Annotated in this window: 103 protein-coding genes, 1 tRNA gene and 1 pseudogene (2 of these 105 running past the window's edge); 42 read left to right on the plus strand and 63 right to left on the minus strand. The window is 68.4% G+C overall.

The genetic code is table 11. The annotated features are described in order from the left end of the window. Positions 1-480, minus strand: partial view of a DUF885 domain-containing protein gene (locus tag BM360_RS05870; protein ID WP_093312189.1) — the 5' end (the start) only. The gene continues 1,329 nt to the left of window position 1, outside the view; the window shows 480 of its 1,809 coding nt (coding positions 1-480); it begins with the start codon at positions 478-480; the stop codon falls past the left edge of the window. A 269-nt stretch (positions 481-749) separates the two neighbouring features. Then, positions 750-1,565: an ATP-binding protein gene (locus BM360_RS05875; protein ID WP_093312191.1), complete on the minus strand. Its 816-nt coding sequence runs from the start codon at positions 1,563-1,565 to the stop codon at positions 750-752. Between the two features lie 83 nt (positions 1,566-1,648). Between BM360_RS05875 and parE the strand changes: the two genes are divergently transcribed. Further along, the gene (parE, locus tag BM360_RS05880; protein WP_093312194.1) at positions 1,649-3,622 is read left to right on the plus strand and encodes a DNA topoisomerase IV subunit B; all 1,974 of its coding nucleotides are present in this window, start codon (positions 1,649-1,651) and stop codon (positions 3,620-3,622) included. Positions 3,623-3,640: 18 nt separating this feature from the next. Here the strand turns inward: parE and BM360_RS05885 are convergent, their stop codons facing one another. From BM360_RS05885 to BM360_RS05905, 5 genes are read right to left on the minus strand one after another with little or no spacing between them, the layout of a single operon-like run. Next, on the minus strand, positions 3,641-4,432 hold the full coding sequence (locus tag BM360_RS05885; RefSeq protein ID WP_093312196.1) for a LysR family transcriptional regulator: 792 nt from the start codon (positions 4,430-4,432) through the stop codon (positions 3,641-3,643). A gap of 58 nt (positions 4,433-4,490) precedes the next feature. Then, positions 4,491-4,889 (minus strand): Co2+/Mg2+ efflux protein ApaG, encoded by a 399-nt coding sequence (apaG, locus tag BM360_RS05890; RefSeq protein WP_093312199.1) that lies wholly within the window; start codon positions 4,887-4,889, stop codon positions 4,491-4,493. A gap of 3 nt (positions 4,890-4,892) precedes the next feature. Next, a complete protein-coding gene (locus BM360_RS05895; protein WP_093312201.1) occupies positions 4,893-6,104 on the minus strand; it encodes a trans-sulfuration enzyme family protein in 1,212 nt (403 codons plus the stop codon). Between the two features lie 52 nt (positions 6,105-6,156). Continuing rightward, positions 6,157-6,699 carry a biliverdin-producing heme oxygenase gene (locus tag BM360_RS05900; protein ID WP_165611214.1) on the minus strand — a complete coding sequence of 181 codons (543 nt, stop codon included), beginning with the start codon at positions 6,697-6,699 and terminating at the stop codon, positions 6,157-6,159. Further along, positions 6,696-9,278, minus strand: coding sequence for a histidine kinase dimerization/phosphoacceptor domain -containing protein (locus BM360_RS05905; RefSeq protein WP_093312206.1), 2,583 nt, complete (start codon positions 9,276-9,278; stop codon positions 6,696-6,698). The genes BM360_RS05900 and BM360_RS05905 overlap by 4 nt, the downstream gene beginning before the upstream one ends. Positions 9,279-9,466: 188 nt before the next feature. Here BM360_RS05905 and BM360_RS05910 point away from each other — a divergent pair, with 188 nt between their 5' ends. From BM360_RS05910 to BM360_RS20100, 5 genes and pseudogenes are all read left to right on the plus strand, one after another. Further along, complete coding sequence (locus tag BM360_RS05910) at positions 9,467-10,396, plus strand: NAD(P)H-dependent flavin oxidoreductase (RefSeq protein WP_093312209.1); 930 nt, start codon at positions 9,467-9,469, stop codon at positions 10,394-10,396. A gap of 80 nt (positions 10,397-10,476) precedes the next feature. Further along, complete coding sequence (locus BM360_RS05915; RefSeq protein ID WP_093312213.1) at positions 10,477-12,753, plus strand: FdhF/YdeP family oxidoreductase; 2,277 nt, start codon at positions 10,477-10,479, stop codon at positions 12,751-12,753. A gap of 251 nt (positions 12,754-13,004) precedes the next feature. After that, positions 13,005-13,796: an SPFH domain-containing protein gene (locus tag BM360_RS05920; protein ID WP_131819191.1), complete on the plus strand. Its 792-nt coding sequence runs from the start codon at positions 13,005-13,007 to the stop codon at positions 13,794-13,796. A gap of 78 nt (positions 13,797-13,874) precedes the next feature. Continuing rightward, on the plus strand, positions 13,875-14,972 hold the full coding sequence (gene ychF, locus BM360_RS05925) for a redox-regulated ATPase YchF (protein ID WP_093312219.1): 1,098 nt from the start codon (positions 13,875-13,877) through the stop codon (positions 14,970-14,972). Beyond that, positions 14,965-15,567 (plus strand): annotated as a pseudogene (locus tag BM360_RS20100) (gamma-glutamylcyclotransferase); the annotation flags it as partial. The gene ychF and the pseudogene BM360_RS20100, both read left to right, overlap by 8 nt. Before the next feature lie 211 nt (positions 15,568-15,778). Here BM360_RS20100 and BM360_RS05935 read toward each other — a convergent pair. From BM360_RS05935 to petA, 6 genes are all read right to left on the minus strand, one after another. Further along, positions 15,779-16,222 (minus strand): hypothetical protein, encoded by a 444-nt coding sequence (locus BM360_RS05935; protein ID WP_093312222.1) that lies wholly within the window; start codon positions 16,220-16,222, stop codon positions 15,779-15,781. Next, complete coding sequence (locus BM360_RS05940) at positions 16,219-16,755, minus strand: adenine phosphoribosyltransferase (RefSeq protein WP_093312224.1); 537 nt, start codon at positions 16,753-16,755, stop codon at positions 16,219-16,221. The genes BM360_RS05935 and BM360_RS05940 overlap by 4 nt, the downstream gene beginning before the upstream one ends. After that, positions 16,752-17,615 (minus strand): S-methyl-5'-thioadenosine phosphorylase, encoded by an 864-nt coding sequence (mtnP, locus tag BM360_RS05945; RefSeq protein ID WP_242653334.1) that lies wholly within the window; start codon positions 17,613-17,615, stop codon positions 16,752-16,754. The genes BM360_RS05940 and mtnP overlap by 4 nt, the downstream gene beginning before the upstream one ends. Before the next feature lie 109 nt (positions 17,616-17,724). Next, a complete protein-coding gene (locus BM360_RS05950; RefSeq protein ID WP_093313806.1) occupies positions 17,725-18,609 on the minus strand; it encodes a cytochrome c1 in 885 nt (294 codons plus the stop codon). Between the two features lie 22 nt (positions 18,610-18,631). Continuing rightward, positions 18,632-19,960, minus strand: coding sequence for a cytochrome b (locus BM360_RS05955; protein ID WP_093312227.1), 1,329 nt, complete (start codon positions 19,958-19,960; stop codon positions 18,632-18,634). A 10-nt stretch (positions 19,961-19,970) separates the two neighbouring features. Then, on the minus strand, positions 19,971-20,546 hold the full coding sequence (petA, locus tag BM360_RS05960; protein WP_093312230.1) for a ubiquinol-cytochrome c reductase iron-sulfur subunit: 576 nt from the start codon (positions 20,544-20,546) through the stop codon (positions 19,971-19,973). A 244-nt stretch (positions 20,547-20,790) separates the two neighbouring features. Here petA and BM360_RS05965 point away from each other — a divergent pair, with 244 nt between their 5' ends. Genes BM360_RS05965 through BM360_RS05975 form a run of 3 tightly spaced genes read left to right on the plus strand, consistent with a single transcriptional unit; the run spans position 20,791 to position 22,732 of the window. Continuing rightward, complete coding sequence (locus BM360_RS05965) at positions 20,791-21,240, plus strand: tRNA (cytidine(34)-2'-O)-methyltransferase (RefSeq protein WP_093312232.1); 450 nt, start codon at positions 20,791-20,793, stop codon at positions 21,238-21,240. A 48-nt stretch (positions 21,241-21,288) separates the two neighbouring features. Beyond that, positions 21,289-22,131: an oxygen-dependent coproporphyrinogen oxidase gene (gene hemF / locus BM360_RS05970; protein WP_093312235.1), complete on the plus strand. Its 843-nt coding sequence runs from the start codon at positions 21,289-21,291 to the stop codon at positions 22,129-22,131. A gap of 1 nt (position 22,132) precedes the next feature. Next, a complete protein-coding gene (locus BM360_RS05975; RefSeq protein ID WP_093312238.1) occupies positions 22,133-22,732 on the plus strand; it encodes a GNAT family N-acetyltransferase in 600 nt (199 codons plus the stop codon). Here the strand turns inward: BM360_RS05975 and BM360_RS05980 are convergent. Further along, positions 22,729-23,514 carry a hypothetical protein gene (locus BM360_RS05980; protein ID WP_093312242.1) on the minus strand — a complete coding sequence of 262 codons (786 nt, stop codon included), beginning with the start codon at positions 23,512-23,514 and terminating at the stop codon, positions 22,729-22,731. The genes BM360_RS05975 and BM360_RS05980 overlap by 4 nt on opposite strands. A 105-nt stretch (positions 23,515-23,619) precedes the next feature. Between BM360_RS05980 and lipB the strand changes: the two genes are divergently transcribed. The 3 genes from lipB to BM360_RS05995 all read left to right on the plus strand — a co-directional run bounded on the left by lipB (position 23,620) and on the right by BM360_RS05995 (position 25,561). Beyond that, positions 23,620-24,315: a lipoyl(octanoyl) transferase LipB gene (gene lipB, locus BM360_RS05985; RefSeq protein ID WP_093312244.1), complete on the plus strand. Its 696-nt coding sequence runs from the start codon at positions 23,620-23,622 to the stop codon at positions 24,313-24,315. A gap of 86 nt (positions 24,316-24,401) precedes the next feature. Next, the gene (locus BM360_RS05990; protein WP_093312247.1) at positions 24,402-24,698 is read left to right on the plus strand and encodes a hypothetical protein; all 297 of its coding nucleotides are present in this window, start codon (positions 24,402-24,404) and stop codon (positions 24,696-24,698) included. A 347-nt stretch (positions 24,699-25,045) separates the two neighbouring features. Next, positions 25,046-25,561 carry a hypothetical protein gene (locus tag BM360_RS05995; protein WP_242653335.1) on the plus strand — a complete coding sequence of 172 codons (516 nt, stop codon included), beginning with the start codon at positions 25,046-25,048 and terminating at the stop codon, positions 25,559-25,561. A gap of 54 nt (positions 25,562-25,615) precedes the next feature. Here BM360_RS05995 and BM360_RS06000 read toward each other — a convergent pair whose 3' ends face one another. The 4 genes from BM360_RS06000 to BM360_RS06015 form a co-directional block, all read right to left on the minus strand. Continuing rightward, positions 25,616-26,611, minus strand: coding sequence for an SDR family oxidoreductase (locus BM360_RS06000; protein ID WP_207544533.1), 996 nt, complete (start codon positions 26,609-26,611; stop codon positions 25,616-25,618). Positions 26,612-26,782: 171 nt separating this feature from the next. Next, the gene (locus BM360_RS06005) at positions 26,783-27,835 is read right to left on the minus strand and encodes a zinc-dependent alcohol dehydrogenase (protein ID WP_093312257.1); all 1,053 of its coding nucleotides are present in this window, start codon (positions 27,833-27,835) and stop codon (positions 26,783-26,785) included. 25 nt (positions 27,836-27,860) lie between these two features. Beyond that, positions 27,861-28,592: an SDR family oxidoreductase gene (locus BM360_RS06010; RefSeq protein WP_093312263.1), complete on the minus strand. Its 732-nt coding sequence runs from the start codon at positions 28,590-28,592 to the stop codon at positions 27,861-27,863. Between the two features lie 2 nt (positions 28,593-28,594). Beyond that, a complete protein-coding gene (locus BM360_RS06015) occupies positions 28,595-30,811 on the minus strand; it encodes a hypothetical protein (RefSeq protein WP_093312269.1) in 2,217 nt (738 codons plus the stop codon). 193 nt (positions 30,812-31,004) lie between these two features. Between BM360_RS06015 and BM360_RS06020 the strand changes: the two genes are divergently transcribed. Next, complete coding sequence (locus BM360_RS06020; protein ID WP_093313810.1) at positions 31,005-31,289, plus strand: hypothetical protein; 285 nt, start codon at positions 31,005-31,007, stop codon at positions 31,287-31,289. Between the two features lie 27 nt (positions 31,290-31,316). Here BM360_RS06020 and BM360_RS06025 read toward each other — a convergent pair whose 3' ends face one another. Both BM360_RS06025 and BM360_RS06030 read right to left on the minus strand, forming a co-directional pair. Beyond that, positions 31,317-32,327 (minus strand): sugar kinase, encoded by a 1,011-nt coding sequence (locus tag BM360_RS06025; protein WP_093312276.1) that lies wholly within the window; start codon positions 32,325-32,327, stop codon positions 31,317-31,319. Between the two features lie 11 nt (positions 32,328-32,338). Then, a complete protein-coding gene (locus tag BM360_RS06030) occupies positions 32,339-33,700 on the minus strand; it encodes a glycoside hydrolase family 130 protein (RefSeq protein WP_242653336.1) in 1,362 nt (453 codons plus the stop codon). Between the two features lie 90 nt (positions 33,701-33,790). Here BM360_RS06030 and zwf point away from each other — a divergent pair, with 90 nt between their 5' ends. Beyond that, a complete protein-coding gene (gene zwf / locus BM360_RS06035; protein WP_242653337.1) occupies positions 33,791-35,326 on the plus strand; it encodes a glucose-6-phosphate dehydrogenase in 1,536 nt (511 codons plus the stop codon). 3 nt (positions 35,327-35,329) lie between these two features. Here zwf and BM360_RS06040 read toward each other — a convergent pair whose 3' ends face one another. The 10 genes from BM360_RS06040 to BM360_RS06085 all read right to left on the minus strand — a co-directional run bounded on the left by BM360_RS06040 (position 35,330) and on the right by BM360_RS06085 (position 48,685). Beyond that, positions 35,330-36,079 carry an HAD-IIB family hydrolase gene (locus BM360_RS06040; RefSeq protein WP_093312282.1) on the minus strand — a complete coding sequence of 250 codons (750 nt, stop codon included), beginning with the start codon at positions 36,077-36,079 and terminating at the stop codon, positions 35,330-35,332. Beyond that, positions 36,076-36,891 (minus strand): Cof-type HAD-IIB family hydrolase, encoded by an 816-nt coding sequence (locus BM360_RS06045; protein ID WP_093312288.1) that lies wholly within the window; start codon positions 36,889-36,891, stop codon positions 36,076-36,078. Before BM360_RS06045 ends, BM360_RS06040 begins: the two co-directional genes overlap by 4 nt. Beyond that, positions 36,888-37,874, minus strand: coding sequence for a phosphogluconate dehydrogenase (NAD(+)-dependent, decarboxylating) (gnd, locus tag BM360_RS06050; protein ID WP_093312295.1), 987 nt, complete (start codon positions 37,872-37,874; stop codon positions 36,888-36,890). The genes BM360_RS06045 and gnd overlap by 4 nt, the downstream gene beginning before the upstream one ends. A gap of 24 nt (positions 37,875-37,898) precedes the next feature. After that, complete coding sequence (locus BM360_RS06055; RefSeq protein ID WP_093312303.1) at positions 37,899-40,682, minus strand: bifunctional transaldolase/phosoglucose isomerase; 2,784 nt, start codon at positions 40,680-40,682, stop codon at positions 37,899-37,901. After that, complete coding sequence (gene tkt / locus BM360_RS06060) at positions 40,679-42,745, minus strand: transketolase (protein WP_242653338.1); 2,067 nt, start codon at positions 42,743-42,745, stop codon at positions 40,679-40,681. The genes BM360_RS06055 and tkt overlap by 4 nt, the downstream gene beginning before the upstream one ends. A gap of 80 nt (positions 42,746-42,825) precedes the next feature. Next, positions 42,826-43,551, minus strand: a complete 726-nt coding sequence (rpiA, locus tag BM360_RS06065; RefSeq protein WP_423228890.1) for a ribose-5-phosphate isomerase RpiA — start codon at positions 43,549-43,551, stop codon at positions 42,826-42,828. Beyond that, complete coding sequence (locus BM360_RS06070; protein ID WP_093312306.1) at positions 43,512-43,964, minus strand: MaoC family dehydratase; 453 nt, start codon at positions 43,962-43,964, stop codon at positions 43,512-43,514. The genes rpiA and BM360_RS06070 overlap by 40 nt, the downstream gene beginning before the upstream one ends. Continuing rightward, positions 43,964-45,805: an acetyl/propionyl/methylcrotonyl-CoA carboxylase subunit alpha gene (locus BM360_RS06075; protein WP_093312310.1), complete on the minus strand. Its 1,842-nt coding sequence runs from the start codon at positions 45,803-45,805 to the stop codon at positions 43,964-43,966. The genes BM360_RS06070 and BM360_RS06075 overlap by 1 nt, the downstream gene beginning before the upstream one ends. Before the next feature lie 118 nt (positions 45,806-45,923). Beyond that, a complete protein-coding gene (locus BM360_RS06080) occupies positions 45,924-47,525 on the minus strand; it encodes a carboxyl transferase domain-containing protein (protein WP_093312312.1) in 1,602 nt (533 codons plus the stop codon). Next, positions 47,522-48,685 carry an isovaleryl-CoA dehydrogenase gene (locus tag BM360_RS06085; RefSeq protein WP_093312315.1) on the minus strand — a complete coding sequence of 388 codons (1,164 nt, stop codon included), beginning with the start codon at positions 48,683-48,685 and terminating at the stop codon, positions 47,522-47,524. Before BM360_RS06085 ends, BM360_RS06080 begins: the two co-directional genes overlap by 4 nt. Positions 48,686-48,786: 101 nt before the next feature. Between BM360_RS06085 and BM360_RS06090 the strand changes: the two genes are divergently transcribed. Continuing rightward, a complete protein-coding gene (locus BM360_RS06090) occupies positions 48,787-49,686 on the plus strand; it encodes a LysR family transcriptional regulator (protein WP_093312317.1) in 900 nt (299 codons plus the stop codon). Next, complete coding sequence (locus BM360_RS06095; RefSeq protein WP_093312320.1) at positions 49,683-50,591, plus strand: alpha/beta fold hydrolase; 909 nt, start codon at positions 49,683-49,685, stop codon at positions 50,589-50,591. Before BM360_RS06090 ends, BM360_RS06095 begins: the two co-directional genes overlap by 4 nt. On the opposite strand, the gene BM360_RS06100 is transcribed toward BM360_RS06095, so the two are convergent. Next, positions 50,579-52,633 carry a TonB-dependent siderophore receptor gene (locus tag BM360_RS06100; protein ID WP_093312324.1) on the minus strand — a complete coding sequence of 685 codons (2,055 nt, stop codon included), beginning with the start codon at positions 52,631-52,633 and terminating at the stop codon, positions 50,579-50,581. The two genes, BM360_RS06095 and BM360_RS06100, sit on opposite strands and share 13 nt — an antisense overlap. 124 nt (positions 52,634-52,757) lie before the next feature. Here BM360_RS06100 and BM360_RS06105 point away from each other — a divergent pair, with 124 nt between their 5' ends. From BM360_RS06105 to BM360_RS06115, 3 genes are read left to right on the plus strand one after another with little or no spacing between them, the layout of a single operon-like run. Next, on the plus strand, positions 52,758-53,054 hold the full coding sequence (locus BM360_RS06105) for a hypothetical protein (protein WP_093312327.1): 297 nt from the start codon (positions 52,758-52,760) through the stop codon (positions 53,052-53,054). Next, on the plus strand, positions 53,051-54,631 hold the full coding sequence (locus BM360_RS06110; protein WP_093312330.1) for a PepSY-associated TM helix domain-containing protein: 1,581 nt from the start codon (positions 53,051-53,053) through the stop codon (positions 54,629-54,631). Before BM360_RS06105 ends, BM360_RS06110 begins: the two co-directional genes overlap by 4 nt. Continuing rightward, positions 54,628-54,897, plus strand: coding sequence for a hypothetical protein (locus tag BM360_RS06115; protein ID WP_423228891.1), 270 nt, complete (start codon positions 54,628-54,630; stop codon positions 54,895-54,897). Before BM360_RS06110 ends, BM360_RS06115 begins: the two co-directional genes overlap by 4 nt. Here the strand turns inward: BM360_RS06115 and BM360_RS06120 are convergent. From BM360_RS06120 to BM360_RS06140, 5 genes are read right to left on the minus strand one after another with little or no spacing between them, the layout of a single operon-like run. After that, positions 54,894-55,739 (minus strand): HpcH/HpaI aldolase/citrate lyase family protein, encoded by an 846-nt coding sequence (locus BM360_RS06120; protein WP_093313820.1) that lies wholly within the window; start codon positions 55,737-55,739, stop codon positions 54,894-54,896. The two genes, BM360_RS06115 and BM360_RS06120, sit on opposite strands and share 4 nt — an antisense overlap. 60 nt (positions 55,740-55,799) lie before the next feature. Then, positions 55,800-57,104, minus strand: coding sequence for a nicotinate phosphoribosyltransferase (gene pncB / locus BM360_RS06125; RefSeq protein ID WP_093312337.1), 1,305 nt, complete (start codon positions 57,102-57,104; stop codon positions 55,800-55,802). A 17-nt stretch (positions 57,105-57,121) separates the two neighbouring features. Beyond that, entirely contained in the window at positions 57,122-58,015 is an 894-nt protein-coding gene (locus BM360_RS06130) for an NAD(+)/NADH kinase (RefSeq protein WP_093312340.1), read from the minus strand. Between the two features lie 3 nt (positions 58,016-58,018). Further along, positions 58,019-58,999 (minus strand): SPFH domain-containing protein, encoded by a 981-nt coding sequence (locus BM360_RS06135; protein WP_093312343.1) that lies wholly within the window; start codon positions 58,997-58,999, stop codon positions 58,019-58,021. An 11-nt stretch (positions 59,000-59,010) separates the two neighbouring features. Then, positions 59,011-59,736, minus strand: coding sequence for an NUDIX hydrolase (locus BM360_RS06140; RefSeq protein WP_093312345.1), 726 nt, complete (start codon positions 59,734-59,736; stop codon positions 59,011-59,013). Between the two features lie 77 nt (positions 59,737-59,813). Between BM360_RS06140 and BM360_RS06145 the strand changes: the two genes are divergently transcribed. After that, complete coding sequence (locus tag BM360_RS06145) at positions 59,814-60,401, plus strand: cysteine hydrolase family protein (RefSeq protein ID WP_341350581.1); 588 nt, start codon at positions 59,814-59,816, stop codon at positions 60,399-60,401. 3 nt (positions 60,402-60,404) lie between these two features. Here the strand turns inward: BM360_RS06145 and BM360_RS06150 are convergent, their stop codons facing one another. Beyond that, complete coding sequence (locus BM360_RS06150; RefSeq protein ID WP_093312347.1) at positions 60,405-62,570, minus strand: sugar nucleotide-binding protein; 2,166 nt, start codon at positions 62,568-62,570, stop codon at positions 60,405-60,407. 270 nt (positions 62,571-62,840) lie between these two features. Here BM360_RS06150 and glf point away from each other — a divergent pair, with 270 nt between their 5' ends. Beyond that, on the plus strand, positions 62,841-65,078 hold the full coding sequence (gene glf / locus BM360_RS06155) for a UDP-galactopyranose mutase (RefSeq protein ID WP_093312350.1): 2,238 nt from the start codon (positions 62,841-62,843) through the stop codon (positions 65,076-65,078). A 51-nt stretch (positions 65,079-65,129) separates the two neighbouring features. Here glf and BM360_RS06160 read toward each other — a convergent pair whose 3' ends face one another. Further along, on the minus strand, positions 65,130-65,915 hold the full coding sequence (locus tag BM360_RS06160) for an SDR family NAD(P)-dependent oxidoreductase (protein ID WP_093312353.1): 786 nt from the start codon (positions 65,913-65,915) through the stop codon (positions 65,130-65,132). Positions 65,916-66,019: 104 nt separating this feature from the next. Between BM360_RS06160 and BM360_RS06165 the strand changes: the two genes are divergently transcribed. After that, positions 66,020-66,913 carry a LysR family transcriptional regulator gene (locus BM360_RS06165; RefSeq protein ID WP_093312356.1) on the plus strand — a complete coding sequence of 298 codons (894 nt, stop codon included), beginning with the start codon at positions 66,020-66,022 and terminating at the stop codon, positions 66,911-66,913. Between the two features lie 8 nt (positions 66,914-66,921). On the opposite strand, the gene BM360_RS06170 is transcribed toward BM360_RS06165, so the two are convergent. Next, the gene (locus BM360_RS06170) at positions 66,922-67,923 is read right to left on the minus strand and encodes an NAD(P)H-quinone oxidoreductase (RefSeq protein ID WP_093312358.1); all 1,002 of its coding nucleotides are present in this window, start codon (positions 67,921-67,923) and stop codon (positions 66,922-66,924) included. A 77-nt stretch (positions 67,924-68,000) separates the two neighbouring features. On the opposite strand from BM360_RS06170, the gene BM360_RS06175 reads away from it, so the two are divergent. The 4 genes from BM360_RS06175 to BM360_RS06190 all read left to right on the plus strand — a co-directional run bounded on the left by BM360_RS06175 (position 68,001) and on the right by BM360_RS06190 (position 74,380). After that, positions 68,001-68,198, plus strand: coding sequence for a DUF1192 domain-containing protein (locus tag BM360_RS06175; RefSeq protein ID WP_093312361.1), 198 nt, complete (start codon positions 68,001-68,003; stop codon positions 68,196-68,198). Positions 68,199-68,329: 131 nt separating this feature from the next. Next, entirely contained in the window at positions 68,330-70,645 is a 2,316-nt protein-coding gene (clpA, locus tag BM360_RS06180) for an ATP-dependent Clp protease ATP-binding subunit ClpA (protein WP_093312364.1), read from the plus strand. Positions 70,646-70,840: 195 nt separating this feature from the next. Continuing rightward, a complete protein-coding gene (locus BM360_RS06185) occupies positions 70,841-72,295 on the plus strand; it encodes a phospholipase D-like domain-containing protein (RefSeq protein ID WP_093312371.1) in 1,455 nt (484 codons plus the stop codon). A gap of 48 nt (positions 72,296-72,343) precedes the next feature. After that, positions 72,344-74,380 (plus strand): alpha/beta hydrolase family protein, encoded by a 2,037-nt coding sequence (locus BM360_RS06190; protein ID WP_242653339.1) that lies wholly within the window; start codon positions 72,344-72,346, stop codon positions 74,378-74,380. 107 nt (positions 74,381-74,487) lie between these two features. Here the strand turns inward: BM360_RS06190 and BM360_RS06195 are convergent, their stop codons facing one another. Further along, positions 74,488-76,788, minus strand: a complete 2,301-nt coding sequence (locus BM360_RS06195) for a CDC48 family AAA ATPase (RefSeq protein WP_093312383.1) — start codon at positions 76,786-76,788, stop codon at positions 74,488-74,490. Positions 76,789-77,090: 302 nt separating this feature from the next. Here BM360_RS06195 and BM360_RS06200 point away from each other — a divergent pair, with 302 nt between their 5' ends. Continuing rightward, positions 77,091-77,960, plus strand: coding sequence for a LysR substrate-binding domain-containing protein (locus tag BM360_RS06200; RefSeq protein ID WP_093312389.1), 870 nt, complete (start codon positions 77,091-77,093; stop codon positions 77,958-77,960). A gap of 36 nt (positions 77,961-77,996) precedes the next feature. On the opposite strand, the gene BM360_RS06205 is transcribed toward BM360_RS06200, so the two are convergent. From BM360_RS06205 to BM360_RS06225, 5 genes are all read right to left on the minus strand, one after another. Next, positions 77,997-78,452: a peptidylprolyl isomerase gene (locus BM360_RS06205; protein WP_093312396.1), complete on the minus strand. Its 456-nt coding sequence runs from the start codon at positions 78,450-78,452 to the stop codon at positions 77,997-77,999. Positions 78,453-78,529: 77 nt separating this feature from the next. Then, positions 78,530-80,125 carry an MFS transporter gene (locus BM360_RS06210; protein ID WP_093312403.1) on the minus strand — a complete coding sequence of 532 codons (1,596 nt, stop codon included), beginning with the start codon at positions 80,123-80,125 and terminating at the stop codon, positions 78,530-78,532. A gap of 88 nt (positions 80,126-80,213) precedes the next feature. Next, a complete protein-coding gene (locus tag BM360_RS06215; protein WP_093312409.1) occupies positions 80,214-80,576 on the minus strand; it encodes a GFA family protein in 363 nt (120 codons plus the stop codon). A gap of 9 nt (positions 80,577-80,585) precedes the next feature. Further along, positions 80,586-81,230: a murein L,D-transpeptidase catalytic domain family protein gene (locus tag BM360_RS06220; protein ID WP_093312412.1), complete on the minus strand. Its 645-nt coding sequence runs from the start codon at positions 81,228-81,230 to the stop codon at positions 80,586-80,588. Between the two features lie 124 nt (positions 81,231-81,354). After that, positions 81,355-82,608: a L,D-transpeptidase family protein gene (locus tag BM360_RS06225; protein ID WP_093312414.1), complete on the minus strand. Its 1,254-nt coding sequence runs from the start codon at positions 82,606-82,608 to the stop codon at positions 81,355-81,357. 269 nt (positions 82,609-82,877) lie between these two features. Between BM360_RS06225 and BM360_RS06230 the strand changes: the two genes are divergently transcribed. Further along, positions 82,878-82,953: transfer RNA gene (locus BM360_RS06230), tRNA-Ala, on the plus strand. 73 nt (positions 82,954-83,026) lie between these two features. Here the strand turns inward: BM360_RS06230 and BM360_RS06235 are convergent. The 4 genes from BM360_RS06235 to BM360_RS06250 all read right to left on the minus strand — a co-directional run bounded on the left by BM360_RS06235 (position 83,027) and on the right by BM360_RS06250 (position 84,952). Continuing rightward, positions 83,027-83,284 carry a hypothetical protein gene (locus BM360_RS06235; protein ID WP_093312417.1) on the minus strand — a complete coding sequence of 86 codons (258 nt, stop codon included), beginning with the start codon at positions 83,282-83,284 and terminating at the stop codon, positions 83,027-83,029. Between the two features lie 62 nt (positions 83,285-83,346). Further along, positions 83,347-83,787, minus strand: coding sequence for a helix-turn-helix domain-containing protein (locus BM360_RS06240; protein ID WP_093312419.1), 441 nt, complete (start codon positions 83,785-83,787; stop codon positions 83,347-83,349). 4 nt (positions 83,788-83,791) lie between these two features. Then, the gene (locus BM360_RS06245) at positions 83,792-84,229 is read right to left on the minus strand and encodes a hypothetical protein (protein ID WP_093312421.1); all 438 of its coding nucleotides are present in this window, start codon (positions 84,227-84,229) and stop codon (positions 83,792-83,794) included. Positions 84,230-84,427: 198 nt separating this feature from the next. Beyond that, positions 84,428-84,952, minus strand: coding sequence for a helix-turn-helix domain-containing protein (locus tag BM360_RS06250; protein ID WP_093312424.1), 525 nt, complete (start codon positions 84,950-84,952; stop codon positions 84,428-84,430). Positions 84,953-85,187: 235 nt separating this feature from the next. Here BM360_RS06250 and BM360_RS06255 point away from each other — a divergent pair, with 235 nt between their 5' ends. Then, complete coding sequence (locus BM360_RS06255; RefSeq protein ID WP_093312427.1) at positions 85,188-87,491, plus strand: PAS domain-containing hybrid sensor histidine kinase/response regulator; 2,304 nt, start codon at positions 85,188-85,190, stop codon at positions 87,489-87,491. 1 nt (position 87,492) lies between these two features. Here BM360_RS06255 and BM360_RS06260 read toward each other — a convergent pair whose 3' ends face one another. The 6 genes from BM360_RS06260 to BM360_RS06285 all read right to left on the minus strand — a co-directional run bounded on the left by BM360_RS06260 (position 87,493) and on the right by BM360_RS06285 (position 94,349). Continuing rightward, positions 87,493-88,806, minus strand: a complete 1,314-nt coding sequence (locus BM360_RS06260) for an amidohydrolase (RefSeq protein WP_093313824.1) — start codon at positions 88,804-88,806, stop codon at positions 87,493-87,495. A 40-nt stretch (positions 88,807-88,846) separates the two neighbouring features. Next, positions 88,847-89,086, minus strand: coding sequence for a hypothetical protein (locus tag BM360_RS06265; RefSeq protein ID WP_093312429.1), 240 nt, complete (start codon positions 89,084-89,086; stop codon positions 88,847-88,849). Between the two features lie 65 nt (positions 89,087-89,151). Then, positions 89,152-89,745: a DUF4893 domain-containing protein gene (locus tag BM360_RS06270; protein WP_093313826.1), complete on the minus strand. Its 594-nt coding sequence runs from the start codon at positions 89,743-89,745 to the stop codon at positions 89,152-89,154. Positions 89,746-89,785: 40 nt separating this feature from the next. Further along, positions 89,786-90,571 (minus strand): 3-hydroxybutyrate dehydrogenase, encoded by a 786-nt coding sequence (locus tag BM360_RS06275; RefSeq protein ID WP_093312432.1) that lies wholly within the window; start codon positions 90,569-90,571, stop codon positions 89,786-89,788. Positions 90,572-90,588: 17 nt separating this feature from the next. Next, on the minus strand, positions 90,589-91,716 hold the full coding sequence (locus tag BM360_RS06280; protein WP_093312435.1) for a patatin-like phospholipase family protein: 1,128 nt from the start codon (positions 91,714-91,716) through the stop codon (positions 90,589-90,591). 29 nt (positions 91,717-91,745) lie between these two features. Beyond that, a complete protein-coding gene (locus BM360_RS06285) occupies positions 91,746-94,349 on the minus strand; it encodes a M1 family metallopeptidase (protein WP_093312437.1) in 2,604 nt (867 codons plus the stop codon). A gap of 135 nt (positions 94,350-94,484) precedes the next feature. Here BM360_RS06285 and ypfJ point away from each other — a divergent pair, with 135 nt between their 5' ends. After that, complete coding sequence (gene ypfJ, locus BM360_RS06290) at positions 94,485-95,384, plus strand: KPN_02809 family neutral zinc metallopeptidase (RefSeq protein WP_093312441.1); 900 nt, start codon at positions 94,485-94,487, stop codon at positions 95,382-95,384. Positions 95,385-95,536: 152 nt separating this feature from the next. Further along, positions 95,537-96,145 carry a DJ-1/PfpI family protein gene (locus BM360_RS06295; protein ID WP_093312444.1) on the plus strand — a complete coding sequence of 203 codons (609 nt, stop codon included), beginning with the start codon at positions 95,537-95,539 and terminating at the stop codon, positions 96,143-96,145. 65 nt (positions 96,146-96,210) lie between these two features. On the opposite strand, the gene BM360_RS06300 is transcribed toward BM360_RS06295, so the two are convergent. Together BM360_RS06300 and BM360_RS06305 are read right to left on the minus strand one after the other, a co-directional pair. Next, entirely contained in the window at positions 96,211-97,236 is a 1,026-nt protein-coding gene (locus tag BM360_RS06300) for a DUF2171 domain-containing protein (protein ID WP_093312447.1), read from the minus strand. A 157-nt stretch (positions 97,237-97,393) separates the two neighbouring features. Then, complete coding sequence (locus BM360_RS06305) at positions 97,394-97,957, minus strand: TetR family transcriptional regulator (RefSeq protein ID WP_242653340.1); 564 nt, start codon at positions 97,955-97,957, stop codon at positions 97,394-97,396. Positions 97,958-98,019: 62 nt separating this feature from the next. Here BM360_RS06305 and BM360_RS06310 point away from each other — a divergent pair, with 62 nt between their 5' ends. Continuing rightward, positions 98,020-98,856 (plus strand): metal-dependent hydrolase, encoded by an 837-nt coding sequence (locus BM360_RS06310; protein ID WP_093312452.1) that lies wholly within the window; start codon positions 98,020-98,022, stop codon positions 98,854-98,856. Between the two features lie 19 nt (positions 98,857-98,875). On the opposite strand, the gene BM360_RS06315 is transcribed toward BM360_RS06310, so the two are convergent. The 5 genes from BM360_RS06315 to BM360_RS06335 all read right to left on the minus strand — a co-directional run bounded on the left by BM360_RS06315 (position 98,876) and on the right by BM360_RS06335 (position 102,156). Then, the gene (locus BM360_RS06315; protein ID WP_093313828.1) at positions 98,876-99,418 is read right to left on the minus strand and encodes a GNAT family N-acetyltransferase; all 543 of its coding nucleotides are present in this window, start codon (positions 99,416-99,418) and stop codon (positions 98,876-98,878) included. 166 nt (positions 99,419-99,584) lie between these two features. Continuing rightward, positions 99,585-99,854, minus strand: a complete 270-nt coding sequence (gene rpmA, locus BM360_RS06320) for a 50S ribosomal protein L27 (protein WP_093312455.1) — start codon at positions 99,852-99,854, stop codon at positions 99,585-99,587. 14 nt (positions 99,855-99,868) lie between these two features. Continuing rightward, positions 99,869-100,219, minus strand: a complete 351-nt coding sequence (gene rplU / locus BM360_RS06325) for a 50S ribosomal protein L21 (protein ID WP_093312457.1) — start codon at positions 100,217-100,219, stop codon at positions 99,869-99,871. Between the two features lie 128 nt (positions 100,220-100,347). After that, positions 100,348-101,664: a dicarboxylate/amino acid:cation symporter gene (locus tag BM360_RS06330; protein ID WP_093312460.1), complete on the minus strand. Its 1,317-nt coding sequence runs from the start codon at positions 101,662-101,664 to the stop codon at positions 100,348-100,350. Between the two features lie 69 nt (positions 101,665-101,733). Further along, a complete protein-coding gene (locus tag BM360_RS06335; protein WP_093312463.1) occupies positions 101,734-102,156 on the minus strand; it encodes a hypothetical protein in 423 nt (140 codons plus the stop codon). 85 nt (positions 102,157-102,241) lie between these two features. Here BM360_RS06335 and BM360_RS06340 point away from each other — a divergent pair, with 85 nt between their 5' ends. The 9 genes from BM360_RS06340 to BM360_RS06380 all read left to right on the plus strand — a co-directional run bounded on the left by BM360_RS06340 (position 102,242) and on the right by BM360_RS06380 (position 112,146). Beyond that, a complete protein-coding gene (locus BM360_RS06340) occupies positions 102,242-104,413 on the plus strand; it encodes a primosomal protein N' (RefSeq protein WP_093313830.1) in 2,172 nt (723 codons plus the stop codon). 49 nt (positions 104,414-104,462) lie between these two features. Continuing rightward, a complete protein-coding gene (locus BM360_RS06345; RefSeq protein ID WP_093312466.1) occupies positions 104,463-105,368 on the plus strand; it encodes an arginase family protein in 906 nt (301 codons plus the stop codon). Positions 105,369-105,439: 71 nt separating this feature from the next. Further along, positions 105,440-106,960 (plus strand): hypothetical protein, encoded by a 1,521-nt coding sequence (locus tag BM360_RS06350; protein WP_093312468.1) that lies wholly within the window; start codon positions 105,440-105,442, stop codon positions 106,958-106,960. 127 nt (positions 106,961-107,087) lie between these two features. Then, on the plus strand, positions 107,088-107,657 hold the full coding sequence (locus tag BM360_RS06355) for a F0F1 ATP synthase subunit delta (RefSeq protein ID WP_093312471.1): 570 nt from the start codon (positions 107,088-107,090) through the stop codon (positions 107,655-107,657). 9 nt (positions 107,658-107,666) lie between these two features. After that, positions 107,667-109,196, plus strand: a complete 1,530-nt coding sequence (gene atpA, locus BM360_RS06360) for a F0F1 ATP synthase subunit alpha (protein WP_093312473.1) — start codon at positions 107,667-107,669, stop codon at positions 109,194-109,196. Positions 109,197-109,250: 54 nt separating this feature from the next. Next, complete coding sequence (locus BM360_RS06365) at positions 109,251-110,135, plus strand: F0F1 ATP synthase subunit gamma (RefSeq protein WP_093312476.1); 885 nt, start codon at positions 109,251-109,253, stop codon at positions 110,133-110,135. A gap of 99 nt (positions 110,136-110,234) precedes the next feature. Continuing rightward, entirely contained in the window at positions 110,235-111,692 is a 1,458-nt protein-coding gene (gene atpD / locus BM360_RS06370) for a F0F1 ATP synthase subunit beta (protein ID WP_093312478.1), read from the plus strand. Then, positions 111,692-111,880, plus strand: a complete 189-nt coding sequence (locus tag BM360_RS06375) for a glutathione S-transferase (RefSeq protein WP_093312481.1) — start codon at positions 111,692-111,694, stop codon at positions 111,878-111,880. The genes atpD and BM360_RS06375 overlap by 1 nt, the downstream gene beginning before the upstream one ends. 2 nt (positions 111,881-111,882) lie before the next feature. Beyond that, positions 111,883-112,146: an ATP synthase F1 subunit epsilon gene (locus tag BM360_RS06380; protein ID WP_093312483.1), complete on the plus strand. Its 264-nt coding sequence runs from the start codon at positions 111,883-111,885 to the stop codon at positions 112,144-112,146. Between the two features lie 15 nt (positions 112,147-112,161). On the opposite strand, the gene BM360_RS06385 is transcribed toward BM360_RS06380, so the two are convergent. Next, the gene (locus BM360_RS06385; RefSeq protein ID WP_131819192.1) at positions 112,162-112,623 is read right to left on the minus strand and encodes a DUF6265 family protein; all 462 of its coding nucleotides are present in this window, start codon (positions 112,621-112,623) and stop codon (positions 112,162-112,164) included. A 168-nt stretch (positions 112,624-112,791) separates the two neighbouring features. On the opposite strand from BM360_RS06385, the gene BM360_RS06390 reads away from it, so the two are divergent. Next, a protein-coding gene (locus BM360_RS06390) for a TadA family conjugal transfer-associated ATPase (protein WP_093312497.1) crosses the window boundary here: on the plus strand, positions 112,792-113,336 show its 5' portion. The gene runs 958 nt beyond the window's last position; 545 of the gene's 1,503 nt are visible here — the first part of the coding sequence; it begins with the start codon at positions 112,792-112,794; its stop codon lies off the right edge, out of view.

The raw sequence follows: 113,336 nt of genomic DNA on the forward strand, positions 1-113,336 counted from the left end.
CGCGGCGCTATCGATCGTGTGGGCGGAGTTGAGGAAGTCGGGCGTGGCGAAATAGGCGCCGCCCTGCTGGAACAGGCGATAGGGCCGGATCGCGCTCTCGATCCCGAACGCCTCGCGCGGCGCGATCTGCGTCTCCAGCCAGTAATCGATCACCGCGATGTTGCCGCGATCCGCATCGTTCAGCTTGGCCGAGGCGAACTTCGCCAGCGCCGCGCGGGCCGCCTTGTTCTCGGCCAGCCGCTCCGCCGCCGCGGTGCGTCCCTCGGCGTCCAGCTGCCCGCGCAGGCCGCTCAGCGCCCCCTTGTCGAGCCCCAGCGAGGTCGCCAGCTCCGGGCTCCGCCGCAGCCGCGCCTGGAAGATCCGGTCCAGCTCGGCGGCGACCTTCGGATCGCTGGGCGCCTGCGCGAAGGCGGCGGCAGGAGACAATGTTGTCGCAAGGGCAGCGGCCCCAGCGGAGGCGAGGAACTGGCGGCGGTCCATGGGCATGTGTCCGTTTCTCGTTGATCCGCCAGCCTTAATCCGCCCGCTCTCACCCGCGCCAGTGTCGTTCGTCGACGACGAAGCGAGCGGTCGTGGCCCAGTGGCGCGGCTCTGGCCTTGTCGGAAATCGCCCGCTACGCTCGGGATCGGCCGCTTTACACCGGATAGCCGCGTCAGTCTGCAGGACATTCAACAGCAAGGATTTTTTGAAAACAACCCGCTGGTCGGGTCATGTCGGAAAAGGGCCTCTGAGTGTCAACTTTGTCAACTTAAGCCATCGCCCTGCCCGCGCGCCCGGCCAGCTCCACCGCATATTGCCACGCCACCCGCCCTGATCGCCCGCCGCGCTGCGTCGCCCACAGGATCGCATCGGCCGGGTCGAACGGCAGCCCCGCCCGCATGGCATAGCGCTCCACCATCGCCAGATAGGTCGCCTGATCGACCACATGGAAGCCGAGGCTCAGCCCAAAGCGGTCCGCCAGCGCCAGCTTGTCGTCCATCGCATCCCTCGGGCTGAGCGCGTCCGCCTGCTCTGTCGCCTGCCGCGCCACAATATGCCGCCGGTTCGCCGTCACGTAGAGCCGCACATTGTCCGGCCGCGCTTCCGCCCCGCCTTCCAGCAAGGACCGCAGCGCCCGCGGCGCATCCGCGCCCTCCTCGAAACCGAGGTCGTCGATGAACAGGATGAAGGCGCGGCGGACGCCCGCGATGGTCCGGAACAGCGCCGGCAACGCCTCCAGCCGATCCCCCGCCACCTCGACCAGCGCGATGGCGTGCCCCTCCGCCTGGCACGCACCGACCACGCTCTTCACCAGCGCCGACTTGCCCGTTCCCCGCGCTCCCCACAGCAAGGCGTCATGCGCCGCATGCCCCGCCGCCAGCCGCCGCGTGTTCGCCAGCAGCGTCTCTTTCTGCGCATCGATCCCGGTCAGCAGCCCCAGCGGCAGCGGCGCAAAGGCCCGCGCTTCCTCCAGCCCGCCACGCTGCCAGACATAGGCCGGATGCACCGCGGGGTCGGCCACGGGCAGCGGCGGCGGCGCGATCCGCTCGAGAGCGGCAGCGATGCGAGCGAGATACTGGTCCATGCGCCGTGCTCTGACGCGCCCCCCGGCGAGCCGCAACCGCGGCAAGGCTGACATCCGCCTCCGTTCACACTATGTCCTCCGCCATGGCCGACGATCTGTTCCAATCCCCCGCCACCCCGCAAAGCTATGACGCCTCGACGATCGAGGTGCTCGAGGGGCTGGAACCCGTCCGCCGCCGCCCGGGCATGTATATCGGAGGCACGGACGAGCGCGCGCTCCACCATCTCGCCGCCGAGGTGCTGGACAATGCGATGGACGAGGCGGTCGCCGGACACGCCACCCGCATCGAGGTGACGCTGTCCGCCGGCAATCGCCTCACCATCGTCGACAATGGCCGCGGCATCCCCGTCGATCCGCACCCCAAGTTCCCCGGCAAGTCGGCGCTGGAGGTGATCCTCACCACGCTCCACTCGGGCGGCAAGTTCGACGGCAAGGCCTATGCGACGAGCGGCGGCCTTCACGGCGTCGGCATCTCGGTCGTCAATGCGCTGTCGACCGAGACGGTGATCGAGGTGGCCCGCGATCGCGAGCTGTTCCGCCAGCGCTTCGCGCAAGGGCATGCCGCGACCACGCTGGAAAAGGTCGGCGCCGCACCCAATCGTCGCGGCACGTCGGTCAGCTTCGTGCCGGACACCGCCATCTTTGGCGAGCTGGCGTTCAAGCCCGCCCGCCTGCACCGCCTCGCCCGCTCCAAGGCGTACCTCTACGCCGGCGTCGAGATCCGCTGGAAATGCGATCCATCGATCATCACGGACGACACGCCTGCGGAAGCGGTGTTCCAATTTCCCGGCGGTCTCGCCGATCATCTGAAGGAACAGGTCGGCGCGCGCGAATGCGCCACCAGCCAGTTCTTCTCCGGCCGACAGGAGTTCGCGAACGATCAGGGTTCAGTCGAGTGGGCGGTGGCGTGGCCGCTCTGGTCGGACGGCAGCTACAGCTATTACTGCAACACCATCCCGACGCCCGATGGCGGCACGCACGAGGCGGGGCTGCGCGCCGCTTTGGTGAAGGGCATGCGCGGCTTTGCCGAGCTGACCGGTCAGAAAAAGGGCAAGGATCTCGCGCCCGAGGACGTGATGCAGGGGGCGGAGCTGATGCTCTCCGTCTTCATTCGCGATCCGCAATTCCAGTCGCAGACCAAGGATCGTCTGACCTCGCCCGACGCGGCCCGCCTGGTCGAAGGCGCGGTGCGCGACCATTTCGATCACTTCCTCAGCGACAATATGGAGCGCGGCAAGGCGCTGCTCGGCTACGTGCTCGACCGGATGGACGAGCGGCTACGCCGCAAGCAGGAGCGTGAGGTCAAGCGCAAGACCGCGGTCAACAAGCGCTCGCTGCGCCTGCCCGGCAAGCTGACCGACTGTGCCGCCGACGCGCCCGACGGCACCGAATTGTTCATCGTCGAGGGCGACTCCGCAGGCGGATCGGCGAAGCAGGCGCGCGACCGCAAGACACAGGCGATCCTGCCAATCCGCGGCAAGATCCTCAACGTCGCCTCAGCTAACTCCGCCAAGATTTTGGCGAATCAGGAAATTGCCGATCTGATCCAGGCGCTCGGTTGCGGCACGCGCGACAAATGCGATGCTTCGGCGCTACGCTACGAACGGGTCGTCATCATGACCGACGCCGATGTCGACGGCGCACACATCGCAACCTTGCTGATGACCTTCTTCTTCCAGGAGATGCCCGATCTCGTCCGCCGCGGGCACCTCTACCTCGCGCAGCCGCCGCTCTACCGCCTGGTTGCCGGTGCCAAGTCGCTCTACGCGCGCGACGATGCGCACCGTGCCGAGCTTGAACGGACCGAGTTCCGCGGCAAGAAGGTCGAGGTCAGCCGCTTCAAGGGGCTGGGCGAAATGAACCCGATGCAGCTGCGCGAAACGACGATGGATCCGGGCAAACGCAGCATGATCCGCATCACGCTTCCCGCCGAATATGAGGAGCGGGCAGCGGTGAAGGATCTCGTCTCGCGCCTGATGGGCACCAATCCGGCGCACCGCTTCGCCTTCATCCAGGAGAATGCGGCGCATGTGGAGGAGGATGCAATCGACGCCTGAGGCGCCGTCAGCATTCCGTCACTGCGTCAGCGCCGCGACCAGTGCCTTGACCTTCTTCTGCCGCCACTGCGGCACGGGCGCGACCAGCCAGTAAGCGAGCGGGCTCGGCTGCGGCTCGCCGCGGCTGACGACCCAGCCCGAGGCGAGGTCTGCCTCGGCGAGCAAAGCGGGTACGCACGCTTCGCCCATGCCGTTCGCCGCCGCATCAATGGCAAGGCCGGCATCGCCGACGCGCAGCGCAACCGGCTTGCCGTCCTCCGCCGGGCAGCCAGGCCATGCAATCGCCCCCTCAATCCCGTCCTCTGCCGCGACTGTCACAAAACCGGATGCGCCGAGCTGCACCCCCTCAAGCTCACCCTTGCCGGGCGCGAGCCGGATGGCGAGATCGAGATTGGCCTGCGTGAAATCCAGCTCGTCGTCCGCCGCGACCATGACGAAGCTCAGCTCCGCATCGGTCTTGGCATAATCGGCCAGCCGCCGTGCCAGCCACTTGGCGGTGAAATCGCGCGGCGCAGCGATGGTCAGCGTCTTGGACGATTGCTGTGCCTGCATCGCGCGCACCGCCTCCTCGAACATCAGGAAACCGGCGCGCAGTGGCTCCAGCCCCGCCTCGCCTTCGGGCGTCAGCTCCAGCCCCTTGGCAGTGCGTCGGAACAGCACGACCCCGAGCGTATCCTCCAGCGCGCGGACCTGCTGGCCAACCGCCGCCGGCGTCACCGCCAGCTCGTCCGCCGCACGGGTGAAGGACAGGTGGCGCGCCGCGGCATCGAGTACGCGGAGGCCGTTGAGGGGCAGATGGGTGCGCTTCATGGTGCGCCGTCTATAACGAACCCCGCGGCTCCGGCAAAAGGCGTCGCGAGACGGCCGATCAGCGCGTCACCGCAGGCGCGATCAGCGAGAAGCGCGGAATGGCGGCATCGAAGGTCGATCCATCCTCGCTGGCCATGTGATAGCTGCCCTGCATCGTGCCGGTCGGCGTATCGAGCGGACAACCCGAGACATAATCATAGGAGCCACCGGGCGCGATCACCGGCTGCTCACCGACGACGCCGTCGCCTTGCACCTCGTGCCGCCCGCCACGACCATCGGTGATGATCCAGTGCCGGGTGAGCAACTGCACGCTGACCGGTCCCTCATTCTCCAGGCGGATGTGATAGGCCCAGAACCAGCGCCCACGCGCGGGGTCCGACTGTTCGGGCAGGAAGCTGACCGACACGCGCACGGCCAGCCCCCGCGTGGTCGCGACATGCGGGAACAGCGCCTTCATGGTTCAGAGGCCGACCGTCTTCAGCGCGCGGTCGAAATCCTCGATCAGGTCGTCCGGATCCTCAAGGCCGACGTTCAGCCGCAACATGCCCTCGGTCACGCCCATGCCCTCGCGCACGTCTGCGGACAGACCGCTGTGCGTGGTGGACGACGGATGCGTCATCAGCGAGCGCGAATCGCCGATATTGTTGGAGATATCGACCAGCTCCAGTGCGTCGAGCAGGCCGTGCGCCTGGGTTCGCCCCCCGTCGAGCACCAGCGCCAGGATGGTGCCGCCGACGTTGCCCATCTGCTGCATCGCCAACGCGTGCTGCTTGTGGCTGTCCAGCGCGGGATAGAGGATCGTCGGCACGCGACCTTCGAGGAAGCGCGCCACCTTCAGCGCGCTCTCGCTCTGGCGGCGGATGCGCATGTCGAGCGTCTCAAGCCCCTTCAGCACGACCCAGGCGTTGAAGGCGGAGAGCGTCGGCCCGGTGTTGCGGGTAAAGGGCAGCAGCTCGTTCAGGATGAAATCCTCGCTGCCGCACACCGCGCCGGCCAGCACGCGTCCCTGCCCGTCCATCATCTTGGTGGCGGAGTGGGCCACGATGTCCGCGCCATACTCCGCCGGGCGCTGCAGCGCAGGCGTGGCGAAGGCGTTGTCGACGACGGTGCGCACCCCCGCCTCGCGCGCGATGCCGCACACAGCGGCGAGATCGACGATGTCGAGCGTGGGGTTGGCGGGCGTTTCGAAGAAGAACAGCTTGGTTTCAGGCCGGATCGCCGCGCGCCACTGATCGGGATCGCGCCCGTCGACGATGGTCGTGGCGACGCCGAAGCGCGGCAGCAGCGTGTCGGTCAGCCAGCGGCAGGAGCCGAATGCGGCGCGCCCCGCAACAACATGATCGCCGGCCTTGAGCTGGCACAGCAACGCCGCCGTCATCGCCGCCATGCCGCTGGCGGTGCAGCGTGCGGCCTCCATGCCCTCCATCAGCGCGATGCGCTGTTCGAGCATCTCGACGGTCGGGTTCTGCAGGCGCGAATAGGTCATGCCCGCCTGCTCGCCGGCGAAGCGGGCGGCGGCGTCTGCGGCGCAATCGTAAGCGTAGCCCGAGGTCAGGAACAACGCCTCGCTCGTCTCGCCGAACTCACTACGGCGGGTGCCGCCGCGCACCGCACGGGTGGCCGGGCGCCAGCAGGCGGTGATGTCGCGATCCTGTCCGGTATGCCGTTTCATGCCGCCTGCTTTGCAGCGTCGGCGCTGGTCTGTCCACCGACCGCCGCCAAGATCAGGCCTTCAGCCACTCCGCCAGTAGACGGAACGTGTCGCGCGCCGCTGCGACGATCGCATCGCCCTCCGCCTCATGCGCGTCGAGCATGCGGCGCATGTCCTGCCACATCGCCCCGGTGCGAGCGCCATAAGGATGGAAGAAGCCCGTTGGTGCGTCGGCGCCGAACCGCTCGCGCACGGTGCGGGCGATCAGCTGGCCACCCATCGTCGCCCCCTCGCTGACGTAGAGCGCCCCCAGCGCCTGCTCGCGCGTCAGCGGTGCGGCGGCGGGTTGGCAGAGCGGCAAGATGTCTGGCCGCGTCTGCCCGAGCGCGGCAAGATCCGCGGCCAGGGCTGGCAACTTCGTTCGGCCTTCCAGCGCCTCAGCGCCGAGAGCCTCGATCAGCCGCGGCTCGCGTGCAGCATGATACCCCCACCAGCGCTCGATCAGCTGGCGATAGCCGGCCGGCGTGGCGATTCGGCTTTCCCAATCGACCGCGCCTTCGGCGTCATCGTGCAGATCGCGGGTCGCTTCGCGCAGGCGCAGCGCGAGGCCGCTCAAACCCGCACCGTGAAGCACGCCCCGCTCGGCTCCGCCGAGCCGACCTCAAGACGCGCATCGATCTGCTGCAGCATAGCGCGAATGATGCGCATGCCGAGGCCGCCGCCGGTCTTCTGCTCGGCGCGGCTCTCCCACCCGTCCGGCAGGCCGCGGCCATTGTCGCAGACGCGCATCATGAGCCCCGGACCTTCCGGCGAGACGGACACGTCGACCCGGCCCGCTTCGCCCGGCGAATAAGCGTATTTGAGTGCGTTGGTGACGAGTTCGGTCGCGATGAGCGACAGCGCCACCGCCGTCTGGCTGGACACCATCACCGGGTGATCGGCGTGGACGGCGACGGCAAGCCCCTCCCCCGCCATCCCGGCAAGCAGATCGTTGCACAGCTGGCGCAGCGTCTCACCGACATCGACGCTCTCCATGTCTTCGGTCTGCTGGAGGCTGTCATGGACGCGCGCCACGCTCATGACGCGGGCATAGGTTTCCTCGAGCGCCGCACGGGCGGTCGGCTCCTCCACCTTGCGCGCCTGCATCAGCATGACTGCGGCGACGATCTGGAGCGAGTTCTTGACCCGGTGATCGACCTCGCGCGCCAGCACGTCCTTCTGAGTGAGGGCCTGGGTCAGCTCGGCCTGCTGCTCGGTCAGAACCTGGATGCGGCGGTTCTGGCGCAGGATCACGCCCTCGATCCCGCTGGCGAAGGCGGCAGCCGCGCTCAATTGCCACGGCTCCCAGGGATCGGACCGGCCGCGCCGTTCCTCCACCCACCGCTCGAACGAGCGACGCGGCAGCACCACCTGCGCGGCGGCATCGCCCAGCACCGGCTTGTTCGGATCACCGCCCCACGCGATCGTACCCGCCACCTCGCGGCGGAACCAGATCAGCAGGTGACGCCGATCGGCATCGATCGCCGCCGCGAGTAGGCCGCTCGCCACCTCGCGCCACGCTTCGGCCTCGGGGAACAGCTCCGGCAAGGCATCCGTGGCGAAGCTGGCGTCGCTTGCCAGCGGACCGCGCCGCAACCAGTCGGCCAGCGCGAGCACGGCCGCCTCGGACGGCGTGCCGCCGACTGCGCGCACCTCTCCGTCGCGCACCACGGCCGCGCCGTCGGCGACGAACAGGCCGACGAGCGTCCGTTCCTCGGTCAGGATGGCGTCGACATAATCGTCCGAGCTGGCCATCTGCTCGAACAGCTTCTGCTGCGTGGCGAGATGCTGCTGCCGCGCGTCCCACGCGGCGCGGCTTTCCAGCTCATGGACGCGCAGCGCAAAGCCCTGCGTCACCAGCGTCGCCAGCGCGCGCGTTTCCGGCTCGACATAGCGGGGGCGCCGGTGATGACCGATGACGAGGCCCCACAACTTTCCCTCGACCACGATCGAGACGGACATGGAGCCGTTGACGCCGAGATTCCGCTGATATTCGAGGTGCACCGGCGACAGCGCGCGGGACTGCGCAAAACTCAGATCCACAGGCCCGTTGCCTGCCTCCGGATCAGCGAGGAGCGGTGCCGGGCTGGCATCGCGATCGACGACGAAACGCGCGGGCGCGCGGGTGTAGAGCGCCCGTGCCTGCGCCGGAATGTCCGACGCGGGGAAACGCAGCCCCTCCAGCCGGTCGCCCCAATCCTCGGCAACCGATTCGGTGATCGCCTCGCCGTTCCAATCCTCGTCGAAGCGGTAGACCAGAACGCGGTCGAAGCCGGTCATGGCGCGCACTTCCTCGACGCACGCGACGGCGGCTGACACGAGATCAGGCGCGTCGCGCATCCGGGCGATGGCATCCTGCGCCTGAAGCGGCGTGGCCGCACCGAAATCCTCGGGCCGGTCGGGCAGCAGCTCCAGCTCGATCACCAGCCGACCGCCATGGCAATGCGCGGTCAGCTCATAGCGTGCCTCGCCCAACGCCACGCGCCCCCGCAGCGGCCGCGTCGGATCCTGCTTGTCGTCGGCGGCGGCAAACATCCGCAGCCGCTCGACGACATCCGCCGGCATGAGGTCGCGGACGTGGCAGCCGAGCAGCGCCGTCTTGGCCCGTCCGAACGGCTCGCCCGCATTGTCACTGCAGACTTCGACGATCAGGCTCTGGGGATTGAGCGCCAGCATCGCGGCATGCGGCTGCACCGCACCGGGCACATGGATCGGCTCACGCTCGCAGATTGATGGATCGATCGGCTCGGCCCGAAGCCGCCGATCGACCGCCTCGGCCGCCAGCATCATCGAGCGCTGACGCGTCGGCGGCAGCACGCCGAGCGGGCGGATGTCGATCCGGTAGCGGCCGGGCGCATCGCCGTCCCGCATCGCCACCTCTGCGCGCACTGGCTGCGGATCGCAGCCGAAGACGAACTCGAAATCGGCAGCGAGCCGGCCGAGCCGGACACCGGACAGGAACCGCCCGTGGAAGGCCGGCAGGTGGGTGCCCGGCGCCACGTCGCGGAACAGATCGCGCCCGATCAGCTCATCCGACGACATGCCCGCTGGCTCGCAGATCATCGAGTCGTGGCTGAGGATGCGCCCGGTGGCGTCCACCTCGAGGCGGCCGAATGGCAGGCGCGCGCAGGCCGGCTCCGGACCCACGTCAGGCATCGTCTGCTCGCTCCTCTCGTCTCCTAGCAAGCTTTTCAGCGCCTTCCGGTCGACAGAATCATAGCGTGCGCATGCGACATCGCTGCAAGCGCTACCGTTCCGGCGGCAAATAGGCAATTCCCGACTGTGCGTTTGCGCGCTCTGGCACCGGCACCGGGCTGGTTCTAAGGCGATGGTCGGAGGACCCGATGACGCTGCTCGATCCGCTTGCTCGCCTGCCGCTGCCCGTAATCGGCGCACCGATGTTCATCATTTCGCAGCCGGAGCTGGTGCTCGCCCAGTGCCGCAGCGGCATGGTCGGCTCGTTCCCGTCGCTCAATGCACGCCCATCGGGCATGCTCGAGCAGTGGCTGCAACGGCTGAATGACGAGCTGACGCCGAATGATGCCCCGTTCGCGGTCAACCTGATCGTCCACCGCACCAATGCGCGGCTGGAGGAAGACCTCGCCCTCTGCGTCAAATATCGCGTGCCGATCATCATAACCTCGCTCGGCGCGCGGCCGGAGGTGAATGACGCGATCCATTCCTATGGCGGCATCGTGCTGCACGACGTGATCGACAACGTCTTCGCCCACAAGGCGATCGACAAGGGCGCCGACGGCCTGATCGCGGTGGCGGCGGGCGCCGGCGGCCATGCCGGCACGCTCTCGCCCTTCGCACTGGTTCAGGAGATCCGCGCCTGGTTCGACGGCCCGCTGGCTTTGTCCGGCGCAATCGCCAGCGGGGCGTCGATCGCCGCGGCGCAGGCGATGGGCGCGGATCTGGCCTATATCGGCTCCGCCTTCATCGCGACGGAGGAGGCGAATGCAGACCCTGCCTACAAGGCGATGGTGACGCAGCATGCCGCGGCGGACATCGTTTATTCCAACCTGTTCACCGGTATCTACGGCAATTACCTGAAGCCCAGCATCGCCGCCGCCGGGCTCGACCCGGACAAGCTGGCCGGTGCCGATCCGACCGCAATGGATTTCGGCGACGGCCTGGCCAAGGCGTGGCGGGATATCTGGGGCTGCGGCCAGGGGATCGGCGCGGTCAGCGAGGTCGTGCCCGCGGCGACGCTGGTCGACCGGCTGAAGCGCGAATATCGCGCCACGCTGGATCGGCTGCGCACGCTGTAACCTGCTCGGGTGACAGCAGTTTCACGGAACGGCGGCTCCCGCGAAGGGTTCGGTCGGTTCAAGGCGAGAGGATTGCCGCAATGGCCGACGAGAAAGATACCGTCCACTATACCGGGTCGGAGGGCGGTTGGGGTTCGCTGCGCGGCATCACCGAGACCGCGCTTCGCGAACGGCCCTCGCCCGGTGCGCTGAACACGCTGCGGCGGCAGAACAAGGTCAAAGGCTTCATGTGCGTGTCCTGCGCATGGACCAAGCCTGCCGAGCCGCACGCCTTCGAATTTTGCGAAAACGGCGCCAAGGCAACCCTGTGGGAGCTGACCAGCCGCCGCGCCACGCCCGATTTCTTTGCCAATCACACGCTGGCCGAGCTGAAGGGCTGGACCGACCATCAGCTGGAGCAGACCGGCCGCCTGACGCACCCGATGCGCTACGACCGGCCGAGCGACAAATATGTGCCCTGCACTTGGGATGAGGCGTTCGCCGCGATCGGCAGCGAGCTGAAGGCGATCGATCCCAGCACATCCGTCTTCTACGCCTCCGGCCGCGCGAGCCTCGAGACGAGCTATCTTTATGCGCTGTTCGCCAGGCTCTACGGGCACAACAACCTGCCCGACAGCTCCAACATGTGCCATGAGACGACCTCGGTCGCGCTGAAAGGCTCGATCGGGTCACCCGTCGGCACCAGCGTGCTGGCCGATTTCCACCTGTGCGACGCCATCTTCTTCTTCGGCCAGAACCCCGGCACCAACTCGCCCCGTCTGCTCCATCCGCTTCAGGAAGCAGTGCAGCGCGGCTGCAAGATCGTCACGTTCAATCCGGTGCGGGAGAAGGGGCTGGAGACCTTCAAGAACCCGCAGAGCCCGGTTGAGATGCTGACGCCCAAGTCGACGCAGATCTCGACGCTCTACCTCCAGGTGAAGACGGGCGGCGACATCGCGGCGATCACCGGCATGATCAAGCATGTCCTCGCCCGCGAGGAGGCCTTGTGGGCGCGCGACAAGCGCCACGTGCTCGATGTGGACTTCATCGAGCAGCACACCACCGGCTTCGACGAGCTGAAGGCGAAGGTCGATGCGACCAGCTGGGCCGAGATCGAGCGCGAAAGCGGCCTTGCCCGCGCCGATATCGAGGCGGCGGCGGACATCTATTGCGACGCGGATCGCGCCATCGCGATGTACGGCATGGGGCTGACCCAGCATGTCGGCGGCGCGCGCAACATCAAGGCGCTGGTCAATCTCTGGCTGCTGCGCGGCAATATCGGCCGAGACGGCACCGGCGTGTCGCCCGTGCGCGGGCACAGCAACGTGCAGGGGCAGCGCACCGTCGGCATCTCTGAAAAGCCGGAGCTGGTGCCGCTCGACAAGCTGGCCGAGCAGTTCGGGTTCGAGCCGCCGCGCGACGAAGGCATGAACACCGTCAAGGCGTGCGAGAGGATCCTGACCGGTGAGGTCAAGGCGTTCATCGGCCTGGGCGGCAACTTCGTCCGCGCCATTCCCGAGCGCGACAAGATGGAAGCGGCATGGACGCGGCTGCGCCTCACCGTCCAGATCGCCACCAAGCTGAACCGCAGCCACCTGATCAACGGCGAGGTCGCCTATCTCCTCCCCTGCCTCGGCCGGTCGGAGGAGGACATGCAGGTGTCCGGGCGGCAGGCGGTGACGATGGAGGATTCGCTCTCCTGCATCCACGGCTCGATCGGCCGCAACACGCCCGCCTCGAAGCAGCTGCTGTCAGAGGTGGCGATCGTTGCCGGCATGGCGCGTGCCACGCTGCCGGAGAACCCGAAGGTGAAATGGGAGGAATGGACCGCCGACTATTCCAAGATCCGCAGCCTGATCGCGGAAACCTATCCCGAGCAGTTTCACGACTTCAACGACCGCGTCTTCACCCCCGGCGGCTTCTATCGGGGCAATTCGGCACGTGAGCGCGTGTGGAAGACCAAGAGCGGCAAGGCGCAGTTCACCGTACCCACCGCGCTCAACTCGATGGGCGTCGGTGAGGCGGAGGGTCGCTACCGCCTCATGACGATGCGCTCCAACGATCAGTTCAACACCACCATCTACGGCTATTCCGACCGCCTGCGCGGCATCGAGGGCACGCGGGACGTGCTGCTGATGAACCCGGAGGATATCAAAGCGGCCGGACTGCGGGCCGGCCAGGTCGTCGGTCTCGCCAGCGACGCAGAGGATGGCGAGGATCGGCAGGTCGGCGGCCTGACGGTCACGCCCTTCCTGCTGCCGCGCGGCTGCCTCGGCGCCTACTATCCGGAGATGAACCCGCTGATGCCGCTCTGGTATCATGACGAGGAGTCGCACACGCCTGCAGCCAAGAGCGTGCCCGTTCGCATCGTTTCCTGAGGTCGGCGGGCCGCTTGACACGGGCGGCCCTTCGCCTGACCACAAGTTCGGGGTTCGACTCCCCGGTCCGGGTCTCTCCCGAACGCGCATCGCTGGATGCGGCAGCACAGATGGGAGTGGCCCTTCGCTGTGGTAGCACGTGCTTCAAATGCACTGGATGATCTTTCCGGCGCCGGCCTCCGGGCAGCCGTGGCGCGGCTCTGCGGGCTTCGGGCCCCCGCCGCGCTGCCGTGGCGCCGGAAAGTGACCGCATGACCGAGCTGCTCCTGATCGCCTTGGCGCTGGCGATCCTCGTGGCGGCGGCGGGGGCCTGGAGCCAGCGCCAGCACGTCACGATCTATCCCGGCAATACTGGCCTGCTCTACCGTGACGGCCGCTTCGTGCGGGAGCTGCCGCCCGGCCGCTATGGCTGGTGGAACATGGGCACCCGCTCGCGCGTGCTCACCGTCCCGACATTGCCGCTGCCTGTGACCGTGCCCGAGATGAGCGTGCTCTCGCGCGACCAGTTCGCCTTCCGATTGGTGCTAGTCCCGGTCGTGGCGGTGCAGGACGCTCGCCTGTTCGCCGAATCGCAGCCGATTGCGGCGCCGCCAGCACACCTGCCAGAACTCCCGCTGTCTGCCGCCCACCCGGCGCTGCGTCCGCTTCTCGCTGCGGCGGCCCTGGAGGAGACCGGCCGGCACATGCTGGCCGACTTGATCGCCGAGCCCCAGCCGCTGGTCGAGGCGATCGCCGCGCGCCTTGCCGATGCACTGCCCGGTGCGGCGATCCCGCAGGTGCTGCTCACCGCAATCAATCTGCCGCCCGAGACGCGCAAGATGTTCACCGATGTCGCACGCGCAAAGGTGGAAGCGCAGGCGGCACTGGAACGTGCGCGCGGCGAGCAGGCCGCCTTGCGCGTGCTCGCCAATGCGGCGCGGCTCGTCACCGACAATCCGGCGCTGGCCAATCTGCGCCTCCTCCAGGCGATCGAGGCGACCAAGGGCGCGACAACGATCGTGCTGGGTGACGGCGCGCTGAAGGCGGCCGCCCGCCCGGACTGAGGCAAGCGTCCGCCGCTCTGGCCATCGGCGCCGTCAACCGGTAACGGGCGGGCCAATCCTTCCCTCCCGGAGCATCGAATGGGTTTCCGCTGCGGCATCGTCGGCCTGCCGAACGTCGGCAAATCGACTCTCTTCAACGCGCTGACGGAGACTGCCGCGGCGCAGGCGGCCAATTATCCTTTCTGCACGATCGAGCCGAATGTCGGCCAGGTTGCCGTGCCCGATCCGCGGCTGGACCGCCTGTCCGAGATCGCCAAGTCGGCGCGGGTCGTGCCTACGCAGCTCGCCTTCGTCGACATCGCCGGCCTTGTCCGCGGCGCCAGCAAGGGCGAAGGCCTCGGCAACCAGTTCCTCGCCAACATCCGCGAGACGGACGCGATCATCCACGTGCTGCGCTGCTTCGAGGGCGAGGTGACGCACGTCGAGGGCAAGGTCGATCCCATCGCCGATGCGGAGACGGTCGAGACCGAGCTGATGCTCGCCGACCTCGAAAGCCTCGAAAAGCGCGTGCCCGCACTCGCCAAGAAGGCGGCGCAGGGCGACAAGGAAGCAAAGGCTGCCGCCGGCGTGCTGGCGCAGGCGCTCGATCTTCTGCGCGACGGCAAGCCCGCCCGGCTGACCGTGCCGAAGGACGAGGATGAGGCCCGCCACTTCGAACAGGCGCAGCTCATCACCGCCAAGCCCGTCCTCTATGTCTGCAACGTCGATGAGGGTGCGGCGGCCGATGGCAATGCGCTGTCCGCCCGCGTCTTCGAAAAGGCAGCGGCCGAAGGCGCAAAGGCGGTGGTCGTCTCCGCCGCGATCGAGGCGGAGATCGCCACCATGGCGCCCGAGGACCGGCCCGACTTCCTCGCCGATCTGGGGCTGACCGAGACCGGCCTCGCCCGCGTGATCCGCGCGGGCTATGATCTGCTCCACCTGCTGACCTTCTTCACCGTTGGCCCCAAGGAAGCGCGCGCCTGGACGATCCCGGCCGGCTCCAAGGCGCCGCAGGCGGCAGGTGCGATCCACTCCGATTTCGAGCGCGGCTTCATCCGTGCCGAGACGATCGCCTATGACGATTACATCGCGACGGGCGGCGAGGCCGGTGCGCGTGAGGCCGGCAAGCTCCGCTCCGAAGGCAAGGACTATGTCGTGAAGGACGGCGACGTGCTGCTGTTCCGCTTCAATGTCTAAAGCGCGGCTGTTCAGCTACGGCACGCTGCAGCGGCCCGAGGTGCAGCAGGCGCTGTTCGGTCGTCTGCTGGACGGCGCCCCGGCGGTGCTGACAGGCTTCTCCGCCGGCACGATCCAGCTGGACGATTCCCCCGCCACTGAGCTCGGCGGGGGCGGCACTTATCCGATCCTCCGCCGCAGCCACGATCCGGCCGACCGCATCGAAGGCATGGTCTACGCGCTGAGCGAGGCGGACCTGCACGCCGCCGACGCTTACGAGACCGACGCTTACGCCCGTATCCTCGTCTCGCTCGAAGACGGCTCCACCGCCTTCGTCTATGCGCATGCGGAGGAATGGCTGGACGATCTGCGCGTGGGAGAAATCCGGCGCTTCGGCCGCTACGAAGTCGATCGCGACGAGGTGCTCGCCTTCGCCCGGGCCTACGATCCCCAGCCATTTCATCTCTCCGACGAAGCGGCGGCACGCACGCACTTCGGCCGCCTTGCCGCATCGGGCTGGCACACCTGCTCGATGGCGATGGCAATGACGGTTGAGGAGATCGATCGCACCGGCTTCCAGTCGCTCGGTGCCGGCGGCATCGACGAGCTGCGCTGGCACAAGCCCGTCTACCCCGGCGATGTGCTGAGCATGGAAACCGAGGTGCTTGAGGTCACCCCCTTCGCGCTCGCGCCCCGATATGGGCAGCTTTCGCCTGCGCAACGCGGTGCTGAACCAGCATGGGGAGCGCGTCTGCTCCTATATCGCGGGACCGATGGGGCGGCGGCGGCCGGGCTGAGCCGAGCGCGTCCTCGCTACACCCGAAGGCTCAGCCAGGCGCCAGCCGCCCCGCCGAACCTGGGCATGCCGGCAACTTGGCACCCTGCGTCCATTCGATCGTCGCCATTCCCCCGTCCGTCCAGATGTGCGCCCAATAATGCTCGCCGCTCAACAGCGATGCAGCAGGCTCGCTCGTCATCCAGCCGGGCAGCGCCGCGCCGTAGAGGAGGATCGGACGCTGCGGCTCCCCGGCGCCGATCATCCGCGCGATCAGGCCATGATCCGGTGCACGGCTGTTCCAAACCTGCTCGCCGCCGCCAATGTGCATCACCGTCACGCTCTTCGGCCGCGCGGGCGAGCTGCCGAACCAGCCAGCAGTCTCGCCGAGCGCGAAGCCAAGCCGACCGCCTGCGTCGCAGGCCGCGCCCTCCACGTGCGGTGGCTGGCATCCCGCCAGCACAAGCAGCGCGGCCAGAGGCGTGAGACGCTTCAATCCCCGTCGAACGCCATCAGGCTGCGCGCCGGCACCCCGTCGGCGGCCAGCGCCTCTCCGCCGCCGAGATCGGGCAGGTCGATCACGAACGCCGCCGCCGCCACCTCGCCGCCTGCCAGCCGGATCAGCCGCGCGGCCGCAAGCGCGGTGCCGCCGGTCGCCAGCAGATCGTCCACCAGCAACACGCGTTGGCCGGGGATCACCGCATCCTCATGCATGGCGATGCGATCGCTGCCATATTCGAGCGCATAGTCGACCGCGACGGTCGCGCCCGGCAGCTTGCCGTCCTTGCGGATCAGGACGAGGCCGACACCCAGCCGTGCGGCGACAGCCGCCCCGAAGATGAAGCCCCGCGCCTCGATCCCGGCGACGAGATCGATTCCCTCGGGTGCGAGCGCCGTCAGCCGCTCAACCGTCTGTGCGAGGCCCCATGGGTCCAGCAGAAGCGTGGTGATGTCGCGAAACTGGATGCCCGGCTTCGGAAAGTCGGGGATGGTGCGCACCAGTGCGCGCAAGTCTTGATTGTCGCTCATCCAAAACGCTCCTGGTTCAACAGGGCCAGCCGTGCGCGGCTCGCATCCGGCCACGCATCCCGCGCCGTGATCACCGCATCGGTCAGCGCGTGGCGACACCCCTCGCCGCACGTCGCGCCTGAAGGCGTGGCCACCACTGCGGCGACGAGCGCCTGCGCGGTGCCGGCATTCGCCGCAAGCACGCGAACGATGTCGTCCGTGGAGACGGACGCGTCCGACCAGGCATCGTAATCCGTCACCATCGCCACGCTGGCGTAGCAAAGCTCCGCTTCACGGGCGAGCCGCGCCTCGGGCAGGCCGGTCATGCCAACCACATCCATGCCCCACGCCCGATGCAGCCGGCTTTCGGCGGCAGTGGAGAATTGCGGTCCCTCGATCACCAGCATCGTGCCCGATGTGGCATGAGGCACGCCCAACTGGATCAGCGCGGCCGTTGCGAGCGCACCGAGGCGGGCGCAGGTCGGCCGCGCGAAGGAGACATGGCCGACAATGCCGTCGCCGAAGAAGCTGCGCGGTTGGCGCACGGTGCGGTCGACCATCTGATCGACGACGACGAAGCTTCCGGGCGCCAGATCTTCGCGGAAGCTGCCGACAGCGGAGACGGCGAGCAGCTCGGTGCACCCCGCCGCTTTCAAGGCCGCAATGTTGGCTCTGGCGTTGATCTCGTCCGGCGCGATGCGGTGGCCGCGGCCATGGCGGGGCAGGAACACGATCTCCCGACCTGCTAGCGTTCCGAACAACAGCTGGTCGGACGGGTGACCCCACGCAGTCTCGACCGTCCGCCACGCTGCATCGGCCAGCCCGGGCATGCGGTAAAGCCCGCTGCCGCCGATGATGCCCAGCCTGCCGCTCGCCGTCACCTGTGCGCTCCTTGAGGGTGCGACTGCTGATGCGGCCGGCCCCGATCAAACGAAAAGGGCGGAGCCATCGACCGATGCCCCCGCCCCGTTCCTGTCATGTGTCGAACGCTCAGGCGTCGGTCAGGCTGGTGCGCTTGCCGTGCTTCTTCTTGTCCCGCCAGATGTTCTGGTAGGCCATGTAGGCCAGCGTCGTCGCGATCAGCAGGAAGATGATCGTCGCCACGCCCGCCCGGTGACGGCCTTCCAGCTCCGGCTCGGCCGTCCAGACGAGGAAGGCGGAGACGTCCTTGGCGTAATTCTCGACCGTCGCAGGCGTACCGTCCGTATAGGTCACCTGGCCGTTGGCGGTCAGCGGCGGCGGCATCGCGATGTTGAGGTTCGGGAAGTACGGGTTGAAGTGCAGACCTGCGGGCGGCTGGCCGTCGGCCGGCAGCGCTTCGCCATGCTCGTTCTTGTAGGTCTTCGGATCGCGATAGCCCGTCAGCAGCGAATAGACGTAGGGCGCATGGCCCTCGCGCGCCTTGGTAATCAGCGAAAGATCCGGCGGCAGCGCATTGTTGTTCGCAGCACGCGCGGCCGTCTCGTTCGCATAGGGGCTCGGCATGAAGTCCGACGGCAGCGCCTTGCGCGTCGCGGGCTCACCCGTGTCCGGATTGATCGACGGAACCTCGATCTGCCACTGGCTGGCGATCGCCTTCACCTCGGGTGCGGTGAAGCCGAGCGCTTCGAGGTGACGGAAGGCGACCAGCCGCATCGAGTGACAGGCCGCGCAAACCTCCTTGTAGACCTGGAAGCCGCGCTGCAGCTGCGCCCGGTCATACTTGCCGAGCGGGCCATCGGACGCGAGCTTCAGCTCCTTATGCTCGAGGTGGAAGCGCTGCTGCGTGCTTTCCGGCTCCGACTCGTAGGAGGCGGTGACGATCGCGAACAGCAGCGACAAGAGGAAGCCAAGGCCGACGATCGGCGCGATCAGCGGGGCGAACAGGCGGAACATCGTGTGTGTCGCTCCTTGGGCTTCAGGCGGCGGGCTGCGGCGCGGGGCCGTGGCCTGCATGGCTGGCATCGGCGACGCCGTAGGGCGCGCTCTCCTCATCTTCGCCGTGCAGCACGGACTCGGAGATGGAGCGCGGCAGCGGCAGCGGCCGCTCGATCATCGAGACGATCGGCAGGATGATCAGGAAGTGCGCGAAATAATATCCGGCGCAGATCTGGCTCGCCAGCACCGTCTTCCAGTTCGGCTCCGCCTGGCCGAGATAGCCGAGCAGGATCACGTCGACCACCAGCACCCAGAAGAACTTCTTGTAGAGCGGGCGATAGTTGGACGAGCGGACCGGCGAGCGATCGATCCACGGCAGGAAGAACAGCAGCAGGATCGAGCCGAACATCGCCAGCACGCCCCACAGCTTCGCCGGGATCCACAGGAAGTCGCCGGTGAAGGCCTTCAGGATCGCGTAGAAGGGTAGGAAGTACCATTCCGGCACGATGTGCGCGGGCGTCGAGAGCGGGTTGGCCGGGATATAGTTGTCCGGGTGGCCGAGCGCGTTCGGCATGAAAAACAGGAACAGCGAGAAGACGAGCAGCGCAACGCCGACGCCGAAGCCGTCCTTGGCCGTGTAGTAAGGATGGAACGGCACCGTATCCTGCGGGCCCTTCACGTCCACGCCGGTCGGGTTGTTCGAGCCCGGAATGTGCAGCGCCCAGATGTGCAGGATGATGCAGCCGGCGATCACGAACGGCAGAAGATAGTGGAGCGAGAAGAAGCGGTTCAGCGCATCGTTATCCGGCGCATAGCCACCGAGCAGCCAGATGCGGATCGGCTCGCCCACCACCGGAATGGCGGAGAAGAAGCCGGTGATGACCTGCGCGCCCCAGAAGCTCATCTGACCCCAGGGGAGGACGTAGCCCATGAACGCCGTCGCCATCATCAGCAGGAAGATGACCACGCCGATCAGCCACACCATTTCGCGCGGCGCCTTGTAGGAGCCGTAATAGAGGCCGCGGAAGATGTGGATGTAGACCACCGCGAGGAAGAAGCTGGCCCCGTTGGCGTGCGCGTAGCGGATGAACCAGCCCTGGTTCACGTCGCGCATGATCTTCTCGACCGAATCGAACGCGACCCCGCCGTTCGCGGCATAATGCATGCCCAGCACGACGCCCGTGACGATCTGGATCACCAGTGCCAGGCCGGCGAGCACGCCGAAGTTCCAGAAATAGTTGAGGTTACGCGGCACCGGATAGCCAGCGCCGATCGCATTGTAGACGAGGCGCGGCATCGGCAGCCGTTCGTCCAGCCAGCGCATCAGCGGGTGCTTGGGGGCGTAATGGGCGGCCCAGGGAAAGCTCATCTCTCTTACCTCAGCCGATCTGGATCACGGTGTCGGACTTGAACGCATAGTCGGGGACGACCAGGTTCTTCGGCGCGGGGCCCTGCCGGATGCGGCCTGCCTCGTCATAGGCGGAGCCGTGGCACGGGCAGAAATAGCCGTTGAACGGGCCCTTATTCTCACCCTCGCCGATGCCGAGCGGGATGCAGCCGAGGTGGGTGCAGACGCCCAGCTGAACCAGCCAGTTCTGCTTGCCCTCCTTGGTCCGCTCCGCCAGCGTCTGCGGATCGCGGAGCGACGAGGCCGGCACCTTGTTCGCCGAGGCGACTTCGGCGGGCGTCAGGTTGCGGATGAAGACCGGCTGCTTGCGCCAGCTGGTCTTGATCCCCATCCCGGATTCGATCTTGGAGATGTCCACTTCGATCGAGGCGAGCGCGAGCACGTCGGCCGACGGGTTCATCTGGTTGACCAGCGGGATCACGATCGCCGCGGCACCGACGCCGGCGAAGCTGACCGCGGCGACGTTCAGCCAGTCGCGGCGGCGCAGGCCATGTTCGGGCGGCGGCGCCTCACCCGGGGGAAGATCGGTCTGGTCGAGCGTCGCCATCAAGGAAGCCCCATTAGAAACTCATTGCACGGACGGCAGGGCGGAGCATGCCGCTCCCCCTGCCGGAGTCCGGAACGGCGGTTCGGATGTAAGAAGCCCCCGCCAAGGCCGGCTGATAGCGCTGCCGACGCGCGCTTGCCAACCCATGAATTGCCCGGTTCGCCGCGCTGCGTCATCGCGGGTTTATCGCACGAGGGCAGCGGACGGCTTTTCCGCGGCTTCGCAGGGCGCTAGCAGCATCGTCATGCGCCTCGCGCTTCATGAACCCGATATCGCCGGCAATGCCGGTACGATCCTGCGGCTGTCCGCCTGCTTCGGCGTGGGCGTCGACATCATTGAGCCCTGCGGTTTCGCTTTCTCCGACCGGGCGCTGCGGCGGGCGGGCATGGACTATGCCGATCTCGCCGAATGGCGGCGGCATGCCGATTGGGCCGCGTTTCGCGCGGCCACGCCCGGCCGGCTGGTGCTGCTGACCACCCGCGGCACGATGACGCACACCGAGGCCGAGTTCCGCGCCGACGATGTGCTGCTGCTGGGGTCCGAGAGCCGCGGTGCGCCCGACCATGTCCACGAAGCTGCCGATCTGCTCGTCCGCATCCCCCTCATGCCGGGGCGGCGCTCGCTCAACGTGGCGGTGGCGGCTGGGATCGCGCTTGGCGAGGCGCTGCGCCAGACAGGGCGCCTCCCCGCCTGAGACAATTCGTCCCGTCGACAAGCGGCCAGCCGACGATAAGGAGGGGCCATGCTCACTCTGGACACCGAACAGCAGGCCGCGCGCACCTGGTTCGAATCGCTGCGCGATCGCATCTGCGCCGCATTCGAGGCGATCGAGCGCGAAGCCGGCAGCGATGCCGCCTTCGACTTCACGCCCTGGGCGCGCGAGGGCGACGAGGATGGCGGCGGCGGCATGCGCGGCGTGATGAAGGGCCGCGTGTTCGAGAAGGTGGGCGTCAACGTCTCCACCGTCGGCGGCGCCTTTGCGCCCGATTTCGCGGGCACGATCAACGGCGCCAGCGCGGACGCACCGCACTTCTTCGCGACCGGCATCAGCCTGGTCGCGCACATGACGAACCCGCACGTGCCGGCGGTCCACATGAACACGCGCTTCCTGACCACAACCAAGCGCTGGTTCGGCGGCGGCGCGGACCTGAACCCGCCCTTGCCCTATGACGAGGATACGGCCGACTTCCACACCGCGCTCCGTACGGCGTGCGAGGCGCATGCACCGGTCGGCGACTATCCGCGCTTCAAGCAGTGGGCCGACGATTATTTCTGGATCCCCCACCGCAAGGTTCACCGCGGCGTCGGCGGCATCTTTTACGACCATCTCGACGCACCGTTCGACGAAGGTTTCGCCTTCACCCGCGCGGTGGGCGACGCGTTCCTCGCTATCTTCCCGAGGATCGTGCGGCGCCGCATGGGCCTGCCGGCCAGCGCCGCCGATGAAGCGGCAATGCTGGCGTTTCGCGGGCGTTATGCCGAGTTCAACCTCGTCTACGATCGCGGCACGCTGTTCGGCCTCAAGACCGGCGGCAATATCGACGCCATCCTGATGAGCCTGCCGCCACGTGCGACATGGGCCTGACATGGCGGGCCTGACCGCAGTCTCCAACGGTGAGGTGGCGACGATCGTGACCTCGCTGGAGATGCTCGAGCGGCCGCGTCCTCGCCCCAGGCCCGCCGCGCCGCTCCGCCTGCGGCCTTGGCCCTCCCCCACCCCGTCCAGCTACCGGGCGTTGTTCGCGCGGGTCGGCAGCCCGTGGCTGTGGTTCTCGCGGCTGGTGATGGATGATGCCGCGCTAACCGCCATCATCCATGATCCGCTGGTCCAGATCCATGCGGTGGAGGATGTCGCCGGGCTGGAGGTGGGCATGCTGGAGCTCGACTTCCGCCATTCCGGCACGTGCGAGCTATCCTATGTCGGCCTCATTCCCGAACTGGCGGGCAAGGGGCTGGGCAGCTGGCTGATGGGTCATGCGCTGGCGCTGGCCTGGCGCAAGGGGATTGATCGGGTGTGGGTGCACACCTGCACGCTCGATCACCCCGGCGCGCTCCGCTTCTATCGCCGACACGGCTTCGTGCCGTTCGCGCGCGCCATCGAGACCTTCCCCGATCCGCGGCACAGCGGCATCCTGCCGATCGACGCGGCGCCGCAGATCCCGCTTCTGCCGCTAGACAAGCGCTAGGCGGCGCCTGCAAGCCGGCGGAACAGCATGGCCTGGAACACCAGCGACACTGCCTGCAGCAATGCAACCACGATCGCCGTCACCACCGCCGTCAGCACCACGCCTGCCGCCGGCACACCCAACAAGCGCGTGACGAGCAACAGGATCGTGCCGAGACTGAACTGCAATGCCATCGTCACCAGCCCGGACGCCAGCGCATAGACCAACGCCACCCACGCGATCCCGCCCGCATGACCGCGGGTGAGCGCGAAAGCGCGGCGGAGCGGCGCCAGCACGGCCAGGGTCGGCGGCTCCGCGGCGAGCAACGGCATCAACACCGCAAACCGCACCGCCAACCAGAGCGACAGCGGCAGGAACAGCAGCATCGATGCGGTCGCCGCCTGCGCCTCGCCCCCGCGCGCGAGCACGGCCACCAGAGCGCCGACCAGCGTGGCGGCAAGCAGCGCCGCCGTCATCGCGACACCGGCCAGCAGCATCGCCACCACCGCGCCGCCCAGCCGCCGCAGGCCGGCACGGAGGGCCTCGCCGACGCTGCCGCCGGAATTGAGCACGAGCGAACTGATCGACAGCGCGCCCAGCATCAGCAGCAGGAGCACGGGCAGCAGCACGATCGCCCACGGGCCGATCGGGATCTCACGCCCAGTCGGCTCGGGCACGGCAAGACCGTAGAGCAAGGTGGCCAGCCCCACGGTCGCCAGCGCCAGCGGGAAAAGCAGCGCTGCCTCGCGCGCGACAAAGCGTCGCGTGTCCTCCCACACGTCGCCCATCGCTGCCCGCGCCATGCCTGCTCCCTGGCAAATCCTCGAAGGGGCGCCCTATCCGCTCGGCGGGGGCGCGGCAATGTCGCGCCGCTTGCGGGCAACAACGCGGCAGGCCATTTCAACAGGATGCCCCCGCTCTCCCAACCGTCATCGTCTCTGCCGACCGATCTGGAGTGGCGCGTTTCGCCAGGCCTGACGCCTTATCCGGTCGCGCTCGAGGAGATGACCGCACGGGCGGCCGCGGTGCGGGACGGCAGTGCGCGCGAGCTTGTCTGGCTGCTGGAACATCCGCCGCTCTACACCGCCGGCACCAGCGCGGTGGCGGGCGAGCTGCTCGTCCCCGATCGCTTCCCTGTCTACGCGGCGGGCCGCGGCGGGCGTTATACCTATCACGGGCCTGGTCAGCGGATCGGCTATCTCGTCATCGATTTGGCGGAGCGCGGGCGGGACGTGCGGCGCTTTGTCCATGCGATCGAAGCTTGGGTGATCGCCGCTTTGGCCGAGTTCGGCGTGCGGGCATGGGCCGAGCCCGAGCGTGTCGGCATCTGGACGAACGGTCCGCGGGGCGAAGCGAAGATCGGGGCGATCGGCGTGCGCGTGCGGCGCTGGGTCAGCTTTCACGGATTTTCGGTAAACATTGCGCCGGATCTGTCCCATTTTAACGGCATCGTCCCGTGTGGGCTCGATTTTCCCGTCACCAGCCTGGCGGAACTGGGGATACCGATCGGGCTTGAGGCGTTCGACATCGCGCTACGGCGAACCGGGCCCGCTTTTTTCGACCATCTTGGTGGCCGTTTCAGCGGCTTGCCGCAGATGGCTTGAGGGACGGAGTCTTTGAAGCTAATGTCCACCACGATTTGGGTATTAAGGGTCAACCCACTCCAAATCGGCACCTAGGGAGTCACCTCATGCGCAACCTCGTTTCCAAGCTGATGACCGGCGGCATGATCGCTGGCGCGGCCCTCCTCGTTTCCGCTTGCGGCGGCAGCGAGACCGCCAACACCGCCGACACCAACATGGCGATGGACAACATGTCCATGGAGTCCGACATGGGCACCATGAACGACGTAAGCGCCGTCGACGCGGCGGGCGCGGACGCCAACATGTCGATGGACAACTCGTCCATGGGCATGGGCATGGACAACTCGTCGATGGGCATGGACAACAGCGCCATGGCCGGCGACAACATGTCGAACGGCATGTAAGTCACTCGACATTTCGAGTTTCGGGACGGGGCTGTCCGCAGCGATGCGGGCGGCCCCTTTCTCGTTCCAATCGTTGCACCTCTTGCACGACGAAACGCCCCGACGACGAGTCGAGCCGTTAACGCGTTAGCCTGCGTCCGCTTTGCCCCCCTGCCCACGACAAGCTATTGGGACGGTTCGGGGAGACTACCATCATGCCGCTTCGCCATGTCCTGCTCGCTGCGGTTACCGCAGCTGTCACCTTCACTGCGCCGGCTTCCAGCGCCGCTGCTTCCTATCTTTTCTGGGTTCCGCCCAATTTCAGCGGCTCCGCGGTGCGTGGAGATGAGCCCGGGATTGCCCTGCCCATGCCGGGTGCGACCGACGCCGAACTGCGCTCACACCTCCTTTGGAACATGCGGGCCGGCCTCAACGTCGCGGCGCTGCAATGCCAATTTTCCCCCGCGCTCGCGACGGTGAAGAATTACAACGTCCTGCTGTCACAGCATAACGCTGAGCTGGCCGATGCCTACAAGTCGGTCAGCGGCTACTTTAAGCGGACCGGCGGCAAGAAGTGGCAGACCGCGCTCGATCAATATACGACGCGCACCTATAACGGCTTCTCGACGCTGCACGCCCAGCTCGGCTTCTGCGAGGCTGCCGGATCGATCGGCCGCGCCGCCCTGGAGCAGCCGCGTGGCAAGCTGTTCGAGGTCGCTCAAGGGCGCATGCGCGAATTTCGCAACAGCCTCGTGCCCGTGGGCGACGGCCTCTTCGTCCGCCGCCCGGCGCCCGCCCACCTGCCGCTGCCGACGCTGGCGGAGGAATGCTGGGACAAGAAGGGTGTGATGAAGAAGAAGTGCTGGAGCCTGCCGCTCAGCTGATCCGACGGTGAGGCGGGCGCCACCCGGCGCCTGCCTGCCGCCCTCTGGCTCCGGTCAGCGACGCCGAGAGGACAGCGCACCGACGGTCAGCGCGGCAGCCGCGGCCGCCAGTCCGATTAAGCCAGGCCACTTCTGCAGCTGCAAGGCAAGGCTGCTCCGTCGTACGAAGACGTTCTGGCTGCCCCGCTTTTCCCCATCGGCGCGCGGCTCGTAGAGATTGTCGCGGCGGTGTGGATCCCCGGGGTCGCCGGGCTTCTGCTGGGCCGGCGTACCGAATGCTTCCATGGCCTTGTCGGTCAGCCGGGGCGCAAGCTGCCCCATCACCGACGACAGCAGCCCGCCGCCCCCGACATAAAGCTCGCGCTTCGGATGGGCGCAGGCGAACAGCACGGCATCCGCCACGACATCGGGGTGATAGAGCGGCGGCGGCAGCCGCGGCGGCGCGTCCATGTAATTTCGCGCATGTTCGGGGAAGAGGGTGTGGATCGGGCCGGGCTTGATCAGCGTGACCGATATGCCCGCCTGTTCCCGCTCCAACTCCATGCGCAGCGCATCGGTCATGCCCTGCACCGCATGCTTGGCTGCGCAATAAGGCCCTTGCTGAAGGATCGCGCGATCGCCTAGCACTGAACCGATGTTGATGATCGCACCGCCCCGCCCGCGCAGGTGGCGCGCGGCGATCAGGCTGCCATAAAGCACGCCGAAATAGTTCACGTCGATCACGCGGCGATGATCCGCAACAGGCACCTGCTCCAGCGTGCCGTAGGTCGCCGCAGCGGCATTGTTCACCCAGCTGTCGAACCTGCCGAACGTATCGATCGCAGTCTGCGCGATGCGCTCAACGGCGGCTTCATCAGCGACGTCGGCCACACAGATGGCGGCACGCCCGCCCGCCGCCTCGATCCGCGTCTTCACCGTCGTGAGCGCCGTCTCGTTGCGCGCGGCCAGCACGACCGCGGCCCCCTGCGCGGCCGCAGCTTCCGCAATGGCAAGGCCGTTGCCGCTGGTCGCCCCGGTGACGACGATCACCTGTTCCCGGATCGGCTTCAATCGCACTGCTTCGTCTCCCGCCACGCGCCCGGCGCGATGCGCGGTTTGAACCAGCCGCCGGTCCAAATGATCCGGATCCCAGCCACATGCCCGGAGCTAGAGCACGCGGACGCGACCAATCGACGGAAGGTCGGGAGCGGCAGCGTTTAAGTTGCCATCGTAAGCGATGGGTTAGATCGTGATCGCGACAAAGACCGCACCGGTCTCATGCTTGCGCTCGGCCGTGTCGAATGCCTCGTTGATCCGATCGAGCGGGAAGCGGTGCGTGACCAGCTTCTTCACGTCGATCCGCCCCTTGGCGATCAGATCGAGCACCATGCCCTGCTCGCGGTAGATTTCGTGCATCGCGAAGCTTGCGCTCGGTACGATGCTGATCTCGCTCATCTGGATGCGCTGCCATTCGAGCGGGATGGAGGTCTCGCCCGCATCGAAGCCGCCGACGAGCACCACCTTGCCCGCGCGTCGCGCCATCTTCGTCGCCTGCGGCAGCGTCTGCGGCATCTGTTCGCCGCCGACGCATTCGAACACGATGTCCGCGCCGCGCCCGCCGGTGAATGCCTTGACGCGCTCCACCGGATCCTCGGCGGCGCTGTTCACGACCGCATCGGCGCCGACTTCGCGTGCAAGGGCCAGCGCGCTGTCCACCACATCGCAGATGATCACGTCCGCACCGCTGGCCTTGGCCAGCATCATCTGACCGAGACCGATCGGCCCCGCCCCGATCACCGCCACCTTGTCGTTGATGCCCAGCCCCGACAGATGCTGCGCATGCAGGCAGACCGAGAAGGTGTCGATCAGCGAAGCTTCCTCAAAGCTGACATGATCGGGCAGCTTGTAGAACTTCTCGGCGGGGCCGACGACATATTCGGCGTATGCGCGCGATACGTACCGGGTCCGCACGTCATACAGATGCTCGCAGATGTTATAGCGCTGGATGCGGCAATAGTCGCACACGCCGTCGCCCATCACCGTTTCGATCACCACCCGGTCGCCGGGCTTCACATTGGCGACGCCTTCGCCGACCTCGACCACCTCGCCCGCCAGTTCATGCCCCATGATGTGGCATTCCAGCTCCGGCTCATGCTTCTTCCAGTGGCGCAGATCGGTGCCGCAGATGCCCGCCACGCGCACGCGGGCCAGCACGAAATTGGAGGCAGGGATGATCGGCCGCTCGGCCTCCCTGACTTCGAACGTGCCCTCGGCGGTCTTCAGCGCGGCTTTCATGGCAACGCGGCTCCTTCGGGCAGGATCAGCTCGTCTTCTGGATGCGCGGCTCGATGCGCAGGTTGACCACGTCGGTCGCGGCCGAGCGGGTCAGGACGAAGCGGATCGCATCGGCAATCTCATCCGCCTGGAGCATCTGGTGCCTGGCGATCGCCTCGCGTTTCTCCTCCTCGCTGCATTGCTGCATGTCGGTGTCGATCGATCCGGGCTGGATCACGCTGACCTTGATGTTCTTCTCCGCCACTTCCTTGCGAAGTGTCTCGGCGAAGGCCTGGATGCCCGCCTTGGTCGCGGCATAGACGCTCTCGCCCGCGGCCTTGATCTCGGTACTGATCGAGCCGACGAACAGCAGGTGGCCGCCCTGCCCCTCCATCCGCTTGATCGCGCGCCGCGCGCTGGCGAGATAGCCGACAAGGTTCGTCTCGATCACGTTGCGCCAGGCATCCTCCTCCATCTCGTGGATCGGCTGCGCACCCAAGGCGGCGTTGGCGACCAGCATGTCGAGGCCGCCCAACTGCGCATCCACCGCTTCGAACACCTGATCGATGCCCTCGCGGGTGGAGGCATCGGCGACGAGGCCGTGGACCTGACCGGTGGCGTTGGCCAGCGCATCGTCCAGCTCCTCCAGATGCCGGCCGAAGGTCAGCACGCGCGCGCCCTCGGCCGCCAGCAGCTCGACCGTGGCGCGGCCGATGCCGGTCGTGCCGCCGGAGACGAGGATGCGCTTGCCCGCAAGCGAGGTGAGTGAGATCGGCATGGTTACTCCCACGTGAGGATGACCCGGCCGCTGGCCGGGACATGATAGTCGATGCGGTCGGCGGAGGTCGCGACCGGGCGGATCGTGTCGCCGCCTGCGGTCCGCAGGGTGCATTTCGGCAGCTTGCGCCGCTTCAGCCGCACCAGCCGCAGATTGGCGGTGCAGGTCTCGCCGCCATCCAGCGTGATCGACAAAGCGTGGTCGCCACTGCGCTCGTTCGCCCGCAGGAAATGGTCGCAGTTCAGCCGGAAGGGCGCACCCTCGACATGGTGGAAGCCGCGCGTGGCGAAGATGAAGGCCGCGCCCGCACCGTAGACCTCCTGCCCGACCTGCCCCGCCGGCTGACCGTCGGGGTAGAGATCCTCAACGGGGAAGGAGAGCTTGCGGTCGATATGTCCGTTCGGCTCGCGCTGCTTCTCCGCCAGCGCCTCGGACGGCAGTGCGTCCGGATAATAATACCAGGCGCGCGAGAGAGCATATTTGCAATATTCGCCCACCAGCATGCGCGCGGCAGGATCCAGATCCGGGCCGCTATCGTCCATGTAGCGTTCGAACGCGACGAAGCTGTCGAAGCATTCGTAGATCGCCATGTACGGTGCGTCCTGCAGGCAGGTCACGCCCATGAACGTCTCGTAATGCTCGGCATGGCCGAGCTTGCTTTCCCACATGACGCTATTGTGGAAGAAGCTGCCGAGATAGACGTAGCTCTGTTCCAGATAGACGGCTTCGTTGGTGATACGCCACAGCCGCATGCAGGCCGCGGCACCCCAGGCGGTCAGGTTCGCCTGGTAATTGACGTTGAAGCGCAGCCCCATTGCCGCATCGATCGCGGCGCGTGCCTCGTCGAGGTAGCGCTTGTCGTCGGTCAGCTCGAATGCCTGAAGCATCACCCAGGCATAGACACCGCTCACGTCCGTCTGCCCGCGTCCATCCGCAGGTGCCGTTTCCTCGATCACCGAAAAGTCGGTGACGTCATATTGAATGGGCCAGTGATAGTCGAAATGGTGCGCCGCGCGGATGCCGTAATCGATCGAGCGCAGGAACAGGTCGTGCGCCTGCTCATCTCCCCTGAGCGCAAGCAGGCCGAGGTTGAGCAGCGGGTGGTAGAGATACCAGCTGTCGACCGCGTCGGCATTCTTGTCCTTGCCGACGTTCGGCAGGTAGCGTCGCAGTGTCTTGAGCTTGGGGTCGTAGAACTTCTCCAGCCCCGCCTTAAGCTCCGCCTCCAGCGGCTGCGGCTCGTCCAGCCAGCGCGCCCAATCGTTGATGGCAGCGATCGTCGTCATCTGGACCATGATGTCCGGATATTCGGCGGCGGTATAAGGGTGGACGTAGCGGTGGCCGTAATGCCGGATCGTCGCCTCGGGCGCATCGTGCAGGTCGGCCAGCGTGCGCTCGGCGCGGCCGATCCAGTCGCGATAGTGGGTCGGAGGCAACTCGATCATCGCATAGGCGGCCGCCATCATCTGGAGAAACTGGCGCGCGGACTCCCGCTCATGCGGCGGCGCATCGGCGCGGAAGACGAGGATGACGTCCGAGAGCGCCACCTCGCGGCCAGCCTCCAGTACCTTGGCCTCGTCGCCGTCGGGTGCGGGTGGCAGCCGCTGGCCAAGCTCGGGCCATTGCCCGCCGGCCGTGTCCTTCGGCGTCGTGCCGAGTGCTTTGTGATAGTCGTTAAGCGCGGTCAGGTTCTGGACGTAGAGAACGTTGCCGAATCTCGGCTCCTCCAAGCGGAAGTAGACGAGTGCGGTATTCAGGCCCCGCTGCGTCGCCTCGACCCTGCCATGCGCCGCAAGCGGGTCGTCATCGTCGCCGAGGACATAAAGGTCGCGTGGCGAGAAAGCGGGGATGAGGGGCATGGCGGGCGTGAAGCGCACGGTTGCGCGCAGCCGCTCCAGCATGTCACTCGTCGTGGATAGGGTAATCCGGTGGAGGCCGAGCGGGCTTTCGACGCGGAAGCGCGCCGCCTCGCCCGGCTGCGCCCGCTCCTGTGTGCACGTGAACGGGCCTTCGAGCGACACCAACCTGAGCGCGACGCCGCCACGCCTCTCCCGCCGAACGATCGCCAGCACCGCGCCCGATATGCTCCTGACCTCGACCGAGAGGTCGCCGACTTCGAAGGCCGCGAGCGCGGGGTCATTCGTGCGCAGGGCTGCGCGGATACCGAGCACATGGGGGCTGACGCCCTGCACATTGCGGTCGACTGTCCTGGTCGCCATCGGCCTCTCCAACAGGGTGTCGTGCCGCTCGAACCTCCTTTCCGGGTCTGGGTTCCGCTCACGGATCAACAGCTTACATGGGTTAATCGATTCATGATGAAGAGCGTTGGCGCGCACCAGCAGGCGCCTGACGGGAACCTGTCGCTGCCGGCCTGCGCTCTAGCCAGGACAGGCCCGCATGGAGGATGAAGCGATGACCGAAGCCACTTGGAGCGGCACCGCGGCAGGCGGCGAGATCGACTGGCGGATGAGCGCCTCGCTCGAGAACGTGCCGCGGGGCGACGAGGATCTTGCCGAAGTGACCAGTCTGGAGCGGGCGGTGCTGGCCTGGCAGGCGCTCGATCCGGAGCATCGCGCCGCAGCCGTCCTCACCGCCGAGCGGCCGATCCAGATCGACGGTGCGGCCATCACCCGCTTCACTGCCGACGGCATCGCCTCACTGGCCGAGCACCTTCCGGCCGCTCCCGACGCGAGTTGAACTATTCGAGAGGCCGAGCGCGCCCGCTCAGCGACGCACATCCAGGCCGCCGCTCCGGAACGCCGCAATGTCACGCTGCGTCGCCTGGCTGAAGTCGCCTGGCGTCGCGTGTTTCAGCGCAGCGACCGCCAAGCCGAGCGAGGCCGCCGCTTCTGGCCCATCGTCCAGACCGGCGAGCACGCCGGCGGCAAAGGCATCGCCCGTACCGATCCGATCGACGATGTCGGTGATGTCGAGCGCCGCCGTCTCGTGCCACGCCTCCCGCTCGTCAACCCGAGCGGACAGGCGATGATGGCCTGCGCTGAGGGCCTGCCTCGTGGTCGACGCGATGTGGGTCAGGCGTGGAAATCGCCCGAACGCAGCCAGAGCCGCTTCGCGCCGGCCATCCGGCTCGTCCCCGTCGAACGGACGGCCGAGCAGCAGCGCCACGTCGCGGTGGCTGCCGAACAGCAGATCCGCCTGCTCGACATACTCGGACAGGATCGCGCCGGGATCGTCGCACCATTCCGCCCACAGGCTCGGGCGGAAATTGCCGTCGAACGATATTCGCACGCCTGCCGCACGCGCCGCCTCGATCGCGGCCAGCCCGAGCTTGACGGCGTCAGGCCCGAGCGCCGGGATCACGCCCGACAGGTGCAGCCAGCTCGCGCCAACAAGCAGCGCAGGCCAATCGAAATCCTCCGGCCGGGCGCGCGCGAAGAGGCTATCGGCACGGTCGTAGATGATCGACGGTGCGCGCAGTCCCGCGCCCGGCGTCAGATAGTAGAGGCCGAGCCGCCCCTCGCCTCGACTGACGCCGGACACATCCACACCGTGCATCCGCACCGATGCGACCACGGCATCGCCGACCGCATCGTCCGGCACCACCGTGACGAGCGCTGCCGCGCGGCCGAGCTTCGCCAGCGCCACCGCCATGTTCGCCTCCGCCCCGGCAAAACGCGCCTCCAGCCGCGCGGACTGGAACAGCAACTCGCGATCCGGCGCGGCCAGACGCAGCAGCACCTCCCCGAAACAGACCGTGCGGCCCGGCTGGCCCATGCTCGCTTCCCTTATTCCATGGCCGCCAGCACACGATCGACCGGTGCCGTGGCGAAGGCGGTATAGCGATCGGACACGGCATAAGGCAGCAACAGGACGCGGTCATGCACCAGCCCGCCGCAGCTATAGACGACATTCGGCACATAGCCGCCCCGCTCCTCGGGGTGCGGGCGCAAGAGCGGCTGCGGCGTCCGTGCCAGCACGCGCGTGGGATCGTTCTTGTCCAGCAGCACCGCGCCGATCGAATAGCTGCGCATCACGCCGACGCCATGCGTCAGCACCAGCCAGCCCTCGTCCAGTTCGATGGGAGAGCCGCAATTGCCGATCTGGACGAATTCCCAATCCTGCTGCGGCCGCAGCAACAGCTCCGCTTCCTCCCAGCGATAGGGGTCATTCGAGCGCATCAGGTAGATGTTCTCGTTATCGAGCCGGCTCAGCATGGCGAAGCGCCCGCCGATGCGCCGCGGGAACAGCGCCATGCCCTTGTTGCGCACGCATGCGCCGGTGAGGGGCCGCAGGGTGAAACAGTCGCCGTTCAGTGTCTCCAGCATCTCCGAACGCGCCTCGCGCCCGTCGAATGCCGTATAGGTGGCGAAGACGCGCGAGGAGCCATCCTCCTCGGTGAAGCGGACGAAGCGGGCATCCTCGATCCCCTGCCGCTGGCTGTCGGTCACGGGAAACAGGACGGCATCCGCCGGCGCGATCGATTCTGGCCAGGAGAAGATCGTCCGATCCTCGACCTCATGCTCGACGATCGGCATCACCGCCCGCTCACCGACCGGATCGAGGATCGGCTCGCTCCCCGGCCGCCAGCGCAGCACGCGGAAGGTGACGGAGGAGATATGCCCCTCGCCGACACCGCGCAGCGACATGAGCAGCCGGATCTCTCCATCCGCAAGCCCTGCCTGATCGGGGTGCGGGATCACGCTCGGGTTGAACAGCGCCGCGGATTCGAAGGCATATTCCTGGCTGAAGTAAGCCCCTGCCAGCACCGCCCGCTGCGGATCGAGGGCGGGCAGATCATGCGACCGGCGAACTGCCTCGAACCGCTCGCGCAGCCGCGCCTCGGGCTCGACCATCCGTTCGGCAAGGGGCCGGCGCAGGAGACCGCAGAGGGCGTTCACCCGCTCGTCCGGCAGTCCGGCGATCCGGTCGGCGATGCGGCGCACACGCGGCACTTTCGCGCCCACGCCGGCCGGATCGCCCGGCTCGAACGGGCGGATCACCGTGCGGCGCGGATCGGGCTGGAGCGTCAGCTCGAGCTTGGTGACCACGTCCTGCGGACCGATCGACGTGTCTCGCACGTCGCCATGCGCCTCCGGCCGATCCTGTGACGAAGCCCGGTCTCCACCGATCATGCCGTTCTTCACCACCTATGTTACTCCGCCGCCGAACCCTTGCGCGGTGCGGCAAGTTCCGCCTGCGGCACGACGCGGCGAGGCCGGCGGCGCGGACACCTAACCGTGGCCGGACGTTCACCCGGCACCATCCCTCCGGAGTTCCCGCCAGTGCCGCCATCGTCCGACGCCGTCCTGCCGCCTGCGACCCTGGTGATCTTCGGCGCGACCGGCGACCTCACCGCGCGGCTGCTGATGCCGGCGCTGACGACGTTGCGCCGCCAGGGCTATCTCGACGACGGTCACGGGGTTCTCGGCATCGGGCACAGCGAGGGCGATGCGACGATGCTGCGCGACAAGCTCGACGCCTTTCGCGCGGAAAAGGGTGGCGAGGGCGACGCGGACAAGGATGCGGCCTGGTCAGCCCTGCTCGATCAAGTCGATTATCTGAGCGGCGATTTCGAGGATGACGCGCTCTATGCGTCTCTGGCGGAGCGGATCGAGGGCAATGTCGTCTTCTACCTCGCAGTGCCGCCGAAATTCTTCGCGCCCATCGTCGAAAAGCTCGCCTCATGCGGGCTGACCAAGGAGAGCGATGCGGGCTGGCGCCGCATCATCATCGAAAAGCCGTTCGGCCATGATCTTGAGTCCGCCGCGGCGCTGAACGCCCGCCTGCTCGCCTGCGTGCCGGAGACGCAGCTCTACCGGATCGACCATTTCCTCGGGAAGGAAACGGTGCAGAACATCGTCGTCGCACGCTTCGCCAACACCATCATCGAGAAGATCTGGAACAGCGACTGCATCGATTCCGTGCAGATCACCGCCGCGGAGACGGTGGACGTGGGCACGCGCGGCTCCTTCTACGATGCGACGGGTGCGCTGCGCGACATGGTGCCGAACCACCTCTTCCAGATCCTCGCCACGCTGGCGATGGAGCCCCCGGCCAGCTTCGATGCTGAGTCGGTGCGTGACGAAAAGGCCAAGGTGCTGCGCGCCATCCGCCTCTACGATCCGGCGGAAGCGGCGGAGAACAGCGTGCGCGGCCGCTATGGCGCGGGGCGGATCGGCGATCGCACGATCCCCGCCTATCGCGACACGCCCGACGTGGCGGCGGACAGCCGCACCGAAACCTATGCCGCGTTGAAGCTGATGGTGGACAGCTGGCGCTGGGCCGGCGTGCCCTTCTATCTGCGCACCGGCAAGGCACTCACCGCGCGGGACACGGAGGTCGTCGTCACCTTCCGCCAGGTGCCCTTCGCCCACTTCCCGCGCACCCGCGGCGCCGATCTGCCGGCAAACCGCATCGTCTTCCAGATCCAGCCCGACGAGGGCATCGACATGGACGTCTCGATCAAGCAGCCGGGCCCGGAAGTCGCCACCGAGGGCGCCACGCTCGCCTATCGCTATCCGCGCAGCGCCGATCTCGCGCATCTGACCGGCTACGAATCGCTGCTGCACGACGTGCTGACGGGCGATCAGTCGCTGTTCCAGCGAGCCGATGCGATCGAGGCGGGCTGGCGCGCAGTCCAGCCGTTTCTCGACGCCTGGAGGGAAAGCGAGCCCGAGACATACGAGCCGGGCGGCACGGGGCCCGCCGCCGCGGATCGGCTGATCGAGCGGGACGGGCGCCGCTGGCACAGCATCGCCCGGCCCGAGGGTTGATCCTCAGCCGCTGAGGCAGGCAGTGATGGCGCGGATGACGTTCGCCGTTTCGGCCGGATCACGCACGGCGATGCTGTCGATCCCCGCCGCACGCACCGGATCGTCATTGCCGCCGGGGTAGATGGCGTCGCCCATGAACAGGATCGCCGTCGCGGGCACGCCGCTATGCTCACACAGCCGCCGGATGGCATAGGCCTTGTCGATGCCCTTGCGCGTGATGTCGATCGAGGTCGATCCGCCGACCTTGACCGACAGGTCCGCCAGATCCGCCATCAACGCCTGCTGCAGCGACTTGCGCTTGGCAGTGTCCGGATCCCACGCCGTCTTGGCGTCGAGCGGCGCCTGCTGGCCCAGCGCCGAGAAGGTGATCTGGCTGCCACGATCCTCGATCTGCGGCCCCCACACCTGCTCCCGGTCGAACCCGAGCGATTTCACCGCCTTGTCCAACGCCACAAGGATACGGTCCCGCTCCGCCGCGGTGAACGTCTCCGCATAGACCTGCATCCAGGCGCCGCCCTGATGACGGTAGAGCTTGGCCCCCGTCGTCGGCATGATGAAAAGCCGGTCGAGACGGGTATTGCCGGGCAGGCGCGCGATCACTTGGCGCTCGAACTGCGGCCAATCGCCACCGGAAATCACCGCCACCATCGCGACGTCGAGCAGCTGCTTGATCAGCGCGGCCATGTCGGTGCCAAGTGGCTGCTTGCTCTGCGCCAGCGTGCCATCGAGGTCGAACGCGATGAGCGACTTCATGCCGCACCCCCGATCATGGGCAGCAGGATCGTCTCGATCGCCTGCGCCACGCCATCCTCCTCGTTCGATGCGGTGACGCGGGCGGCTGCGTCCTTCACCTCCTGCGGCGCCTGCCCCATCGCGATGGCGAAGCCGGCGCGCGCGAACATGGCAAGATCGTTTCGCTGGTCGCCCGCCACCGCCACCTCGGCGAGCGTGACGCCCGCCGCGGCGGCCAGCGCGGCGATGCCGTCGCCCTTGTTCGCGCGCGGCGCGGTGATGTCGAGGTAATAAGGCTGGGACCGGATCACCGTCGCCTGCCCCGCCAGCGCCTCCGCCACGCGCCCTTCCAGCGCGGCGAGCGCCGCATGATCAGGGCTGACGGCGACGATCTTGTCCACCGCATCCAGCAGGGTCGACAGATCGGTGCCGATCACCGGATCCTGGTTCGCCGCGCGGCGCTCCCGATCGGTATAATGATCGTCCAGCCGCTGCGCATGCCAGCACCCGGCATGAAACAGCCAGACGATCACCTCCGGCGCCGCGATCAATTCAAGCGCGCGTACGGCGACCTCGGGCGCCAGCCGCTCGGCAGACAGGACCTCCCCGTCCGGCCGCACCAGCGTGCCGCCGTTGAACGCCCCGAGCGCGCCGGACAGGCCCAGCCGCTCCGCGATCCAGAGGATGCCGCTCGGCGGCCGCGCGCTGATCAGCGACACGGGCACGCCCGCTTCCTCAAGTCGCCGCACCGCCGCGATCACCGCATCGGACAGGCTCTTGTCCTCGCGGACCAGCGTGCCGTCGATATCGGAGACGAACAGCCGCGGCGTCATTGCGGCAGTTCGACATGCCCGCCGAAGCCGAAGCGCATTGCGGACAACAGCTTCTCGCCGAACGTGTGATCCATCCGGCTGCGATACCGCGCGAACAATGCCGCGGAGAGGACGTGCACGGGCACAGCCTCCTCCATCGCCGCATCGATCGTCCAATGCCCCTCGCCCGAATCGGCGACGTGGCCGGAAAAGTGATCGAGCGCCGGATCCTCGGCGAGCGCCGCGGCGGAGAGATCGAGCAGCCAGGAGGAGATGACGCTGCCGCGCCGCCACACCTCGGCGATGTCGGTGAGGTTCAGGTCGAACCTTTCATCCTCCGCCAGCCGCTCCGACGCGCGGCCTTTCAATACGTCGAAGCCCTCGGCATAGGCCTGCATCAGGCCATATTCGATCCCGTTGTGCACCATCTTGACGAAGTGCCCCGATCCCGGCGGGCCGGCATGGATATATCCCTTCTCGGCGCGCGGATCCTCATCCGGCTTCTTCTCGCGCGCGGCCGTGCGGGCGACGGTGCCGAGGCCCGGCGCCAGCGTGTCGAACACGGGATCGAGCAGGTCGACCGCGTCCTTCTCCCCGCCGATCATCATGCAATAGCCGCGCTCGAGCCCCCAGACGCCGCCCGAGGTGCCGACATCGACATAACGGACCTGCTTCTCGGCGCAGGCCTTGGCGCGCCGGATGTCGTCCTTGTAGAAGCTGTTGCCGCCATCGATGATGATGTCGCCGAGCCCGGCGAGGTCGAGCAGCGCCGTTACCGTCGCTTCCGTCGGCTCGCCTGCCGGAAGCATCACCCAGAAGATGCGCGGGCTCTCCAGCTTGGCCGCCACATCGTCCAGCGAGGCCGCCGCCGTCGCGCCCTCGGCCGCAAGTGCCTCGATCGCCTTGGCGTCGCGATCAAAGGCGACGACTTCATGCCCGCCGCGCATCAGCCGCCGGGCGATATTGGCCCCCATGCGGCCCAGCCCGATCATCGCAAGACGCATCCGCTTGTTCCTTTCAACCAATCGTCAGAGCGCGGCGATGACCGCGTCGCGCAGGGCGGCGATGCCGCCGCCACCCGCCTTCAGGTGGACGCGCAGCACGCGCCGCCCGCGTGCCGCCAGCACGTCGCTATCCCCGCGCGCCTGGGCGACCTGCACCGTGCCGAAGCTCGCCTTTCGGCCGGGCACCGCCAGATCGGGCTCGGGATCGCGCGTGATCGTCAGGAACGCGCCGCCTGACGGCCCGCCCTTATAGGCCTGCCCGGTCGAGTGCAGGAAACGCGGGCCGAAGCCGGCGACCGTCGCCACGTGGCGCCTGTCCCGCACCGCCGCGCGCATCACCGCGATCGCCGCCGCATCCGCCTCATTCCGTTCGACATAGGCGAGGAAGCCGGCATAGCCGCCCGCCTCAAGGGCCGCGAAGTGGGCGCGCAGCAGCGATGCTGCATCGCCCGTCGTGCCGGCGGGCGCGAACAGCGCGAAGTCGCTCGTCTCGGCGAGGGGCGTCTCCGGATCGAGCTTGCCCGCCTGCTCATAGGCATCGACCAGCTTGCGCGTGGCGACCTTGGCTTCCTCCACGTCCGGCTGGTCGAACGGGTCGATGCCGATGATCGCACCGGCGACTGCGGTGGCGATCTCCCAGCGGAAGAACTCCTGCCCGATCAGGTCGGGCCGCGCGATGCGGATGGTGACCACGGGCTGGCCCGCCGCGCGCAGGGCGGAAAGCCTGGCATCGTCGTCGCTGTCACCGGCCAGCGTGAGGTGAACGAACAGCCGGTCCTCGCCATAGCTGTCCGGCTGGCCGAGCGGCTCCAGATCGACGGGCACGATGCCGCGTCCCTCCTTGCCGGTCGATTCGGCCAGCAGCTGCTCCAGCCACCCGCCGAACGCGCGCAGCTTCGGAGAGGTGACGATGGTCAGCTTGTCGCGGCCCGCCACGGCCGCTTCGCCGATGATCGCGCCCAGCCGGATGCCGGGATTCGCCGCCGGCGGCACGTCACCGCCGCAGGAGAAGACCATTGGCGCCGTCGCCTCGAAGAAAGCGTGCGTGTCGATCCCGATCGCGGCGGCCGGCACCATGCCGAAGGCGGACAGCACCGAATAGCGCCCGCCGATCGCCGGATCGCCCGGAACGACGTGCGCGAAGCCGTCTGCCCTAGCGGTCTTCTCCAGCCCCGAACCCGGATCGGTCACCGCGATGAAGTGATCGCCGCGGCGGCCGCTCTTGTCGAAGAAGTAGGCGCGCAGCAGTTCGGGCTCCATCGTCGAGCCCGACTTGGACGAGACGATGAACAACGTCTCCGCCGGGTCGATCTGCGCTTCCACCGTGGCGATCTGCCCCGGATCGGTCGTGTCGAGCACATGAAGCACCGGGCTGCCCTCGCCCGAGCCGAGGATCTCCGCCAGCACCTCTGGCCCGAGGCTCGATCCGCCCATGCCGAGCAGCACCGCATGGCGAAACCGCTTCGCCTCGCGGGCGATCTGCGCGAGCACGGCAGGGTCCACCTGATTGCCCCGTGCGGCGGACAGCCAGCCGAGCCACCTGGCCTCGTCCCCGCCCGTCCACAGCGATGCGTCTTCCCGCCACAGCCGGCGCGCCCAGCCCTCGGCACGCGCCGTCTCCAGCCTCTTCTTCCCCGCCTGCTGCAGCGCATCCGGCAGCGCGGCTTCGAGCGAATTGAGGCGATCGCCGAGCAACGCCTCGCGCTTGCCCGCAACCGCACCCAGCAGCGCATCCGCCGCGTCGGCGAACAGGCGCACGCCGTCCGGCACGAGCGCCTCGGTGACCCCGGCCAGGTCCAGGCCCAGCCGCTCGGCCTCGGCCAGCACGTGACGCGCTTCGTCGAGATCCGCGGTCAGCGACTGCGCCACGCTGCCATGGTCTCGAAAGGCGACCATCGTCTTGGGCGGCATGGTGTTGACCGTATCCGGCCCGATCAGCTGATCGACGTAGAGCGTGTCCGGATAGGCGGGATCCTTGGTGCCGGTGGACGCCCACAGCAGCCGCTGCGGCATGGCGCCTTTCGCTGCCAGCGCCTGCCAGCGCGGGCTGGCGATCATCTGTTGATACCAAGCATAAGCGAGCTTGGCGTTGGCGATCGCCACTTTGCCGCGGAGCGCCTTCAGCGCGTCGGCCTCGTTGTCGCCCGACTTCACCCGTGCGTCGATCGCCTTGTCGATCTGCGCATCGATGCGGCTGATGAAGAAACTGGCGACGCTGGCGATCCGGTCGATCGGCTCGCCGCGCTCCACCCGCGCCTCCAGCCCGGCCATATAGGCCTCCGCCACCGCTTGGTAAGCAGGGATGGAGAAGAGCAGGGTGACGTTGATGTTGAAGCCGTCGGCGATCAGCTGGCGGATTGCAGGCACGCCGGCCTTTGTGCCGGGCACCTTCACCATCAGGTTCGGCTCGTCCACCGCCGCCCACAGGCGTTGTGCCTCCTCTACCGTCTCCTCGGTCCCGTCGGCGAGATAGGGGGAGACCTCGAGGCTTACATAGCCGTCACGGCCATCCAGCCGGTCGTAGACGGGGCGGAGGTCGGCTGCCGCCGCCTTGATGTCGGCAATGGCCTGGCTCTCATACGTGTCCTGGACGCTGGCATCGGCCTTGCCGAGAAAGGTGCCGAAGCCTTCGTCATAGGCATCGCCATGCCCCATCGCCTTCTCGAAGATCGACGGGTTGGAGGTGACGCCGGTCAGGCCATCCTCCGCCACCAGCGTCTTCAGCCCGCCCTCGTGCAGGAAGCCACGGTCGACGAAGTCGAGCCACACCGCCTGACCGGCGCGCCCCAGATCCGCCAGCCGGCTCACTTCGCCTGCTCCACCAGCTCGCGCGCCAGCTTGCAGACATTGTCGACGGTGAAGCCGTATTTCTCCTGCAGCTTGGCGATCGGGGCGGAGGCGCCGAAGGTGGACATGGCGATCGTCCGGCCGGAGCGGCCGACATAGCGATCCCAGCCGATCGCCCCGCCCTGCTCCACCGCCAGCCGCGCATCCACCTCGGGCGGCAGCACGCTGTCGCGGTAAGCCTGATCCTGCTTCTCGAACAGATACCAGCTGGGCAGCGACACGACGCGCGACTTCACCCCCTCCGCCACCAGCTTCTCATGCGCCGCGGCGACGAGCGGCAGTTCGGAGCCGGTGCCGATCAGGATGACCTCGGGCGCGCCGTCCGAATCCGCGAGGATGTAGCCACCTTTTTCGACCCCATCAGCGGAGGCGTAGCGGCCGCGGTCGAGCGTCGGGATGGCCTGGCGCGAGAAGATCAGGGCGGTCGGCTCGTGCGTGTGGCTGAGCGCCACCTTCCACGCGGCCGCCACCTCGTTCGCATCGCCCGGCCGGATCGTGTCGAGCCCCGGAATGGCGCGGAGCGCCGCCAGCTGCTCGATCGGCTGGTGCGTCGGCCCGTCCTCGCCCACGCCGATGCTGTCGTGCGTGAAGATGAAGATGACGGGCAGCTCCATGATCGCGGCAAGCCGGATGGGCGGCCGCATATAATCGGAGAAGACCATGAACGTGCCGGTGTAGGGGCGCAGATAGGTCAGCGCTATGCCGTTGGCGATCGCGCCCATGGCATGTTCGCGCACGCCGAAATGCATGTTGCGCCCGCCCGGGCTCGCCGCCTCGAGCGAGGGTGCGTCCTTGATCTCCGTCTTGGTCGAGGGCGACAGATCCGCCGCGCCGCCGATCAGCCACGGCGCATGCGCGGCGATGGCGTTGAGCACCTTGCCGCCCGCCTCGCGGCTGGCGATGCCCTTTTCGTCCGCCTCGAACGTGGGCAGCGCATCTTCCCAGCCGCCCGGCAGGCGGCCGCGGCGCAGCTCATCGAGCGAGCGGGCGAGATCCGGATAGGCCTCGCGATAGCGGGCGAACGTCGCCTCCCACGCCTCGCGCAGCGGCCGGCCGCGGCCCGCGACCGCGTTCGTCACCTCTGCCTTGGCCTCTTCGGGCACGAGGAACTGCGCGTCTTCCGGCCAGCCATAGCTGCGCTTGGCGCCGCGTATCTCCTCTTCGCCGGGCGCGTCGCTATGCGCCTTGTGCGTGCCGGCGCGCGTCGGAAAGCCGATGCCGATGATCGAGCGGACGACGATCAGCGTCGGCCGATCGTCCGTCGCGCGGAACTGCTCGAGCGCCTGCGCGAAGGCTTCGGTGTCCTCGGCATCGGGCAGCACGATCGTGTTCCAGCCATAGGCCTCGAACCGTTTCGCCACATCCTCGTCGAAGGCGAGATCGGTGCCGCCCTCGATTGTGATGCTGTTGCTGTCGAACACCCAGCACAGGTTGGCGAGCTTGAGGTGCCCCGCCATCGACGCCGCCTCGCTGGCGACACCCTCCATCAGGTCACCATCCGAGCAGATGACGTAGACGTCATTGTCGAACAGGGTGAAGCCGTCGCGGTTGAACGTCTCGCCCAGCCAGCGCGCGGCGATCGCCATGCCGACCGAATTGCCGCAGCCCTGGCCGAGCGGGCCGGTCGTCGTCTCCACGCCCGTCGTCATGCGATATTCGGGATGACCCGGCGTCTTGGAATCCATCTGCCGGAACTGCTTGATATCGTCGAGGCTGACCGCGGGCTTGCCCGTCGGCTGCCCATCGGCATCGATCTCCTGCACGTCGGCCAGGTGCAGCAGCGCATAGAGCAGCATCGACGCATGGCCGCACGACAGCACGAAGCGGTCGCGATTGGGCCAGTCGGGCGCGTAGGGATCGTAGCGCAGGAAGCGCGTCCAGAGCGTGTGCGCGATGGGCGCGAGCGCCATGGGCGTGCCGGGATGGCCGGAATTGGCCTTCTGCACCGCATCCATGGCGAGGGTACGGATTGTATCGATGGCGATGCGCTCGGGCGAGCGCGCGGCGGCGGGCTGATCGGTCACGCTGGGTCTTCCACAGCAACAGGGCAGCAACGCAAACGCGGGCGGACGCGTAAGGATGCTGCGCTGCGACGGACGGCCCGTCAGGCGCGCCGGTTGCGCTGGATCAAGCCGTCGGGCGTGCCGAGGTAGAGTGCATCCACCTCGGTGACGAACAGGCCGTGGCCGAGCACGCCGGGGATCGCGGCCAGCTCCGCTGCCAGCGCGGCCGGGTCGGCGATCGCGCCGAAGTGGCAATCGAGGATGGGATTGCCCTGATCCGTCCGCACCGGAGCGCCGGAAGACACACGCAGCACCGCCTCGCCGCCCAACCGCATGACGGACGCGGTGATGAAGGCGCGAGCGGGTGCGAGCAGCTCGACCGGCACCGGTCGCGCGCCGAGTGCCTCTACCGCTTTCGAGGCGTCCGCAATCGCGATCATGCGCGTGGCGGCCGTCGCCACCAGCTTCTCGCGCAGCATGGCGCCGCCCGCGCCCTTGATCGCGCGGAACCGGGGATCGATCTCGTCCACGCCGTCGATGGCGAGATCGAGCGCGCTGACCTCTGCCATGTCGCGCACAGGAATGCCCCCGGTCCGCGCGGCGACCGCCGTCCGGTCCGACGTGACGACCGTGGTGACGCTCAAGCCCTCCGCCACGCGCGCCGCCAGCGCGGCGATGGCATAAGCCGCGGTCGATCCGGTGCCGAGACCGACGAGCATGCCGGGCTGCACCTCAGCCACCGCGGCCTCCGCCGCGATGCTTTTCTGTCGCTCGGTCTCCGCCGCGGTCAGGCGGCGCTTCCCTTGATCAGCGCCATGCGCAGGCACTGGCAGACGACCTCGTCCCGCTGGTTGAGCAGGCGGTGGGTGAAGGTGACGATGCCGGCACCCGGGCGCGACCTGCTCGGCTTCAGCTCGGTCACCTCGGTCTCGGCGCGGAGCGTGTCGCCGATGAAGACGGGCTTCGGCATGACCAGCTTGTCATAGCCGAGATTGGCGACGAGCGTGCCCAGCGTCGTATCGCCGACAGACAGGCCGACCATCAGCGCGAAGGTGAAGGTGCCGTTGACGAGGATCTGGCCGAACTCGCTCGCCTTCGCCGCCTCCGCATCGAGGTGCAGCGGCTGCGGATTGTGCGTCATGGTGGAGAAGAGGAGATTGTCCGTCTCCGTCACCGTGCGGCGGATCTCGTGGACCAGCCGATCACCGACGGTCCACTGATCGTAGAAGCGCCCCGCCATCAGGCCGCCTCCGCTTTCTCGATCCGCGCGAGCAGCAGCCCCTCGCTCACCTGCCCGCCCTCGCTGGCGCGAAGCTCCGCCACCGTGCCGTCGAACGGGGCGACGAGGCTGTGCTCCATCTTCATCGCTTCTACGGTCAGCAGCTTCTGGCCCTTGGTGACCGTCTCGCCTTCGCTCACCGCCACCGCAATGATGCGGCCGGGCATAGGCGAGAGGATCGCGCCGTCGGACGCCTCCCCGCTTCCCACACCGCGCGCGCGGAACGGACTGAGCCGCCAGACCTGCCCCGCCTCCGCGATCAACCGCACCGGCGCGGGCTCCGCCGGAGCCGCTGGCCGCAGCGCCACCGTCACCTCCGCTCCGTCGAGCAGGAAGCGCCCGGCCGGTGCCACCGGTGCGTTCAGCCGGAACCCCGCCAGCGGCCCGGGTGCAGCGACGGCACCCGCCGCGTCGGCAAGTGCCGCATCGGACGGCGCGGCATCGGGCAACAGCGCATCGCCCTCGCGCGCGATCAGGCCGGTATCCAGCCGCGCCTCGGCGAAGGCCGGATGGTGCAGCGCCTTTACGAGGAAGCCGGCATTGGTCTTGAGCGGCCAGATCGCGGTCTGCGCCAGCGTGTCGGCCAGCCGCAGCCGCGCCGCATCCCGGTCCGGCCCCCAGGCGATCAGCTTGGCGATCATCGGATCGTAGAAGGGCGAGATCTCCGCGCCCTGCTCCACACCCGTGTCGGTGCGGTAGCACGGGCCGATGTCGAACCGCTCGAGCGTGCCGATCGACGGCAGGAAGCCCTTGGCCGGATCCTCGGCATAGAGGCGCGCTTCCATTGCCCAGCCGCGGATCGACAGCTCGTCCTGCGTCTTCGGCAGCGGCTCGCCCGAGGCGACGCGCAGCTGCCATTCGACGAGATCCTGCCCGGTAATCTCCTCCGTCACCGGATGCTCGACCTGGAGCCGCGTGTTCATCTCCATGAACCAGATGCGGTCGGCGCGCAGGCCCTCCGATCCGTCGGCGATGAACTCGATCGTGCCCGCCCCGACATAGTCGACCGCCTTGGCCGCGCGCACCGCCGCGTCGCAGATCGACGCGCGCGTCGCCTCGTCCATGCCGGGCGCGGGCGCTTCCTCGATCACCTTCTGGTGGCGCCGCTGGAGCGAGCAATCGCGCTCGAACAGATGGACGACGTTGCCGTGGCGGTCGCCGAAGACCTGCACCTCGATGTGGCGCGGGTTCGTCACCCACTTCTCCAGCAGCACGTCGGTGTTGCCGAAGGAGGACGCTGCCTCGCGCTGGCAGGAGATCAGCGCGTCGAGGAAGTCCTCGGCCGCATCCACCTTGCGCATGCCCTTGCCGCCGCCGCCGGCGACCGCCTTGATCAGCACGGGATAGCCGATCGCGTCCGCCTCGGCCTTGAGCCGGTCCGGCGCCTGATCCTCACCGAGATAGCCCGGCGTCGTCGGCACGCCGGCCGCCTGCATCAGCGCCTTGGCCGCATCCTTCAGGCCCATCGCGGTGATGGAGGACGGGTTCGGCCCGACCCAGACCAGCCCGGCGTCGATTACGCCTTGAGCAAAGGCCGCATTCTCCGAGAGGAAGCCGTAGCCGGGATGGATCGCCTCTGCGCCGGTCGTGCGGGCCGCTTCGATGATGCGATCACCCAACAGATAGCTTTCGCGCACCGGCGACGGACCGATATGCACCGCCTCGTCCGCCATGCGGACGTGGAGCGCGTGCCGATCCGCATCCGAATAGACGGCGACGGTGCGGACGCCGAGGCGGCGCGCGGTGCGGATGATGCGGCAGGCGATCTCGCCGCGGTTGGCGATGAGCAGGGATTTGATCATCGCGCGGTATCCTTATACCCGAAGGTCACGAAAGTCGCACCAACGACGCGGTTTTCTACGTGCTCCCGGCCAACTGCTCCGGCGCTCATGTAACCGATATGGTTCACCATGACAAGCCTCACATCCGGAAGATGCCGAAGCGCGGCGCCTCGGGCATGGGGGCGTTCAGCGTGGCGGCGAGCGCGACACCCAGCGCGTCGCGCGTCTGGACGGGATCGACGATGCCGTCGTCCCACAGCCGCGCGGTGGCGTAATAGGGGTTGCCCTCATCCTCATATTTCTGGCGGATCGGCGCCTTGAAAGCTTCAGCCTGATCGGGCGTCCAGCTCTTCGCGTCGCGGTGCACCGTCGCCAGCACGGCGGCGGCCTGCTCGCCCCCCATCACGCTGATCCGCGCATTCGGCCAGGTGAACAGGAAGCGCGGCTGATAGGCGCGGCCGCACATGCCGTAATTGCCGGCACCGAAGCTGCCGCCGATCAGCACGGTGATCTTCGGCACCTGCGCCGTCGCCACCGCCGTCACCAGCTTGGCGCCGTTCTTCGCAATGCCTTCCGCCTCATATTTGCCGCCGACCATGAAGCCGGAGATGTTCTGGAGGAACAGCAAGGGGATACGGCGCTGGCACGCCAGCTCGATGAAGTGCGCGCCCTTCAGCGCGCTCTCGCTGAACAGCACGCCGTTATTGGCGAGGATCGCGACCGGCATGCCCCAGATGTGCGCGAAGCCGCAGACGAGCGTGGTGCCGTAGAGCGCCTTGAACTCGTGAAACTCGGACCCGTCGACCAGCCGCGCGATCACCTCGCGCACGTCATAGGGCGCGCGCACGTCCTGCGGCACGATGCCGTACAGCTCCTCCGCCGCGAACTTCGGCGGCACGGGATCGCGCAGGTTGAGATCCGGCTTGAGATCGGGCTGGAGCGTCGAGACGATGTCGCGGACGATGGTCAGCGCATGCTCGTCATTCTCGGCGACATGATCGACCACGCCCGAGCGGCGCCCGTGCAGATCGCCGCCGCCCAGATCCTCGGCCGAGATCACCTCGCCCGTCGCCGCCTGCACCAGCGGCGGGCCGGCGAGGAAGATCGTGCCCTGATTGCGCACGATCACCGTCTCATCCGACATGGCGGGCACATAGGCGCCGCCCGCGGTGCAGCTGCCCATGACGCAGGCGATCTGCGGGATGCCGCGCGCGGACATGTTCGCCTGATTGTAGAAGATGCGGCCGAAATGCTCCTTGTCGGGGAACACCTCCGCCTGATTGGGCAGATTCGCGCCGCCGCTGTCGACGAGGTAGATGCAGGGCAGCCGGTTCTCGAGCGCGATCTCCTGCGCGCGAAGATGCTTCTTGACGGTCATCGGGTAGTAGGTGCCGCCCTTCACCGTCGCGTCGTTGCAGGCGATCATCACCTGCCGGCCGGAGACGCGGCCGATGCCGGCGATGATGCCGGCGCCCGGCACCTCGTCGCCATAGAGTCCGTTCGCCGCCAACTGGCCGACCTCGAGGAACGGACTGCCGGGGTCGAGCAGCCGCTCCACCCGCTCGCGCGGCAGCAGCTTGCCGCGGGCGACATGCTTCGCGCGCGACGCCTCGTTTCCGCCGGTCGCCGCCTCCGCCACTTTCGCGCGCAGCGCCTCGGCGAGCGCGCGGTTGTGCGCGGCATTGGCCTGGAACCCTGCGTCGGACGGCGACAGCTTCGTATCGAGGACGGGCGCGCTCACTGCGCCACCCGTTCCGGCGCGCCGATCAGCTCGCGGCCGATCAGCATGCGGCGGATCTCGTTCGTGCCCGCGCCGATGTCGAGCAGCTTGGCGTCGCGCATGTAGCGCTCGACCGGCCAGTCCCGGGTGTAGCCCGCGCCGCCGAGCGCCTGCACCGCCTCCAGCGCCGTCTTCATCGCATTTTCCGAGGCGAGCAGGATCGCGCCTGCCGCGTCGAACCGCGTCGTCTTGCCCGCATCGCAGGCGCGGGCGACGGCATAGACATAGGCCCGCGCGCTGTTCAGCGCGACATACATGTCCGCCACCTTCGCCTGCATCAGCTGGAAGCTGCCGATCGGCTTGCCGAATTGCTTGCGCTCGCGAACATAGGGCAGGACCACGTCGAGGCACGCCTGCATGATGCCGAGCTGGATGCCCGAGAGCACCGTCCGCTCATAATCGAGGCCGCTCATCAGCACGCCCGCGCCGCCGTTCAGCGGGCCCATGACGTTCTCCTCCGGCACCTCGCAGTCGTCGAACACCAGCTCGGCCGTCGGCGATCCGCGCATGCCCATCTTGTCGATCTTCTGGCCGATGGAGAAGCCCTTGAACTCCTTCTCGATCAGGAAGGTGGTGATCCCCTTCGATCCCTCGCCCGTCTTGGCATAGACGACCAAAGTGTCGGCATAAGGCGCGTTGGTGATCCAGAACTTCGTGCCGTTCAGCACGTAGCGGTCGCCCTTCTTCTCCGCCTTGAGCTTCATCGACACGACATCGGAGCCGGCCCCCGCCTCGGACATGGCGAGGCTGCCGACATGCTCGCCCGAGATCAGCTTCGGCAGATATTTCGCGCGCTGTTCGGCATTGCCCCAGCGGGCGATCTGGTTGACGCAGAGGTTGGAGTGGGCGCCGTAGCTGAGGCCGATCGAGGCGGAGGCGCGCGCCACTTCCTCCTGCGCGACGACATGTTCGAGATAACCGAGACCCAGGCCCCCATCCGCCTCCGGCACGGTGATGCCGTGCAGGCCGAGCGCCCCCATTTCCGGCCACAGATCGCGCGGAAACCAGTCCTTGGCGTCGATCTCCGCCGCCAGCGGGGCGATGCGGTCGGTCGAGAAGCGGTGCGCGCTCTCGCGGATCATGTCGGCATTCTCGCCGAGCGCGAAATCGAAGTCGGTCATGGGTGGCTCTCTCCTGCGACGACCGGGCGTAGCGCATCGCGGAGCTTCGCCAAAATTGAACTTTCCATAACAAGTCCATTGACGATATCTATGCATCCGCGATGCTCGATCGATATCTGCTCCGCTACGCCATCGCGGTGGTCGACCAGGGCAATTTCTCGCGCGCGGCGGCCGCCTGCAACGTGTCGCAGCCGACGCTGTCCGTCGGCATCGCCAAGCTGGAGCGCGAGCTTGGCCAGCAGTTGTTCGTCCGCTCCAACCAGCGCGTCGAGCTGACCGATGCCGGCGCACGCTTCCTGCCGCATGCCCGCCGGATCGAGGCGGAGTTCAACGTCGCGCTCCAGGCGATGGGCCGCGCCACCGACCTGCCGCCGCTCCGCCTCGGCGTGCTGGGCAGCCTGCCCGCTGCCATCGTCGCGCAGGCGGTAGCTGGGACGCGCCCGGGCGAGCAGCACCGCTTCGAACTGCTGTTCGGCAATGAGCGCGAGCTGGCCGGGCATCTCGCCAAGGGCCGCATCGATCTGGCGCTCACCCTCGTCGGCCGCGGCGCCGAGCGGTTCGCGGAGCGCGCGGTGATGAGCGAGGGCTATTCACTCGCGCTCGCCGCCGATCATCCGCTGGCCGACGCGGGCGAGATCGCGCCGGAGCGGCTGGCGAACGAGGCCATGATCGTGCGCCGCCACTGCGAGGCCCTGTCGGAGACCAGCCGCTATTTCACCGAGCGCGGCGTGCGCCCGCACTTCGCGCTCCGATCGACCAATGACGAGCGTGTGCTGGACATGGTGGCCGCGGGGCTCGGCCTCACCGTCATGCCCGATTGCTATGCCCATGCGGACGTCCGCCGGCCGCGGCTGACCGGTTTCGACGCGCGCCGCACCATCGGCTGGGCGGCGGCGCATCACGGCGAGCATCTGCTGGCCGCGCCGCTCCCGCTGATGACCGCCGTCGAGCAGGGCCTGACCGTGCAACACGCCCCTGCCGCGGACGTTGCCGCGCCATGAGCGCACGATCTTCCGACGACGACCTGCTCCAGCCCGGCTGGCGGTCTTCACGCCGCAAGGTGGGCGCGGTGACGCTGCATGTGGTGGAGGCGGGCAAGGCCGGCGCGCCGCTCGTCATCCTGCTGCACGGCTTTCCCGAGTTCTGGTGGGCATGGCGCCACCAGATCGGCCCGCTCGCCGCCGCGGGCTTCCACGTCGTCGTGCCCGATCTGCGCGGCTACAATCTGAGCGACGTGCCGGATGGCATAGACGATTACCGGCTCGACACGCTGGCGGCCGACGTGGTCGCGCTGGCGGACACGTTCGGCGCGGAGCGGTTCCACCTCGTCGGGCATGACTGGGGCGCGGTGATCGGCTGGTGGGTCGCCGCCCTTCATGCCACGCGGCTAGACCAAGTCGTGCTGATGGACGGGCCGCATCCGGACGTCTGGGGCGCACAGATGCTGAAGCATCCGAGCCAGGCGCTGCGCAGCACCTATGCCGCCTTCTTCCAGCTGCCCTGGCTGCCCGAGGCGACGCTCGGCAGCTTCGACCATGCGGGCCTGCGCACCATGCTCCAGGGCAGCGGCAAGGCGGACACGTTCGAGCCGGGTGCGCTGAATCGCTATGTCGCGGCGTGGCGCAATGCCGGGTCGCTCACCGGCATGCTCAATTACTACCGCGCGCTGCGCCGGCGGGAGCGGCCGGCAGCGCCCGCCCGGATCACGCCGCCGACGCTGATCCTGTGGGCGGAGGAGGACCGCTTCCTCGAGCGCCACATCGCCGAGGCGAGCCTCGCCCAGTGCGACGACGCGCGGCTGGAGATGATCGCGGACGCGACCCACTGGCTGCATCTGGAGCAGCCGGCGCGGATCAACGCCCGCATCATCGCCTGGCTGAGCGAGGCGCCCGCTCAGAAGCGGTAGGAGATTGTGCCCATCACGTTGCGCGGTGCGCCCATGAAGCAGTCGCCCCGCGACAGACACGAGGCGTAGAACTTGTCGCCGAGCAGGTTGGTGGCGTTGACGGCGAAGCGCCACTGGCGCCACGTCACCTCCGCCAGCGCATCGACCAAGGTGTTGTCCCCCGTCACCAGCGTCCAGGCCGGGCCGATCGAGGTCCGCTTGCCGGTATAGCGCACGCCCGCACCGCCGCGGATCGACACGTCCTCGCTCAGCTGCACCGTCTTGGTCGACCAGATGGAGGCATTGTGCTTCGGCAGATAGTCGAAGAACTGCGTGTCGCGCGGGGTCAGCTTGTTGTAGCCGTAATTGACCAGCAGCTCGAAATTGCCCGGCAGCGTGCGGCTCGCCTCCAGCTCGATGCCCTTGGTGGTCAGCACACCCGCCTGCGTCACGATCGATCCCGGCCCGAACAGCGGCCGTCCATTCTCCTTGATGTGGAAGCCCGTGACGGTGACGAGGGTGCGCGCATCCGGCTGCCACTTCACGCCCGCCTCATACTGGCGACCGGTCTGCGGCTTCAGCGCGCCGTTCCCGGTGCCGGCGATCGGCAGGAAGCTTTCGGTATAGCTGAAGAAGGGCGACAGGCCCGCGCCGATCTCGCCGATGATGCCCGCGCGGAAGGTGGTGGCCTTGTCGACCGTGTTGACGCGCAGGCTGCGATCCGCCGTCACGCTGTCGCTGCGCACCCGATCACGGCGCACGCCGAGCACGACGGAGACGCGATCGAAGAAGCGGATCTGATCCTGCACGTAGATGCCGAGCTGCTTCTGCGTGTCGCGGCTGAAGTCCGCCGAAACGCTCGGCAGCACCAGGGCGTCATAGTCGATGTCGTACAGGTCGATCTGTTCGACGCCGAAGTTGCTGCTCTTGCGCACCTTGTTCCAGCTGTAATCGATGCCGGCGAGCAGGACGTGCGAGATGTTCGCACCGGTGTCGAACTTGAACTGCACATTGTTGTCGGTCGAGAAGACGTTGAGCCGCGCGAGGCTGGCTTCGCTGTAGAGCCGGATCTGGCGGCGCGCGGCATCCAGATAGGGGTTGGTCGGGTTGGTGTAGCTGTCGGTGTAGTGGGTGAAATAGGTGAGGTCGCTGTCGATGTAGCGGGCCTTCAGGTTCACCGAGACAGTCTCGCCGAACCGCTGCGAGATGCTGCCGCCGCCCTGCAGCAGGCGCCCGTCATACCGGTCCCACCCCGGCTTGCCGACGAACAGGTAACGGTCGAGCCGCGGGTTCGTCCCGTTCGGCAGGTTGGTGCCGACGACCGGCAGGAATTGCGACGTCGAGCCGGTATCGTCCTCCTGATAGAGGCCGAGCAGCGTGATGTCGGTATCCGGCGTCGGCCGCCAGCGGACGGACGGCGCGAACATCACGCGATCGTCGGGCACGTGATCGACATAGGTGTCCGCATCGCGCGCACGGCCGACGGCGCGGATCGCGAAAGTGTCGTCCACCGCCAGATTGACGTCGCCGAGCAGCTCCTTGCGATCATAGCTGCCATAGACGGCGCTCAGCTCGCCGCCCGTCTCGAACTGCGGCGTCTTGGAGACGAGATTGACGAGGCCGCCGATCGAACCCTGCCCGAACAGCACCGAGGCCGGCCCGCGCACGATCTCCACGCGCGAGAAGTTGTAGGGGTCCGCCGCGGCGGACGCGTAGAAGCTGAAGATGTCGCGCATGCCGTCGCGGAATTGCAGCGCGTCGATGCCGCGGATGACGAAGCTGTCGACACGCGTGTCGCGGCCATAGGCGTTGGCGGTGACGCCCGCGGCATAACGCACCGTATCGCTGATCGAGATCGCGCCCTGCGACAGGAAAGTCGCGTCGCTGATGACGGTGATCGGCTGCGGCGTCTGGATCAGGGGCGTGTCGGTCTTGGTGCCGGCGAACGAGTCGGTCCGATTGGCGGTGACGACGATGGTCTCGTCGGCGGGCGCAGGCGCTTCGGCCTCGGCGGCGAAGGCAGCGTTCGGCGCAATCAGCATCGCCGCGCCGGCCAGCGTCATCAGTTTCACTCGGATGCCCCTTGATCTGGAATAACCGCGGCGCGCTATAAACAGTTGCGAACGACTCTCAATAGCGTTTATTGCGAGCGCTCAACGACGGGTTCCCGGTTTGGCGGAGCGGTGGATGAGCGGATCGCAGGGCAGATGGGCGCGCATCCTGCTGGCAGGGCCGGGCGCGGTCCTGGTCGCGCTGGTGGTGATGGCCGGCATGACGCGCTGGGTGCCGCCCGGCCCCGCCGGCATCGACAATCTCGTCGTGCCGCTGGTGCTGGTGCCACTGATCTGGGCCGCGCTGTTCTTCCACGCCTGCCTCGATCGAAGCATCGCGCGAGTGGCGATCGTGGCGTTCGGACTGCTGGCGCTTCACGGCGGGCTGGTGGCGCAGGCCTTCCTGCGTCCGTCGATGGAGCAGGCGCGATGATCCATCTGTCGAAGGAAAAGACCAAGCTGATGGTCGCGGTGCACGGCTGGTCCGGCATCCTGCTCGGCCTGCTGCTCTACGCCGTCGTGCTGACCGGCACCGCCGCCGTCTTCGCCGAGGAGGTCGGCATCTGGTCGGCGGGCCACGTCCGCACCACCAGCGCCTTCGCCCGCCCGCTCGACAGCGCCATCCGCGACCTTGCCGCGCACACGCCCGAACGCTTCCACGAGGGCGTGAACCTGTTCGAGATGGGCGACCACGATCTCGGCGTCTATTTTCACCGCGACGAGATGGCCGGCGGGCGCCCGATCACGCGAGGCGTCTATTACCGCATCGACGCCGAGGGCCGGCTCGCCTCCGCGCAGCGGGGCACGGACGAGGAGATATTCGGGCCCAGCAACGACGACGCGCTGAAGACCTTCCTGGTCGACACCCACGTCCGCCTGCACCTGCCGAACCCGTGGGGGCTGCTGCTGACCGGCATCCTCGGCCTGGCCATGCTGGTCGCCGCGATTTCCGGCCTGCTGATCCACCGCCATCTGCTGAAGGACATCTTCACGCTGCGCCGGAGCGCCAATCCGGTGCTGGTGGATCGCGACCGGCACAGCGTGGCGGGCACGTGGAGTCTGCCCTTCGCCTTCGTGCTGGCCTTTACCGGCAGCTTCTTCTCCTTCTACGGCACGGTGGGCGTGCCGATCGTCGCGATGGCGGCGTTCGGCGGCGACGTCGGCGCGCTGAACGAGACGGTCTATGGCAATCCCGGCAAGGCCGATCCCCGCCCTGCCCCGGTCGGCAATCTGGACCGGATCATGGCGGATGCGACGCGGCGCGCGGGCGGTGTGCCGACCTTTGTCGGCATCGAGAAGTTCGGCCGCGCCGATGCGGAGATCACCAGCTACCACCAGCCTGCCGCCGGCGATCTCGAGCCTGCGACCCTGCTCTATCGCGGGGCGACGGGGCAGTTCGAGCGGGTGAAGCCGGCCATCGGCACGCGCGCATCGGCGGGCGGATCGCTGGTCGGCATCATGGCGCCGATGCACTTCGGCAATTTTGCCGGGCTGCTGTCGAAGGCGGTGTGGTTCGCGCTCGGTTTCGCCATGTGCTACGTGTCGCTGACCGGTTTCCGGCTGTGGCTCGTCCGGCGACGGGGCGAGGCGCGCTCGCTCGACTGGCTGGATCGGACGGTGACAACGGTGGCTGTCGGCCTGCCCGTCGCGCTGATCGCCTCCGCCGTCGCCTTCATCATCGCCATGCCGGAGGGGACCGCCGTGTTCTGGACGCCCGCCGCGTTCGTCATCGCCTCGGCGGCCGTCATCGCCGGCGCGGCGCTGATGCGATCGCCTGCCGCGTTCGAGCGGGCGCTGTGGCTCGCCATGGCGATCGGCATGCTGATCCTGCCGCCGCTCCGGCTGGCGCTGGGCGGCCCCGGCTGGGCCGCGGCGATCGACGCGGGGCAGCCGATCATCCCTGCGCTCGACCTCGCCTTCCTGGCTGCCGGCGGATGGCTGACGTGGCGGACGAAGCCGCGCCGCGCCGTCACGTCCGAACCGCTCGCCACCCTGATGCCGGCGGAGTGACGATGCTCCCCTTCCTCGCCATCCTCGTCTCCTGGGCGCTGATCGCATCGCTCTGCGCGGGCGATCCGAAGCGGCGCCGCGCATTGCGGACGACGGGCGGCCAGACGCCGGCGACGCGCCGACTGATCGCCGCGGCGGCGTGCCTGCCCGGCCTGCTGTGCCTCGCCGCGGGCGATCCGGCGGCCTTCCTGATCTGGCTGGGCGGCAGCGGCCTGGCGGGTTGGGCGACCGCCTTGTGGTTCAACCGCGCCGCCGCACCCCGTTAGCCGAGACGCGCGAGCAGCCGCTCCGCCTGGCGCAGGTGCGGCCGGTCGATCATCTTGCCGTCCAGCGTCAGCACGCCCGCGCCCGGTGCCGCCGCAAAGGCAGCGCAAACCGCACGCGCATGCGCAATGGCCGCATCGGACGGCGTGAAGGCGGCGTTGATGATCGGCACCTGATCGGGGTGCAGCGCCATCATGCCGGTAAAGCCGTCGCGGCTGCCGCGCTCGGCATAGGCGCGCAGGCCCTCAGAATCGCGGATGGCGGGAAACACCGTCTCGATCGGCGCGACATCGGCGGCGGCGGCGGCGAACAGGGTAAGCGCGCGCACCATCTCGTAAGGCGGCGTATAGCTGCCGTCCGGCTGGCGGGAGGAGAGCGCGCCGATGGCGGCGGGCAGATCCTCCGCACCCCACGTCAGCCCGGCGAGACGCGGCGTGCCGGGCGCATAGTCGCCAAGGCGGAAGATGGCGCGCGGCGTCTCCGTCGCGATCGGCAGGACGAGGGCGTCCTCATTCCCGCGGGCGCGCAGGCGGGCATTGAGATCGGCGAGCGAGGCCGCCCCCTCCGCCTTGGGCAGGACGATCCCGGTCGGCCGCGCCGGCAGCACCGCAGCGAGATCGGTATCCGCCAGCCCGCCGTCGAGCGGATTGATGCGGACGAACAGCGGCACCGCCCGCCCCGCCTCCGCCAGGAACGCCGCGACCGCCGCCCGTGCGCCCTCCTTGGCGGACAGCGCGACCGAATCCTCAAGATCGAGGATCAGCGCATCCGCCCCGACCGTCAGCGCCTTGCGCATCCGCTCGGGCCGGTCGCCGGGCACGAACAGCAGCGAGCGCAGGCGCAGCGGCGCCCTGCCCGCCTGATCCGCACCGCCTTGCCCGTCGCTCGCCATCCTCATTCCCCCTCACACCCGCACGGCCGAGGCCGACTGCCCCGACGCGCCGAAGATCCGCAGATAGCGCGCAATCTCCGCCGGGTCGCCCGTCGCCTTGGCCGGATTGTCGGACAGCTTGACCGCCGGCCGGCCGTTCGCCTCGATCACCTTGGCGACGAGAGAGATCGGCTCCAGCGCGGTGCCGCCATCGGGGTCGCAGCCGCGGAAGTCGTTGGTCAGGTTCGTGCCCCAGCCGAAGCTCATCCGCACGCGGCCCTGAAAGCGGCGATAGACCGTTTCGATGCTGTCCACGTCCATGCCGTCGGAGAAGATCAGCAGCTTGCTCTTGGGATCGCGCCCGCGCTCCTGCCACCAGCGGATGATCTGCTCGCCCCCCTCGATCGGCGGCGCGCTGTCGGGGCGGAAGCCGGTCCAGTCGGCCACCCAGTCGGGCGCATGCTCGAGGAAGGCCGCGGTGCCGAACGCATCGGGCAGCACGATCAGCAGATTGCCGCCATAATGCGCCTTCCACTCCTCCAGCACGCGATAGGGCGACGCGGCGACCGCCTCGTCGCTGTCGGCCAGCGCCGCCATCACCATCGGCAGTTCGTGCGCGTTGGTGCCGATCGCCTCCAGGTCGTTATCCATCGCCAGCAGCACGTTGGACGTGCCGATGAAGCGCCGGCCCAGCCCTTCCTTCAGCGCCTCCACGCACCAGCGCTGCCACAGGAAGCCATGCCGCCGCCGCGTGCCGAAATCGGAAATGGCAAGATCGGGCAGCGCGCGCAGGCGCTCCACCTTCTCCCACAGCCGCGCCTTGGCCCGTGCGTAGAGCACGTCCAGCGCGAACCGTCCCTTGTCCCGCATCGCCGCTCGCGCACGCAGTTCGTTGATGATGGAGAGCGCCGGGATCTCCCACATCGTCGTGTGGGTCCACGGCCCCTCGAAGCGGAGGCGATACTGGCCGTCGATCGCCTGCAATTCATATTCAGGCAGGCGGAAGTCGGCCAGCCAGGCGATGAAATCGGGCGAGAACATGCGCTGCTGGCCATAGAAGCTGTTGCCCGCCAGCCAGATCAGCTCCTTCTTGGAGAAGCGCAAAGTGCGCGCATGATCCAGCTGCGCGCGCAGCTCCCCCTCGTCGATCACGTCCGCCAGCCGGATCGAGGTGGAGCGGTTGATCAGCGAGAATGTGGCGCGCACGTCCGAATGCAGGTGGCGGATCATCTGCAGCATCAGCAGCTTGTAGAAATCCGTATCCAGCAGGCTGCGCACGATCGGATCGAGCCGCCAGCCATGATCGTAGGTGCGTGTCGCGATGTCCGTCACGGCCATGCCGCTTATTCCCTTCCTCAGCCGACGATCAGGTTGAGCGCGCGATCCGCCCGCCCGATCGTCGCACGATTGCCCCAGTCGAACGGCAGATAATCCTGCTCCATGCCATCCGCGAACAGCACGCCGCCATCGTTCATCCGCGACGTGATGGCGAGCGGCGCTCCGCTGAGCCGGCCGTAGCGCAGCGCGGTGCCGGTGGCGCGGCTCGGAAACGGTTCGCGCACCAGAAAAGCGGCGGCAGGCTCCTGCGGGTCGAGCGGCAGGCTGGCGCCCGCGACGCCGAGGATCGAGCGGGCCCAGCCGGTGGCGCCCGTGCCCGACGCGACGATCACGCCGCTCGACGCCTGATCCTCGCGCGCACCCTCTGCCTCGATCGTGTAGCGGGCCGACTGGTGGCTGCGATGGCCGACGAACACCTCGTTCAATGCCAGCAGCCGCTCGCCCGTGTCGAGCGTCGCCGCCACCATCGTCCGCCGCTCCGCCGGCGCATCGCCCGAGAGCGCGGCCGGCAGCAGCTTCGCCAGCCTCGCCAGCGGCACGCGCACCAGCACGCCGTCATACAGATCGGGCGACGGATTGATGCCGAGGACGGGCTGTCCATCGAGATATTTGGCGACGTTGGCGACGAGCCCGTCCTGCCCCACCGCGATCACCACATCCTCCGGCCCGAACAGGAAGCGGTCGAGGTCGGCGCGATGCACCTCGGCCTGCCGCCACTCGCCGGGCACTGCGGCGCGGGCCGAACGCAGCGCTGCCTGCTGCTCGGCATCGCGCCGCTCCAGATCCTCGATCCGCTGCCCGCGCGTCTCCAGGAAGAAGCGGGCCTGCTCACGCGTGGCGTGGCGGGCGAGCAGGCGGGCGAGGTCGGTCTCGCGCGTGACGAACACCGCGCGGGGGCGGATCGTCGCCACCGCTCAGCGCTCCACCAGCGCGGGCGCGCGGCGAAACTCGCCGATCAGCGTCGCCAGCAGATCGGGGGTGACGTTCAGGTGCTCGATCGTGTCGAGCTTGCCCGCAAGCTCGCGCGCGGCGAGGCCCAGCATCACCGCGGGCGGCAGATCGCGGTAGATGGCGAAGTGCGCCGCCTCGGTCTCCGCGCGCGCGCCTTCGACGGTGCGGATGCGCGTCGCCTCCGCCCCCGCCTCCAGCGCGCTCGCATCGGCGAGGCCCGCCGCCCGGTCGCGCGCATTGTCCGCCTCCTGCGCGATCAGCTGCTTCTCGCGACGGGCCAGCTCGATCTTGTTGGCCAGTTCGTTCTCGGCGATGGCGCGCTCCTTCTCCACCGCCAGCGCACGCCGCTCGAACGTCGCCTCGTCGGCCTTTTGCTGGAGCGCCTCGAAGGTCGGCGTGCGCAGCGCGCGTTCGAGCTCGCTCGTCGGCGCGAGGTCAGTCAGGCGGATGGCGACGATCTCCAGCCCGATATCGCGGAGTGCGGCCTCGCCGGCCAGCGCCGCCTCCAGCCGGTTGCGCAGCGGCTCGGGCCCGGCATCGAGCAGGGTGCGCACCGGCGCCTGCGCGAGATATTGCAGCGCCGCCTGGTTGACCAGGCCCGCCAGCCGCGTCTCGATCCGCTGGATCGGCTCGCCGTTCAGCGCGCCGGTGACGAGGCCGATGCTGAAATCGACCCGGCTGGCGAGCAGCTCCGGATCGGCCACGCGCCACGTCAGCGTGCCCTGCACCGCGACCATCTGGAAATCCTGGCTGCGCCCCTTCACGAACACCGCCATTTCGCGGTCGTCCATCGGCACTTCCGCGATGCTGGCGGTTTCGGGCACGAACCAGAAGACGAGACCGCGGCCGCTCTGCCGCAGGCGGCCGCTGCGATAGCGGATGACGTGCGCGCTGGCGTCGCTGCGCAGCTGGGCGACGAAACCGAGATTCTTGATGTGCGCCATGGATCTTCTCCTCAGGCGGTTGCACGGAAACGATAGAGTTCGGGCGGGCGGAACGAGGTGCCCACCTCGCGCTCCCCGGTCGGCTCCAGCCAGCCGCGGTCGAGCATGCGGCGGCGGAAAGCGGGCTTGTTGAGCGGGGCGCCGAGGATCGCCTCGTGCACCGATTGCAGCGCCCGCAGCGTGAACCGCTCGGGCAGCAGCGCGAAGGCGACCGCGGAATAATCGAGCTTGCCGCGCAGCCGCAGCACGGCAAGGCCCAGCATGTCGCCATGATCGAAAGCGAGCGGCAGTGGCGTGCCGTCCGGCGCCAGCGCCTCCACCGGCCCGCCCGCCTCGCCGGCCCAGGGCACGGCGATGCGGGCGAGGGTGAGATCGTCGCCCGCCGCCATCGCCGCGGCGAAGCGATCCGCCGGCAGCAGCGCGAAGTAAGCGACGCTGATGATGCGGGTGCGAGGATCGCGGTCGGGCGCGCCGAACGTATAGAGCTGCTCGACATAGGCGCCCTGCATGCGCGCCTTTTCGCGCAGCAGGCGGTGCGCCGCCTCGTCCAGCGACTCGGCCATGCCGACGAAGCCGCCGGGGCAGGCCCAGCAGCCCTGCTGCGGCGGCGCGGGCCGGCGCATCAGCAGCGCGGCAGGGGCGCCGTCGACCACCGTCATCAGCACCAGATCGACCGCCACCGAGGGGCGTTCGAAGGCGTTCGGATCATAGTCGGCGAGGAAGGCTGCGTCGTCCATCTGCCACCTTATGTTCGTTATGCACTTTACTTATGTGCGAGTCGCGACTAAGTCAAGCGCAGCAAGCAAGGAGCAGGATGATGCGCAGCTTCGTGATCGTGGTGGATGCCCAGGGCGATTTCGTGCGGGCCGATGGCGCGCTGTCGGTTGCAGGCGCGGATGCGCTGGTCGGGCCGATGAACGCGTGGCTGGCGGCGCTGACGCCCGAGGAGACGGCGGGCGTGCTGTTCACCTTCGACACGCATGAGGAGGAGATCTACCGCGGCTCCAAAGAAGCGGAGCAGTTCCGCCTTCACTGCGTGCGCGGCACGGCCGGGTGGAACACGGTGCTCGATCCCGGTGCGATCGACGCGCGTATCCCGCTCTACCGGCTGGAAAAGGGCGTGTTCGACATGTGGGAAGAGGCGGACGTCTGCATCGAGCCGATGCGGGGCGGCGCCGCCACGCCGCGCGACCGCTTCTTCGAGACGCTCAAGACCGAGGGCGTCACCCACGTGACGGTGATCGGGGTCGCTGCCGATTATTGCGTGCGCTGGGCGATCCAGGGGCTGGTCGATCGCGGTTTCGCGGTGACGGTGCCGGGCGAGCTCACCCGCGGCATTGCGCGGCAGATGCCGCAGGTGCTGGGCGAGGATTTTGCGGGCAAGCCGGTGGCGCTCGCCTGATCGTCACGCCGCCCGTGCGAACCGGCCGCGAACGCGCTGGGCGAAGCCGTGGATCTGGTCGTCCAGCCGAGCGGCCGTGGCGCCCCGCTCACTTCCAAGCGCCGCGTAGCGCGGGCGTGGCGCGCGCCAGCCGAGCGCCTCGCCCGCGACCGGGATGACGAGCGCCGGGTTGAGATCGCACGCCCGCGCCACGCGCAACGCGAACTCGGCCCAGCTGACCGCGTCGCTGCCGGCGATGTGCCAGATGCCCTCTGCCCCGTCGATCAGCAGGTCGAGCCCGGTATCGACCAGCGCCGGCACGAAGGTGGGCGTGACGACATGATCGGCTGCCGCGACGAACCGCTGCCCGCGGGACAGCGTGTCGGCCAGGCTCCACGCGAAATTGTGCGGATCGTCGGCGGAGAAGAAGGCTGCGGTGCGCGCCACCAGCACGCCCGGCAGCCCGGCGCAGCCCGCCTCCAGCGCCGCCTTGCTGCGGCCATAGGCGCTGAGCGGCCGCGGCGCATCGGACTCGACATAGGGCCGGGCCTGCGCGCCATCGAAGACGAGGTCGCTGGAAAAGCCGAGGCAGGCGATCCCACGATCCGCGCAGGCCTGCGCCAGCGCGACCGCGCCGGTGGCGTTGACGCGCATGCACGCCGCCTCCTCCGCCTCCGCATCGTCGACGCGCACCCAGCCCGTCGCATTCACCACGCCCCAGGGGCGCAGCCGGTCGAGCGTTCCGGCGATCGTGTCGGGCCGCTCCAGATCGATCGTGTCACGGGCGGTCACGACATGGCGGATGCCGCGGGCGGCGCAGGCGCGCGCGAACGCCTGGCCCAGCGTGCCCGTCGCGCCGCAGATCAGCAGCACGCGCTCATCCTGCGTCTGCACCGCCGGCGCCACGCCCGATGGCCGCGTCAGCGTGCGGTGGAGCAGGCGTTCGGGCCGGTGCCACCAGCCCGTCTCCGACGCGACGGGATGGCGCGGACCGCCTGTCGGCAAGGCACGCCACAGAGAGGCCAGCGCCGTCGGCCGAGGCGCACCGCCCGAAATGTCGAACACGCCCGTTTCATAGATGCCGGGCGCCGTCAGCAGCGTGTTCCAGCCCTGGCTGCCGAGCAGCGCCCAGGCGGTGACCGCCTCGATCTGCCCGCCCGATGCGCGGAAGGCGAGCGCCGTATCCCACGCCTCCGCCGCCCAGCGGAGCTGTTCCTCGCGGGTGCAGCCATTGTGGACCTCGGTGATCGCCAGCGGCACGCCGTAGCGCTGCCACGCCTCGCCGAGCGCACCGGCCAGCCCCGGCGGCGGCGGATCGAGCACGCGCACCGCCTCCGTATCGGCATAGGCCATGCGTTCATTCCCGCCATGCGTGTGCTGGGGGTAACGCTGGAGCCGATGGTCGAGGAAGCGATCGCTGGTGAGGTAATGGTTCACGCCGACCACGTCGGGCGGGCATGGATCGTCGGCGATGGCGCGGAGCCGATCGCCCAGCCCTGCCCGCGCGATCCGTTCCCACAGCGGATGGTGCGGCGTAATGCGGCCGAACAGCAGATCCCAGCCGGCCCAGCGGCGCAGATTGTCGAACCCCGCCTGCTCCGCCATCCGCGTCGTCGCATAGGTGCGGCCGAGATCGTCCGTCTGGATCAGCCGCGCCGAGGAATTGACCCGGCGGATCGCCTGCATCGCCGCGCGGGTGCCGTCCACCTGATTGACCAGCGCGAGCCAGAACGACGCCTCGTCGCGGGCGTGCGGATACCAGTGGCCGTAGAGGCAGGAGAAGCGCGCGGTGGTGAGCGGTTCGTTGACGGGCGTCCAATCCTCGATCCAGGGATAGCGTTCCGCCACCATCGCGGCGTGTCGGCCGAGACCCGGCGCGAAGCCGTCGTCCAGCAGATCGGTGTGGCGCGGCCCGCTGCCGTGATGGACCAGACCCGCAATCGGCCGCATGCCAAGCTGGCGGAGGCGGCCCAGCCGCTCGTCATACCAGTGCCACTGCGGTGGGCCGTTGTCGGGGGAGACCCGCTCCCAAAGCACCGGATAGCGGATCGCCGTGATGCCGAGACCGGCGAACAGATCGAGGTCGCCAAGCCGATCCTGATGGCCGCTCAGCCGCGTCTGATCGAGATAGGCATCGCCGGACCGGTTAACCGTACATTCCGGCCCGCCCCAGAGCTGCAACGGCTGCATAGGCGCCTCCCCGCCCCTCAAACGACCATTGCGAGTCGTCGTTCCATGAATCTGACTGATCTAAGTTTGTTTTCAACAACTTAGCGGAACACATGCGCGATGGCCCGGTTTTCCCGGCGTAGACAATGTCAGGAGGGGTAGCGCGTGACCACCAAGGGGCCGACCACAGCCGAGGGGCGCAGCGTTCGTTACCACAATATTGCGCCTTCAACACTCATCTGTTTCAGCCATTTGCGATGGTCGTTCGTTTTCCAGCGTCCCCAGCACCTGATGACCCGCTTCGCCGCCAGCCGCCGCGTGCTGTTCTGGGAGGAGCCGGAGTACCGCGCCGGTGCGGGCGAGCCGCAGTTGCGCCGGCATGTCGATCCGGACAGCGGCGTCGTCGTGCTGACGCCCGAACTGGATGAATCGCTGCGCGGCCGGGAAGAGGCGGCGCTCACCGCCTTGCTGGATAGCGAGCTGGCGGGCACGCAGGGGCCGCTGATCCGCTGGTATTACACGCCGATGATGCTCCCCTTCTCGGACCATCTCGCCGCCGACTGCATCGTCTATGACTGCATGGACGAGCTGTCCGCCTTCCGCGGTGCGCCGCCCGAGCTCCTGACCCGCGAGCAGCAGCTGATCGAGCGGGCGGACATCGTCTTCACCGGCGGCACCAGCCTCTACGAGGCGAAACGCACGCGCCACTCCAACGTCCACGCTTTCCCCTCCAGCATCGACGCGGCGCATTTCGCGCGGGCACGCGGCGCGGTGGACGAACCCGGCGACCAGGCGGCGCTGCCGCACCCGCGGCTGGGCTTTGCCGGCGTGATCGACGAGCGGATGAACCTCGATCTGCTCGCCGCCTTGGCCGATGCGCGGCCCGACTGGTCGATCGTGGTGATCGGCCCCGTCGTGAAGATCGCCGAGAGCGATCTGCCGCGCCGCGCCAACCTCCACTATCCCGGTTCGAAATCCTATTCGGCGCTACCCGATTACATGGCCGGGTGGGATGTCGCGCTGATGCCGTTTGCAATCAACGAGGCGACCCGTTTCATCAGCCCGACCAAGACGCCCGAATATCTCGCCGCCGGCCTGCCCGTCGTCTCCACCCCGATCGTCGACGTCGTGCGGCACTATGGCGACCTGCAGGCGGTGGAGATCGCCGATACGGCCGAGGCCTTCATCGCCGCCTGCGAGCGGGCGCTGGCCCTGCGCGCGGGCGACACGGCCTGGCGCGACGCTGCCGATGCGCAGCTCGCGCGCGGATCGTGGAGCAGCACCGCACTCAGCATGGATGCGCTCGTCCGCACCGAGATCGCCGCGCGCACACGGCACGAGCCGGTCGTTTCGCCGACCGGCTGGCCGCCCGTGCGCGATCGCTATGACGTGATGATCGTCGGCGCGGGCTTTGCCGGCGCGGTGATGGCGGAGCGGCTGGCGGCGGACGGCGGCAAGCGCGTGCTGGTGGTCGATCGCCGTCCGCACGTTGCCGGCAACGCCTTCGACCACAAGGATGAGGCGGGCATCCTGATCCACCAATATGGCCCGCACATCTTCCACACCAATTCGGCCGACATCTTCGAGTATCTGTCGCGCTTCACCGAATGGCGCCCTTATGAGCACCGCGTGCTGGCCGACGTGGATGGCCAATTGGTGCCGATGCCGATCAACCGCACCACGCTGAACCTGCTCTACGGGCTCGACCTCAAGACCGAGGAGGAGGCCGCGGCCTTCCTGGCCTCCCGCGCCGAACCGGTGGAGCCGGTCCGCACCTCGGCCGACGTCGTCATCTCGGCGGTCGGCCGCGAACTCTACGAGACCTTCTTCCAGGGCTATACCCGCAAGCAGTGGGGCATGGATCCGTCCGAGCTCGACAAGTCGGTCACGGCCCGCGTGCCGACGCGCACCAATGTCGACGACCGCTACTTCACCGACAAGTTCCAGGCGATGCCGGCCGAAGGCTTCACCCGGATGTTCGAGCGGATGCTTGATCATCCCAATATCGATTTGCTGCTCGGCGTCGATTATGCCGATGTGCGCGAGGCCTATCCGCACGATCATCTCGTCTTCACCGGCCCGATCGACGAATATTTCGGCCATCGATACGGCAAGCTGCCCTACCGCTCGCTCCGCTTCGAGCATCGCACGCTCGATGCCGAGCAGCATCAGCCGGTCGCGGTGGTCAACTACCCGAACGAGGCCGTGCCCTATACGCGCGTGACCGAATACAAGCATCTGACCGGCCAGGTCGCCGAGCGGACCAGCCTGACGTTCGAATATCCGAGCGCCACGGGCGATCCTTATTACCCGATCCCGCGTGACGAGAACCAGGCGCTCTACAAGCGCTACGAGGCGCTGGCGCTGGCCGAGCCGAACGTCAGCTTCGTCGGTCGACTGGCGACCTATCGCTATTACAATATGGATCAGGTCGTCGGTCAGGCACTGGCTACCTATCGCCGGCTGTCCGCCACCTTGGCGGAGCGTGCCGCCGAGCGCGCCTCCGTTCTCGCCAGCCCCGCGACGTGAGCACAAGCGGGCGGGCGGCACATCGCCCCGCCCGCCTGCATCGAGAGCGGATCAGGCGATCGTCGGCACGATCCCGCCCTCCATCCGCACCGCCGCGCCGTTGGTGATCGCGCCGAGCGGGCTGGCGAGCAGCGCGACCTGCGCGGCGATCTCGTCCGCCTCGATCAGGCGGCGGATCAGCGACAGCGGGCGCATCGTGGTGAAGAATTCGGTCTCCCGCTCCGCCTCCGGCGCATCCTTGTTGTCGACGACCGAGCGGATGAACTCGACGATCCCCTCCGAGCGGGTCGGGCCGGGCAGGATCGAATTGACCGTCACGCCCGTGCCGCGCGTCTGCTCGGCCAGACCGCGCGCGATGGCGAGCTGCGCCGTCTTGGTCATGCCGTAGTGGATCATCTCACCCGGAATGACGAGCGCACTCTCGCTGGCGACGAACAGGATGCGGCCCCAGCCCTGCGCCAGCATCTGCGGGAAATAGTGCCGCGCCAGCCGCGCGCCGCTGACCACGTTCACCTCGAACAGATGGTGCCAATCCGCATCGCTGATCTCGGTGAACGGCTTGGCTTCGTAGATGCCGAGATTGTTGACTAGGATGTCGGTTTGCGGAACCGCGGCGATCAGCGTGGCGGCACCCTCGGCCGTGGCGGGGTCCGCCAGCACGGGCGTCACGCGGCCCACCTTGCCGATGCGCGCCGCCGCCTCGTCCAGCTTGGTCTGGCTGCGGCCGCAGATCGTGACCGCGACGCCCTCCGCCGCCAGCCGCTCGGCGATGGCCAGGCCGATGCCCGCCGTCGATCCGGTCACCAGCGCGGTCTTGCCGCTGAGTTGCAGGTCCATCGCGTCACTCCTTCATGTCGGTTGCACGAAGAGTAAGACGCCGGGCCATTGCTGATTAGACCGCGCCGTCGCATGACAGAAGTGCAGCGGAATCACGGATCGGCATGGACAATCGCCTGGGCGAGATGATGATCTTCCTGGCCGTGGCGCAGCATGGCAGCTTCGCCGCCGCGGCGAAGGCGCTGCGCATCACCCCGTCGGCCGTCAGCCGCGCGATGGCCCGGCTGGAGGCGCGGCTGGGCGTGCAGCTTGCCACGCGGACCACGCGCGCGCTGGCGCTCACCGCCGAGGGGCTGTCCTACCGGGAGCGGATCGCCGGGCTGATGGACGAGATCGACGCGGTGGAGCGCAGCTTCGAGCGCGATCGCACGCCGCGCGGCATGCTGCGCGTCAACGCATCGGTGCCGTTCGGCACGCAATGCCTGCTGCCGATCCTGCCTGCCTATCTGCGCGCGCACCCGGCCGTGACGGTCGATCTCACCCTGTCCGATGCGCTGGTCGAGCTGGTGGAGGAACGCGCCGACATCGCCATCCGCATCGGCCCTCTGCGCGATACCAGCGCGAAGGCCCGCAAGCTCGGCCGCAGCACGATGGCGGTCGTCGCCAGCCCCGACTATCTCCGGCGCTGCGGCACGCCAAAGCATCCCGCGGATCTCGACCGGCACACCTGCCTGCGCTTCAATTTCCGCCGCTCGATCGACAGCTGGCCCTTCCGCATCGACGGGGCTGTCGTGCAGCGGACGATGGGGGGCCCGTTTCTCGGCAATTCGGGCGAGACGGTGCGGCTAATGGCCGTGGCAGGGGGCGGCATTGCGCGGCTCGGCCGGTTCCATGTCGCGGCCGATCTGGCCGCGGGGCGGCTCGTCGAGATCCTCGCCAGCCATAATCCCGGCGACGGCGAGCATATTCACGCGCTGTTCGTGCCACACGACCGCCTGGCGCTGCGTGTGCGCTCCTTCGTCGATTTCCTTGTCGAGACGCTGGAGCTGCCCGGCTGACGCCCGGCTCAGCCGACCGTCAGCACGACCTTGCCGACATGCGTGCCTTCCTCCAGCCGGGCATGCGCCGCCGCCGCCTCGGCCAGCGGGAAGGTGGTGTCGATCACCGGCTTCAACCGCCCTTCGCGCACATGCGGCCAGACGGTCCGGCACAGCTCGTCCGCCACCAGCGACTTGAACTCGACGCTTCTGCCCCGGAGCGTCGATCCGGTGAGGGTCAGGCGACGGCGCATCACGTCGAAGATGCGGAACTCGGCCATGTTGCCACGCTGCGACGCGATCGACACGTGGCGCCCCTCATCCGCGAGACAGGCAAGGTTGCGCGGGAAGTAATCGCCGCCGATCATATCCAGCACCGCCGCGACGCCGCGCCCGCCGGTGATGCGTTTCACCTCCTCGACGAAATCCTGTTCGCGGTAGTTGATCGCATGCGCCGCCCCGATCTCCAGCGCCCGCGCCGCCTTCGCGTCCGACCCGACGGTGACGATCACCTCCAGCCCGAACAGACCGCCGAGCAGGATCGCCATCGTGCCGATGCCGCTGGTGCCGCCATGCACCAGCACCGTGTCGCCCTCGACCGCATAGGCACGTTCGAACAGGTTGGTCCACACGGTGAACAGCGTCTCGGGGATCGCCGCGGCTTCCACCATCGTGATCGCATCAGGCACGGGCAGGCACTGGCCGGCGGGCACCACCGCATATTCGGCATAGGCGCCGCCCGCGACCAGTGCGCAGACCGGCTGCCCGATCAGCGCGCTCTCCGCGCCCTCGCCTAGCGCCACCACCTCGCCCGCCAGTTCCAGCCCGAGGATGGAGGTGGTGCCGGGGGGCGGCGGATAATGGCCCTGCCGCTGCATCAGGTCGGGCCGGTTGACGCCCGCCGCGGCGACGCGGACCAGCAGTTCGCGCGGGCCCGGCCGCGGCACCGGCCGCTCGACGGGCACCAGCACCTCGGGACCGCCCGGGCATGCCGGATCGATCGCAAGCATCGTCTCGGGAAGCCCGCCCATTTTCGTCTCGCCCCCTCGCGGATTGGTCCGCGAGCGGGCTTATTGACACATGGTGCAATGCGGTCAACGATCCGCCCATGGACCCGCAAGAGATTTTCGCGAAACGGGCCGACGATCCCTTGGCCGCGCTCGCCGCCCAGGATCTCGATCCCTTCTCCGTGGATGAGCTTCAGGCGCGCATCGTTCTGCTGGAGGCCGAAATTGTGCGCGTGCGGCGCAAGCTTGAAAGCGCCGTTAACCACCGGGCAAGCGCCGACGCGTTATTCAACCGATGAGAGCGGCCGCGCCGGAGCGGACGGACCGCCAGATGCTCCGGCCAGCGACCGACCTTGAGGAACGGTTCGCGACTTCCAACATTGGAAGAAACGGGCCGCCTTCCCCGGCGACGCCCCTGGAGTAGAGCCTTATGCCTTCCTTCGCCCGCGAGCTCGAACAGACGCTGCACAATGCGCTGACGGCCGCTTCCAGCCGCCGCCACGAATATGCGACGCTCGAACATCTGCTGCTCGCGCTGATCGACGATGATCATGCCGCCAAGGTGATGGCTGCCTGCGGCGTCGATCTTGGCGAGATCAAGGCGGCGGTGGTCCATTATCTCGACAGTGAGCTCGATGCGCTCAAGGTCGACGTGCAGACCGATCCGTCGCCCACCTCCGGTTTCCAGCGCGTCGTCCAGCGCGCCATCCTCCACGTCCAGTCCTCCGGCCGGGAGGAGGTGACGGGCGCCAACGTGCTCGTCGCCCTCTTCTCCGAGCGCGAGAGCTACGCCGTTTTCTTCCTGCAGCAGCAGGACATGAGCCGCCTCGATGCGGTCAGCTTCATCAGCCATGGCGTCGGCAAGGCCGGCCAGCCCACGGAGGCGCGCGACGTGAAGGGCGAAGAAGAAAAGGCCGCGGCGAAGCCCGGTGACAAGAAGGGCGAAAGCGCGCTCAAGCAGTTCACCGTAAACCTCAACGACAAGGCCAAGGAGGGCAAGGTCGATCCGCTGATCGGCCGCACCGCCGAGGTTGATCGGACCATCCAGATCCTGTGCCGCCGGTCCAAGAACAATCCGCTCTATGTGGGCGATCCGGGCGTCGGCAAGACCGCGATCGCCGAGGGCCTCGCGCGCAAGATCGTCGAGGGCGAGGTGCCGGAGGTGCTGCTGCCGGCCGTGATCTACTCGCTCGACATGGGCGCGCTGCTTGCCGGCACGCGCTACCGCGGCGATTTCGAGGAGCGGCTGAAGCAGGTCGTGACCGAGCTTGAGAAGATGCCGCACGCGGTGCTCTTCATCGACGAGATCCACACCGTGATCGGCGCCGGTGCCACCAGCGGCGGCGCGATGGATGCGTCCAACCTGCTCAAGCCGGCGCTTTCGGGCGGTTCGATCCGCTGCATCGGCTCGACCACCTACAAGGAGTTCCGCAACCACTTCGAAAAGGATCGCGCGCTGCTGCGCCGGTTCCAGAAGATCGACGTGAACGAGCCGACGGTCGAGGATACGATCAAGATCATCACGGGCCTGCGCTCGGCGTTCGAGCAGCATCACTCGGTCAAGTATACGCCCGAGGCGATCAAGGCGGCGGTCGAATTGTCCGCACGCTACATCAATGATCGCAAGCTGCCGGACAAGGCGATCGACGTGATCGACGAATCCGGCGCGATGCAGATGCTGGTCGTGCCGTCCAAGCGGAAGAAGGTGATCACCGCCAAGGAGATCGAGGCCGTGATCGCGACGATGGCGCGCATCCCGCCGAAGTCGGTCTCCACCGACGACACCAAGGCGCTCGCCACGCTCGAGACCGATCTCAAGCGGGTCGTGTTCGGGCAGGACAAGGCGATCGAGCTGCTGTCCTCGGCAATCAAGCTCAGCCGTGCGGGCCTGCGCGATCCGGACAAGCCGATCGGCAATTATCTGTTCTCTGGTCCGACAGGCGTCGGCAAGACGGAGGTTGCGCGCCAGCTGGCCAACATCATGGGCATTCCGCTCCAGCGGTTCGACATGTCCGAATATATGGAGCGCCACTCGGTCAGCCGGCTGATCGGTGCGCCCCCGGGCTATGTCGGCTTCGATCAGGGCGGCCTGCTGACCGATGCGGTCGATCAGCACCCGCACAGCGTGCTGCTGCTCGACGAGATCGAGAAGGCGCATCCGGACCTGTTCAACATCCTGTTGCAGGTGATGGACAATGGCCGCCTCACCGATCAGCACGGCAAGTCGGTGGATTTCCGCAACGTCATCCTGATCATGACGACGAATGCGGGCGCATCCGACATGGCGCGCGAATCGCTCGGCTTCGGCAACCTCACCCGCGAGGGCGAGGATGAGGAGGCGGTGAAGAAGATGTTCACGCCCGAGTTCCGCAACCGTCTCGATGCGGTCGTGCCCTTCGGCTACCTGCCGACCGAGGTGATCAACCGCGTCGTCGAGAAGTTCATCCTCCAGCTCGAACTGCAGCTGGCAGACCGCGAGGTGCACATCTCGCTCGACGATGAGGCGAAGGCGTGGCTGACCGAGCGGGGCTATGACAAGCTCTATGGCGCGCGGCCGATGGGCCGCCTGATCCAGGAGAAGGTCAAGCAGCCGCTGGCGGAGGAGCTGCTGTTCGGCAAGCTCGTCCACGGCGGCGAGGTGAAGGTCCACGTCAAGGACGACACGCTCGCCTTCGAGATCGTCTCGGCGGCGCCGCGCAAGCCCAAGAAGGGCGGCAAGCCCAAGGCGGAGGCGGCGGGCGCCTGAGCCTTCGCGCAAGACAGACGGATGGAGGGCGGATGCGGCGACGCGTCCGCCCTTTTTCGTCGCGGCGGACTGGTGCCGCGCTTCGGCCGTGCCGCCCTTGGAACAACTCCGCCGCCACGTGTTGTTGACCGGCATGGTTGACCCTGCAACGATCGCCTGCCTAGGCCAGACCATGGCCGCTGCGATCCCCACGACATGACCGACGGCCTGCCCGAGCCCGGCCGCAATTGCTGGCGGGTCGAAGATGCCAGCCGCGCGGCGGTGATCGTCGATGCCGCCAACTATTTTCATCATGCGCGTGCCGCCATGCTGAAGGCCGAGCGGCGGATCATGCTGATCGGCTGGGATTTCGACGCCCGCATCACGCTGGAGCAGTCGCCGGGCGATGGCGGCCCGCCGCAGGTCGGCGATTTCCTGCTGTGGCTGGTGCGGCGCAAGCCTGCGCTCAACGTCCACATCCTGCGCTGGGATCTCGGCGCGCTGAAATCCCTGTTCCGCGGCATGAACCTGCCGCTGACGTTGCGCATGCTGCTCCACCGCCGCATCTCCGCGCGGCTCGACCGCCATCACCCGACCGGCGGATCGCACCACCAGAAGATCGTCGTGATCGACGACTGCCTCGCCTTTTGCGGCGGCATCGACATGACCGCGGAGCGGTGGGACACGCGCGAACATCGCGACGACGATCCGAATCGGATCACGCCCTCGGGATCGCCGTGCAAGCCATGGCACGACGCCACCACCGCGGTCGAAGGGCCTGCCGCGGCAGCGCTGGGCAAGCTCGGCCGTGAACGTTGGCAGCGGGCGGGCGGCAAGGCGCTATCTCCCATCACCGCACGGCATGACTGCTGGCCCGACGATCTGCAGCCCGATTTCACGAAGGTGCGCGTCGCCATCGCCCGCTCTGCGCCCAAGATGCCGCGCGAGCCCGAGATTGTGGAGGTCGAGCGCCTTTTCCTCGATCACGTCGCCCGCGCCCGCCGCATGCTCTATGCCGAGAGCCAGTATTTCGCCTCGCGCCGCATCGCCGAGGCGATCGCGCGGCGGCTGGACGAGCCGGACGGGCCCGAGATCGTGCTGGTCAACCCGGTCACCGCGCAGGGCTGGCTGGAGCCGCTGGCGATGGACACGGCGCGCGCCCGGCTGGTGGAGGCGCTGCGCCGGCGCGACAAGCATGGCCGCTTCCGCCTCTACCACCCGTTCACCGCAGGCGGCGAGCCGATCTACGTCCACGCCAAGGTGATGATCGTCGACGATCAGGTGCTGCGCGTCGGCTCGTCCAACCTCAACAACCGCTCGCTCCGGCTCGACACCGAATGCGACGTGACGATCGATGCCGCCCTGCCCGGCAACGAGGATGCGCCCGCCCGCATCTCCGCGATCCGCGACGATCTGCTGGCCGAGCATCTCGCCGTCTCTCCCGAGGCGATCGCGGAGACGGTCGCGCGCACCGGATCGCTCATCGCCACGGTCGAAGCGCTCCGCGGACCCGGCCGTTCGCTGCGCCCGTTCGAGCAGCCCGATCTCAGCGCCGTCGAGAAGTGGCTGGCCGATCACGAGGTGCTCGATCCCGAAGGCCCGGACGAGATGTTCGAGCCGCTGAGCAAACGCGGCCTGTTCCGCGGCCGCCTGCACCTGCGGAAGCGCTGAGCGACTTAGCCCCTTGCCGCCGGCAACATGCCGTTCATAAACAGCGTCATGATCCGACCTTTCCTCCTCGCCGCCGCCCTCCTCTCCGCCACCAGCCTGCGCGCCGCCGATGCGGATGGGCCCAGCCGCACCTTCACCGGCGCCGACCTGTTCGGGCTGGAGATGGCGAGCGATCCGCGCATCGCGCCCGACGGCAAGCGCATCGCCTATGTGCGCCGCACCAACGACATCATGCGCGATCGGGCGCGGCCGACCATCTGGCTGGTCGACGCCGCCACCGGCGCACAGACGCCGCTCGTCGCCGAGACGGACGCCTCCAGCCCGCGCTGGTCGCCCGATGGCACGCGCATCGCCTACATCGCGTCGCCTGGCAGCGGAACGCCGCAGTTGTTCGTGCTGTGGCTTGGGACCGGCCGCTCGGCGCAGATCACTGCCCTGCCCGGCACGCCGACCTCGATCGAATGGTCGCCCGACGGCACGCGCATCGCCTACACGGTCAACATCGACGAGGATGCGCCGACGCTCGGCAAGGCGCCGAAGAAGCCCGATGGCGCGCAGTGGGCCAAGCCGCTGGAGACGATCACCGCCGTCACCTACCGCGCGGATGGCGAAGGCTATCTGACGCCCGGCTTCAGCCACGTCTTCGTCGTCTCGGCCGACGGCGGCGCGCCGCGCCAGCTGACCTTCGGCCGCTTCCACGACAATGGCCCGCTCAGCTGGACGCCGGACGGCCGCCAGGTCCTGTTCTCCGCGGTGCGCCGCCCGGATTGGGAGATCGAGTCCGCCGACAGCGAGGTGTTCGCCGTCGATACGACCAGTGCCGCACTGACCCAGCTGACCAAGCGCGAGGGGCCGGACGATGAGCCCGCCGTCTCGCCGGACGGCCGCCTGATCGCCTATGTCGGCTATGACGACAAGCGGCTCGGCTATCAGAACCGCACGCTGTACGTGATGAACCGCGACGGCACGAACCCGCGTGCGCTCACCGCCGCGCTCGACCGCAGCGTCGAGCAGCCGGTCTGGGCGCGCGACAGCCGCGCGCTTTACGTCTCCTATGAGGACCGCGCGGAGAAGAAGGTGGCGCGCGTCGGCCTCGACGGCCGCATCACGACAGTCGCGACGGGTCTCGCCGGCGGGCAGCTCGACCGGCCCTATACGGGCGGCGACTTCTCGGTCGCGCGTGACGGCACGGTTGCGCTCACCACGGCCGGCCCGCTGCGGCCCGCCGATCTCGGCGTGGCGCGCGGCGGCAGGGCGGTGCGGCTGACACGGCTGAACGAGGATCTGCTGGCCGCCAAGGCGCTGGCGGAGCCGGTGAAGCTGCCCGTTACGGCGCCCGACGGGCGCGCGGTGGATGCGTGGCTGATGCTGCCGCCCGGTGCCGCCCCGGACGCCAAGCTGCCGCTGATCCTCGAGATCCATGGCGGCCCCTTCGCCGCCTACGGTCCGTACTTCTCGACCGACGACCAGCTCTATGCCGCCGCGGGTTATGCCGTGCTCTACGTCAATCCGCGCGGCTCCACCTCCTATGGGGCGGAATTCGCCAATCTCATCCACCACAAATATCCGGGTGACGATTATGCCGACCTGATGGCAGCGGTGGATGCGGCGATCGCGGCCGGGCGGGTCGATCCGAACAATTTGTTCGTCACCGGCGGCTCGGGCGGCGGCGCGCTGACCGCATGGATCGTGGGCAAGACGACCCGGTTCAAGGCCGCGGCGACGCAGAAGCCCGTGATCGATTGGGCCAGCTTCGCGCTGACGGCCGACAATCCCTCCTTCTTCGCGCGCTACTGGTTCGGCGCGATGCCGTGGGAGGATCCGCAGGCCTATTGGGCGCGCTCGCCGCTCAGCCTCGTCGGCAACGTCAAGACGCCGACGCTCGTCGTCGTCGGCTCGGAAGATTATCGCACCCCCGTCTCCGAGGCGGAGCAATATTATTCGGCGCTGAAACTGCGCGGCGTGGACACCGCCTTCGTCAAGGTGCCCGGCGCCAGCCACGGCGGCATCGCCGCGCGGCCGAGCCAGTCGGCGGCGAAGGCGTCGGCGATCCTCGCCTGGTTCGACAAATATCGCGGGCGCTGAGCGCGCCCACGATGCCGTCATCCCAGCGAAAGCTGGGATCTCGAATTTTTGCAGCGGATAGCTGCCTCACGAGATCCCCAGCTTTCGCTGGGGTGACGTGACCCTCATCAATCGTAGCTCTTGGTCCCTCGCGCGGTCAGCTGGCCGGGCGCGATGAAGCCGATCTGCTCGATCCGCAGCGCATCCTGCTTCAGGCGCGCGGCCATCTGCTCATATTCGCGCTCCATCTCGGGCGTCACGCTCGCGCGCGTTTCCTCCAGCGCCGCCTCGAAGTCGGCCATTGACACCGAACGCGTGTCGAGCGACCGGCGAAGTGCGGTGAGACCCGCGCGGCGGGTGAGGTCCTCCAGATCCGCGCCGGTGAAGCGATCCGTCCGCTCCGCCAGCGAGTCGAGGTCCACATCCCCGGCGAGCGGCATCGCCTCGGTGTGGATGCCGAGGATGCGCCGCCGCCCGCCGGTATCGGGCACGGAGACATAGACCAGCTCGTCGAACCGGCCCGGCCGCAGCAGCGCGGGATCGATCAGGTTCGGCCGGTTGGTCGCCCCGACGACGACGACGGACTGCAATTCCTCCAGCCCGTCCATCTCGGCGAGGATGGTGTTCACCACCCTCTCCGTCACCTGCGGCTCGCCCATGCCGCCGCCGCGGGCGGGCACGAGGCTGTCCAGTTCGTCGATGAAGATCACCGTCGGCGCCACCTGCCGCGCGCGGGCAAACAGGCGGGCGATCTGCTGCTCGCTCTCGCCATACCATTTGGAGAGCAGGTCGCTCGACTTGGTGGCGATGAAATTGGCCTGCGCCTCGCGCGCCACCGCCTTTGCCAGCAGCGTCTTGCCCGTGCCCGGCGGCCCATAGAGCAGGAAGCCCTTGGCCGGGCGGATGCCGAGACGGCGGAACGCGTCGGGGTCCTTCAGCGGCAGCTCGACGCCCTCGCGCAGCCGTTCGCGCGCATCGTCCAGCCCGCCGACATCGTCCCAGCCGACATTCGGCTTCTGCACCATCACCTCGCGCATGGCGGACGGCTGCACGCGCTTGATCGCCTCCTGGAAATCCTCACGCGTGACCGACAGCGTGTCGAGTACCTCGGGCGGGATCGTGGTGGAGGTGAGATCGAGCTTCGGCATGATCCGCCGCACCGCCTCGATCGCCGCCTCGCGCGTCAGCGCCGCCATGTCCGCGCCGACGAAGCCGTAGGTCTGCCGCGCCAGTTCATCCAAGTCGACCCGGTCGCCGAGCGGCATGCCGCGGGTGTGGATGCCGAGGATCTCGCGCCGGCCGCGCTCGTCCGGCACGCCGATCACGATCTCGCGGTCGAACCGGCCCGGCCGGCGAAGCGCTTCGTCGATCGCCTCGGGCCGATTGGTCGCGGCGATGACGACGAGGTTGGCGCGGCTTTCCAACCCGTCCATCAGCGTCAGCAACTGTGCAACGAGGCGCTTCTCCGCCTCGCCGGTCACCTGGCCGCGCTTGGGTGCGATGGAGTCGATCTCGTCGATGAAGACGATGGACGGGGCGGATTTGGTCGCCTCCTCGAACACCTCGCGGAGGTGCTTTTCGCTCTCGCCATAAGCGGAGCCCATGATCTCGGGGCCGGCGATGTGGAAGAAGCTGGCATGGCTCTCGTTCGCCACCGCCTTGGCGAGACGCGTCTTGCCGGTGCCGGGCGGGCCGTGGAGCAGCACGCCCTTGGGCGGATCGACGCCCAGCCGCTCGAACAGCTGCGGATAGCGGAGCGGCAGCTCGACCATCTCGCGGATCTGGTCGATCGTGTTCCCCAGGCCGCCAATGTCGTCATAGGTGACATCGGCCCGCCGTTCGCCCTGCGGCTCGGTATATTCCGAGCGCAGTTCCACCTCGGTATTCTCGTCGATATGGACGATGCCGCGAGGGCTCGTGGAGACAACCGTCAGGCGGATCTCCTGCAGCGCGAAGGCCGGCGCGTTGAGCATCTGCCGCAGCTGCGGCGGGATATTGTCCTGCTGCACGCGCTGCTGCCCGGTCGTCGCGACCACGTCGCCCGCGGTCAGCGGCCGCATGCCGAAGCTGCGCTTCAGCGCCTCGCCTGAGCCTTGCAGCCGCAGGTTCTGCTGCGCCGGGGCGAACACCACGCGCTGCGCCGGCTGCGACTGCGCTTTCCGCACCTCGACGAAATCGCCCGAGCCGACACCCGCATTGGCGCGCTGGAGGCCATCGAGGCGGAGGATATCGAGCCCCTCATCTTCCGAATAGGGCAGCACCGCACGCGCGGGCGTCGCACGCTTGCCGACGATTTCTACGACATCGCCCTCGGACAAACCGAGCGCGTTCATGGTCGTCCGGCTCAGCCTGGCAAGGCCGCGTCCGCTATCGTCGGGGCGGGCATTGGCCACCTGCAATTTGCGCCCTGCGCCATCGGCCTCCGCCATTCGTCACCCCTTTTCAATGTCGTGCGATGCGGCGGAGATAAGACGGCACTTGGCCGTTTCGATCCCCCAGGCGGTGTGGCGGGCGCAAAAAAAGGCCGGCTGCCTTGCGGCGCCGGCCTGAAGTCTAGGAGAGGATGCCTAAAAGGCACGTGCGTTGTGCAGTGCAGCGGCGCGTGTTGCAAGTGCGAACTACATGTGTCTCGCTTGCAAAAACTGCATCCGTTTGATTTGGGTTGCACTGCTGTCCTTAAGCAACGATCGCATACTGCAATGCACAATGAAGAGCCTGCCCGGAGCTGCCGATGCGCCGCCTGCCCCCGCTGACTGCCGTCGAGGCGTTCGTCCAGGTCGCCCGCCTCGGTTCGGTCAAGGCGGCCGCGGAGGAGCTTGCGCTGTCCTCGCCCGCGCTTAGCCGGCGCATCCAGGCGCTCGAGCGCTTCGTCGGCCGCCCGCTCTTCGAACGGCGCCACCAGGCGATGGCGCTGAACCCCGCGGGGGAAGCGCTGCTCGCCCGCCTCGCCCCTGCTCTGGGACAACTTGCGGAGGCGATGGAGGCAGCGACGGCGGAAGGCGACGTGCTGCGCCTGAAACTCGCCGTCCCGCCGCTGTTCGCATCGCAGCGCCTGATCGGCCGCCTGCCTGAACTGCGCCAGCGCTATCCCGAACTGCATATCGACATGGATACGTCGGCCCATCCGCTCAGCCGCCTCGGCGAGGGGCTCGATGCCGCGATCGTGCTCGCCCGCGATGTGGAGCCGCCGCTTTATGGCCGCCTGATCCAGCGCGGCCTTGTCGTGCCGATCGTTGCGCGCAGCGTGGCGGAGCGCACGCATGCCGGCTTCGACGCGCTGTCTAGCCTTACCGTGCTGCTGCACCGCGACATGCCGCAGACGTTCGATCTGTGGCGCGAGGCAGTGGGGGCGCCGGGCGTGGAGCCTGCCGCGGTCGATTATTTCGATTCCGGGCAGCTGATGCTGGAGGCAGCGGCGCAGGGTCTGGGCGTCGCCTTCATGCTCGATCTGCATCTGGAGCTGGCGCAGGACGATCGTCTGGTCCGCCTGTTCGATGTGCCGGTGGAATCGAACTATGCTTACTGGTTCGCCTGCCGGCGCGGCGCGCTCGCATCGCGGGCGGTGCGCCTGTTCCACGACTGGCTGTTCGCTGCCGAATAAGCTCCCCCGGCACGCGGCCGGGGGAGGATCGCAGTCTTAAGCGACGGTCGCCTTGACGATCTTGCCGGGCGTGCGCGGCGGCTCACCCTTGGGCAGCGCGTCGACATATTCCATGCCGCTCTCCACCTGGCCCCAGACGGTGTACTGGTTGTCGAGGAAGCGCGCATCGTCGAAGCAGATGAAGAACTGGCTGTTGGCGCTGTTCGGATCGCTGGTCCGCGCCATCGAGCAGGTGCCGCGCACGTGCGGCTCGCGGCTGAACTCGGCCTTGATGTCCGGCTTGTCGCTGCCACCCATGCCGGTGCCGCTGGGATCGCCGCCCTGCGCCATGAAGCCGCCGATCACGCGGTGGAACACCACGCCGTCATAGAAACCTTCACGCGCCAGTTCGGTGATGCGCTCGACGTGGCCGGGGGCCAGATCGGGGCGCAGGCGGATGACGACGTCGCCGCCGCTGTCGAGGGAAAAGGTGAGCGTCGTCGCATCGGCCATCGGGTAAAACTCCTTGCTGGTCGCCGGCAGTTAGGGTGTGGGAGCCGCCGGTGCCAGCCCCTTCCGCGAGACGCCGCTCAGTCGAGCCGCTTGCCCGCCGTCTCTGGCAGGCCGAAAAAGGTGACCACCAGCGCCATGGCCACCACCGCGATCGTGTACCAGAGCCCGGAGAAGGGATCGCCCGTCTTCACCACGATGAACTGGCTGATGAACGGCAGGAACCCGCCGAAATAGCCCGTGCCGAGATGATAGGGCACCGACATCGATGTGTAGCGGATGCGCGCCGGGAACAGCTCCACCAGCAGCGCCGCAACCGGGCCGTAGGTCATGCCGGAGAGGAAGCCGATCACCACGATCAGCGCCACCATCGCCACCGCCGCGCCGAAGCCCGGCCGCACCTTGTCGATCGGATAGCCGGCGCCCTTCAACGCCGCATCCAGCGCCGCCGGATCCCGCGCGTCCACCGCCGTGCCGCCGATGGTGACGACCGGCGCGGCGCCCGCCGCCCCCGCCGTCTTGGTATAGGCGACGCCCTTGCGCGCCAGCGCGTCGAGCAGCGCGCCACACGGGCTCGCCTGTGTCTGCGCAAACGGGTTGTAGGCGCATCCGCTGCCCGCGACCACCACGGGCGCACGCGCCTGCGCCTGCGCCAAAGCCGGGTTGGCCACCGCCGCCAGCCCGTGGAACAGCGGGAACATCAGCACGAGGGTCAGCGCATAGCCGATCAGGATCGGCTTGCGCCGCCCGATCCGGTCGGACAGCCGCCCGAACAGGATGAACCAGCCGAGGCTGAATACCGCCGCCGCGCCGACTGTCAGCCGCGCGACCGTGTCGTCCACCCGCAGCGCGTTCTGGAGGAAGTACATCACCTGGAACTGCGCGGTGTACCAGATCACCGTCAGCCCCGCGGCGATGCCGAACAGCGCCACCAGCATCAGCCGCACGTTGCTCGCCGAACGGAAGCTTTCGCCCAGCGGGTTGCGCGCAATCTCGCCCGCTTCCTTCATCGCCTTGAAGACGGGGCTTTCGCTCAGCTTCATGCGGATCCACAGCGAGATGCCGAGCAGCACGACCGAGAACAGGAAGGGCAGCCGCCAGCCCCACGCCGCCCACGCCTCGCGGCCGACCAGCCCCTCCGCGAACAGCACCACCATCAGGCTCAGGAGGAACCCCCCGATCACGCCCGCCTGGATGAAGCTGGTGTAGAAACCGCGCTTCTCCGCCGGCGCATGTTCGGCGACATAGATGGCCGCGCCGCCATATTCGCCGCCCAGCGCCAAGCCCTGCATCACGCGCAGCAGCACCAGCAGCACCGGCGCCGCCATCCCGATCGTGGCGTAGGAGGGTACGAGACCGACCCCCGCCGTCGCCACGCCCATCAGCGCGATGGTGGCGAGGAAGGTGTATTTGCGGCCCAGCCGATCGCCGAAATGCCCGAACAGGGCCGCCCCCAGCGGACGCACGCCGAAACCGACGCCGAAGGAAGCGAGCGCCAGCAGAAACTGCGCGGTCTCGCTGCTCGCCGGGAAGAATTGCCGGCCGATGATCGTCGCCAGCGTGCCGTAGATGAAGAAGTCGTACCACTCGAACACGGTGCCGAGGGTGGAGGCGACGATCACCAGCCGATCGCGCCTGAAATCGAGCGTCCCGTCGCCCGCCCCGCCGTCCGCCATCCTGCTCCCCCGCCGCTTGCGCTGTGTCCGTCCCGTCAATGCGGGCAGCGCGGCGGCGACGCAATGCGTCTCGGCCAAGCAGGCCGGGTCAGCCGATCGCGCCGGGATGATCCTTCCCGTTGAACGGCACGATGGTCGGCCGCAGATCATGCCCCTCGTCGAGGCAGCGATAATTGACGCTGTAGGACGTGGGATGCGATCGCGGCCGGTAGAAGCTCTTGATCCCGCATTGCGAGCAGAAGATGTGCCGCGCCTTGCCGCTGCCGAAGCGGTAGGTGGTGGTGTCCCGCACACCGTCGGTCAGGCGGAACTTCTTCTCGTCGACGATCAGGTGCAGATAGCCCGTCATCGAACAGATCGAACAATCGCAGTCCAGCAGCTCCACCTCGGGCGCGGACAGCGACACCTGAAACCGGACAAGGCCGCAGTGGCAGCCGCCTTCGATCAGCATGCCGCGCGATCAGGCCTTCGCCGCATAGATCATCCGGCCTTCGCCGAGCCGGCCGAGCACGAGCTCCAGCTCGCTCTCCGACACCGCGAAGCACCCCTCGGAGCGGCCGAGCTTGCCATGATCGCGCACCATCTCGGGCCCGACATACCAGGCGGCATGGACGACCACGGCGCGCTGCAGCGCATTGTCGTTCGTTTCATCCAGCCCATCCAGCCGGCGCGAGCGGCCATGCTTGCCGACGTAGAGCGCGCCCGTGCGATAGGCGCCCTCGGACGATGCGGCGGAGCCGACATCGTTGGAGAAGCGCCGCACCCAACCGCTATGATCGGGATCGGAGCCGCGGCCATGCGCCACCAGCAGGGTGGTGGTGCGACCGTTCATCATATCGACCAGATGGAAGCGCGGATCACGCGACGCGCGGGCGAAATCGGCGATGGCGATCAGGTCGCGATTGGGGATCTCATGCGCATGCGCCTGGAGCGCAGCGCGCGCCCGCGCCAGCAGCGCCGGGCGGACCGCCGGCTGGTCCGCCGCAGACTTCAACACCAGCGGCGTTTCCGCGAAAGCGGAGCCCGCCACCAGACCGGCCGCACCCAGCGTGCCAAGCCCAAGAAACCCGCGACGCGAAACCGCGCCGTTCGTCCGATCGCCCAAAATCCCGCCCTCGCAAGCCTTTGCCCGGAGCGGAATTTACCAGACGAGATTTAACGAGTCCCGGCTGGTTCCTGATGTGCTGCTCAGCCCATCGGCCAAGCAGCACATGTCGTCGTTACGCGTCCTAGTTCGATGCCATCTGCACCCGAGCGCCGGGCAGGTTGGCCTTGGCCGTCTGGATCTCCTTGTCGAGCCGCTGCGCCAGTTGCGCGTCGCGACCATAGGGATCCTTCAGCATCTTCACGCCGCCTGCATCCGCCTCCGCGGTGAAGTAGACGAGGTAGACCGGCCACTGGTCCGCCAGCCGCACCGTCTTGGTGTCCTGCGAGCCGTAAGCGTCCTCGAACGCCATCCGGCTCTCGTCCCGCTGCATCAGCTCGAGTGCAAGCTGGTCGATGTCCTGCACGCGGATGCAGCCGTGGCTCAGCGCGCGCTCCTGCCGGGCGAACAGCGCCTTGGCCGGCGTGTCATGCAGGTAAATTGCGTGCGGGTTCGGCATGTCGATCTTGACCTTGCCGAGCGAGTTGCGCGGCCCCGGCGGCTGACGGTAGCGCACGCCACTCGCCGTCCGCACCGCCTGGTAGCCGCGGCCGAGACCCTGCTTGGCGATCGACTCCGGCACGTTCCACCACGGATTGACCACGATCGAGGACGCCGTGAGCGACAGCTGCGGCGTCGGCGTCTTGGGCGATCCGACCACCACCGTGTAGCTCGCCACCTGCGATCCCTGCTCCACCACCTTCAGGTCGTAGCTGGGAACGTTGACGTAGAGATATTTGTCGCCGAGCGTGCGCGGCATCCAGCGCCACCGCTCCATGTTCGCGCGCAGCCTGTCGCGCTCCACCGGGTCCTTCGCGTCGGCGAGCGCGGTGCGCAGCGCGGCATATTGCTCATTCTGCGGCAGCAGCCCTTCCAGCCACGCGCGGACATTGCCCTTGGCAACGGCACTCGCCAGTTCGGCGGGCAGCTTGGAGGCCTCGTAGGGCGAGCGTTCGATATGCCAGTCGAACGCGGCCTTGTCGGCCACGCGACCCGAATAATAGTCGCGCGCCAGCGACAGCGCGGCGGCGTTGGCGACGCTGTCCAGCGCCGCAGGATCTTCCGCCGCCATGGCGCGACGCAGGGCAGCGCGGTTGTAGACCTCGGGATCCAGCCCTTCCCGCTCGGACGCATCGATCGCCGCCAGCAGATCGCGCGCCGCCTCGGGCGACCATGCCCCCGGCAGCGGCGCCAGCGTGGCGGACACCACCGCAGGCTCGGCCTGCGAGAAGGCCGGGGTGGCCACGTTCATCAATGCGGCAAACGCCCCGCTCGCCAGCGCGACGGCCAGCGCGGTGCGGCGGCGGATCGGGTTGGAGGGAAGGACGGGCTGGTCCATGGCGCGACGCTCCGGCTACGTGATGTTTACGATCTGCCGCTAAAAACGCCGCGGGATTCTGCCCGATCCCAATCTGTCAATAAATATAATGCAGGAACCGGAGCGCGACTGGATCGTGCCAGCGTGCGACGAGAACGTTTCGTCTCAGCAACGTCAAGATGAAGCGATCCGCGCGTGCGATGAGGCCCACACGCGGCGCATCTGGTAGTCCTGAAAGATGCGGTTGCATCGCCTCTGCGCGGCAGCTAAGGGGAGCGCCCGGCGGGTGCGGGGCTGTAGCTCAGATGGGAGAGCGCTGCAATCGCACTGCAGAGGTCAGGGGTTCGATTCCCCTCAGCTCCACCAGCCCCGCCGGTTCCTGACACAAGTGCAAGCGCGTAGCGGATCGCCGTTGCGGTGATCCTCCGCGTTCGCGCGCCTAGCCGCCGCGCCTTTGCACGCGGCCGGCAGCGCCAGCCTCTGGGACATCGCAGCGATCCGAGATGATCCGCAGCCCCGGCACGTAGAGGCCCAGCCCCTCGCCCGGCAGCAAGGCGGGCGCCGCTACGAACACCGTCTGGAGAAGCCCGGCCGCCAGCACCGCCGCCGCGGAGATTCCCGCCACATCGCGCACATGGTCGTGGAGCGATCCAGCGATGGCGCAGTCATCCCCTTGGTCGAATGCCGCTTCGTCCATCGCCTGCCCCTCTACTGCGCTGCACAACGGACAGGCGTCCGCAGGGTCGCAGTTAAGCGGCGTTAAGCAAGAACGTCGCTGCCGAGCATGGAAAGCCAGCGGATCATCTGCCGGCTGCCATGTTCCGACAGGCCGAGGAAGACGCGCCGCCCATCACCCGGATCGCGCGTGCGCTCCAGCAATCCGGCTTGCTCCAGCAGCGCGATGTGGCGGAGCGCCGTCGTTGCCGGGGCTGCCGCGCCGATGCAGGCGGCGCTGACGGATTGCACCCGCCCCGCGCTGGTGCGGACAAACGTGTCGAGCAGGATGTCCCACGCGGGGTCGGCGAACAGCCCCTCGCCGAACAGTCGGTCGCGCTGCCGCCGCGCGTCGTAGACGGCGCGCGCCACCTCCACCGCCTGCATGCGCGAAAGCGTCGGGCGCGCAGCGCCGTCCGCGCCGTCGCTGCGCCGGTCCGCGTCGCTTGCCTGCGCGAAGCCGCCCGGCCGGGCGTTCCTCGGCATCGGCCTATCGCCATGGTGCATCAACGCCATGGCGCTGCGCCCTTGTTCGATGCCGCAGCACCGCGACGACGATCACCGCCATGAAGGGATAGGTCAGCACCACGTTCAGCCAGCCATAGCTGTGCTGGGCGATGCTCCCCGGGTCGATCGCCTTGGCGATGTGGCCGGCGATGGGCGCCAGCTTCAGGCCCGCGGTGCAGCTTGGCCAATATCGGTTGGCACGCAGCGCCAGCGCCAGAAGCCCGCCGAAGCTTAGAATGTCGATCGCGAAGATGTCCCACTCGACCTCCCGAAAGCTGGTGTCCGGATCGGATGCGGCCGCGAGGCCGAGGGCCGATGCCAAGACGAGGATGACGCCGGCAAATTGCTCCGGCCGTCCGCCACGGGTGATCGTGACGGCCAGGACGAGCGCGACGCAGTTCCAGTAGATGATCACGAGCATGCGACCGCCTCATCGGCGGTGCGGCCGCCCGTCAGTCGGCGCAGCAGCCCTCGCTGGCAGCCAATCCCTGCGAGGCTCTGTTCGCCCCGTTCGGAACATGTCTCTGAAAATGAAATTCGGCAGCCATGCGGCCTCCTTCGCGGCAGCGCGTGCGCCGCGTTTCCTTGCGGGACGCCACTGCGCCCGGCCACGGCCGGATCACAGGGCGAGACGATAGAGCTCCGCGACCAAAGCCAGCACGGCACTGAACCCGACTGCCCAGGCAAGCGTCAGCCACAGCACCCGTTCGGGCGTGAGCTGGACGATCCTGCCCGGAAAAGCCTCCGGCGCGTCCGCACTAACCTGTTTTACTGTTTCGCTTGTGTTGATCGTATTTTCTGTATTTAACGCATTCGCTGGCTTTGCTGCTGTTTGCAGTTCTGCCGGCGGCTCGTCTGGTGCCGCCGTTATGGATTGATCTGCAACCACTGCCGGTGCGGGGTGTACATCTACAGGGGTGTGGCGCTCGGCTTCGATCAGCATTCGCGCTGCCCGCACGGTGCCGGTGACACCCAGTTTGCGCGCAGCTTCCTGCTGGTAATTCTGGACTGTCCGGTATCCGATCCCCAGCGAAAGCGCGATTTCCTTCGCCGTCAGCCCCTCGGCCGCCGCTAGCAGGCAGGTACGTTCGCGGGGTGTAAGGGAGCTGATCTTGTCGGGTGCTGATCCCACCGACTCATCCATGGTCTGTTGCAGACCCCCGCATTAAGCCGGGCTTAATCTTCGGCCGAAGCACAGACATGTTCATTTCAGGCGAGGATTCGCTTGACCGGGCCTCTGCCCGTCACCGGAGCCGTAACGGCGGGAAACCGGGCTGGTATCGCGCGTTGGCGATGATGTGACCTCGTTCTTGCCCTCCGCGCCGGCTGCAGATGATGCCGCATCAGCTCGCGCCGCCGCTCCGGATGTCGCCCGCAGCGTGCTGGATTGGATGGATACGGGCTATTGCCTGCTCGAGATGATCCGCGATGCGGACGGGCACCCGATCGACTATCGCTTTGTCGATCTCAACCCCGCCTTCGTCCGTCACACCGGCCTGCAGGACGCCCTCGGCTGCCGCATTCGGGAGCTTCGCCCCGATCATGAGCAGCACTGGTTCGACATCTATGATGCTGTTGCACGTACCGGCGAGCCGGTGCGCTTCCGCAACGTCGCCGCCGCGCTCGGCCGCACGTTCGAAGTCTCCGCTTTCCGCGTCGGCGGCGAAGGATCGCGCGAGGTCGTCGCCCTGTTCAGCGACGTCACCGCGCAGGAGGCGGCGGAGGCGAATGCGCAGGCGAGCGAGCGGACGCTGGCGGCCGAGCGCAACCGTCTGCGCACGCTGGTGGATCATCTTCCCGTCGGCGTCAGCTTCATCGCACCGGACGGGCAGACCGCGCTGTCCAACCCCGCCTTCCGCACCTTCTTCCCCGGCGAAGTCGCGAGCAATGCAGACCTGGAGCGCACCGGAGCCGCCCACCAAGCCTATCCGCCCGCGCCGGTCGCCCAACTTGCCGAGAGTGCGCTGGCCGGGGAGCCCACGCTCGAACAGCGCATCTGCCTGCACCCGCCCGGTGGCGAGCCGCGCTGGACGCGGATCAGCGGCATACCGGTGGAGGAGGACGGCCATGTCGCCGGCGCGATCCTGACCGTGCTCGACGTGGACGAGCAGGTCCGTGCCAGCGATGCCCTGCAACGCCAGGCCGAAGGCCTCGAGAGCGAGGTCGCGCGCCGCACCGCGGATCGCGACCGCATCTGGCGGCTGGCGCGCGACCTGATGCTCGTCGCCCGGCTGGACGGCACGGTCAATGCGATCAACCCGGCCTGGTCGGCACTGCTCGGCTGGCATGAGGATCGGCTGATCGGGACAAACCTGCTCGATCTCGTCCACCCCGAGGATCTCGATGTCACGATCCGCGAGGTGCAGGCGCTCGGCGCCGGGCGCAGCGTTCTGGCGTTCGAAAATCGGTGCCGGGCGGCAGACGGCAGCTACCGCGTGCTTGCATGGACGGCGGTGCCCGCAGACGGGCTGATCCACGCCGTCGCCCGTGACGTCACCGATCTGCGCGCGCGTGCCCTCGCCCTCCATCAGGCGGAGGAACAGCTCCGCCAGGCGCAGAAGATGGAGGCGGTCGGCCAGCTCACCGGCGGCGTCGCGCATGATTTCAACAACATGCTGACGATCATCCGCTCGTCCACCGATCTGCTGCGCCGGCCCGATCTGCCCGAGGCCCGCCGCCGCCGCTATATCGATGCGATCGCCGAGACGAGCGATCGCGCCGCCAAGCTGACCGGCCAGCTGCTCGCCTTCGCCCGGCGGCAGGCGCTCAAGCCCGAAGTCTTCGACATGGGCGATCGGGTCGCAGCGATGGACGACATGCTCCGCTCGATCGTTGGGCCGCGGGTGCGGATCGTCACCGATCTCGCCTGCGGCGGCTGCTTCGTCGAGGCGGATCGCAGCCAGTTCGAAACCGCGCTGATCAACATGGCGGCCAATGCGCGCGATGCCATGGACGGCGACGGCGAGCTACACATCTCGGTTCGCGCGCTCGATCACAAGCCCATGATCCGCGGCCATGCCTCGACCGGTGGGCGCTTCGTCGCGCTCTCCGTCACCGACAGCGGCAGCGGCATCGCGCCGGAGCGCATCGCGCAGGTGTTCGAACCCTTCTTCACCACCAAGGAGGTCGGCCGTGGCACGGGTCTCGGCCTCAGCCAGGTCTATGGCTTTGCCAAACAGTCCGGCGGTGATGTCGATGTGGCGAGCACGCCCGGACAGGGTGCATGCTTCACCCTCTATCTGCCGAACGTCGATGCGGCGTTGGTGCCTGCGCGAATGGCGCCGCGCGCCACGGCTACGACGCCCGGCGGCGGACGCCGCGTGCTGGTGGTGGAGGACAATCTCGACGTCGGCACCTTCTCCACCCAGATCCTCCAGGATCTCGGCTACGAAACGCGCTGGGCAGCCAATGCAAAGGAAGCCCTCGCGCTGCTCGGCGGCGGGCTGACCGTGGATGCGGTTTTCTCCGACGTCGTCATGCCGGGGATGAGCGGCGTCGAACTCGGCGAGGAGATTCGCCGCCGCTGGCCCGATCTGCCGGTGATCCTGACCAGCGGCTACAGCCATGTCCTGGCCGAGGAAGGCCGTCACGGCTTCGAACTGCTGCAGAAGCCCTATGCGATCGAGGAGCTGTCGCGCCTGCTCGCCCGCATGGTGCCGCTCGAGGGCCAGCCGGACGGCTGACCTATTTGCGGCCGATCACGCTCAGCGCCGCCGTCGTCATCGCCTCCACCGCGGTCGAGATCACCCGTTCGGCATCGGGCGCCCAGAAGGGGCTGTGCAGCGAGGGCAGCTGCGTCGGATCGCCCTTCACCGCATCCCATTTCGCCTGCGGCACGCCGCCCACCCAGAAGAGCAGGCTCTGCACCTTGGGATCGGCCAGCGCATATTGGCTGAAATCCTCGCTCGCGGTGACGGACGGCGTCTGCCGCACTCGCTCCGCGCCGAAACGCTGCGTCAGCGCGCCGATCACCTGACCGGTCAGCGGCTCGCTATTCACCGTCACGTCCGCGCCGCGGCCGTTCAGCGTGACGGTGGGCAGCAGCGCAGCAGGCAGCCCCGCCGCCTCGGCCTCCGCCTTGGCGATGCGGCGGATACCGTCGAGCAGGTGGCGCCGCACGCCCGGATCGAACGCCCGCACCGTCAGCTGCAGCTTCGCCTCCGCCGGCACGATGTTGTGCTTGGTGCCGGCATGGAAGCTCCCGACCGTCACGATGGCGACTTCGTGCGGATCCACCTCGCGGCTGACCAGCGTCTGGAGCGTCGTGACGATCCGCGCCGCGATGACGATGGGGTCGACCGTCGTCTGCGGCATCGCGCCATGCCCGCCACGCCCCTTCACGACGATGTCGACCGAGTCGCTCGATGCCATCGCCGGCCCGCTATTATAGCCGATCACGCCCGCGGGCAGCGCCGCCGAATCATGGAAGGCGATCACCGCCTCGGGCTTCGGGAAACGGGTGTAGAGCCCGTCCTTCAGCATCGCTGCCGCACCGCCGACAATCTCCTCCGCCGGCTGGCCGATCATCACCAGCGTGCCCGACCAGCGATCCTTCATCGCCGCCAGCCGCCGCGCGGTGCCGATCCACGCGGTCATGTGCGTGTCGTGGCCGCAGGCGTGCATGACGGGCGTCGGCTGGCCCTCACGCGTCTTGCCCACCGCCTTGCTGGCGAAGGGCAGCCCGGTCTGCTCCTCCACCGGCAGCGCATCCATGTCGGCGCGCAGCAGCACCGTAGGCCCCGGTCCGTTGCGCATCACCGCGACGACGCCCGTGCCGCCCACCCCTTCCGTCATCTCGAAGCCGAGCTTGCGCGCCTCGGCGGCCAGCGTCGCCGCGCTCTTATGCTCCTCGAACGACAGTTCGGGGTTGGCGTGCAGCGTGCGGTAGATGCCCATCAGGCCGGGCATGTCGGCGGCGACCGCCTGGGTCAGCGGGTCGGCGGCGACGGGCGCGGCCATCAGGCCGGCGACAAGAGCGAGAAAAGGGAGGCGTTGCATGCCCGGCAGCACAGCAGCCTGGCGGCTGCCGCGCAAGCCGTCATGCGGCGGCGAGCCGATAGCAGGGCTGCGCCGGGATCGGACGCCGCGGCGCCTCGCGCTTCAGGCCAGGCTGCGCCCGCTGGAGCGCCCGCGGCCGCAGCTCGTCCATGCGAACCGCCATCGGCTGGAAACGGGGGCCGCACGGCTGCGAACGGGCGATCTTCAGATCCGCGGCGGACAGGTCCACCGCGGCTGCCTGCCCGGCAAATGCCAGCGCGATCATCATCCAGCCTGCCATGGCCGAACCCCTTTTCCCAGATCCCCGCTTAGGCTTTTACCTGAGCGCGGCGGATCGGAAAAGGCTCAAGAGGCGGGCACCAGCTCGATCACATCCAGCATCGATTCCCAGCGTGGCTGCGGCAGCACCAGCCGCCAGCGCTGCGGCCCGATCCGCTCGAGCGCGCCGATCATGTCGCGCTGCGCATCCCGCCCATATTGCTGCGCGCGGCCCTCATCGCCCAGCATCATCGTGCCGAGGAACACGAGCCGCCCATCGCGATTGGGGAAGAGGAAGCCGACCGGCCGTTGCGGCCCGTTGAGCCGGGCGAAGCTCATCAGGTCGCCTTCCAGCGCGATGCGGCAGGCGAAGGGAGGATAAGCGGCGAATTCGGTGAGGCCACCCGGCTTGGCGCCGAGCTTGGTCGTGCGGCAGCGATACTCGCCGGGGGGCGGCGGCGGCCCGCCGCGGCCGGCATCGGGCTGGAGCAGCAGCCCCTCCGCCGCAATCTCCCCGCCCTTCCCCGCCGCCCGCGCCTGCGCCAGCGCCGCGGTCCAGTCGCTCCGCCAGCTGCGCAGCCGCGCCCGGTCGTCCGCCGTCGCCAGCGTGCGCCAGTCGGCCACTGCCGCACGGGCACCAGCGGGCAGCAGCGCCAGCGCGCAGAGTATGAGGGTTCGCATGTCGATCAGGCGACGCGCGGGGGAGCGCTTTCGTTCCGCCTCACGCCGCCGTCCAGCCGCCATCCATCGAAAGGTTCGCCCCCGTGATCGACGCCGCGCCGTCGGAGCAGAGATAGAGCGCCAGGCTCGCCACCTGCTCCACGGTCACGAACTCCTTGGTCGGCTGGCCTGCCAGCAGGACGTCGTTCATCACCTGCTCGCGCGTCAGGCCCCGCGCCTTCATCGTATCGGGGATCTGCTTCTCCACCAGCGGCGTCCAGACATAGCCGGGCGAGATGCAGTTCGCCGTCACGCCGAACGTCGCCGCCTCCAGCGCCACCGTCTTGGTCAGCCCGGCGATGCCGTGCTTGGCCGCCACATAAGCGGACTTGAACGGCGATGCGGTGAGCGAGTGGGCGGACGCGGTGTTGATGATCCGCCCCCATTTGCGCGCCTTCATTCCCGGCAGCGCGGCGCGGATCGTGTGGAAGGCGGAGGTGAGATTGATCGCGATGATCGCGTCCCACTTGTCGAGCGGGAACTCCTCGACGGGCGCGACATGCTGGATGCCGGCATTGTTGATCAGGATGTCGACCGAGCCGAACTCCTTGGCGCAATCCGCCACCATCGCTGCGATCTCGTCCGGCCTGGTCATGTCCGCCGCCGAATAGCTCGCCCCCGCCCCGCTTGCGGCGGCCAGCGCCTGCCGCTCGCTCTCGATCGCGGCGGCGTCGCCGAAGCCGTTGATCGTCACGTTCGCGCCCTCGGCCGCCAGCGCCTTGGCATAAGCGAGGCCGATGCCGGAAGTGGAGCCGGTGACGAGCGCGGTCTTGCCCTTGAGGAACATGGGATAACTCCGTTGGATCAGCGGGTGAGATCGAAGGCGGCGGTCTTTCCGTCGAGGATGTTCTGCGCGACCAGTTCGGACCGCGTCATCGTCCGCGCGACCGCCTCGCGGCCCGATGCCCAATGTTCGGCCATCGTCCGCGCGGAAAACTCATAGTCGCGCGCGCCGCCTTCCCAGGCGTTGGCGCGGTAGATCAGCTGGACGAGGTTGACGCTATATTCGCGCGCCTGCTCCGCGAGCGCCGCCACGTCGGGGTCGTCGCACATGTCCGGCGGCAGCTTGGCCAGCACGCGGCGGATCGCCTGCCGCTCGCGCCGCAGCTTCAGCAGCTGGTCGGACACCTGCCGCGTGCGGCTGGAAAACTGCACTTCCTTCGCGCGCGCTAGCACGTCCACCATCGTCCGGGGCTTCGGCGCTGCCGCAGAGAACAGGTCGACCTGGAAGACGAGCATGTCGCCGTCCTGCGTCTCCAGCACATGGCCGAGCGGCGTGTTGGAGACGAGCCCGCCATCCCACCACAATTTGCCGTCAATCTCGACCGGCGGCAGGCCCGGCGGCAGCGCGCCGGACGCCATGATGTGCCGCGCATCCAGCCGCTCGCGGCGATTGTCGAAATAATGGAAGTTGCCGCTCTCCAGCTCGACCGCGCCGACCGACAGCCGCATCGGGCCCTCGTTCAGCAGATCCCAGTCGATCAGCGCGTCGAGCGTCTGCCGCATCGGCGTGCTGTCGTAGAAGGAGAGCGCCTCGATCGTCCCCGGCAGCGCCACGGTCGGCGGCCACATGCGGGGCTTGAAGAAGCCGGGCACGCCGAACGTCGCGACGAAGCCGGCGGACCACAGATGCAGCCATTCGCGCGCATCGTCCGTCTGCCAGATGGGGAAGCTCGGCAACGCGCCGGTCAGCGTATCCCAGAAGGCGCGCAGGCGTGCGACGCGCCGCCCGGGCGGGTTGCCCGCGATGATCGCGGCATTGGCCGCGCCTATCGAGATGCCAGCGACCCAGTCCACCTCGATCCCACCGGCAGACAGCGCCTCATAGACGCCCGCCTGATAGGCGCCGAGCGCGCCGCCGCCCTGCAGCACCAGCGCGACATGATCGGGCAGCGGCAGCGCCGCCGGCCGGCGGGGATCGGCGTCAGCCATGGCTTAGCGCTCTCCCCGCACGGACCACATCACCGCGCATTCGCCCAGGCCGCCAGCGGCCCACGCTGCGCCGCCTTCAGCCGCGCGTTGGTGCGGATCGCGGCGACGGCCGTATCGGCCCCCTGCCGCGATTCCGCCGGCAGCGACTTGGCCGCCCACGCCGCCACCCGGTCGGCCAGCGCCGCATCGCTCGACCGCTGTGCGAGGCGCGGCAGGTAGCGCGCGCGCGAGCTCGCCTCGACGAAGCGGTTGATGTCCGCCTGATGGGCGACACCCCAGTCGAACGCCAGCGCCGGGTGCGCGGCACCGACGCCGGAGACGATCTCCGCCTTGTTGGGCACGCTCAGCTCATCCCCCAGCGCGAGATCGAGCGCACGCTGCGCCAGCGCCGGATCCTTGACGTAGCCGAGGCGGAAATAGGCGGTGCCCACCGCATTCGGGTTCTTCTCCGCCTTGGCCGCGCGGCGCTGCGCCTCCCACTGCTCGGGCGTGGCATTGTAGATATAGGCGCCCAGCACCGGTTCGCGCACGGCGGCCGGGATATTGTTGACGCCGCGATCGACGAGGTCGCGCACACCCGCGACCACCGCCGGATCGCCCATCCGGCCGAGCACCGTGATCAGCGTCTCGCGCAGCTGGCTGACCGACGGCGCCTCGCCCTTGGTGGCGCGCAGCGTCACGCGCTGGAACTGGGGCGCGAGCAGCGCGCGTGCCTTGGCACGGAATGCCTCGCGGGCGGGATCGCCTTCCAGCCGGCCGTCGAGCCCCGACAGCTGCGACGCCGCCGTGTCCCACACCAGCGGGTCCGCCGCCGCCGGGATGCGCCCGACCAGCGCCAGATAGCGATCGAGCCCGACATCGCCCGAATTGGCCAGCGCCAGCGAATCGCCCATCAGGCCGACCTGATCGGACAGGCCGAGCGATGCGAAGCCGCCGGTCAGCGTAGCGAAGTGCTTGGGCGCATGCAGCGTGCGGTAATAACCGAGCTGGCCGGGGTTGATGATCCCGAGGCCGCAACCCGGCACCGTCGCGGGCTTCGCCGCCGGGCCGCTCACGTCAGTGGTCGCGCGCGCGGTGCCCGTGGTCAGCTCCACCGGCACGATCCAGCGCTGCGGCGCCTTGGACGCCTGGTCGAGCGCGAAACGGCCCTGCGACAGCGGAATGCGCGTCCGCCCGCCGGCGCACACCGGCTCGCCCGCGCGGATCAGCGGCACGCCGCCCTGCAGCGTGAACGTATCCATGAACGGCTTCACCGGCCGGCCGGCCGACGCGGAGATGGCGCGCCACAGATCGTCCGTCACCGTGTTGCCGTAGGCATGACGCGCCATGTAGCTGCGCACGCCGTTCCGGAAGGCATCAGGCCCGACCACGCCCTCCAGCATGCGGATCACCGCCTGCCCCTTCTGGTAGGTGATCGTGTCGAACGCCTGGCTCACCTGATCCACCGTGCTGATCTTCTGCACGATCGGGTGGGTGGAGGAGACCGCATCGACGCTGAACGCCGCCTGCCGCTCCTGCGCGGTGGTCTGCGCGGGCACGTTCCATGATGGGTTGAGATCGCCCGAAACCTTGCCCGCCATCCACGAGGCGAAGCCTTCGTTCAGCCACAGATCGTCCCACCAGCCCATGGTGACGAGATCGCCGAACCACTGGTGCGCCATTTCGTGCGCGACGACGTTGAAGATGTCCTGCCGCCGGCTCTCGGTGGTCAGCGTCGGATCGACCAGCACGGCGCGATCGAAATACAGGATCGCACCCCAATTCTCCATCGCGGAGAAGAACTGGCTGCTGCCCGGCGCCGCGATCATGTCCATCTTCGGCAGCGGATAGGGCGTGCCGAAATAGTCGTTGTAATAAGGCAGGATGCGCGCGGCCGCATCCAGCGCGTAATCCGCCTGGTCCAGCGCCCCGCGCCGCGTGATCACGCCGATCTCCGTCTTGCCGACCATGCGCGACTTGCGCTCGACATCGCCCTGGCCGAGGAACAGCAGATAGCTCGACATCTTCGGCGTCGGCGCGAAGGTGACCAGCGTCTTGCCGCCCGGCTGCTTCTCCTCCTTCACGATCGGCATGTTGGAGAAGCTGGTCAGGCCCTTCGGCGTGACGGCGGAGAGCGTGAAGGTGGCCTTGCGGCCCGGCTCGTCCCACATCGGCGCGAAGCGGCGGCCGTCCGACGGTTCGAACTGCGTGACGAGCAGGCGGTGATCGCCGCGCTCATCCGAATAATCGCTGGCGAAAAGGCCGGCGGCGGACTGGTTGATCTTGCCCGAGAAGCTGATCGACAGCTTGTGCGTGCCTGCCGCCACCGGCTGCGCGAAGCCGATGGTCAGCGTCTGGGCGGCTTCGTCCGTCGTGATCTTGGTCGGCACCGTGCTGCCGTCCAGCCGCGCGCCACCGATCGCCAGTTCCGCCGCGTTCAGCACGATCGTGCTGGTCGGCTGCACCACCTGGATCGTCACCGTCTCCTGGCCGGTGAAGCTCAGCTTGGCCGCGTCGGGATCGATGGTGATGTCGTAATGGACCGGCACCACCGTGGTCGGCAGGCGGCCGGGCTTCTGCGGCTCGGGCGTCGCGGCCGTCGCGGCGCCGGCAAGGATCGTCGCGGCCAGCGCGACGGAACGGACGAGAGACATTTCGGGCGGATCTCCGGGATCGATTATTGCCGCCACGGCTAGCCTCTGCCCGCACCCCCCGCAAGCGACATGCATGTCACTTTGCAACCTCCCGCGCGGCTCCGCATTCAGCGGGTGATAGGGAGCCCTGCCACCATGCGCCTCGACGATCTTGGACCCAGCGACAACGTCCGCGACCAGCGCGGCATGAGCTTCGGTGGCGGCGGCGGCGGCGGGTTCGGCGGCGGCGGGCTCGGCCTGATCCTCAGCTTGGTCGGCTCGCGCTTCGGCATCGTCGGCATCCTCGTCGTGCTGGCGGGCGCGTGGTTCATGGGCGCGCTGGGCGGGGGCGGCGGCAGCCAGCGTGCGGTCTCGCCACAGGGTCAGCAGGGCCGCAGCGCCGCGCAGGCCTGCTCGGTTGATGCCGCCAGCGCCTTCTCCTGCCGCGTCCTCGCCTCGACGGAGCAGACGTGGGGCCAGGTCTTTTCGCGCCAGGGCTCGCAATATGTCGCGCCCACGCTGGTCTTCTATGCCGGGCGCGGCCAGTCGGGCTGCGGCGCCGCGCAGTCGGCGATGGGCCCGTTCTACTGCCCGAGCGACAATGGCGTCTATCTCGACACGGACTTCTTCAACGAGCTTCAGCAGCGCTTCGGCGCGGCGGGTGACTTCGCGCAGGCCTATGTCATCGCGCATGAGGTCGGCCACCATGTCCAGACGATCACCGGCATTTCGGACAAGGTCCGCGCGGCGCAGCAGCAGGGCTCCGAGGCGGACAGCAACGCCCTCCAGGTGAAGATGGAGCTGCAGGCGGATTGCTATGCCGGCGTCTGGGCCGGGCTCAACCGCAACCGGCTGGAGCCGGGCGACGTCGAGGAGGGCATGCGTGCGGCGCAGGCGATCGGCGACGACACGCTCCAGAAGGCCGCCGGCCGCCGCCCCGTGCCGGAAAGCTTCACCCACGGCACCTCGGCGCAGCGTCAGGCATGGCTCCGCCGCGGGCTGGAGACGGCCGACCCCGGCCAGTGCGACACCTTCGCGGCGAATGCCCGCGCCTGATCGGGCGCGCGCGTTCCGATCGGCAGGCGGCGCCACTCGGCTGCTGTGCCAGTTAGTCCCGCTGCGGCGGACCACCCCATCTGAGGTGATGATACCGGCTTGTCGACCCCTCTATCCGGCCGCAAGAAGGCCTGAGACGACCGGGGCACGACATGCAAATCGCAATTTTGACCTTCGACGGCTTCAACGAACTCGACTCGTTCGTCGCGGCTGCGATCCTCAATCGCGTGCCCGGCCTCAGCGCGCAGATCGTCGCGCCCTCGCCGGAGATCGTGTCGATGAGCGGTGTCGCGGTGCGTGCGCAGCAGCCGCTCGACTTCGCCGCGCAAGCCGACGCAGTGATCGTCGGCAGCGGCATCCGCACGCGCGAGATCGCGGCTGACGCCGCTCTGCTGAACCGCCTGCGCCTCGATCCCGCGCGCCAGATCATCGGCGCGCAATGTTCGGGCACCTTGCTGCTGGCCAAGCTCGGCCTGATCGGTGACCTGCCCGCCTGCACCGACCTGACGACGAAGCCCTGGGTGGTGGAGGCGGGCGTGCGCGTGATCGACGCTCCCTTCATCGCGCACGGCAACGTCGCCACCGCAGGCGGTTGCCTCGCCTCCATCTATCTCGCGGCGTGGACGATCACGCGGCTGGCGGGCGAGGATGCCGCGGCCGCCGCACTTCATTATGTCGCCCCGGTCGGGGAGAAAGCAGCTTGGGTGGACCGGGCGATGGCGGTGATCGCCCCGCACTTGGCCCAGCCCGCTTTCGCCTGAACGAAAAAGAGGAGCCCGACGCTGCCGCCGGGCTCCCCCTTCAGTCCGTTGCTTCGAGCGGCGCCTTAGTAGGTGCCGGAGAAGCTCCGGTTCAGATCGGTGCGGTTGTTGTCGCCCGAGCGATCGGAGTTCGAGCGATCGTTCGATCCGAACGCGCTGTTCCGCTCCTCGTCGCGCCAGTGGCTCTTGGCCTCGTCCGCCGTCTTGCTGATCGTCACCTTGTCGTCGACCGACTGGATCCACGAACAGGGGATTGAGTGATGGTGGCCGTGCGCATCGGTATCCTGCTTGGTCAGGATGATGCGATCGCCGCGGACCTTGTCGACGGTGCCGACATGCTGGCCGTCCGAACCGACGACATCCTGATGCTCCTGCACCTTGCCGAGCGACTGGCGCTGCGTCTGGCGGGTCTGACGCCAGGAGCCGAACTCGCTCTCGAATTTTGACTGATTCTCGCGCCGGTAATCGTCATAGTCGCGGTCGAGATCGGCCATCTGCCGGTCACGCCAGGAGCGATAATGCGAGTCACCACCGAAGCTTGACGAGCCGCGGTCATTGCCGGTGCTGCCATAGCTCTGCTGCGAACCGAAGCCGCCGCTGCCCGCGCCATAGCTGCCGCGGTCGGAATAGCTCTGGCTGCGATCGTCGCGATTGCCGCCATAGGAGCGATCGCGCCCCTGCTCGTAGCCGCGATCCGCCTGGCCATAACGGCCGCGATCGCTGTCGAAGCTGCCATAGGACGACTGCCCGTAGGAGGACTGGCCGTAACGGCTGCGGTCATAGTCTGAATTGCCGTAGCCGCTCTGGCCGTAATGGCGCTGATAGTCGCGCTCGGCATTGCGCTCGTCCCAGCGGCGGCGGCGCTCGGCCTCCTCGTCGCCGAACCAGCTTCGCACTTCGTCGCCCGCGCGATCGAAGAAGCCGCGATCGTCATAGTCATAGCCCTGCGGCTGACGGCCATAACCGCCACGGTCGCGGTCGTAACCGCCGCGATACTCATCCTGCCGGCCGTAGGATTGGTCGCGACCATAATCGCGCGCGCCATATCCCTGATCGCGGCCGTAGCGGCGATCATTACGCTCGTAGCCCATGGGAGGAACCTCCTGCCTTCATGATCTGGAAGGCCGCACCGGCGGCAAGGGGGCAACCGCTCGGTGCGACCTTTGACAAGAATGACTTGATTGAGGTGAAGTTCCCCGCAGCGCCCGGCTCGGGCTCACCCGGCCAACCACTCACCGCAGCCGATGCTCACGTCATCGGCGGCACCGCACCGGCAAAGGCCAGCAGCGCGGCGGCGGCGCTTTCGCGTGCGGCAGTGCGCGGCAGGCCGAGGGCCGCGGCCAGCGTCTCGCCCAGCAAAGCGTCGCCGAGCGCCGTCAGCACCAGCGTCAGCGTCACGCCCGCAGTCGGCCGTCCCTCGTGCGGCCCGGTCTCCTCCACCAGCCCGCGGATCGCATCCACCACCGGATCGAGCGCGCTCCGGTCGCCATTCAGGATCATCCACGCGGCGAGCTGCCCGCCGCCCTCGCGCCCGAAGGCATCGAAAGTGAGGTCGACGATCAGCCGCGGGTCCGCCTCTCCGGCCCGCGCGCGCAGCACCGCCTCCGCAATCCCGCGGGTGATGCGCGTCGCCAGATGCTGCGCCAGCGCCCGCTGCAATCCGGCGGCCGATCCGAAATGATGCAGCAGGTTGGCGTGCCCCTTGCCGATCCGCGCGCCGACCGCCTTCAGCGTCACCGCCTGCGGCCCTTCCTCCACCAGCAGCGCACGCGCCGCCTCCAGCGCGGCATCGCGCAGAGCCTCGGGCGCCATTCGGGTGCGAGTTATTGACATTTGTGTCAGTAATAGCCAGTTTGCCTGCGAGGAGAAACGCCATGCGCCGCACCCCGCCCGACCTCAAGATCACCCCGCGCGACCGCCGCTTCGGCCGCACCGCGCGCAGCACCCGCTGGTGGCTGGGCGGCGATCCCGTCGCGACCGCATTCTACAATGCGCTGTCGGTCACCTTCCCTGAGGGAGAGGCGTGGTTCGTCGAATCCGTCCGCGCCTTCCGCGACGGCGCACCGCCCGCGCTTGCCGCCGAGATCGCGGCATTCGTCCGGCAGGAGGTGCTGCACACGCGCGAACATGTCGCCTTCAACCGCCAGGTGGCGGCCGCCGGCTATGACGTCACCGCGCTCGAAGCCGCGGTCGACAAGCGGCTGGCCTTCATCCGGGCCAAGCCGGCCATCGCCAATCTTGCGGGCACGATGGCGCTCGAGCATTTCACCGCCATCCTCGCCCACGCCTTGCTCGCCGATCCGCGCCATCTGGCGGAGGCCGATCCGGAAGCGGCGGCGATGTGGCATTGGCATGCCGTGGAGGAGATCGAGCACAAGGGTGTCGCTTTCGACACCTGGATGCACGCGACGCGCGACTGGAGCGCGTGGCGCCGCTGGCAGGTGCGTTCGCTCGTCATGCTGCTCGTCACGCGCCACTTCCTGCTCGATCGCACCCGCGGCGTGCTGGAACTGTTGCGGCAGGATGGGCTCACCGGCCCGCGCATCTGGGCGCGCGCCGCGTGGTTCGCCTTCGGCAAGCCGGGCATGGTCCGCAAGATCCTGCCCGCCTGGGCCACTTACTTCCGCCCGGGCTTCCACCCCTGGCACCAGGACGACCGCGCCCTGATCGAGCGGGCGGAGCAGCCGGGCGGCGTGCTGGCGGCGGCCTGACCGCCGCCTGGCTTGCGTCTCACGCCGCCAGCGGTCGCGCCTCTTCCTCGTCCGCCAGCACCAGGGTGGACACGATCGTTGGGCTCGGCCGCCCGCGCGCGGCGCTCCCACATGCGGCGATGCGGCCGGTCGGACAGAAGCCCAGCTTGGCCAGCACGCGTCCCGACGCCGCATTGTCGATGAAGTGGCCCGCCATCAGCCGCTTGTGGCCGAGCGCTCGCGCCATCTCGACCACCGCGCGTCCCGCCTCGGTGGCATAGCCGCGGCCCCACCGATCCTGCGCGATCCAATAGCCGAGCGCGACCGAGCCGTCCGTCTCCCGATGCAGCCCCGCCCCGCCGACCAGACGTGGCGCCCCCTCGCCCCGCTCGAACAGCAGCAGCGACGGCAGGCACGGCTCGACGGGTCGGGCAAGGAACGCCTCCGCATCCGCCAGCGCATAGGGCCAGGGTGCGCGCGCCAGCTTGGTCACCACCGCCTCGTCGGCGATGGCGGCGTGCAGCGCCGGCGCGTCCTCGCGCCAGCCGGGCCGCAGCATGAGCCGTGCGGTGCGTGCGAACATGGTCGTCTCCTCGCCTCGCATCTATCCCGCGGACATGACCGCAGGACGACAATGCATGTCAGGGAGACAACAAAAAGGGAGCCGGGGCGACCCGTCTCCCTGATGGAGCCTGCCGTAGCAGGCCCTCGGGTCGCCCGTGGGGCGACCCGCTTGCGCGTTCGCCCGATTACTCGGCGGCGAGTGCCACCGCGTCGACGCTCACATACTTTCGGCCGAGCTTGCCCTCGTGGAAGCGCACGCGGCCGTCCGACGTCGCGAACAGTGTGTGGTCCTTGCCCATGCCGACGTTCACGCCGGGATAGACCTTGGTGCCACGCTGGCGAATGATGATGTTGCCGCCGATCACTTCCTGACCGCCGAACTTCTTGACGCCGAGGCGCCGGCCCGCGGAGTCGCGGCCATTGCGGGACGAGCCGCCTGCCTTCTTATGTGCCATGGTTCGCTACTCCCTTACGCGGCCGCTTCGGCCGGCGCGGCCGTTGCGGTGCGATCCTCGGCCTTGTGGTCGCCGATCGCGGTGATCCTGAGAATGGTGTGACGCTGACGATGGCCGTTGCGACGACGATAATTGTGCCGGCGGCGCTTCTTGAAGACGATGACCTTGTCACCCTTCGCCTGCGCGATGATTTCGGCCGTGACGGTCAGGCCCGCCACGTCCTTCAACTCGGCGCCCTCGCCCGCAAGCAGAACGTCGTCCAGCGTGATCGAGCTGCCAGCCTCGCCGGCCAGCTTCTCGACGACGATCTTGTCTCCCGCGGCAACGCGATACTGCTTGCCGCCCGTGCGCACGATTGCGAACATGGCCCTCATCACTTCCGAATCTGTGATCCACGGCAATAGGGAAGCGGCCACGGCCACTCCCCGCGCGGAAGGCCGGTTCGCTAACCCGGAGTCTCCGGGCTGTCAAGGGAATGTAACCGGATCACCCTTCACGCCAGTTCGGGCAGCCCGGTCGCCGCGCGGCTGGCATAGCGCGTCTCGTCCAGCAGCCCTTGCCGCTTGGCGACGATCGTCGCCACCAGCGCCTGCCCCGCCACGTTCACCGCGGTGCGGCCCATGTCGATGATCGGATCGATCGCCAGCAGCAGCCCCGCCCCTTCGAGCGGCAGGCCGAGCGTGGAGAGCGTCAGCGTCAGCATCACCGTCGCACCCGTCAGCCCCGCCGTCGCCGCCGATCCGAGCACCGAGACGAGCACCACCAGCAGATAGTCGGACGCCCCCATCGGCAAACCGTAGAATTGCGCGACGAACAAGGCCGCGACCGCCGGATAGACCGCGGCGCACCCGTCCATCTTGGTCGTGGCGCCGAGCGGGATGGCGAAGGCGGCATAGCTTTGCGGCACGCCCAGGTTTGCCGTCGTCACCGCCTCCGTCACCGGCATCGTGCCGATGGAGGAGCGCGATACGAAGCCGAGCTGGATCGCCGGCCACGCGCCCGCAAAGAAGGCGGCGGGCGACAGGCCGTTCAGCCGCAGCAGCAGCGGATAGACGACGAACAGCACCAGCCCCAGACCGAGATAGACGGCAAAGGCGAACTGACCGAGCGGCGCCAGCCCCGCCCAGCCATATTTGACGATCGCCGTTCCCAGCAGCCCGGCCGTGCCGATCGGGGTCAGCCGGATCACCCACCACAGGATGCGCCTGACGATGGCGAGCAGCGCCTCGTTCACCGCAAGGAACGGCGCCGCCGCCTCCCCCACGCGCACCGCGGCGATGCCGATCGCCAGCGACACGACGAGGATCTGCAGCACGTTGAAGCCGAGCGCGGTGGTCGCGCCGCCGTCCGCCAGCTTGGTCGACGCCTCGATGCCGAGGAAGTTGGCGGGCACCAGCCCTTTCAGGAAGTCGAGCCACGTGCCCTGCGTCGTCGGCACGTGCGCCGCCGTCGCCGCGATCCCCGCATGGCGCCCCGGCTCCAGCACGGTCCCCAGCGTCAGGCCGATGCTGACCGCGATCAACGCAGTGATGCCGAACCAGAGCAGGGTGCGCCAGACGAGGCCCGCCGCATTCTCCAGCTGCCGCAGCCTCGCCACGGAGGCGACGATGGCGGTGAAGACGAGTGGCGGCACCAACGCCTTGAGCAGCTGCACGAACAATTGTCCGACCAGCTCCAGCGCCCGCGCCAGCCCCGCGCCCTGATCGCCCAAGGCCCGCGCGAGAAAGCCGAGTGCGAGGCCCAGCAACACGCCCGCCAGCACGGCAAGGGCGAAACCATGGGCACGGGGCGGTCGGGCGGCAGCGGTCATGCAGCGGACATGGGGGCGGGGTCGCGGTGCGCCAAACGAGCTTGTCTTGGCACGGGCGAAGCCTTGGCTTCAGCCGCGCAGCCGCCGCGCATTCGCGGTCACCCGGCGGCGCGCAGGCGCCAGGGCCCGCTCGCCGATGTGCGCGGCGCGCGCCTGCCCTGCCGCCATCCTCGACAGCAGGGCCCCCGCCTGCCGCAGCGTCGGCGGGCGCCCGGCAGCCGCCATGCCGCAGATCGTCGCCCAGACGCGCAGCGAATCGGCGTGCAGCCGCGCCAGATCGAGCGCCATCGCCGCCTGCGCCTCCCCCATCGCGACCAGCTTTTCCGGCATCATGCGGTTCAGCTCGCGCCAGTCGCCGTTCAGCGGATCGGCCAGCGCCCTGCCGATCTTCAGCGTGCGCGCGGCGATCACCTCGCCCGATGCGGCCATCGTCTCGGCCAGCGACACGCTGCCCGTCCATGCCGCCGCCATATTCTCCCATGCGCGCATCATGCCCGGCCTCCTCGCTGCATCGCAGCATGAACCCGCCCAACGCGCAAGGTTCGCTTTCTGTCCGTCGACTCCTATGTGTCGCGGCGTGAACCAGCGTGCCCGCGTCCTCCTGCTCAACGCCGCCCTCGGCCCCCTCGATTACCGGGTGGATCGGGACAGGCCGGTCGTGCCCGGATCAATCGTGCTGGCACCGCTCGGCCCCCGCCAGCTCGCCGGCGTGGTGTGGGAGCCGGAGACGCTGCCCTCCGACGCGGAGGTGGGCGACAACCGCCTGCGCCCCCTCGCGCACGTCTATGATCTGCCGCCGATCCAAGCGCCGCTGCGCCGCCTGATCGAGTGGACCGCCGACTATTATCTAGCGCCCCCCGCCGCAGTGCTGCGCATGGCGCTCGCCTCCGCCAGCGCGCTTGATGGGGCGCGCAGCGTCATCGAATATCGCGCGACCGGCCATGTGCCCGACCGGCTGACCCCGCAGCGCGCGCAGGCGCTGAAGCGGATCGGCGAGCGGCAGGGGCTGGTGCGCGAGCTGGCGGCGGTGGCCGACGTGTCCGACGCGGTGATCCGCGGGCTGGTCAAGGCCGGTGCCATCACCGCGGTCGAGGTGTCGATCGACGATCGCTATCCCCTGCCCGATCCGGACCACGCGCCGCCGGCGCTGTCGGACGACCAGCAGGCCGCCGCCGACACGCTGCGAGAGGCGGTGCGGGGTGGCGGTGCGAACCCCACGCTGCTCGACGGCGTCACCGGATCCGGCAAGACCGAAGTCTATTTCGAAGCGGTGGCCGAGGCGCTGCGGGCGGACAAGCAGGTGCTCGTCCTCCTCCCCGAAATCGCGCTGACCGAGCCTTTCCTCAAGCGGTTCGAGGCGCGCTTCGGCTGTCTGCCGGTCGCCTGGCACTCGGATCTGCGCTCCTCCCAGCGCCGCCGCGCATGGCGCGCGATCGCGTCGGGCGAGGCGAAGGTGACGGTCGGTGCGCGCTCGGCCCTGTTCCTGCCCTATGCCAAACTCGGCCTGATCGTCGTCGACGAGGCGCACGAGACGAGCTTCAAGCAGGAGGATGGCGTCCATTACCACGCGCGCGACGTGGCGGTGATGCGCGGCCAGTTCGAGCAGGTGCCCGTCATCCTCGCCTCCGCCACCCCGGCGATCGAGACGCGCGTGATGGTCGAGCAGGGCCGCTATGCCGAGCTGAAGCTGCCCGGCCGTTACGGCCCCGCGCAGCTGCCTGACATCGCCGCGGTCGACATGCTCCGGTCACCCCCGCCGCGCGGCCGCTGGCTGGCGCCGCCGGTGGTCGAGGCGCTCGAGGAGACGCTCGCGCGCGGCGAACAGTCGCTCCTGTTCCTCAACCGGCGCGGCTATGCCCCGCTGACGCTCTGCCGCCACTGCGGTCACCGCTTCCAATGTCCGAACTGCACCGCCTGGATGGTCGAGCACCGCCTGATGGCGCGCCTCGCCTGCCACCATTGCGGCCACGTGACGCCCCCGCCCAGGCTCTGCCCCGAATGCCACGAGCCCGACATGCTCGTCGCCTGCGGCCCCGGCGTTGAGCGGATCGCCGACGAGGTCGCCACGCTCTTTCCCGACGCACGCGTCGCGCAGGTCACCTCCGACACGATCTGGTCGCCGGCCAAGGCGGCCGAGTTCGTCCACCGCATGGAGGCGCACGAGATCGACATCGTCGTCGGCACGCAGCTGGTGACCAAGGGCTATCACTTCCCCAACCTGACGCTGGTGGGCGTCGTCGATGCCGATCTCGGCCTCGCCGGCGGAGACCTGCGCGCGGCGGAGCGCAGCTTCCAGCAGATCGCGCAGGTCGCCGGCCGTGCGGGCCGTGGCGCCAAGCCCGGCCGCGTGCTGGTGCAGACGCGCGAGCCGCTCGCCCCCGTTATCCGCGCGCTAGTAGAGGGCGACGCGGAGGGCTTCTACGCCGCCGAGACGGAGAGCCGGCGCGAGGCGGGCGCCCCGCCGTTCGGCCGCTATGCCGCGATCATCGTCTCGTCCGAGGTGCAGGAGGATGCGGTCAGCGCCGCGCGCGCCATCGGCCGGGCGGCGCCGTCTGTCGAGGGCATGGCGGTCTACGGCCCCGCCCCCGCACCGCTCGCCATGCTGCGCGGCCGCCACCGCCAGCGCCTGCTGGTCCACGCCCGCCGCTCGCTCGACGTGCAGGATGCCATTCGCGACTGGCTAGGGCCCCTCCAGCTGCCGAAAAGCGTGCGCGTGGCGGTGGACGTCGATCCCTACAGCTTCGTCTGAGCATTAGGCGGGCGGGAACCCTCGCCTGACCCCAAGCGTCCCGCCGCGCATGACCTTTGCCAAGCTGCCCGCCGCCTCGCTCGACGATCTCACCGGCGCCAAGGTGGTGATCTACGGCGCGGCGGAGGCATCCCCCTATGCGTCCGAGCCGCGCAGCCATTCGCACGATGCGCCCGCCGTGCTTCGCGAGGTGTCGGAGGGCTTTGCCGGCCAGCTCTGGCATTACGACTTCGACACCGATCGCACCCTCTTCCCCGATCCGCAGGACCGCCGCGGCTGCGTCGATGCCGGCGACGTGCCGACCGATCCCGCCGACGCCGAGGGCAACCGCGCGCGCATCACCGCCGCCACCGCCGCGATCCTGAAGGCCGGCGCGGTGCCGATCCTGCTCGGCGGCGACGATTCGGTGCCCATCCCCTTTCTCGCCGGCTTCGAAGGGCATGGCCCCATCCACATTCTCCAGGTCGATGCGCACGTCGACTGGGCGGACGTGATCGAGGGCAATCCCTACGGCTATGGCTCGCCGATGCGGCGCGCGTCCGAATATCCGTGGGTGGCCGGCATGGTGCAGGTCGGCGCGCGGGGGCTCGGCAGCGGCGACAAGGGCCAGCATGATGATGCCCGCGCCTGGGGCAGCCACATCGTCACCGCCTATCAGCTTCATGCCGAGAGCGTGGAGGCGGCGCTCGCGCACATTCCGGAGGGCGCCACCGTCGTCGTCAGCCTCGACTGCGACGGCATCGATCCCGCCGTGCTGCCCGCGGTCAACATGCCGACACCCGGCGGCGTCACCTATGAGGACATGATCCGCCTGCTCCGCGGCATCGCGGACCGCGGCCGCCTCGGCGGACTCGCGCTGGTCGAGTACACGCCGCAGCACGACGACCCACGCCGCCTCTCCGGCATGGTCGCCGCGCGCATCGCCGCGGCCGCCATGGCGCTCGCGCTCGATTGAGGAAGCCCGTTTCCCCGCCTGCCCGCATCGGTTAGCGATGCCTTGGGGAAATAGGCAGGGGGGCAGGCCTGATGATCTGGTTGCGGCGGGCGCTGGCGGCGCTCGCGCTGGTGGCAGCACCGGCAACGGCAGCGGAGCCGTGGCGCGAGGCGTCGAGCGCGCATTTCGTCATCTATTCGCAGGAAAGCGAGGCCGATCTGCGGCAATATGCCGAGCGGCTCGAGCGGTTCGACAAGGCGCTGCGCCTGCTCCAGAAAATGGCGGACGAGCCGGTCGGCCCCGCCAACCGGCTGACCGTGTTCGTCGCCGCGAACAGCGCGGCGGTGCAGCGGCTGCTGGGCGCGCCCGACAGCAACGTCGCGGGCTTCTACCGCGGCCGGGCCGGCGCCTCCATCGCCGTCACCTCGCGTGAGAAGACCGGCAGCGATCGCGCGCTAAGCCCGCAGATCGTGCTGCTGCATGAATATGCGCACTATTTCATGTTGCGGAACTTCCCTGCCGCCTACCCTGCCTGGTTCCGGGAGGGGTTTGCCGAATTCTATTCCACGGCCCGCTTCCAGCCGGATGGAAGCCTCATCGTCGGCGCACCAGCCAATCACCGCGTCTACGAACTGGCAGCCGCGCGCGACACGCTCAGCCTTGACCGCCTGCTCGGGGATCAGGGGGGCAAGCAGGCCGCGTCCATGCCCGAAGTCTATGGTTATGGCTGGCTGCTGACGCACTATCTCAACTTTTCCGACAAGCGGAAGGGCCTGGCAGAGCTGCGCGCCTATCTGGAGGCGATCAACCGCGGCACCCCCGCTCTGGCCGCAGCAAAGACCGCATTCGGCGATCTCGATCAGCTGAAGCGTGAGGTGCAGGCCTATCTCGGCAAGCGCACAATGTTGGTGGCGACGATCGGCGCCGATCGGTTGCCTGTCGGCCCGGTCGCCGTCCGGACGCTTCGACCCGGCGAGCAGGCGATGCTGCCCGTCGCGATCCGCTCGCGCCTCGGCGTCGATGAGAAGAAGGCGAAGGCGGTGGCCGTGGATGCGCGCAAGGTCGCAGGCAAGTTTCCGGACGACGCCTATGTTCAGACCGCGCTTGCGGAAGCGGAGTTCGACACCGGCGCGTTCGACAATGCCGATGCCGCCGCCAACCGCGTCCTTGCCGTCGATCCGAAAGCCGGCCGGGCGCTCCTCTACAAGGCGCGTGTGCTGCTGGCGCGGGCGGAGGCCGCGAAGGGGGACGACAAGACCGCGCTGGTCAAGTCGGCCCGCAGCTATGTGATGCGCGCGAACCGGCTCGATCCCGACGATCCCGAGCCGCTGATCCTGTTCTACACCAGCTACCGGACGGCGGAGGCGAAACCGACGCAGAATGCGGTGGATGGCCTCCTCGTCGCGCATCGCCTCGGCGCGGAGGACGAATCGCTCCGGCTGCTGCTCGCCCACCAGCTGGCCGAGGAGAAGCGCGCGGCCGAAGTGCGCATCCTGCTGGCGCCTGTCGCCTACGATCCGCATGGCGGCAAATCGGCGGTCGCCGCACAGCAGCTTCTCGCCACTTTGCCGCCGATTGCGGCGGAAAGCCCGGCTCCCGTTTCAGCCATGTGACACGACGCGGAAGGCCGGGTTGCACGCTCAAGGATCGCCTGCTAACCGGCCGCCACCCACGCTTGGGCGCTGATCCGGCGCCCCTCTTCCGCATGGGTAACGAATCGGCAACGGGGACGGCGCACGCGTGGAGAGTTCCGGCGGTAATGTTGGCGGCGGCATCCAGGCCAGCCTTGGTGGGCGCTATGCGCTGGCATTGTTCGAGCTTGCCCGCGATGAGCGGCAGCTGGAAGCCGTCGGGGCGAGCCTCGCGACGCTGAAGCGCGCGCTCACGGAATCGGACGATCTCCGCACGGTGACGACGAACCCGCTGCTGCCGCGCGCCGATGCCGGCCGCGCCATCGCCGCGGCGGCGGGGGAGCTGGGGCTCGATCCCACCACCACCAAGTTCCTCGGCGTGCTCGCGGCCAATCGCCGCCTGATCCAGCTGCCGGCGATCATCCGCGCGTTCGAGCGGCTGGCCGCGCGCCACCGCGGCGAGACGACGGCGGAGGTCATCTCCGCCCACCCGCTCGCCGACGATCAGATCGCCGAGCTGCGGGACCGGCTCCGCCAGCAGACCAAGACCGACGTCGCGATCGACCTCCAGGTCGATCCCTCCATTCTCGGTGGACTGATCGTCCGCCTCGGGTCGCGCCAGATCGACGGCTCGATCCGCACCAAGTTGAACACGCTCGCGCACGCGATGAAAGGCTAAGGCAGCATCATGGAAATCCGCGCCGCAGAAATCTCCCGGGTCATCCGGGATCAGATCGCCAGCTTCGGCACCGAGGCCGAGGTGTCCGAGGTCGGCCAGGTGCTGTCCGTCGGCGACGGCATCGCGCGCATCCACGGCCTCGACAACGTCCAGGCGGGTGAGATGGTCGCCTTCGCCAACGGCGTGCAGGGCATGGCGCTCAACCTCGAGGCCGACAATGTCGGCGTCGTGATCTTCGGCTCGGACGCCGAGATCAAGGAAGGCGACACCGTCAAGCGCACGCAGACCATCGTCGACGTGCCCGTCGGCAAGGGCCTGCTCGGCCGCGTCGTCGACGCGCTCGGCAATCCGATCGACGGCAAGGGCCCGATCGAATACAGCCAGCGCAGCCGCGTCGAGGTGAAGGCGCCCGGCATCATCCCGCGCAAGTCGGTGCACGAGCCGGTGCAGACCGGCCTCAAGGCGCTCGACGCGCTGGTGCCCGTCGGCCGCGGCCAGCGCGAGCTGATCATCGGCGATCGCCAGACCGGCAAGTCCGCCGTCGCGATCGACACCTTCATCAACCAGAAGACGGCGAATGCCGGCACGGACGAGAGCAAGAAGCTCTACTGCATCTACGTCGCCGTCGGGCAGAAGCGCTCTACCGTGGCGCAGCTCGTCCGCACGCTGACCGAGCAGGGCGCGATGGATTATTCCATCATCGTCGCCGCCACCGCGTCGGACCCCGCCCCGCTCCAGTTCCTCGCGCCCTATACCGGCTGCGCGATGGGCGAGTATTTCCGCGATAACGGCATGCACGCCGTCATCGTCTATGACGATCTGTCGAAGCAGGCCGTCGCCTACCGCCAGATGTCGCTGCTGCTGCGCCGTCCGCCGGGCCGCGAAGCCTATCCGGGCGACGTCTTCTATCTCCACTCGCGCCTGCTGGAGCGTGCGGCGAAGCTGAACGACGCCAACGGCAACGGCTCGCTGACCGCGCTGCCGATCATCGAGACGCAGGCGGGCGACGTGTCGGCCTACATCCCGACCAACGTCATCTCGATCACCGACGGCCAGATCTTCCTCGAGACAGACCTGTTCTACCAGGGCGTCCGCCCGGCCATCAACGTCGGCCTGTCGGTCAGCCGCGTGGGGTCCTCCGCGCAGACCAAGGCGATGAAGAAGGTCGCCGGCTCGATCAAGCTGGAGCTGGCGCAGTATCGCGAGATGGCGGCGTTCGCGCAGTTCGGCTCGGATCTCGACGCATCCACGCAGAAGCTGCTCAACCGCGGCGCGCGCCTGACCGAGCTGCTGAAGCAGCCGCAGTTCAATCCGCTTCCCTTCGAAGAGCAGGTGGCGTCCATCTATGCGGGCGTGAACGGCTATCTCGATGCGATCCCGGTCGGCTCGGTGGTCCGCTTCGAGCAGGGCCTGCTCAGCCACATGCGCGCCCACAATGCCGACGTGCTCGGCGAGATCCGCGACACCAAGGATCTCGGCGGCGACACGGCGAACAAGCTCAAGGCCGCGATCGAAGGCTTCGCCAAGACGTTCGCGTAAAAGGAATATCGCCGCCCCGGTGACCATCGGGGCGGCGATCAAGGGGAAGATCGAGTGGCCAGCCTCAAAGCCCTCAAGGACCGGCGCAACTCGGTCCGCTCTACGCAGAAGATCACCAAGGCGATGAAGATGGTCGCCGCGGCCAAGCTGCGCCGTGCGCAGGCCGCGGCCGAGGCGGGCCGTCCCTATGCCGAGAAGCTGGCGCAGGTGATGGCGAGCCTCGCCTCCAAGGTGCAGGTCGGCCCCGGCGCGTCGCCGCTGATCGCGGGCACCGGCTCCGACAAGCGCCACCTGCTGGTCGTCGCCACCTCCGAGCGCGGCCTCGCCGGCGCGTTCAACACCAACATCGTCCGCGCCGCGCGCAAGGCTGCCGATCAGCTGATCGCCGAGGGCAAGGACGTGCGCTTCTACCTGATCGGCAAGAAGGGCCGCGCGGTCATCTCGCGCCTCTATCCGGGCAAGATCGTCCACCAGGTCGATCAGAGCCACATCAAGAATGTCGGCTTCATCGACGCGCTCGAAGTCTCCCGCGATCTGATCGCGCGCTACGAGGCTGGCGAATATGACGTGGCGCACCTGTTCTTCGCCCGCTTCCGCTCGGCGCTGGTGCAGGAGCCGACGCAGCTTCAGCTGATCCCCGTGCCGCTCGCCCCCGCGGTCGAGACGCAGGCGTCGGGCACCAGCGCGGTGGTCGAATATGAACCCGACGAGGAGACGATCCTCGCCGAGCTGCTGCCGCGCAACATCGCGATCCAGCTGTTCCGCGCGATGCTCGAAAATGCCGCGTCCGAGCAGGGCAGCCGCATGACCGCGATGGACAATGCGACGCGCAACGCCGGCGATCTGATCAACCGGCTCAGCATCCAGTATAACCGCAGCCGCCAGGCGGCGATCACGACCGAGCTGATCGAGATCATCGCGGGCGCGGAAGCGCTGTAAGCGAGACCGAAGACAAAAGGCGCAGAAGCGCTCTAAAGACACGAACGAGGACCGTCATACCCGTCGCCGGGATGACGCTAAGGAAAGCAGGACCGAACGATGGCAACCGCCCCCGTGCAGACCACCAACAATGTCGGCCGCATCGCGCAGGTGATCGGCGCCGTCGTCGACGTCGCGTTCGACACGCAGCTGCCGGCGATCCTCTCCGCGCTGGAGACCTACAATGGCGGCAACCGCCTCGTCCTTGAGGTCGCGCAGCACCTCGGCGAGAACATGGTCCGCTGCATCGCGATGGACGCGACGGAGGGCCTGACGCGCGGTCAGGAAGTCACCGACACCGGCTCGCAGATTCGCGTGCCCGTCGGCCCGCAGACGCTCGGCCGCATCCTGAACGTCATCGGTGAGCCGATCGACGAGCGTGGTCCGGTGAATGCGACGCAGACCGCGCCGATCCACGCCGAGGCTCCCGCCTTTGCCGACCAGTCGACCGAGAGCGCGATCCTCGTCACCGGCATCAAGGTGATCGACCTGCTCGCGCCTTATGCCCGCGGCGGCAAGATCGGCCTGTTCGGCGGCGCGGGCGTCGGCAAGACCGTGCTCATCCAGGAGCTGATCAACAACATCGCCAAGGGCCATGGCGGCGTGTCCGTGTTCGCCGGCGTCGGTGAGCGGACCCGCGAGGGCAACGACCTCTACCACGAGTTCCTCGACGCGGGCGTCATCGCCAAGGACGAGGCCGGCAACCCCACGCCGGAGGGCTCCAAGGTCGCGCTCGTATTCGGCCAGATGAACGAGCCGCCGGGCGCGCGTGCCCGCGTCGCCCTCTCGGGCCTGACGATGGCCGAATATTTCCGCGACCAGGAGGGCCAGGACGTGCTCTTCTTCGTCGACAACATCTTCCGCTTCACCCAGGCGGGTTCGGAAGTGTCGGCGCTGCTCGGCCGTATTCCGTCGGCCGTGGGCTATCAGCCGACGCTGTCGACCGACATGGGCGCGCTGCAGGAGCGGATCACCTCGACCAACAAGGGCTCGATCACGAGCGTCCAGGCGATCTACGTCCCCGCGGACGATCTGACCGACCCGGCCCCGGCCACCTCCTTCGCCCACCTGGACGCCACCACCGTGCTGTCGCGCGCCATTTCGGAGCTGGGCATCTACCCGGCCGTCGATCCGCTCGACTCGACCAGCCGCGTGCTCGAGCCGCGCGTCGTCGGTGAGGAGCATTACCAGACGGCGCGCGCCGTCCAGGAGACCCTGCAGAAGTACAAGTCGCTGCAGGACATCATCGCCATCCTCGGGATGGACGAGCTGTCGGAAGAGGACAAGATCACCGTCAGCCGCGCGCGGAAGATCCAGCGCTTCCTCAGCCAGCCCTTCCACGTCGCGGAAGTCTTCACCGGCATCTCGGGCAAGTTCGTCCAGATCGAGGATACGGTGAAGTCGTTCAAGGCGGTGGTCGACGGCGAGTATGACCACCTGCCCGAGGCTGCCTTCTACATGGTCGGCGGCATCGAGGAAGCGGTCGCCAAGGCACAGAAGCTGGCCGAGGCGGCCTGATGGCCGAGGCCGCCGCTGCGCTGGCGGAAGCGGTTAACGACGTCTGCCCCTGGTCGGGTGATCCGATCTCGGCAGACGCGCTGACCCGCTACCGGGGCGCGGTGGTCGGCTTCTGCAATCCCGGTTGCCGGGACAAGTTCGACGCGGCGGTCACGGCGTTCGACCGTGCCATTGCGGACAGAGGATAGACATGGCGCTGAACTTCACCCTCGTGACCCCCGAGAAGCAGCTCCGCTCCGAGCAGGTCCACATGGTCGTCGTGCCCGGCACCGAGGGCGACTTCGGCGTGCTCGAGGGGCATGCGCCGCTCATGGCGGTGATCCGCTCGGGCGAGTTGCAGGTCTTCTCCGGCCCGGCGACGGTCGTCGCGCGCATCCATGTCGAAGGCGGCTTTGCCGAAGTGAACGAGCAGGGCCTGACCGTGCTGGCCGAGGCCGCGCGAGAGGTCGCCTGACGGCGCGCAGGCCCGCTAGGGCCTGCGTCGATAGCTCCAGCTGAGCCTGTTTGTCCCGTCCGCGCGCGAGATTTCCGCGCGCAGACGATCTCCCTCCTGCCAATAATGGACGCGCTGCGGGAAATCGTTGCCCGCATTGACGAAGGTCAGCCCCGGCCCGGGCGCATCCGGCACCTGAGCGAACATCGTTCGCGCGCCCGCCCGCGGCGCCGCCCAGAAGGCCATCTTCGCGCGCTCACCGGTTGGAGTGACGGGCGAAAGCTCGATCTGCATCGTCTCCCACGTCTGCAGCTTCGCCCCAGCCCCGCTGATGGCGCTGCCCAGCATCATGCCGGCACGCGGGCTGGTCCAGCATTCCTCGGTCCAGTCGGCCCCGTCCTCCGCCACCCAGCACCCGGCGAGCCAAGCCGGCAGCACGGCGGCCGCCTTCGCGGGCGTGGCCATGACGATTAATGCGGCGACGACGGCTGACATCATGATCTCTCCCCGAAACGACACACGGACAGCCTATTCCGCCGAAGCGCCGGCACAAGCCGACATGCGTATCCCCCACGCTCCCGTGGTTAGGAGATTGTAAAAGTCTCGCCGCTAAGCCCGGTCGCCAGTCTTCCGCACCATGCGGAACAGGGTTCGGGATCGACGGGCATGAGCGCATTCGGGCGTCGCGGCGGGCTTAACAGCGGATCGGGTGGACGCCCGGCCTTCGGCGTTGCGCGCCCGATGCAGGGCGGCGGCAGCGCGCCCGAGGGCGGCACGCAATTTCCGCCGCTGGAGCCGAGCTCCCTCTCGTCCGACCTCCCCGCCGGCCCCCACGCCGACGCGATGGCCCGCCTGACCGAGCGGCAGGCTGCCAGCGGCGAGGCGGGTCGCTCCGTCGTCGAGGGGTTCGAGGCGTCGGTCCACAAGATCAAGGAACAGGTGCTGCCGCGCCTGCTCGAACGCGTCGATCCCGAGGCGGCCGCCACGCTCAGCAAGGACGAGCTGGCCGAGGAATTCCGCCCGATCATCGGCGAGGTGCTGGCCGAGCTGAAGATCACGCTCAACCGGCGCGAGCAGTTCGCGCTGGAAAAGGTGCTGGTCGACGAGCTGCTCGGCCTCGGGCCGCTCGAGGAGCTGCTCAACGATCCGCTGATCACCGACATCATGGTGAACGGCCCCGAGCAGACCTACATCGAAAAAAAGGGCAAGCT

The organism is Sphingomonas jatrophae, assembly GCF_900113315.1.
Classification (GTDB): domain Bacteria; phylum Pseudomonadota; class Alphaproteobacteria; order Sphingomonadales; family Sphingomonadaceae; genus Sphingomonas_P; species Sphingomonas_P jatrophae.

What these genes read in the sequence shown, in the direction of transcription:
- BM360_RS05875 (WP_093312191.1), bottom strand. Translation starts at nt 1,565, where the DNA reads ATGGACCAGTATCTCGCTCGCATCGCTGCCGCTCTCGAGCGGATCGCG.
- parE (WP_093312194.1), top strand. Translation starts at nt 1,649, where the DNA reads ATGGCCGACGATCTGTTCCAATCCCCCGCCACCCCGCAAAGCTATGAC.
- BM360_RS05885 (WP_093312196.1), bottom strand. Translation starts at nt 4,432, where the DNA reads ATGAAGCGCACCCATCTGCCCCTCAACGGCCTCCGCGTACTCGATGCC.
- apaG (WP_093312199.1), bottom strand. Translation starts at nt 4,889, where the DNA reads ATGAAGGCGCTGTTCCCGCATGTCGCGACCACGCGGGGGCTGGCCGTG.
- BM360_RS05895 (WP_093312201.1), bottom strand. Translation starts at nt 6,104, where the DNA reads ATGAAACGGCATACCGGACAGGATCGCGACATCACCGCCTGCTGGCGC.
- BM360_RS05905 (WP_093312206.1), bottom strand. Translation starts at nt 9,278, where the DNA reads ATGCCTGACGTGGGTCCGGAGCCGGCCTGCGCGCGCCTGCCATTCGGC.
- BM360_RS05910 (WP_093312209.1), top strand. Translation starts at nt 9,467, where the DNA reads ATGACGCTGCTCGATCCGCTTGCTCGCCTGCCGCTGCCCGTAATCGGC.
- BM360_RS05915 (WP_093312213.1), top strand. Translation starts at nt 10,477, where the DNA reads ATGGCCGACGAGAAAGATACCGTCCACTATACCGGGTCGGAGGGCGGT.
- BM360_RS05920 (WP_131819191.1), top strand. Translation starts at nt 13,005, where the DNA reads ATGACCGAGCTGCTCCTGATCGCCTTGGCGCTGGCGATCCTCGTGGCG.
- ychF (WP_093312219.1), top strand. Translation starts at nt 13,875, where the DNA reads ATGGGTTTCCGCTGCGGCATCGTCGGCCTGCCGAACGTCGGCAAATCG.
- BM360_RS05940 (WP_093312224.1), bottom strand. Translation starts at nt 16,755, where the DNA reads ATGAGCGACAATCAAGACTTGCGCGCACTGGTGCGCACCATCCCCGAC.
- BM360_RS05950 (WP_093313806.1), bottom strand. Translation starts at nt 18,609, where the DNA reads ATGTTCCGCCTGTTCGCCCCGCTGATCGCGCCGATCGTCGGCCTTGGC.
- BM360_RS05955 (WP_093312227.1), bottom strand. Translation starts at nt 19,960, where the DNA reads ATGAGCTTTCCCTGGGCCGCCCATTACGCCCCCAAGCACCCGCTGATG.
- petA (WP_093312230.1), bottom strand. Translation starts at nt 20,546, where the DNA reads ATGGCGACGCTCGACCAGACCGATCTTCCCCCGGGTGAGGCGCCGCCG.
- BM360_RS05965 (WP_093312232.1), top strand. Translation starts at nt 20,791, where the DNA reads ATGCGCCTCGCGCTTCATGAACCCGATATCGCCGGCAATGCCGGTACG.
- hemF (WP_093312235.1), top strand. Translation starts at nt 21,289, where the DNA reads ATGCTCACTCTGGACACCGAACAGCAGGCCGCGCGCACCTGGTTCGAA.
- BM360_RS05975 (WP_093312238.1), top strand. Translation starts at nt 22,133, where the DNA reads ATGGCGGGCCTGACCGCAGTCTCCAACGGTGAGGTGGCGACGATCGTG.
- BM360_RS05980 (WP_093312242.1), bottom strand. Translation starts at nt 23,514, where the DNA reads ATGGCGCGGGCAGCGATGGGCGACGTGTGGGAGGACACGCGACGCTTT.
- lipB (WP_093312244.1), top strand. Translation starts at nt 23,620, where the DNA reads ATGCCCCCGCTCTCCCAACCGTCATCGTCTCTGCCGACCGATCTGGAG.
- BM360_RS05990 (WP_093312247.1), top strand. Translation starts at nt 24,402, where the DNA reads ATGCGCAACCTCGTTTCCAAGCTGATGACCGGCGGCATGATCGCTGGC.
- BM360_RS05995 (WP_242653335.1), top strand. Translation starts at nt 25,046, where the DNA reads ATGCCGGGTGCGACCGACGCCGAACTGCGCTCACACCTCCTTTGGAAC.
- BM360_RS06005 (WP_093312257.1), bottom strand. Translation starts at nt 27,835, where the DNA reads ATGAAAGCCGCGCTGAAGACCGCCGAGGGCACGTTCGAAGTCAGGGAG.
- BM360_RS06010 (WP_093312263.1), bottom strand. Translation starts at nt 28,592, where the DNA reads ATGCCGATCTCACTCACCTCGCTTGCGGGCAAGCGCATCCTCGTCTCC.
- BM360_RS06015 (WP_093312269.1), bottom strand. Translation starts at nt 30,811, where the DNA reads ATGGCGACCAGGACAGTCGACCGCAATGTGCAGGGCGTCAGCCCCCAT.
- BM360_RS06020 (WP_093313810.1), top strand. Translation starts at nt 31,005, where the DNA reads ATGACCGAAGCCACTTGGAGCGGCACCGCGGCAGGCGGCGAGATCGAC.
- BM360_RS06025 (WP_093312276.1), bottom strand. Translation starts at nt 32,327, where the DNA reads ATGGGCCAGCCGGGCCGCACGGTCTGTTTCGGGGAGGTGCTGCTGCGT.
- BM360_RS06040 (WP_093312282.1), bottom strand. Translation starts at nt 36,079, where the DNA reads ATGAAGTCGCTCATCGCGTTCGACCTCGATGGCACGCTGGCGCAGAGC.
- BM360_RS06045 (WP_093312288.1), bottom strand. Translation starts at nt 36,891, where the DNA reads ATGACGCCGCGGCTGTTCGTCTCCGATATCGACGGCACGCTGGTCCGC.
- gnd (WP_093312295.1), bottom strand. Translation starts at nt 37,874, where the DNA reads ATGCGTCTTGCGATGATCGGGCTGGGCCGCATGGGGGCCAATATCGCC.
- BM360_RS06070 (WP_093312306.1), bottom strand. Translation starts at nt 43,964, where the DNA reads ATGGCGGGGCGCTTCTACGATCAGTGGACCGTCGGTGATCGGCTGGTC.
- BM360_RS06075 (WP_093312310.1), bottom strand. Translation starts at nt 45,805, where the DNA reads ATGATCAAATCCCTGCTCATCGCCAACCGCGGCGAGATCGCCTGCCGC.
- BM360_RS06085 (WP_093312315.1), bottom strand. Translation starts at nt 48,685, where the DNA reads ATGACCGACTTCGATTTCGCGCTCGGCGAGAATGCCGACATGATCCGC.
- BM360_RS06090 (WP_093312317.1), top strand. Translation starts at nt 48,787, where the DNA reads ATGCTCGATCGATATCTGCTCCGCTACGCCATCGCGGTGGTCGACCAG.
- BM360_RS06095 (WP_093312320.1), top strand. Translation starts at nt 49,683, where the DNA reads ATGAGCGCACGATCTTCCGACGACGACCTGCTCCAGCCCGGCTGGCGG.
- BM360_RS06100 (WP_093312324.1), bottom strand. Translation starts at nt 52,633, where the DNA reads ATGACGCTGGCCGGCGCGGCGATGCTGATTGCGCCGAACGCTGCCTTC.
- BM360_RS06105 (WP_093312327.1), top strand. Translation starts at nt 52,758, where the DNA reads ATGAGCGGATCGCAGGGCAGATGGGCGCGCATCCTGCTGGCAGGGCCG.
- BM360_RS06110 (WP_093312330.1), top strand. Translation starts at nt 53,051, where the DNA reads ATGATCCATCTGTCGAAGGAAAAGACCAAGCTGATGGTCGCGGTGCAC.
- pncB (WP_093312337.1), bottom strand. Translation starts at nt 57,104, where the DNA reads ATGGCCGTGACGGACATCGCGACACGCACCTACGATCATGGCTGGCGG.
- BM360_RS06135 (WP_093312343.1), bottom strand. Translation starts at nt 58,999, where the DNA reads ATGGCGCACATCAAGAATCTCGGTTTCGTCGCCCAGCTGCGCAGCGAC.
- BM360_RS06140 (WP_093312345.1), bottom strand. Translation starts at nt 59,736, where the DNA reads ATGGACGACGCAGCCTTCCTCGCCGACTATGATCCGAACGCCTTCGAA.
- BM360_RS06145 (WP_341350581.1), top strand. Translation starts at nt 59,814, where the DNA reads ATGATGCGCAGCTTCGTGATCGTGGTGGATGCCCAGGGCGATTTCGTG.
- BM360_RS06150 (WP_093312347.1), bottom strand. Translation starts at nt 62,570, where the DNA reads ATGCAGCCGTTGCAGCTCTGGGGCGGGCCGGAATGTACGGTTAACCGG.
- glf (WP_093312350.1), top strand. Translation starts at nt 62,841, where the DNA reads ATGACCCGCTTCGCCGCCAGCCGCCGCGTGCTGTTCTGGGAGGAGCCG.
- BM360_RS06160 (WP_093312353.1), bottom strand. Translation starts at nt 65,915, where the DNA reads ATGGACCTGCAACTCAGCGGCAAGACCGCGCTGGTGACCGGATCGACG.
- BM360_RS06165 (WP_093312356.1), top strand. Translation starts at nt 66,020, where the DNA reads ATGGACAATCGCCTGGGCGAGATGATGATCTTCCTGGCCGTGGCGCAG.
- BM360_RS06170 (WP_093312358.1), bottom strand. Translation starts at nt 67,923, where the DNA reads ATGGGCGGGCTTCCCGAGACGATGCTTGCGATCGATCCGGCATGCCCG.
- BM360_RS06175 (WP_093312361.1), top strand. Translation starts at nt 68,001, where the DNA reads ATGGACCCGCAAGAGATTTTCGCGAAACGGGCCGACGATCCCTTGGCC.
- clpA (WP_093312364.1), top strand. Translation starts at nt 68,330, where the DNA reads ATGCCTTCCTTCGCCCGCGAGCTCGAACAGACGCTGCACAATGCGCTG.
- BM360_RS06185 (WP_093312371.1), top strand. Translation starts at nt 70,841, where the DNA reads ATGACCGACGGCCTGCCCGAGCCCGGCCGCAATTGCTGGCGGGTCGAA.
- BM360_RS06190 (WP_242653339.1), top strand. Translation starts at nt 72,344, where the DNA reads ATGATCCGACCTTTCCTCCTCGCCGCCGCCCTCCTCTCCGCCACCAGC.
- BM360_RS06195 (WP_093312383.1), bottom strand. Translation starts at nt 76,788, where the DNA reads ATGGCGGAGGCCGATGGCGCAGGGCGCAAATTGCAGGTGGCCAATGCC.
- BM360_RS06200 (WP_093312389.1), top strand. Translation starts at nt 77,091, where the DNA reads ATGCGCCGCCTGCCCCCGCTGACTGCCGTCGAGGCGTTCGTCCAGGTC.
- BM360_RS06205 (WP_093312396.1), bottom strand. Translation starts at nt 78,452, where the DNA reads ATGGCCGATGCGACGACGCTCACCTTTTCCCTCGACAGCGGCGGCGAC.
- BM360_RS06210 (WP_093312403.1), bottom strand. Translation starts at nt 80,125, where the DNA reads ATGGCGGACGGCGGGGCGGGCGACGGGACGCTCGATTTCAGGCGCGAT.
- BM360_RS06215 (WP_093312409.1), bottom strand. Translation starts at nt 80,576, where the DNA reads ATGCTGATCGAAGGCGGCTGCCACTGCGGCCTTGTCCGGTTTCAGGTG.
- BM360_RS06225 (WP_093312414.1), bottom strand. Translation starts at nt 82,608, where the DNA reads ATGGACCAGCCCGTCCTTCCCTCCAACCCGATCCGCCGCCGCACCGCG.
- BM360_RS06235 (WP_093312417.1), bottom strand. Translation starts at nt 83,284, where the DNA reads ATGGACGAAGCGGCATTCGACCAAGGGGATGACTGCGCCATCGCTGGA.
- BM360_RS06240 (WP_093312419.1), bottom strand. Translation starts at nt 83,787, where the DNA reads ATGCCGAGGAACGCCCGGCCGGGCGGCTTCGCGCAGGCAAGCGACGCG.
- BM360_RS06245 (WP_093312421.1), bottom strand. Translation starts at nt 84,229, where the DNA reads ATGCTCGTGATCATCTACTGGAACTGCGTCGCGCTCGTCCTGGCCGTC.
- BM360_RS06250 (WP_093312424.1), bottom strand. Translation starts at nt 84,952, where the DNA reads ATGGATGAGTCGGTGGGATCAGCACCCGACAAGATCAGCTCCCTTACA.
- BM360_RS06260 (WP_093313824.1), bottom strand. Translation starts at nt 88,806, where the DNA reads ATGCAACGCCTCCCTTTTCTCGCTCTTGTCGCCGGCCTGATGGCCGCG.
- BM360_RS06265 (WP_093312429.1), bottom strand. Translation starts at nt 89,086, where the DNA reads ATGGCAGGCTGGATGATGATCGCGCTGGCATTTGCCGGGCAGGCAGCC.
- BM360_RS06270 (WP_093313826.1), bottom strand. Translation starts at nt 89,745, where the DNA reads ATGCGAACCCTCATACTCTGCGCGCTGGCGCTGCTGCCCGCTGGTGCC.
- BM360_RS06275 (WP_093312432.1), bottom strand. Translation starts at nt 90,571, where the DNA reads ATGTTCCTCAAGGGCAAGACCGCGCTCGTCACCGGCTCCACTTCCGGC.
- BM360_RS06280 (WP_093312435.1), bottom strand. Translation starts at nt 91,716, where the DNA reads ATGGCTGACGCCGATCCCCGCCGGCCGGCGGCGCTGCCGCTGCCCGAT.
- BM360_RS06285 (WP_093312437.1), bottom strand. Translation starts at nt 94,349, where the DNA reads ATGTCTCTCGTCCGTTCCGTCGCGCTGGCCGCGACGATCCTTGCCGGC.
- ypfJ (WP_093312441.1), top strand. Translation starts at nt 94,485, where the DNA reads ATGCGCCTCGACGATCTTGGACCCAGCGACAACGTCCGCGACCAGCGC.
- BM360_RS06295 (WP_093312444.1), top strand. Translation starts at nt 95,537, where the DNA reads ATGCAAATCGCAATTTTGACCTTCGACGGCTTCAACGAACTCGACTCG.
- BM360_RS06300 (WP_093312447.1), bottom strand. Translation starts at nt 97,236, where the DNA reads ATGGGCTACGAGCGTAATGATCGCCGCTACGGCCGCGATCAGGGATAT.
- BM360_RS06305 (WP_242653340.1), bottom strand. Translation starts at nt 97,957, where the DNA reads ATGGCGCCCGAGGCTCTGCGCGATGCCGCGCTGGAGGCGGCGCGTGCG.
- BM360_RS06310 (WP_093312452.1), top strand. Translation starts at nt 98,020, where the DNA reads ATGCGCCGCACCCCGCCCGACCTCAAGATCACCCCGCGCGACCGCCGC.
- BM360_RS06315 (WP_093313828.1), bottom strand. Translation starts at nt 99,418, where the DNA reads ATGTTCGCACGCACCGCACGGCTCATGCTGCGGCCCGGCTGGCGCGAG.
- rpmA (WP_093312455.1), bottom strand. Translation starts at nt 99,854, where the DNA reads ATGGCACATAAGAAGGCAGGCGGCTCGTCCCGCAATGGCCGCGACTCC.
- rplU (WP_093312457.1), bottom strand. Translation starts at nt 100,219, where the DNA reads ATGTTCGCAATCGTGCGCACGGGCGGCAAGCAGTATCGCGTTGCCGCG.
- BM360_RS06330 (WP_093312460.1), bottom strand. Translation starts at nt 101,664, where the DNA reads ATGACCGCTGCCGCCCGACCGCCCCGTGCCCATGGTTTCGCCCTTGCC.
- BM360_RS06335 (WP_093312463.1), bottom strand. Translation starts at nt 102,156, where the DNA reads ATGATGCGCGCATGGGAGAATATGGCGGCGGCATGGACGGGCAGCGTG.
- BM360_RS06345 (WP_093312466.1), top strand. Translation starts at nt 104,463, where the DNA reads ATGACCTTTGCCAAGCTGCCCGCCGCCTCGCTCGACGATCTCACCGGC.
- BM360_RS06350 (WP_093312468.1), top strand. Translation starts at nt 105,440, where the DNA reads ATGATCTGGTTGCGGCGGGCGCTGGCGGCGCTCGCGCTGGTGGCAGCA.
- atpA (WP_093312473.1), top strand. Translation starts at nt 107,667, where the DNA reads ATGGAAATCCGCGCCGCAGAAATCTCCCGGGTCATCCGGGATCAGATC.
- atpD (WP_093312478.1), top strand. Translation starts at nt 110,235, where the DNA reads ATGGCAACCGCCCCCGTGCAGACCACCAACAATGTCGGCCGCATCGCG.
- BM360_RS06375 (WP_093312481.1), top strand. Translation starts at nt 111,692, where the DNA reads ATGGCCGAGGCCGCCGCTGCGCTGGCGGAAGCGGTTAACGACGTCTGC.
- BM360_RS06380 (WP_093312483.1), top strand. Translation starts at nt 111,883, where the DNA reads ATGGCGCTGAACTTCACCCTCGTGACCCCCGAGAAGCAGCTCCGCTCC.
- BM360_RS06385 (WP_131819192.1), bottom strand. Translation starts at nt 112,623, where the DNA reads ATGATGTCAGCCGTCGTCGCCGCATTAATCGTCATGGCCACGCCCGCG.